Origin of the sequence: Pseudomonas sp. (genome assembly GCF_030150285.1) — a bacterium.
Classification (GTDB): domain Bacteria; phylum Pseudomonadota; class Gammaproteobacteria; order Pseudomonadales; family Pseudomonadaceae; genus Aquipseudomonas.
Genome location: NZ_JASLGE010000079.1, coordinates 1 through 114826, shown reverse-complemented (window position 1 = coordinate 114826; position 114826 = coordinate 1). Strand labels below are relative to the sequence as shown.

Annotated in this window: 101 protein-coding genes, 1 tRNA gene, 1 other RNA gene and 2 pseudogenes (1 of these 105 cut by a window edge); 47 read left to right on the top strand and 58 right to left on the bottom strand. The window is 58.8% G+C overall.

Features of this window, described 5'->3' with window-relative positions; all coding sequences use genetic code 11:
* The 4 genes from Q1W15_RS18845 to Q1W15_RS18830 form a co-directional block, all read left to right on the top strand.
* A protein-coding gene (locus tag Q1W15_RS18845) for an RNA-directed DNA polymerase (RefSeq protein WP_300730903.1) crosses the window boundary here: on the top strand, positions 1–377 show its end. Its footprint begins 1465 nt before the window's first position; only the last 377 of its 1842 coding nucleotides appear in the window; its start codon lies off the left edge, out of view; it ends in the stop codon at positions 375–377.
* Positions 370–1917: a DNA polymerase gene (locus tag Q1W15_RS18840; RefSeq protein ID WP_300730902.1), complete on the top strand. Its 1548-nt coding sequence runs from the start codon at positions 370–372 to the stop codon at positions 1915–1917. The genes Q1W15_RS18845 and Q1W15_RS18840 overlap by 8 nt, the downstream gene beginning before the upstream one ends.
* Positions 1918–2564: 647 nt before the next feature.
* Positions 2565–3560, top strand: coding sequence for an AraC family transcriptional regulator (locus Q1W15_RS18835; RefSeq protein WP_300730901.1), 996 nt, complete (start codon positions 2565–2567; stop codon positions 3558–3560).
* A 112-nt stretch (positions 3561–3672) separates the two neighbouring features.
* Entirely contained in the window at positions 3673–4707 is a 1035-nt protein-coding gene (locus Q1W15_RS18830; RefSeq protein WP_300730900.1) for a DUF1254 domain-containing protein, read from the top strand.
* Positions 4708–4792: 85 nt separating this feature from the next.
* On the opposite strand, the gene Q1W15_RS18825 is transcribed toward Q1W15_RS18830, so the two are convergent.
* Positions 4793–5194: a type II toxin-antitoxin system HicB family antitoxin gene (locus Q1W15_RS18825; protein ID WP_300730899.1), complete on the bottom strand. Its 402-nt coding sequence runs from the start codon at positions 5192–5194 to the stop codon at positions 4793–4795.
* Positions 5191–5388 (bottom strand): annotated as a pseudogene (locus Q1W15_RS18820) (type II toxin-antitoxin system HicA family toxin). Before Q1W15_RS18820 ends, Q1W15_RS18825 begins: the two are co-directional and overlap by 4 nt.
* Before the next feature lie 216 nt (positions 5389–5604).
* Between Q1W15_RS18820 and Q1W15_RS18815 the strand changes: the two are divergent.
* From Q1W15_RS18815 to Q1W15_RS18805, 3 genes are all read left to right on the top strand, one after another.
* Positions 5605–6108, top strand: a complete 504-nt coding sequence (locus Q1W15_RS18815) for a sigma-70 family RNA polymerase sigma factor (protein ID WP_300730898.1) — start codon at positions 5605–5607, stop codon at positions 6106–6108.
* Positions 6105–7052 (top strand): FecR domain-containing protein, encoded by a 948-nt coding sequence (locus Q1W15_RS18810; protein WP_300730897.1) that lies wholly within the window; start codon positions 6105–6107, stop codon positions 7050–7052. Before Q1W15_RS18815 ends, Q1W15_RS18810 begins: the two co-directional genes overlap by 4 nt.
* 112 nt (positions 7053–7164) lie before the next feature.
* Entirely contained in the window at positions 7165–9588 is a 2424-nt protein-coding gene (locus Q1W15_RS18805) for a TonB-dependent siderophore receptor (RefSeq protein WP_300730896.1), read from the top strand.
* 105 nt (positions 9589–9693) lie between these two features.
* On the opposite strand, the gene Q1W15_RS18800 is transcribed toward Q1W15_RS18805, so the two are convergent.
* Positions 9694–10977: an OprD family porin gene (locus tag Q1W15_RS18800; RefSeq protein ID WP_300730895.1), complete on the bottom strand. Its 1284-nt coding sequence runs from the start codon at positions 10975–10977 to the stop codon at positions 9694–9696.
* 407 nt (positions 10978–11384) lie between these two features.
* Here Q1W15_RS18800 and Q1W15_RS18795 point away from each other — a divergent pair, with 407 nt between their 5' ends.
* Complete coding sequence (locus Q1W15_RS18795; protein ID WP_300730894.1) at positions 11385–13451, top strand: TonB-dependent siderophore receptor; 2067 nt, start codon at positions 11385–11387, stop codon at positions 13449–13451.
* A gap of 146 nt (positions 13452–13597) precedes the next feature.
* On the opposite strand, the gene aguA is transcribed toward Q1W15_RS18795, so the two are convergent.
* Positions 13598–14698 (bottom strand): agmatine deiminase, encoded by a 1101-nt coding sequence (gene aguA / locus Q1W15_RS18790; protein WP_300730893.1) that lies wholly within the window; start codon positions 14696–14698, stop codon positions 13598–13600.
* Positions 14699–15032: 334 nt separating this feature from the next.
* Here aguA and rfbB point away from each other — a divergent pair, with 334 nt between their 5' ends.
* From rfbB to Q1W15_RS18765, 5 genes are all read left to right on the top strand, one after another.
* Positions 15033–16115, top strand: a complete 1083-nt coding sequence (rfbB, locus tag Q1W15_RS18785) for a dTDP-glucose 4,6-dehydratase (RefSeq protein ID WP_300730892.1) — start codon at positions 15033–15035, stop codon at positions 16113–16115.
* Positions 16112–17005, top strand: a complete 894-nt coding sequence (gene rfbD, locus Q1W15_RS18780) for a dTDP-4-dehydrorhamnose reductase (protein WP_300730891.1) — start codon at positions 16112–16114, stop codon at positions 17003–17005. Before rfbB ends, rfbD begins: the two co-directional genes overlap by 4 nt.
* Before the next feature lie 102 nt (positions 17006–17107).
* The gene (locus Q1W15_RS18775) at positions 17108–18922 is read left to right on the top strand and encodes an ATP-binding protein (RefSeq protein ID WP_300730890.1); all 1815 of its coding nucleotides are present in this window, start codon (positions 17108–17110) and stop codon (positions 18920–18922) included.
* The gene (locus tag Q1W15_RS18770; RefSeq protein WP_300730889.1) at positions 18919–20313 is read left to right on the top strand and encodes a sigma-54 dependent transcriptional regulator; all 1395 of its coding nucleotides are present in this window, start codon (positions 18919–18921) and stop codon (positions 20311–20313) included. Before Q1W15_RS18775 ends, Q1W15_RS18770 begins: the two co-directional genes overlap by 4 nt.
* Positions 20314–20325: 12 nt before the next feature.
* Positions 20326–20781, top strand: a complete 456-nt coding sequence (locus tag Q1W15_RS18765; RefSeq protein WP_300730888.1) for a YiiD C-terminal domain-containing protein — start codon at positions 20326–20328, stop codon at positions 20779–20781.
* A 61-nt stretch (positions 20782–20842) separates the two neighbouring features.
* On the opposite strand, the gene cysQ is transcribed toward Q1W15_RS18765, so the two are convergent.
* Together cysQ and nudE are read right to left on the bottom strand one after the other, a co-directional pair.
* A complete protein-coding gene (gene cysQ / locus Q1W15_RS18760; RefSeq protein ID WP_300730887.1) occupies positions 20843–21670 on the bottom strand; it encodes a 3'(2'),5'-bisphosphate nucleotidase CysQ in 828 nt (275 codons plus the stop codon).
* On the bottom strand, positions 21667–22233 hold the full coding sequence (gene nudE, locus Q1W15_RS18755) for an ADP compounds hydrolase NudE (RefSeq protein ID WP_300730886.1): 567 nt from the start codon (positions 22231–22233) through the stop codon (positions 21667–21669). The genes cysQ and nudE overlap by 4 nt, the downstream gene beginning before the upstream one ends.
* 88 nt (positions 22234–22321) lie before the next feature.
* Here nudE and yrfG point away from each other — a divergent pair, with 88 nt between their 5' ends.
* Positions 22322–22984 (top strand): GMP/IMP nucleotidase, encoded by a 663-nt coding sequence (gene yrfG, locus Q1W15_RS18750; protein WP_300730885.1) that lies wholly within the window; start codon positions 22322–22324, stop codon positions 22982–22984.
* Positions 22985–23383: 399 nt separating this feature from the next.
* On the top strand, positions 23384–23653 hold the full coding sequence (locus Q1W15_RS18745; RefSeq protein WP_300730884.1) for a short-chain dehydrogenase: 270 nt from the start codon (positions 23384–23386) through the stop codon (positions 23651–23653).
* 599 nt (positions 23654–24252) lie between these two features.
* On the opposite strand, the gene lysM is transcribed toward Q1W15_RS18745, so the two are convergent.
* On the bottom strand, positions 24253–24693 hold the full coding sequence (lysM, locus tag Q1W15_RS18740; protein WP_300730883.1) for a peptidoglycan-binding protein LysM: 441 nt from the start codon (positions 24691–24693) through the stop codon (positions 24253–24255).
* A gap of 65 nt (positions 24694–24758) precedes the next feature.
* Between lysM and Q1W15_RS18735 the strand changes: the two genes are divergently transcribed.
* From Q1W15_RS18735 to Q1W15_RS18715, 5 genes are all read left to right on the top strand, one after another.
* On the top strand, positions 24759–25646 hold the full coding sequence (locus tag Q1W15_RS18735) for a LysR family transcriptional regulator (RefSeq protein WP_300730882.1): 888 nt from the start codon (positions 24759–24761) through the stop codon (positions 25644–25646).
* A gap of 93 nt (positions 25647–25739) precedes the next feature.
* Entirely contained in the window at positions 25740–26579 is an 840-nt protein-coding gene (fdhD, locus tag Q1W15_RS18730) for a formate dehydrogenase accessory sulfurtransferase FdhD (RefSeq protein WP_300730881.1), read from the top strand.
* Complete coding sequence (locus Q1W15_RS18725) at positions 26576–28924, top strand: FdhF/YdeP family oxidoreductase (protein ID WP_300730880.1); 2349 nt, start codon at positions 26576–26578, stop codon at positions 28922–28924. Before fdhD ends, Q1W15_RS18725 begins: the two co-directional genes overlap by 4 nt.
* A 216-nt stretch (positions 28925–29140) precedes the next feature.
* Positions 29141–29617 carry a hypothetical protein gene (locus Q1W15_RS18720; protein ID WP_300730879.1) on the top strand — a complete coding sequence of 159 codons (477 nt, stop codon included), beginning with the start codon at positions 29141–29143 and terminating at the stop codon, positions 29615–29617.
* 247 nt (positions 29618–29864) lie between these two features.
* Entirely contained in the window at positions 29865–30782 is a 918-nt protein-coding gene (locus tag Q1W15_RS18715; protein ID WP_300730878.1) for a hypothetical protein, read from the top strand.
* A 144-nt stretch (positions 30783–30926) separates the two neighbouring features.
* Here the strand turns inward: Q1W15_RS18715 and Q1W15_RS18710 are convergent, their stop codons facing one another.
* Positions 30927–31391 (bottom strand): Lrp/AsnC family transcriptional regulator, encoded by a 465-nt coding sequence (locus tag Q1W15_RS18710; protein ID WP_153434863.1) that lies wholly within the window; start codon positions 31389–31391, stop codon positions 30927–30929.
* Between the two features lie 126 nt (positions 31392–31517).
* On the opposite strand from Q1W15_RS18710, the gene Q1W15_RS18705 reads away from it, so the two are divergent.
* The 4 genes from Q1W15_RS18705 (at position 31518) to Q1W15_RS18690 (ending at position 35448) form a co-directional block, all read left to right on the top strand.
* Positions 31518–31850 (top strand): hypothetical protein, encoded by a 333-nt coding sequence (locus Q1W15_RS18705; protein WP_300730877.1) that lies wholly within the window; start codon positions 31518–31520, stop codon positions 31848–31850.
* Between the two features lie 102 nt (positions 31851–31952).
* Positions 31953–33743, top strand: coding sequence for a GspE/PulE family protein (locus tag Q1W15_RS18700; protein WP_300730876.1), 1791 nt, complete (start codon positions 31953–31955; stop codon positions 33741–33743).
* Positions 33744–33832: 89 nt separating this feature from the next.
* Entirely contained in the window at positions 33833–34147 is a 315-nt protein-coding gene (locus tag Q1W15_RS18695) for a DUF2388 domain-containing protein (protein WP_300730875.1), read from the top strand.
* Between the two features lie 158 nt (positions 34148–34305).
* Positions 34306–35448: a DegT/DnrJ/EryC1/StrS aminotransferase family protein gene (locus tag Q1W15_RS18690; protein WP_300730874.1), complete on the top strand. Its 1143-nt coding sequence runs from the start codon at positions 34306–34308 to the stop codon at positions 35446–35448.
* Between the two features lie 112 nt (positions 35449–35560).
* On the opposite strand, the gene gcvH is transcribed toward Q1W15_RS18690, so the two are convergent.
* From gcvH to Q1W15_RS18650, 8 genes are all read right to left on the bottom strand, one after another.
* Positions 35561–35944: a glycine cleavage system protein GcvH gene (gene gcvH, locus Q1W15_RS18685; protein ID WP_300730873.1), complete on the bottom strand. Its 384-nt coding sequence runs from the start codon at positions 35942–35944 to the stop codon at positions 35561–35563.
* A 62-nt stretch (positions 35945–36006) separates the two neighbouring features.
* Positions 36007–37089, bottom strand: a complete 1083-nt coding sequence (gene gcvT / locus Q1W15_RS18680) for a glycine cleavage system aminomethyltransferase GcvT (RefSeq protein ID WP_300730872.1) — start codon at positions 37087–37089, stop codon at positions 36007–36009.
* 156 nt (positions 37090–37245) lie between these two features.
* Positions 37246–38862, bottom strand: coding sequence for an iron ABC transporter permease (locus Q1W15_RS18675; protein WP_300730996.1), 1617 nt, complete (start codon positions 38860–38862; stop codon positions 37246–37248).
* A gap of 164 nt (positions 38863–39026) precedes the next feature.
* A complete protein-coding gene (locus Q1W15_RS18670) occupies positions 39027–40028 on the bottom strand; it encodes an extracellular solute-binding protein (RefSeq protein ID WP_300730871.1) in 1002 nt (333 codons plus the stop codon).
* A 165-nt stretch (positions 40029–40193) separates the two neighbouring features.
* The gene (locus tag Q1W15_RS18665) at positions 40194–41411 is read right to left on the bottom strand and encodes a 2-octaprenyl-3-methyl-6-methoxy-1,4-benzoquinol hydroxylase (protein ID WP_300730994.1); all 1218 of its coding nucleotides are present in this window, start codon (positions 41409–41411) and stop codon (positions 40194–40196) included.
* 83 nt (positions 41412–41494) lie between these two features.
* Complete coding sequence (ubiH, locus tag Q1W15_RS18660) at positions 41495–42682, bottom strand: 2-octaprenyl-6-methoxyphenyl hydroxylase (RefSeq protein WP_300730870.1); 1188 nt, start codon at positions 42680–42682, stop codon at positions 41495–41497.
* Positions 42679–44013 carry a Xaa-Pro aminopeptidase gene (pepP, locus tag Q1W15_RS18655; RefSeq protein ID WP_300730869.1) on the bottom strand — a complete coding sequence of 445 codons (1335 nt, stop codon included), beginning with the start codon at positions 44011–44013 and terminating at the stop codon, positions 42679–42681. Before pepP ends, ubiH begins: the two co-directional genes overlap by 4 nt.
* Positions 44014–44042: 29 nt before the next feature.
* A complete protein-coding gene (locus Q1W15_RS18650) occupies positions 44043–44597 on the bottom strand; it encodes a YecA family protein (protein WP_300730868.1) in 555 nt (184 codons plus the stop codon).
* Positions 44598–44730: 133 nt separating this feature from the next.
* On the opposite strand from Q1W15_RS18650, the gene Q1W15_RS18645 reads away from it, so the two are divergent.
* The 4 genes from Q1W15_RS18645 to Q1W15_RS18630 all read left to right on the top strand — a co-directional run bounded on the left by Q1W15_RS18645 (position 44731) and on the right by Q1W15_RS18630 (position 46169).
* Entirely contained in the window at positions 44731–44940 is a 210-nt protein-coding gene (locus tag Q1W15_RS18645; RefSeq protein WP_300730867.1) for a TIGR02449 family protein, read from the top strand.
* Positions 44937–45266, top strand: a complete 330-nt coding sequence (locus tag Q1W15_RS18640; protein ID WP_300730866.1) for a cell division protein ZapA — start codon at positions 44937–44939, stop codon at positions 45264–45266. Before Q1W15_RS18645 ends, Q1W15_RS18640 begins: the two co-directional genes overlap by 4 nt.
* Positions 45267–45297: 31 nt before the next feature.
* Positions 45298–45475, top strand: a non-coding RNA gene (gene ssrS / locus Q1W15_RS18635) — 6S RNA.
* Between the two features lie 88 nt (positions 45476–45563).
* Positions 45564–46169, top strand: coding sequence for a 5-formyltetrahydrofolate cyclo-ligase (locus tag Q1W15_RS18630; RefSeq protein ID WP_300730865.1), 606 nt, complete (start codon positions 45564–45566; stop codon positions 46167–46169).
* A 43-nt stretch (positions 46170–46212) separates the two neighbouring features.
* On the opposite strand, the gene Q1W15_RS18625 is transcribed toward Q1W15_RS18630, so the two are convergent.
* Positions 46213–46362, bottom strand: a complete 150-nt coding sequence (locus Q1W15_RS18625; RefSeq protein ID WP_300730864.1) for a hypothetical protein — start codon at positions 46360–46362, stop codon at positions 46213–46215.
* Between the two features lie 195 nt (positions 46363–46557).
* Here Q1W15_RS18625 and Q1W15_RS18620 point away from each other — a divergent pair, with 195 nt between their 5' ends.
* From Q1W15_RS18620 to Q1W15_RS18605, 4 genes are all read left to right on the top strand, one after another.
* Positions 46558–47031, top strand: a complete 474-nt coding sequence (locus Q1W15_RS18620) for an EVE domain-containing protein (protein ID WP_300730863.1) — start codon at positions 46558–46560, stop codon at positions 47029–47031.
* A 136-nt stretch (positions 47032–47167) separates the two neighbouring features.
* Positions 47168–48133 (top strand): HlyD family efflux transporter periplasmic adaptor subunit, encoded by a 966-nt coding sequence (locus Q1W15_RS18615; RefSeq protein ID WP_300730862.1) that lies wholly within the window; start codon positions 47168–47170, stop codon positions 48131–48133.
* Positions 48130–50862: a ribosome-associated ATPase/putative transporter RbbA gene (rbbA, locus tag Q1W15_RS18610; RefSeq protein WP_300730861.1), complete on the top strand. Its 2733-nt coding sequence runs from the start codon at positions 48130–48132 to the stop codon at positions 50860–50862. Before Q1W15_RS18615 ends, rbbA begins: the two co-directional genes overlap by 4 nt.
* Positions 50862–51980, top strand: coding sequence for an ABC transporter permease (locus Q1W15_RS18605; RefSeq protein WP_300730860.1), 1119 nt, complete (start codon positions 50862–50864; stop codon positions 51978–51980). The genes rbbA and Q1W15_RS18605 overlap by 1 nt, the downstream gene beginning before the upstream one ends.
* A gap of 59 nt (positions 51981–52039) precedes the next feature.
* On the opposite strand, the gene Q1W15_RS18600 is transcribed toward Q1W15_RS18605, so the two are convergent.
* The 3 genes from Q1W15_RS18600 to Q1W15_RS18590 all read right to left on the bottom strand — a co-directional run bounded on the left by Q1W15_RS18600 (position 52040) and on the right by Q1W15_RS18590 (position 54066).
* Positions 52040–52444 carry a flagellar basal body-associated protein FliL gene (locus Q1W15_RS18600; RefSeq protein WP_300730859.1) on the bottom strand — a complete coding sequence of 135 codons (405 nt, stop codon included), beginning with the start codon at positions 52442–52444 and terminating at the stop codon, positions 52040–52042.
* Positions 52445–52592: 148 nt separating this feature from the next.
* On the bottom strand, positions 52593–53279 hold the full coding sequence (locus tag Q1W15_RS18595; protein ID WP_300730858.1) for an energy transducer TonB: 687 nt from the start codon (positions 53277–53279) through the stop codon (positions 52593–52595).
* A gap of 139 nt (positions 53280–53418) precedes the next feature.
* A complete protein-coding gene (locus tag Q1W15_RS18590) occupies positions 53419–54066 on the bottom strand; it encodes a gamma-glutamylcyclotransferase (RefSeq protein ID WP_300730857.1) in 648 nt (215 codons plus the stop codon).
* 230 nt (positions 54067–54296) lie between these two features.
* Here Q1W15_RS18590 and Q1W15_RS18585 point away from each other — a divergent pair, with 230 nt between their 5' ends.
* Positions 54297–54776, top strand: coding sequence for a sn-glycerol-3-phosphate transporter (locus Q1W15_RS18585; protein WP_300730856.1), 480 nt, complete (start codon positions 54297–54299; stop codon positions 54774–54776).
* Between the two features lie 6 nt (positions 54777–54782).
* Here the strand turns inward: Q1W15_RS18585 and Q1W15_RS18580 are convergent, their stop codons facing one another.
* The 4 genes from Q1W15_RS18580 to trxA form a co-directional block, all read right to left on the bottom strand.
* Positions 54783–55751 carry a CDP-6-deoxy-delta-3,4-glucoseen reductase gene (locus tag Q1W15_RS18580; protein ID WP_300730855.1) on the bottom strand — a complete coding sequence of 323 codons (969 nt, stop codon included), beginning with the start codon at positions 55749–55751 and terminating at the stop codon, positions 54783–54785.
* Positions 55751–57217: a 4-hydroxy-3-polyprenylbenzoate decarboxylase gene (gene ubiD, locus Q1W15_RS18575; RefSeq protein WP_300730854.1), complete on the bottom strand. Its 1467-nt coding sequence runs from the start codon at positions 57215–57217 to the stop codon at positions 55751–55753. Before ubiD ends, Q1W15_RS18580 begins: the two co-directional genes overlap by 1 nt.
* A 142-nt stretch (positions 57218–57359) precedes the next feature.
* On the bottom strand, positions 57360–58619 hold the full coding sequence (gene rho, locus Q1W15_RS18570) for a transcription termination factor Rho (protein WP_003438291.1): 1260 nt from the start codon (positions 58617–58619) through the stop codon (positions 57360–57362).
* Positions 58620–58852: 233 nt separating this feature from the next.
* Positions 58853–59182: a thioredoxin TrxA gene (gene trxA / locus Q1W15_RS18565; RefSeq protein WP_300730853.1), complete on the bottom strand. Its 330-nt coding sequence runs from the start codon at positions 59180–59182 to the stop codon at positions 58853–58855.
* A 291-nt stretch (positions 59183–59473) separates the two neighbouring features.
* On the opposite strand from trxA, the gene ppx reads away from it, so the two are divergent.
* Entirely contained in the window at positions 59474–60976 is a 1503-nt protein-coding gene (gene ppx, locus Q1W15_RS18560; RefSeq protein WP_300730852.1) for an exopolyphosphatase, read from the top strand.
* 93 nt (positions 60977–61069) lie between these two features.
* On the opposite strand, the gene ppk1 is transcribed toward ppx, so the two are convergent.
* Positions 61070–63307 carry a polyphosphate kinase 1 gene (gene ppk1, locus Q1W15_RS18555; protein WP_300730851.1) on the bottom strand — a complete coding sequence of 746 codons (2238 nt, stop codon included), beginning with the start codon at positions 63305–63307 and terminating at the stop codon, positions 61070–61072.
* Positions 63308–63666: 359 nt separating this feature from the next.
* Between ppk1 and Q1W15_RS18550 the strand changes: the two genes are divergently transcribed.
* Together Q1W15_RS18550 and elbB are read left to right on the top strand one after the other, a co-directional pair.
* Positions 63667–64284, top strand: coding sequence for a DedA family protein (locus Q1W15_RS18550; protein ID WP_300730850.1), 618 nt, complete (start codon positions 63667–63669; stop codon positions 64282–64284).
* Positions 64285–64469: 185 nt separating this feature from the next.
* The gene (gene elbB / locus Q1W15_RS18545) at positions 64470–65138 is read left to right on the top strand and encodes an isoprenoid biosynthesis glyoxalase ElbB (protein WP_300730849.1); all 669 of its coding nucleotides are present in this window, start codon (positions 64470–64472) and stop codon (positions 65136–65138) included.
* Here elbB and Q1W15_RS18540 read toward each other — a convergent pair whose 3' ends face one another.
* The 5 genes from Q1W15_RS18540 to Q1W15_RS18520 form a co-directional block, all read right to left on the bottom strand.
* Positions 65139–65591 (bottom strand): YaiI/YqxD family protein, encoded by a 453-nt coding sequence (locus Q1W15_RS18540; protein WP_300730848.1) that lies wholly within the window; start codon positions 65589–65591, stop codon positions 65139–65141. It abuts the gene before it with no gap.
* Between the two features lie 245 nt (positions 65592–65836).
* Complete coding sequence (locus Q1W15_RS18535) at positions 65837–67735, bottom strand: cytochrome c/FTR1 family iron permease (RefSeq protein ID WP_300730847.1); 1899 nt, start codon at positions 67733–67735, stop codon at positions 65837–65839.
* A 66-nt stretch (positions 67736–67801) separates the two neighbouring features.
* Complete coding sequence (locus tag Q1W15_RS18530; RefSeq protein ID WP_300730846.1) at positions 67802–68434, bottom strand: LysE family transporter; 633 nt, start codon at positions 68432–68434, stop codon at positions 67802–67804.
* Positions 68435–68959: 525 nt separating this feature from the next.
* On the bottom strand, positions 68960–69517 hold the full coding sequence (locus Q1W15_RS18525; protein ID WP_300730845.1) for a mechanosensitive ion channel family protein: 558 nt from the start codon (positions 69515–69517) through the stop codon (positions 68960–68962).
* Positions 69517–71427 carry an ATP-binding cassette domain-containing protein gene (locus Q1W15_RS18520; protein WP_300730844.1) on the bottom strand — a complete coding sequence of 637 codons (1911 nt, stop codon included), beginning with the start codon at positions 71425–71427 and terminating at the stop codon, positions 69517–69519. Before Q1W15_RS18520 ends, Q1W15_RS18525 begins: the two co-directional genes overlap by 1 nt.
* A gap of 50 nt (positions 71428–71477) precedes the next feature.
* Between Q1W15_RS18520 and Q1W15_RS18515 the strand changes: the two genes are divergently transcribed.
* Positions 71478–71942: a TIGR02444 family protein gene (locus Q1W15_RS18515; RefSeq protein WP_300730843.1), complete on the top strand. Its 465-nt coding sequence runs from the start codon at positions 71478–71480 to the stop codon at positions 71940–71942.
* Here Q1W15_RS18515 and Q1W15_RS18510 read toward each other — a convergent pair.
* Complete coding sequence (locus tag Q1W15_RS18510) at positions 71939–72820, bottom strand: AlgP family protein (protein WP_300730842.1); 882 nt, start codon at positions 72818–72820, stop codon at positions 71939–71941. The two genes, Q1W15_RS18515 and Q1W15_RS18510, sit on opposite strands and share 4 nt — an antisense overlap.
* Positions 72821–73079: 259 nt before the next feature.
* On the opposite strand from Q1W15_RS18510, the gene Q1W15_RS18505 reads away from it, so the two are divergent.
* Complete coding sequence (locus tag Q1W15_RS18505; protein WP_300730841.1) at positions 73080–73745, top strand: FKBP-type peptidyl-prolyl cis-trans isomerase; 666 nt, start codon at positions 73080–73082, stop codon at positions 73743–73745.
* A 58-nt stretch (positions 73746–73803) separates the two neighbouring features.
* Here Q1W15_RS18505 and rsd read toward each other — a convergent pair whose 3' ends face one another.
* The 8 genes and pseudogenes from rsd to Q1W15_RS18465 all read right to left on the bottom strand — a co-directional run.
* Complete coding sequence (gene rsd / locus Q1W15_RS18500) at positions 73804–74289, bottom strand: sigma D regulator (RefSeq protein WP_300730840.1); 486 nt, start codon at positions 74287–74289, stop codon at positions 73804–73806.
* Positions 74290–74480: 191 nt separating this feature from the next.
* Positions 74481–75008 carry a disulfide bond formation protein B gene (locus Q1W15_RS18495; protein ID WP_300730839.1) on the bottom strand — a complete coding sequence of 176 codons (528 nt, stop codon included), beginning with the start codon at positions 75006–75008 and terminating at the stop codon, positions 74481–74483.
* A gap of 222 nt (positions 75009–75230) precedes the next feature.
* A complete protein-coding gene (locus Q1W15_RS18490) occupies positions 75231–76472 on the bottom strand; it encodes a heme biosynthesis protein HemY (RefSeq protein WP_300730838.1) in 1242 nt (413 codons plus the stop codon).
* Positions 76469–77599 (bottom strand): uroporphyrinogen-III C-methyltransferase, encoded by a 1131-nt coding sequence (locus tag Q1W15_RS18485; protein ID WP_300730837.1) that lies wholly within the window; start codon positions 77597–77599, stop codon positions 76469–76471. Before Q1W15_RS18485 ends, Q1W15_RS18490 begins: the two co-directional genes overlap by 4 nt.
* 16 nt (positions 77600–77615) lie before the next feature.
* Positions 77616–78383, bottom strand: a complete 768-nt coding sequence (locus tag Q1W15_RS18480; RefSeq protein WP_300730836.1) for a uroporphyrinogen-III synthase — start codon at positions 78381–78383, stop codon at positions 77616–77618.
* Entirely contained in the window at positions 78380–79321 is a 942-nt protein-coding gene (gene hemC / locus Q1W15_RS18475) for a hydroxymethylbilane synthase (RefSeq protein ID WP_300730835.1), read from the bottom strand. The genes Q1W15_RS18480 and hemC overlap by 4 nt, the downstream gene beginning before the upstream one ends.
* A gap of 128 nt (positions 79322–79449) precedes the next feature.
* On the bottom strand, positions 79450–80196 hold the full coding sequence (locus Q1W15_RS18470) for a LytTR family DNA-binding domain-containing protein (RefSeq protein ID WP_300730834.1): 747 nt from the start codon (positions 80194–80196) through the stop codon (positions 79450–79452).
* Positions 80193–80339: pseudogene (locus Q1W15_RS18465) on the bottom strand (sensor histidine kinase); the annotation flags it as partial. The pseudogene Q1W15_RS18465 and the gene Q1W15_RS18470, both read right to left, overlap by 4 nt.
* Before the next feature lie 242 nt (positions 80340–80581).
* On the opposite strand from Q1W15_RS18465, the gene argH reads away from it, so the two are divergent.
* The gene (gene argH, locus Q1W15_RS18460) at positions 80582–81976 is read left to right on the top strand and encodes an argininosuccinate lyase (RefSeq protein WP_300730833.1); all 1395 of its coding nucleotides are present in this window, start codon (positions 80582–80584) and stop codon (positions 81974–81976) included.
* 87 nt (positions 81977–82063) lie between these two features.
* On the opposite strand, the gene Q1W15_RS18455 is transcribed toward argH, so the two are convergent.
* A complete protein-coding gene (locus Q1W15_RS18455) occupies positions 82064–82729 on the bottom strand; it encodes a glutathione S-transferase (protein ID WP_300730832.1) in 666 nt (221 codons plus the stop codon).
* Entirely contained in the window at positions 82729–82854 is a 126-nt protein-coding gene (locus Q1W15_RS18450) for a hypothetical protein (RefSeq protein ID WP_300730831.1), read from the bottom strand. Before Q1W15_RS18450 ends, Q1W15_RS18455 begins: the two co-directional genes overlap by 1 nt.
* Here Q1W15_RS18450 and Q1W15_RS18445 point away from each other — a divergent pair.
* Complete coding sequence (locus Q1W15_RS18445) at positions 82853–83137, top strand: hypothetical protein (protein WP_300730830.1); 285 nt, start codon at positions 82853–82855, stop codon at positions 83135–83137. The two genes, Q1W15_RS18450 and Q1W15_RS18445, sit on opposite strands and share 2 nt — an antisense overlap.
* 13 nt (positions 83138–83150) lie before the next feature.
* Here Q1W15_RS18445 and dibA read toward each other — a convergent pair whose 3' ends face one another.
* Positions 83151–85073 (bottom strand): phosphodiesterase DibA, encoded by a 1923-nt coding sequence (dibA, locus tag Q1W15_RS18440; RefSeq protein WP_300730829.1) that lies wholly within the window; start codon positions 85071–85073, stop codon positions 83151–83153.
* Between the two features lie 149 nt (positions 85074–85222).
* Here dibA and desA point away from each other — a divergent pair, with 149 nt between their 5' ends.
* The gene (desA, locus tag Q1W15_RS18435) at positions 85223–86407 is read left to right on the top strand and encodes a delta-9 fatty acid desaturase DesA (protein ID WP_300730828.1); all 1185 of its coding nucleotides are present in this window, start codon (positions 85223–85225) and stop codon (positions 86405–86407) included.
* 85 nt (positions 86408–86492) lie between these two features.
* Here desA and Q1W15_RS18430 read toward each other — a convergent pair whose 3' ends face one another.
* The 3 genes from Q1W15_RS18430 to gabD form a co-directional block, all read right to left on the bottom strand.
* Complete coding sequence (locus tag Q1W15_RS18430) at positions 86493–87725, bottom strand: HDOD domain-containing protein (protein WP_300730827.1); 1233 nt, start codon at positions 87723–87725, stop codon at positions 86493–86495.
* Between the two features lie 145 nt (positions 87726–87870).
* Positions 87871–89154 carry a 4-aminobutyrate--2-oxoglutarate transaminase gene (gene gabT, locus Q1W15_RS18425; RefSeq protein WP_300730826.1) on the bottom strand — a complete coding sequence of 428 codons (1284 nt, stop codon included), beginning with the start codon at positions 89152–89154 and terminating at the stop codon, positions 87871–87873.
* Positions 89155–89328: 174 nt separating this feature from the next.
* Entirely contained in the window at positions 89329–90771 is a 1443-nt protein-coding gene (gene gabD, locus Q1W15_RS18420) for an NADP-dependent succinate-semialdehyde dehydrogenase (RefSeq protein WP_300730825.1), read from the bottom strand.
* Positions 90772–91118: 347 nt separating this feature from the next.
* On the opposite strand from gabD, the gene Q1W15_RS18415 reads away from it, so the two are divergent.
* A tRNA-Arg gene (locus Q1W15_RS18415) sits at positions 91119–91195 on the top strand.
* A 219-nt stretch (positions 91196–91414) separates the two neighbouring features.
* Here the strand turns inward: Q1W15_RS18415 and Q1W15_RS18410 are convergent.
* Positions 91415–91678 carry a SemiSWEET family transporter gene (locus Q1W15_RS18410; RefSeq protein ID WP_300730824.1) on the bottom strand — a complete coding sequence of 88 codons (264 nt, stop codon included), beginning with the start codon at positions 91676–91678 and terminating at the stop codon, positions 91415–91417.
* Positions 91679–91822: 144 nt separating this feature from the next.
* Here Q1W15_RS18410 and Q1W15_RS18405 point away from each other — a divergent pair, with 144 nt between their 5' ends.
* The gene (locus Q1W15_RS18405; RefSeq protein ID WP_300730823.1) at positions 91823–92545 is read left to right on the top strand and encodes a DUF421 domain-containing protein; all 723 of its coding nucleotides are present in this window, start codon (positions 91823–91825) and stop codon (positions 92543–92545) included.
* On the opposite strand, the gene Q1W15_RS18400 is transcribed toward Q1W15_RS18405, so the two are convergent.
* From Q1W15_RS18400 to Q1W15_RS18380, 5 genes are all read right to left on the bottom strand, one after another.
* Positions 92536–95235, bottom strand: a complete 2700-nt coding sequence (locus Q1W15_RS18400; protein WP_300730822.1) for a TonB-dependent receptor — start codon at positions 95233–95235, stop codon at positions 92536–92538. The genes Q1W15_RS18405 and Q1W15_RS18400 overlap by 10 nt on opposite strands.
* Before the next feature lie 120 nt (positions 95236–95355).
* Positions 95356–96351, bottom strand: a complete 996-nt coding sequence (locus Q1W15_RS18395) for a FecR family protein (protein WP_300730992.1) — start codon at positions 96349–96351, stop codon at positions 95356–95358.
* 90 nt (positions 96352–96441) lie between these two features.
* Positions 96442–96948 (bottom strand): RNA polymerase sigma factor, encoded by a 507-nt coding sequence (locus Q1W15_RS18390; protein ID WP_300730821.1) that lies wholly within the window; start codon positions 96946–96948, stop codon positions 96442–96444.
* A gap of 105 nt (positions 96949–97053) precedes the next feature.
* On the bottom strand, positions 97054–98460 hold the full coding sequence (locus tag Q1W15_RS18385) for a hypothetical protein (RefSeq protein WP_300730820.1): 1407 nt from the start codon (positions 98458–98460) through the stop codon (positions 97054–97056).
* On the bottom strand, positions 98447–100546 hold the full coding sequence (locus Q1W15_RS18380) for an ATP-dependent RecD-like DNA helicase (RefSeq protein WP_300730819.1): 2100 nt from the start codon (positions 100544–100546) through the stop codon (positions 98447–98449). The genes Q1W15_RS18385 and Q1W15_RS18380 overlap by 14 nt, the downstream gene beginning before the upstream one ends.
* Before the next feature lie 214 nt (positions 100547–100760).
* Between Q1W15_RS18380 and Q1W15_RS18375 the strand changes: the two genes are divergently transcribed.
* The 3 genes from Q1W15_RS18375 to Q1W15_RS18365 all read left to right on the top strand — a co-directional run bounded on the left by Q1W15_RS18375 (position 100761) and on the right by Q1W15_RS18365 (position 104784).
* Positions 100761–101279, top strand: coding sequence for an RNA polymerase sigma factor (locus tag Q1W15_RS18375; protein ID WP_300730818.1), 519 nt, complete (start codon positions 100761–100763; stop codon positions 101277–101279).
* Positions 101272–102216, top strand: coding sequence for a FecR domain-containing protein (locus Q1W15_RS18370; protein WP_300730817.1), 945 nt, complete (start codon positions 101272–101274; stop codon positions 102214–102216). Before Q1W15_RS18375 ends, Q1W15_RS18370 begins: the two co-directional genes overlap by 8 nt.
* A gap of 114 nt (positions 102217–102330) precedes the next feature.
* The gene (locus Q1W15_RS18365; RefSeq protein WP_300730816.1) at positions 102331–104784 is read left to right on the top strand and encodes a TonB-dependent receptor; all 2454 of its coding nucleotides are present in this window, start codon (positions 102331–102333) and stop codon (positions 104782–104784) included.
* A 96-nt stretch (positions 104785–104880) separates the two neighbouring features.
* Here the strand turns inward: Q1W15_RS18365 and Q1W15_RS18360 are convergent, their stop codons facing one another.
* From Q1W15_RS18360 to Q1W15_RS18330, 7 genes are all read right to left on the bottom strand, one after another.
* Positions 104881–106356 (bottom strand): YdgA family protein, encoded by a 1476-nt coding sequence (locus Q1W15_RS18360; RefSeq protein WP_300730815.1) that lies wholly within the window; start codon positions 106354–106356, stop codon positions 104881–104883.
* Between the two features lie 318 nt (positions 106357–106674).
* The gene (locus Q1W15_RS18355) at positions 106675–108114 is read right to left on the bottom strand and encodes an efflux transporter outer membrane subunit (protein ID WP_300730814.1); all 1440 of its coding nucleotides are present in this window, start codon (positions 108112–108114) and stop codon (positions 106675–106677) included.
* Entirely contained in the window at positions 108111–109013 is a 903-nt protein-coding gene (locus Q1W15_RS18350; protein ID WP_300730813.1) for an efflux RND transporter periplasmic adaptor subunit, read from the bottom strand. Before Q1W15_RS18350 ends, Q1W15_RS18355 begins: the two co-directional genes overlap by 4 nt.
* Positions 109010–109219, bottom strand: a complete 210-nt coding sequence (locus Q1W15_RS18345) for a DUF1656 domain-containing protein (RefSeq protein ID WP_300730812.1) — start codon at positions 109217–109219, stop codon at positions 109010–109012. The genes Q1W15_RS18350 and Q1W15_RS18345 overlap by 4 nt, the downstream gene beginning before the upstream one ends.
* Positions 109216–111306 carry an FUSC family protein gene (locus Q1W15_RS18340; RefSeq protein WP_300730811.1) on the bottom strand — a complete coding sequence of 697 codons (2091 nt, stop codon included), beginning with the start codon at positions 111304–111306 and terminating at the stop codon, positions 109216–109218. The genes Q1W15_RS18345 and Q1W15_RS18340 overlap by 4 nt, the downstream gene beginning before the upstream one ends.
* A complete protein-coding gene (locus Q1W15_RS18335; RefSeq protein WP_300730810.1) occupies positions 111303–111734 on the bottom strand; it encodes a MarR family transcriptional regulator in 432 nt (143 codons plus the stop codon). Before Q1W15_RS18335 ends, Q1W15_RS18340 begins: the two co-directional genes overlap by 4 nt.
* 154 nt (positions 111735–111888) lie before the next feature.
* The gene (locus Q1W15_RS18330; RefSeq protein ID WP_300730809.1) at positions 111889–113388 is read right to left on the bottom strand and encodes a glycosyltransferase family 39 protein; all 1500 of its coding nucleotides are present in this window, start codon (positions 113386–113388) and stop codon (positions 111889–111891) included.
* A gap of 358 nt (positions 113389–113746) precedes the next feature.
* On the opposite strand from Q1W15_RS18330, the gene Q1W15_RS18325 reads away from it, so the two are divergent.
* Entirely contained in the window at positions 113747–114445 is a 699-nt protein-coding gene (locus Q1W15_RS18325; protein WP_300730808.1) for a GntR family transcriptional regulator, read from the top strand.
* Positions 114446–114826: the final 381 nt, after the last annotated feature.

The window sequence follows — 114826 nt, the reverse complement described above, 5'->3', positions numbered from 1 at the left end:
GGTTACTTCTAGCAAATCGCAAATATAAAAGCACTAATTTAATAACGCTAGCAACTGCAAGAATAGAGTCCGACATACTTCAACCAGAGATAGCGGCCATATTTATTTACCTAAAGTGTGTTGATGAAGCACAAATTTTAATTGATAACATTTCCAAATTTGAGTCTGCCTGGCCATATTACCATCAGCGAAATTTTCTATTAGCCTGTAGCGACTTTGATCAAAATCAATTGAAACCTTTAATTTCTAAGCTAGGCCCCAAACTTAAATGGACCGGTAGCAGAGCCAAACCTTATTTTACTAATGGTATGCCTTTGGTCGAACGAGACAAAATAGCCATGCTTGATCTTTATGATGAGATCACACCATATGACTGAATCAAAAAAAGCCTTACTTTTTATAGCTGACTATACAGACCAAGGGCAAGACAGAATCTTCTTATGGTCAGATGGCACTTTAGGTGAAGTCACAATATCTGATTTAGTAGATCAAAAGCATGAGCTTGTCTGCCATGACTTATGGTTAATTGCCCCATCTCTCTATCGGGCGACAAACAAACTACCATCCAACATCACAGACATTGAAGAACTTCGAATCCTCACTTCTGGAAAGAAAAAAGAAAGAGAATCAAGAGACAAGAAAGACATATCCCAACTCCTATCCTCATTTGTTTCCGAAGAAATTATTGCAAGATATAAAGAGATTTTTAACCGTAAGATACCTTTAGATGAAGCTATTCTGTCGTCAATTGGCGAAGCCCTATTAAAATGCTCAGAAGTTGTAAAAAGCGATGCAATTACTGCCGGTGAATGGGAGAGATTCATGGTAATCGAACGTCCCGTAAACGACTATCTAATAAGATCAACATCAGAAGGTATCTCTATTTCTGAAGAAAAACTTAGATATCATAAGAACAAAATAGAATTCGAATTCTATATGGCATTGAAGAGTTTTTCTTCCGACTACGATATGCCTCTAGAGGTTCCCTCCGACCAAGCCGTTATCGAATACCTAGAGCCCAAAGGCTTTGACTTTACCGGTATAGACGTGGATTACATTTTAAATTTTGTCCCTATGCAGTCAAATTTTGCAGAGGACTTAATTCGCTTAAGAAAGATTCAGAGTTCACGTAGAGTATTAGCAGCCATTCCCTTGAGCCAAAGCCGAATTTATCCGATAGTCGATAGCTTTGGTTCTATCACCTCAAGAATCTACTTCAAAGACCCGTCGTTACAAAATTTGGCAAAACACCATCGAGACATTTTAATTCCAGATACCAACAAGCGGTTGTCCTACATAGACTACGACCAATTTGAAGCAGGCGTAATGGCCGCGCTCTCCGGCGATGAAAAACTATTAGAGTTATATAACAGTAGCGATGTCTATGAAATTGCTGCAGAAGAAATATTTGACGACAAGAGCAAGAGAAAACAAGCCAAGAGGCTATTTCTTTCTTATGCCTATGGAATGAAGCGGCAACACATCCTTGCTGCAGCGCAGGGTTTTGGTGCAGATCGCCAAAACGCTAAAAAATTCTTTGAACAATTCAAAACATTCGAAGCTTGGAAAGTCTTAGTTCACGAAGAGTTTCAACGTACGGGAAGAATTGGCACTGCGCTTGGTAATTATATGCACCGTGATCGAAAAGGAGAACTAACAAGCAAGGAAAAAAGATCTGCTATCAGCCAAGTTGTGCAAGGGACTGCCTCGTTAATATTCAAGAAAGCATTACTATGCTTGAGTTCAATATCTGAAGTAAAACTAAAACTGCCAATGCACGACGCTGTTTTGCTGGAGCATTCCGCAGACTACGACATAGATCGGGTAATCAATATTTTTTCAGAAATAATGTCTGAACATTTTCAAAATAAGATTCAAGGCAAGGCGTCATTAAGCCAATTTCATGAAGATCGGTAGCTTGTAAAGCTGTGGACAGATACGAAATTGCTTGAGAGCTCCTTACGGATTGGTTAAAGGCTCCTAGTTTTTACTGGATTCACCTGGCACATCTTGGTGACTGCAATCACCTCCGACGCTCACTCGATCTGGAGATAGACGTACATATGTCTCGAGACTTTCTAACTAATCCTTTTCCAGATGATAAAGGTAGCTTTAGAGGTAGACTGCTTATTTAGCATAAATAAATCACATCATTATCAATAAGATAGCTGCATATTCGACTCCTGGTGCCGCCCCACACAAGGCCCCACAGCCAACTAATACAGCCTCTCTCCCTCTCCCCCGCCCCCGCCCCCGCCCCCCTTCTGACGGTTTTTATCGTTGTGGGAGTTCTGTCGAATACAACTCAAAACGGTCAGGAAACGTTACCCGCTGCAACTTCGTTGGTTGCCTGAAGACGGGATGCCCCCCTTTCCGGCAACATCCCCCGCTCAGGCGGGCCTAACCGTTGCGCTCTGGCGGCGAATTCCGGTCAACCGCGCTGTTGTCTGCGCCTTGAACATGCTGTTTACTTCGCCCTCATTCGCTAATGTCATTTTGCCCTTTTACATCGCTGTCGGGCTGAATGCCGGGCAGGGTGTTTTTAACAGCAGGTGCATGCGGTTATGACGATTGCTAGGCCATCCATCAAACTCAGCACGCTTCGGCAAGTGGCGCCTTATTTGAATATGCGCGGGGTGTCTGCGCTGGAGTTTTTCCGGCGTTTTGGCATTTCTCCGCAGGTGTTTCAAAACCCCGATATCTGGGTGCCGCGTGCGGCGTGTTTTCATATCGCGAATGAAATGGCCGCCGCCGCGCAGGATCCTTTCGGCGGGGCGGCGGTGGGCCATTTGACTGATGTGCGCGCGCTCGGGGCCTGGGGTGAGTTGATTTTGGGGTCCACCCATCTGGCTCAGGCTTGTGCCATGGCGGCGGTTCATACGAATTTGCTGCACCAGGGCGGTGAGGTGAAAATTATCACCGAGGGCCGCACGACGAAGCTCATTCACGCCTTTAACGGGCAGCACGGGGCCGACCCGTTACAGGTCACGACCGCCAGCCTGGTGGTGCTCAGGAAGGTGCCGCTGATGTCCGGGGCCGCCGGGGCCATTCGTGTACACCTTAAAAACCCGAGGGTACGGGGGGATGAAGCGCTGGAGGAATACCTGGGGCCGCATTTGAAGATGAACGCCGAGTACAACATGATCGAGTTCGATCGTGAGTTGCTCGAAATTCCTCTGCAACCGGTGCGGGATGGGGCATGGAAAACCACTCAGGCCTTGAAGTCGACCTCTGAAGTGGCTGACGTGCTGGTCCAGCAGATCGCGAATCAGGAACACTCCAGGCTGGCGGCCATTTCCAAAAAGGTTGGTTTGTCTGCTCGCACGTTGCAACGTCGCCTTGAACACTGCGGCATTGACTTTGATGCGTTGCGGGACGAGACCCGCCGCAGTGAGTCCTTTCAATTACTGGCCAGCGGTAAATATACCGCGACGGAAATTGCTTACATGGTCGGTTACAGCGACCCGGCGCACTTTACCCGGGCTTTCAAGCGCTGGACCGGCACCCCGCCGTCGCGCTACCTCTCAACCTTGTTGCAGGATGTAGAAACGCTCGCCTAAGCCTTTAAGCTCTGCATTCGCGGTGCGTTTGGCACTAAATGGCAAGTTTCCCTCGGGGGGTTCTTATACAGTTTTAAAAGGTGATACCCACTTTTAAGACCCCGAGGTTTGCATGTCGTATTCATCCGCAACCTGCATTATCGCCCTCACGCTGGCCGCCGTTGGCAGTGTGAGCGCGCAGTCATCCGCCGAGGCGACCCCACAGGTCGGGGTCGATAATTTTGCCCGGGCCGAGTCCGATCTTTATATGGGCAAGATGGTTGCAACGGGCAGTTTGGGTCGGTTTGTTCATAGCCGCGACCCCGTTCCCATCGATGCCCAGAATGTGGTGCGCATGAACCGCGACACGTTGTATTCATCTGCCGTGTTCGACCTGGACGCCGGCCCTGTGACGATCACCTTGCCTGAGGCCGGCAAGCGGTTTATGTCGATGCAAGTGGTCAACGAGGACCATTACGTGCCCACGGTCGCTTACGGGGCCGGCCCACAGACGCTGACCAAAGACGCTATCGGTACCCGCTATGTGTTTGTCGCCGTGCGCCTGTTCTTCGACCCCGCCGATGACAACGACCTTAAACAGGTGCATGCGCTGCAAGACGCAATCAAGGTCAGCCAGGCCGGAACCGGGGTGTTCGTCACACCGAAGTGGGACCCGGCCAGTCAAAAAAAGGTGCGCGATGCCCTGGCAGTGCTGGGCTCGACGATTCCCGACTACAACCAGTCCTTTGGCCCCAAGGGCGCGGTCAATCCGGTGCATCACCTGATTGGCACGGCAACGGGATGGGGCGGAAACCCGGCCAAAGACGCCATCTACCTCGGCGGCGTGATGCCACAGAACGATGGGAAAACCGTTTATCGGTTAAAAGTGGGGCAAGTGCCGGTGAATGGTTTCTGGTCGGTGAGCGTTTATAACGCCGACGGTTACTTCGAAAAAAACCCGTACGACGCCTATTCGTTAAACAACCTCACGGCCCAAAAAAAGGCTGATGGCTCGATTGATATCCAGTTCGGCGGGTGCGACGGCAAAATCGCCAATTGCCTGCCGACACCGCCCGGCTGGAACTACACCGTCAGGCTTTATGAGCCGAGCGAAGAATTACTGAATGGCCAATGGGATTTCCCACAGCCGCAACCCGTCGCACTGTAGGTTCAAATGACTGAACGGTTTGCTTAATCAACTCCCGACCTCAGAAGAAGTGTGCCCCACAACTGCACACTTCGACTGAGGTTCCCTAAACACTCAACTCGCGCAATGCGGCGGTCGCCAGAAACCCTGAGCGCGAGGCGTAGCGGTGGTCCTTGCTGACCCGCTCGTCGATGCGCTGCAACAGATTTTCAGGCAAAGACGCATTGAATCGAACGGACTTGCCCAAATAGGGCGTCAAGTCGAAGTCGATGACGGCCCAGATCCCACCGGCATAATCCGGATGGTCCAGGTGTGCATCAATATCCTTGGCCTGTGGCAACTCGCCGCCATCCGCAACGGTGCCCTCCAGGTGCAGAGCCAGTGCTTCTTGCACGTTTTGCAGCGCTTCAGAAAACGTAGCGCCCGCTGAGAAGCAACCGGGCACATCAGGGACCGTCACGCTGAATTCAGAATCAGCATCTTTGTGTATTACGACCGGGAATTTCATGACAGTAATTCTCCCTTGAGACCTGCGGATTTAAGGATGCTGGGCAGCGTTCCCTTTGCAATTTCGGCCTTGGGGTGCGGCACCGTGACCCTGCCAGCCTTGTTCGGGTGTTTGAATTGATGGTGACTGCCCTTAACCGCAACCTCAAACTAACCATCGCTCTCCAGCAGCTCAATAAGCTCACGACTTCGCACTCCGATACCCTTCTATGTTGTGCACGGCACACACCATCGAGCGATGGTGCAAATTATAGCTACACACAATACACACCAAAATAGGTGGGCCGTTTCACAAGGGTGTTACGTACTATGAGTACACCGACCATCCCCTCCCTCAAAAACGGCCTTGCATAAACAACTGGCCATCATGACAATGCGAGCGATTACCATTTACGCATTGGTGGCTTACTCATGTCGGCGCTTGATCATTCGGTTCTTCATCAGATGTACAGCGAGCACAACAGCTGGCTGAAGGGCTGGTTGCGGGTTCGGCTGGGCAATACGGCCGATGCGGCTGATCTGGCGCAGGACACGTTCTTGCGGGTGATGACGGCACGCCCGGTTGCGCCGATTCGTGAGCCGCGCGGCTATTTGAGTGCGATTGCGCGCTCGCTGTTGATCGATAAATCCCGCCGCCGCACCATCGAGCACGCCTATCTGCAGGCGTTGGCCCTCAGGCCGGAGCCGGTGGATGTCTCGCCGGAGGTGCGGTTGTCGATCATCGAGATGCTGGTCTCAATCGACACGTTGCTGGATGAGTTGGGCACGCGGACTCGGGATATTTTCCTCGCGGTGCAACTGGAAGGGCTGACGTATGTCGCGGCCGCTGAACGTTTTAATGTATCGGTGACCACGGTGAAGAATCATTTGATCCGCGCCATGACGCGGTGTTTGTTGCTGGTCGACACCGAATGAGTACGACGCTGGATATCAAAACGCTAGAGGCGGCCGCTACGTGGTACGTGCAACTCAATGACGGGGCGGTCAGTGAGGCCAAAACCAGAGCCTGGCAGGCCTGGATGCAATCAAGCCCACAGCACGCGGCGGCATGGACGCGGGTCGAGAGGCTTCAACAGCAGTGGGCGCAAATGCCTCGGCAAGCGGCCTTGTCCAGCCTCGGTGCCGCCAAGGCGCAACGGCGTGAGGTGCTGAAAATACTGGGCATGCTGATGGCCGTGGGCGGCTGTTCCTGGCTGACCGTTGAGGCGGTGCCGTATCGCTCGATGCTGGCTCAACACCGCACCGGCGTCGGCGAACGGCGCTCGCTTGAGCTGGAGGATGGCTCGCAACTGGCGTTGAACGCGGACACGGCGCTGGATATTCGCTTCGATGCTCACCAGCGGCTCATTCAGTTATACGGCGGCGAAATACTCGTGCAAACCGCCAAAGACCCCGCCCAACGGCCCTTTATCGTCAGCACCGCACAGGGCCGCATACGCGCGCTCGGTACGCAGTTCAGCGTGCGCCTATGGCCTGAACACGCCCGCGTCGGGGTGCTGCAAGCGGCCGTTGAAGTGTCGGCGGCGGAACGTGCCGATCACCCCCTTCGCCTGGACGCCGGCCAGCAAGTCTTGTTTGACCGCAATCACATCGATGCCGCTGAGCCTCTTGCGGCCAGTTCGGCCGCGTGGGTGCACGGCATGTTGAGCGTGGAGGACTGGCGGCTGGGGGACTTTATCGAGGAACTGAGCCGCTACCGCCCAGGCGTTCTGCGCTGCGCCGCTGCGGTTCAACACTTGAGCATTTCCGGGGCCTTTCGCATTGATGACACCGAGACGGTGCTGGAAAACCTGAGCAAGACCCTGCCCGTCAGAGTGCGTTACATGACCCGCTACTGGGCCAGCGTGGAACCGGCGTAATCCGGCGCTGAAAATACTTTCACCGTAACCTTGCTGATTTCGATTCTCATCCGTCAAGGACATAAGCCGCGACAACAGTGGCTGTCTGCCAGACTAACGGAAGGATCACCGAATGCCCCTGCTTCCCCTCTCCCCCAGGACCTCCATGGCGCGTGCGGTACGCTTGGCCCTGTTTGGCTTGACCCTGGCCAGTGTGCCGGGGCTGGCATTAATGCCCACTCCGGTTCTGGCGCAAAACCTGGTGTCTTATCAGATCGCCGCCGGCCCACTGACCAGTGCATTGACTCGGTTTGGGGTACAAGCGGGTGTGACCCTGTCGTTTGACACTGAACAGACCCGTGACCTGACGACCGCAGGCCTGGATGGTACTTACAGCGTCGAAGAAGGCCTTGCCCGCCTGCTGGCCAACAGCGGGTTGCAAGCCAGGCGTCAAAGCAACGGCGGCTATGTACTGGAGCCGAAAACATCTGATGGCGCACTGGAGTTGGGGGCCACGGAAGTCACCACGAACCAGTTGGGGACGGTGACCGAGGGCTCCGGCTCCTACACGCCAGGCACTATCGCTACCGCCACGCGTTTGGTGCTGACGCCCCGGGAAACGCCGCAGTCAATCTCAGTGGTCACCCGCCAGATGATGAATGACTTTGATCTCACTTCCATTGACGATGTGATGCGCCACACCCCCGGTATCACGGTCTCGACTTACGACTCCGAGCGCACCAACTACTATTCACGCGGCTTTTCCATTGTGAACTTCCAATACGATGGCATCCCGACGCTACGCGATACCCAGTATTCGGCGGGCCAAACGCTCACGGATATGGCCATTTATGATCGCGTCGAAGTACTCAAGGGTGCCACGGGCCTGCTGACCGGCGCGGGGGGCCCTGGCGGCACCATCAACCTTATTCGCAAAAAACCTACCGCCGACTTTCAGGGTAACGTCGAACTCGGCGCAGGCACCTGGGACAATTACCGCTCGGGGATTGACCTGAGCGGCCCCTTGACCGAGTCCGGTAATGTTCGCGGCCGCGCAGTGGCGACCTATCAGGACAAACACACGTTCCTGGACCATTACTCACGCACCACCAGCGTGTATTACGGCATTCTGGAAGTGGACCTGGACGAAGACACGCTGCTGACACTAGGCGCGGATTATCAGGACAGCGACCCGAAAGGCTCCAGTTGGACGGGCTCCCACACCGTGTTCGATGCCGTCGGCAACCGCCTGGATGTACCGCGTTCTTTCAACAACGGCCCCAACTGGAGTGGCTGGGCGCAATACAGCCGAACCGCTTTCGCAACCCTGGAGCATGCCTTCGACAATGGCTGGGTAGCCAAAGGCCAATTCAACCATCAAATCAACGGCTATAACGCACCGTTGGCCTATATCTCCCAGGATTCGGCCACTGAGAGTTCTATTTGGGCTCAGAAGTACACGGGTAAAACCACCAGTGATAGCCTGGATGTATACGTTTCCGGCCCCTTCGAGTTATTCGGCCGCGAACATCAGATGGTGGTTGGGCAGTCCATGTCCATTGCCAAGTGGAAAGGCAAGGACTACGGCAGAGCCACCTACTTTGACAACTCGTATGATTTCTACGAATGGGACGGTGATGCCATCGAGCCCCTGTGGAACCAACCCACCAAAATCAATGACCTGACTACCCGCCAGACCGGCACCTATACAACCGGGCGCTTCAGCCTGATGGATGAGCTGCACCTGTTACTCGGTGCCCGCGTTGCCAGCTACAAAGTTACGGGCACCCGTAAGAGCCAGGAAAACGGCAAGGTTGTGCCTTATGCAGGCCTGGTCTACGACTTTAGCGACAACTTCTCGGCCTACGCCAGCTACACCGAGATCTTCCAGCCACACACCGAATACCTCGACCGTACAGGCAAAATGCTCGACCCCAATGAAGGTCATAATTACGAGCTGGGCATCAAGGGAGAGTTCTACGGGGGGCGTTTGAACACTAGCCTCGCCTATTTCGAAGTGCATGAAAAAAATCGCCCGCTGCAAGACGTCCTGTTCAACTCCATCCCGGGCAACGACCGCTCCTATCTGGGCATCAAGACCAAAACCAAAGGGTATGAAGCCGAGATATCGGGTGAACTCAGCCCTGGCTGGCAACTGCAAGCGGGCTACACCCACAAAATCAGTCGCGATGAGGAAAATGAGAAAGTCGCCACCTGGGAGCCTCAAGACCAGGTCAGCTTTTATACAACCTATAAGTTCAAGGGAGACCTGGACAAGCTCACCGTCGGCGGCGGTGCACGCTGGCAAAGCGCTGGCTGGCAGACGCTCTATAACTGGGGCTACAACGGTGGCGAGGGCCGCTCCGAAAAATTCACTCAAGACCCGTTTTGGCTGGTGGACTTGATGACGCGCTACCAGTTCACCGAAAACCTGTCGGCAACCGTCAACCTTAATAACCTGTTCGACAAGGTGTACTACACCAATATCGGCTTTTACACCTCGGCCTATTATGGCGACCCGCGCAATGTGATGGTCACGACCCGCTGGGATTTTTGAGCCGCCGCAGGGTTTAACAACCCCACACAAAAACGCCCCGACCGCATCATGCCGGTCAGGGCGTTTTGTCTTCAAATGTCCGGCCTGTGTGTCAGGCCAGTGGCATTAGAAAATGCTGATCGGGTAATCAACAAACACGCGCACTTCGTTGCCGCCATCGTTGTATTTGCTGGCGTTGTTGGACACGCGCAACCACGAACCACGCAGGCGCACGCTCAAGTCTTTGGCCGGGCCGCTTTGTACAACGTACTTGGCCTGGTTGAAGATTTCGCGCTCGGTACCACGGCCACGGCCAGAACCGTCGTCGATGTTGGTGCCGCGCACGTAGGCGATGTTGTAGGTCAGGCCCGGAATGCCAACGGCACCGAAGTCGAAACCATAACCCAACTGCCACGAACGTTCGTCTTTAGCGTTGAAGTCGGACCAGAAGGAGTTGGCCAGCAGGATGGTGTTGCCGCCATCACCCACGCCGCCTGCACTGCGGTAGAAACCATACGGGTAGCCGATTTCGCCGGTGCTGCTCTGGTAAGCCAGGGTCAAGCTGTGGGCGTCAAAGGCGTAGGTGGCTGCCAGGCTCCAGATCTTGTTGTCCTGGCCATCAAGTTTCAACACGTCACGTGCGAACTCTTTGTTCACATGCGTGCGATAGCCGTTGAAGTCAAACGTCAGCGAGTGCTTGTCTTGCAGCGGGATGGCATAGGTCAGGCCTGCGTATTGCTTGCGCAGTACGTCGTCCATTTCGGAAGCGTACAAGGAAGCCGACAGGTTTTCGTTGAATTTGTAGCTACCGCCAAACACGTTGATGCTTTTCAGGTCGCCGCTGTCACGGGCTTCGGCGCTTTTACGCGACTGTGCGGTGAAACGACCGATGTTCACTTCCAGGCCGTCGATCTCTTTGGAGGTCAACAGGGTGCCGGTGTAGGTTTCAGGTGCCAGACGCGAAGTGTCGGACATCAGGACCGGCAACTGCGGAACTTGATCGCCATACTTGAGCACGGTGTTGGACACGCGCGCTTTTACAGCGGCGCCACCCTTGGCCAGGTCCCGTGCCGCCTTGCCGCTATCGCCCTGTTTGAAGAAGTCGATACCGCCCGCGCCGCTGTTACCACGGCCGCCATCCAGGCGCAGTGCGTAAATGCCGAAAGCATCCACACCCACACCCACGGTGCCTTGGGTAAAGCCAGAGCTGAAGGTGCCCCAAAAGCTTTGGCCCCATTCGGCTTTATCTTGTTTGTGGTGTTTGTAGTCACGGCTGATGTAGGCGTTGCGGGCCAATACGCTCAGGTGGCTATCTTCTACAAAACCCTTCGAATCAGCTTGATCGTTAGCCATGGCCTGGGTGGCAGTGAGTACGCCCAGCGCGAGAAGGCTTATGCGTTTGTTCAACATATTATTTTCCTTATTTCTGAATAAAAGCGCGCTGTGGGTTTCAAGCTGAAACATTGAGTGGTGGTTGCTTCACATAAACAAAAAAAGACCGGCCCGAAGACGCAGGCAAGTCTTTCGAAAAGTTGGTGTATGGCTCAACGCCACAGGCGTGGGCAGGAATCCTATCTGCCGTTAAGGCAGCGTGTCAATTTCGTGAAATTTTTGTGAGTTGTTCGCTATTTTTGGAATAACTCAACAACTTTTGGTTATTTACGCTGGCGGCATACACGGCACGAACAAAGAAACAATTAGATACATATTGGCAAGGCAAGCTAAAAACAACAATTAACAACAGCTAACAATAACCATTACCATTCGCACCATCAAAACTATAACGTACTCTCCACCCTGCCGGACATTTCTCAACCATGCGCTCTCCATGCCGTTTCACACCCTTGAATGTGGGGCTGTGCGCCTTGCTATACGCCGGATTTGGCACCGCTGCCACCGTGCTTCCCGAGTTGTCGATCAGCGCCAGCGAAGCCGACGCCGATGACCCGCGGGTCAAAGATCCGACCACTGCCACCCGCACCTCGACACCTGCACGGTATGTGCCGCAGGCCATTGACTCGGTCAAAACCGGCAACGTGCTCGACTACGGCATCAACCGCTTGGGCGACGCCTTGAGCGGCATTCCCAACGTCAGCAGCACGGGCGATACGCGCTTCGACAGCCTGCGCATTCGGGGTTTCGACGCCAGCAACGACTTCTACCTGGACGGCATTCGCGACGACAGCCAATACGTGCGCGACTTGCACAACATCGAACGTATTGAAGTGCTCAAAGGCCCCGCAGCCGTGCTGTACGGTCGTGGCAGCCAGGGCGGGATCGTCAACCGCGTGAGCAAGGCCCCCCAATTCGGGCGTGCGTCCCGCGTTGAAGTACAGGGCGGCAGCGAAGATTTACGCAGCCTGTACGCCGACCTCAGTACAGACCCCAGCGAAAACCTCAGCCTGCGCCTGAACATGGGCAACGAAGACAAAAACAGCTTTCGCGACCACGTCAGTGGCAACCGCCAGTTGTTCGCACCGTCGATGAACTGGCAAATCACCCCGGACCTGAACTGGCTGGTGCAGTACGAATACGGCCGTTACAACCGCACCCCCGACCGTGGCATCCCGAGCATCAACGGCCGCCCGGCCGATGTCAGCCACAGCACGACCTACGGTGCCAGAAACGACTTTATCGACGATAAAACCCAGAACCTGCGCTCACGCCTGAGCTACGCGTTAAACGATAACTGGCAGCTGCGTCACACCTTGGGCGTCTTCAAACTCGACAGTGATTTCGAAAACACCTACCTGGTGGGCTACGACCCCAAAACCCAACAGGTCAACCGCCAGAGCTGGCACCAAGACCTGAAGACCCGCAATATTTTCAACAATGTCGAAATCGAAGGCGGCTTTGACACCTTCGGCCTGGAGCATCGCCTGCTGACCGGCCTGGAAATCGGCAACCAGCGACGCGACCCCAAGCTCTACCGTGCCACAGGGGTTCCGGCAGTCGACGTGTATCACCCGGACCGCAACCTGCGCCCCACCGGTGCCCTGCAAATCAGCAGCAACAGCCGCAACGAAGTGAACAGCCAAGGCCTGTACGTGCAGGACCAGATTCGCCTCAACGAACACTGGCAAATACTGGCGGGGCTGCGTCATGACCGCTTCGAGATCAAGTCCGAAAACCAAATCACCGGCAAACCTGAAAGCCAAACAAGCAACAGCAACAGCCCACGGGTGGGCGTGGTGTGGACACCGCTTGAACACCACTCGTTTTACGCCTCGTGGACCAAGACCTTCTCGCCCGTGGGCGGCGGGTTGATCGCCATTACCCCCGGTGCCGCCGGCAACGACCTGAGCCCTGAGTTGACGCGCCAGAAAGAGATCGGCGTCAAAAGCGACTGGCTGGACGAACGCCTGAGCACCACGTTGGCGGTGTACGAGCTGGAGCTTTACAACCGGCGCACCAAAGGCCTGATCGACCCCACCATCACGCTGCTTTCCGGCCTGCAGCGTTCACGCGGAGTGGAGTTGACGGCCAGCGGCAAGCTCGGCGGCAATTGGTACATGCGCGGCGGCGTTGGCCTGCAAGACGCCACCGTGGTCAAAGACAACAACGGGTTTGAAGGCAAACGAATCAACGGCGTGGCCAAGCACAATGGCAGCCTGTTCATTACCTGGAAACCGGAAATGGGCTGGTACGCTGAAACGGGCCTGACCCTGGTGGGCCAGCGGTATGCCGACAACCTGAACACCGCCGTGTTACCGGGTTACGGCCGTTGGGACGCGCTGCTGGGCTACCGCGAAACGGACTGGGATGTGCGCGGCGCGCTCACCAACCTCACCGACCGCGCGTATTACGAGTCAGCCACCAGCGCCGCGCAGATCATGCCGGGCGAACCGCGCAGCCTGGTCATGACCGGGACGTACAAGTTCTAAACGCCACCAACCGCTTCGTAGCCTCGCAAAGCTCGTCAACGACTACAGGTAGTCGCTGCCGAAGGCTGCGATCGATTGCGCAGCGGTCGTCAAACCAGAAGCCCGACCTGAAGGGGTGGGCAACGCCTTCGGCAACGGTTTCAGGTTTAGCGCGGGGCCGGTTGTTGCTGGGTCAGGCAGTGAATATTGCCGCCACCCAGCAATAATTCACGGCCCGGCACCATCACCACTTCGTGCTGCGGGAAGAGGTTCTGCAGGATGGCTTTGGCAGGCGCGTCCATCGGGTCATCAAAGCTGGGGGCGATAATGCCGCCGTTGACGATCAGGAAGTTCACGTAAGAACCGGCCAGGCGCTCCGACGGATGACGGTCCTGACTACCCGCCACTTTATCCACACCGTCACACTCTTCTTGCGTGGCGTACATCGGCCCCGGAATCGGCATTTTGTGCACCACAAACGAACGCCCCTTGGCGTCAGTGCTGCTGGCCAATACGGACATTGCCGCGTGGCAACGCACATAGTTAGGGTCGCGCTCGTCGTCGGTCCAGGCCAGCAGCACTTCGCCCGGAGCCACATAACAGCAGAAGTTATCCACATGGCCGTCGGTTTCGTCGTTGAACAGGCCATCCGGCAACCAGATGATCTTATCCACAGCCAATTGCGTGCGCAGCACGTCTTCGATTTCTTCGCGGGACAGGTGCGGGTTGCGGTTACGGTTCATCAGGCATTCAGCCGTGGTGATCAACGTGCCTTCACCGTCGACGTGAATCGAGCCCCCTTCCAACACAAAGCCTTCGGTGTAGTAGCGCGGGCTGCGTTCGATTTCCAGAATTTTGCTGGCCACTTGCTGGTCACGGTTCCACGGGAAGTACAAGCCCCCGTCAAACCCGCCCCACGCGTTGAAGTCCCAGTTCACGCCGCGCACTTCGCCGCTGTGGTTAATGACGAACGTCGGCCCGCTGTCACGCACCCACGCGTCATCGCTGGAGAGTTCGACCACACGAATATTCGGCACATCCAGTTGCGCCCGGGCATTTTCGTACTGCGCCGCCGACACACCCACCGTCACCGGTTCAAAACGCGCAATGGCCTTGGCCACCGCAACATGCGCCGCCTGGGCAGGTTTGCCGCCCAGGCGCCAGTTATCCGGACGCTCAGGCCAGATCATCCAGGTTTGGGTCTGGGGTGCCCATTCAGCCGGCATGTAGAAACCGTCAGCGCGGGGTGAACTGTGCAAAGTGGTCATCAGGATCAAGGCTCCAGGAAACCGTCGAGGAAAAGTAAGGGGCCGTTGGCCAAGGCGCAAACAGCCATCGCCGAAACAGTGGCCGCCCAGCGGTAAGGCGTCAATAGCAGCCCTTTATAACCGATAAATATCTAGAATTAAATTCGCATTCTGGCGTTAACAGCGTTAATAACCGAATTTATACAGATATAAATCGGCATAAATGGCTCATTACACAACGCGGCCTGATCCGTGTGAACGCCGTGCACAGTGCTGCTACTTGCACCACCCCGCACATCCCCACAAGCTATGCGCCATTCGATTAAAGACTGTCAGGGCATCAAGGATTTTCCACATGCGTATTTTAGTGACCGGCGGTGCCGGGTTTATTGGTTCAGCGTTGATCCGTCACCTGATCAACAACACCGCGCACGAAGTGCTCAACCTCGATAAATTGACCTACGCAGGCAACCTCGAATCACTGCAGAGCATTGCCACTGACACTCGTTATGAGTTCGTGCAGGCCGATATCGTTGACCAGGCGGCCGTCAGCGCGGTGATCAACCGTTTCCAGCCCCAAGCCATCATGCACCTGGCGGCCGAGTCCCACGTTGACCGTTCCATCGACGGCCCCTCGGACTTTATCCAGACCAACATTGTCGGCACCTACAGCCTGCTGGAAGCCACCCGCGCGTACTGGTCGACACTCACGGAGCCGGCCAAAAGCGCCTTTCGCTTCCACCATATTTCCACCGACGAAGTGTATGGCGACCTGCACGGGGTTGATGACTTGTTCACCGAAACCACGCCCTACGCGCCCAGCTCGCCGTACTCGGCCAGCAAGGCTGCGTCCGACCACCTGGTGCGCGCCTGGAACCGCACCTACGGCTTGCCGGTGCTGTTGACCAATTGCTCGAACAACTACGGCCCGTTCCACTTCCCGGAAAAACTGATCCCGCTGGTGATCCTCAACGCCTTGGCCGGTAAACCGCTGCCGGTGTATGGCAACGGCCTGCAGGTGCGAGACTGGTTGTTTGTGGAAGACCACGCCCGCGCTTTGCTCAAGGTGGCGACTGAAGGCGTCGTCGGCGAAACCTACAACATTGGCGGTCACAACGAGCAGACCAACATCGACGTGGTGCGCAGCATTTGCGCCCTGCTCGAAGAGCTTGCGCCACAGCGCCCGGCCGGTGTTGCACTGTTCGCGGACCTGATCACTTTCGTGCAGGACCGCCCGGGCCACGACCAGCGCTACGCCATTGACGCCAGCAAGATCGAACGCGAACTGGGCTGGGTGCCTGAAGAAACCTTCAACACCGGCCTGCGCAAAACCGTGCAGTGGTACCTGGACAACCTGGAGTGGTGCAAACGCGTTCAGGACGGCAGCTATCAGGGCCAACGCCTGGGCTTCACCGAAACACGGGATCTGCTGGCATGAGTGGCCGCGCTGCGCCGTTGAAAATCCTTATTACCGGCAAAACCGGCCAGCTCGCCCTTGAGCTGCAAAAACACCTGGCCGACCTGGGCGAACTGGTGGTGCTGGGCCGTGATGAGCTTGACCTGAGCCAACCCGCGCAAATCCGGGCCCAAGTCCGCGCCCACTCGCCCGACTTGATCATTAACGCCGCCGCCCACACCGCAGTTGATCAAGCTGAAAGTGAGCCCGAGCTGGCCTTCGCCATCAATGCCACGGCACCCGGAATCCTGGCTGAAGAAGCCAAAGCCCTGGGCATCCCGCTGATTCACTTCTCTACCGATTACGTGTTCGACGGCCGCAAGCCTGCGCCCTACACCGAAGAGGATCCCCCCCACCCGCTGGGCGTCTACGGCCAAAGCAAACTCGCGGGCGAGCAGGCCATCGCGGCCACCGGCGCGCAACATCTGACGCTGCGCACCAGCTGGGTGTATTCGTGCCACGGCAAGAACTTTCTGCTAACCATGCAACGCTTGCTGCAAGAGCGGCCGGAGTTGCGTGTGGTGGCCGACCAGGTGGGTGCACCGACCTGGGCCGGCACCCTGGCCCAGAGCACACGCACGTTGATCCAGCGCTGGCAGGCCGGTGAAGCCGGCGCGTGGGGCACCTATCACCTGACGGCACGGGGCGAGACATCCTGGTTCGGCTTTACTCAGGCCATTGCTCAAACGTTGACCGCCCAAGGCAAGGTCTGCGCCACCCTGCACCCGATTCCGGCGAGCGACTACCCCACCCCCGCCGCACGCCCGCAAAACTCGCGTCTGGATTGCAGCCGGTTAGCGCGTGAATGGCGCGTCACCCCGCCGGACTGGCTGAGCGCCCTGCATGAGTGCCTGGCCGAGCAGCCACACTGATGCCCGATTGTTCGCGATCTTTGAAAGATCAAAAGATCGCGAGCACGCTCGCGCCTACCGGGCTGGGTATACTGCGGCGTACTCTTGCAGCGCAGCGTCCCGATGATAACCACCGCCTCAGCCCCTCGCAGACCCCGCTGGCGTAGCCTGGCCTTTCTGGCCTTGTGCCTCGCCCCTTTGCTGTGGCCGCTGCAACACTTGGCCGAGCGTTATTACCGCAGCGAATTGGTCGGGCAAAACCGTCAGACCCTGGACCTGTACGTCGCCAACCTGCTAGGCACCCTGCACCGCTATGAAGTGCTGCCGCAAATCCTGGGTGAACTGCCCGTGTTGCGCACCTTGATCGACAACCCGGATGACCCGCAAACCCTGGCCACCGCCAACCAGCTACTGAGTGAAATCAGCACCCAGACCGGGGCCGAGGTCATGTACCTGGTAGACGCCGACGGCAACACCATCGCCACGTCGAACTGGGACAAAAAAGACAGCTTTATTGGCCGCAACTTCGCGTTTCGCCCCTACTTCAGCGAAGCCATGCAAGGCCATCTGGGCCGTTTCTTCGGCCTGGGGACCACGTCCGGCAAGCGCGGTTATTACTTTGCCGCCCCCGTGGTCGAAGGCGATAAAAAGCTCGGGGTGCTGGTGGTCAAGGTCGACCTCGACCACACCGAACAACTGTGGGGCCATACGCCTGAACAACTGCTGGTGACCGACCATAACGGCGTCGTCATCCTCACCTCTCGCCCTGGCTGGCGCTTTAGAGCCACCCGCGCGCTCTCACAAGAGGAACGCCAGGCCATTTTCGCCATCCTGCCGTACCCGACCCGCGACCCCAAGCCGCTGAACCTCGACCTGGACGCCTGGCTGGTGCAAACGCAAAAAATCAGCGAGACCGGCTGGAGCGTCAACATTCTGGCCCCGCGCACCTTGATCGACCGCCCGGTACGCACCGTGCTGGCCATTGGCGGCGCGACCTTATTGGTGATCATGCTACTGATCGGTTTGATGATGCAGCGCCGCCGCCATTACCTGGACCGTATCGCCTTTGAAGGCAAGGCCCGGCGCGAGTTGGAAACCCGTGTGGCCGAACGTACCAGCGAGCTGGAAGGCCTCAACCGCCGCCTGCGCGAGGAAGTGCTGGAACGTGAACACGCGCAGCAGGAACTGGTGCGCGCCCAGGATGACCTGGTGCAGGCGGGTAAATTGTCCGCGCTGGGCACCATGTCGGCCAGCATCAGCCACGAACTGAACCAGCCGCTGGCGGCCATTCGCAGTTATGCCGAAAATGCCGAAAAACTGCTCGACCATGAGCGCACCGACGACGCCCGCGGCAACCTTAAGCTGATCAACGAACTGACCGGGCGCATGGCCTCGATCATTGCCCATCTGCGCGCCTTTGCCCGCCGTGATCGCCATGCGCCGGAGAGCGTTGCCCTGCAACCGGCCCTGGATGATGCGTTGGCCTTGCTGGCCAAGCGACGACGCAGCATGGAAGTCGAGCTGATGCGCGACTTGCCCGCCGCCACGTTGTGGGTCGAAGCCGGAGAAACCCGCCTGCGCCAGGTGCTGGGCAACTTGCTGGCCAACGCACTCGACGCCCTCACGGAAAAAGGCCCGCCCCGGCGACTGTGGATCAGTGCCCAAGCCACGGCTGACGGCGTCACACTGTACATTCGCGATAACGGCCCGGGGTTTTGCCTGGAAGCACTGGGCCGCGCGGGCGAGCCGTTCTACACCACCAAGACCCGCACCCAGGGCCTGGGCTTGGGCCTGGCCATTTGCGACACGCTGACCCGTGCCTTTGGCGGTGAATTACTGTTTGCCAACCACAAGGAGGGCGGTGCCCTGATTACCCTGCGATTGCGCGCCGGTGCACCCGGCGTGAGCCTGCAAGCTTCCGAGGACTCACGATCATGAGCCAACCCATTGACCCGCGTGTGCAGGTCATCCTGATCGATGACGATCCCCATCTGCGCCAAGCGCTGTATCAAACCCTGGACCTGGCCGGCCTCAACGTGTTGCCGCTGCCTGAAGCCACCGGGCTGGCCGAACGCATTGCCAAGGACTGGCCGGGCGTGGTGGTCAGTGACATTCGCATGCCGGGCATGGACGGTCTGGAACTGCTGGCCCAACTCCACGGCCAAGACCCGGATTTGCCGGTGCTGTTGATCACCGGCCATGGCGACGTCCCGCTCGCGGTGCAAGCCATGCGCGCCGGCGCGTACGACTTTCTGGAAAAGCCCTTTGCCACCGATGCCCTGCTCGACAGCGTGCGCCGGGCGCTGGCCTTGCGGGCGCTGGTGCTGGACAACCGTAGCCTGCGGCTGGCCTTGAGCGACCGTCAGCAACTGAGCACGCGGCTGGTGGGGTTGTCCGCCCCCATGCTGCGGTTGCGCGAGCAAATCGGGGCACTGGCGGCCACCAAAGCCGACGTGTTGATCCTGGGTGAGACCGGTTCCGGCAAGGAAGTGGTGGCCCGGGCGCTGCATGACCTGTCGAGCCGCCGCAACGGCCCGTTTGTGGCGATCAACGCCGGCGCGCTGGCCGAATCGGTGGTCGAAAGCGAGCTGTTCGGCCATGAACCCGGTGCCTTTACCGGCGCGCAAAAACGCCGCATCGGCAAATTCGAATTTGCCAATGGCGGCACGCTGTTTCTCGATGAAATCGAAAGCATGAGCCTGGATGTGCAAGTCAAATTGCTGCGCATGCTGCAAGAGCGCGTGGTTGAGCGGCTGGGCGGTAACCAGTTGATCCCGCTGGATATCCGGGTGATCGCCGCCACCAAGGAAGACTTGCGTCAGGCGGCCGACCAAGGCCGGTTCCGCGCTGACTTGTACTACCGGCTAAACGTCGCCCCGCTGCGCATCGCCCCGTTGCGCGAGCGCGGTGACGACGTACTGATGCTGTTCAAATACTTTGCCGACGAAGCCAGCGCCCGTCATGGCGTCACCCATAACGTGCTGCAACCAGCGCAACGCGGGCTGTTGCTGCGCCACACCTGGCCCGGCAACGTGCGCGAGTTGCAAAACGTCGCGGAACGCTTTGCTCTGGGCCTTGAACTGGCGCTGGACGACAACGCGACCGAAGCCGATCACCCCACCAGCCTGGAGACCTCAGGCAAATTGAGTGAGCAAGTCGAACAGTTTGAGAAAGGCCTGATCGCCGCCGAACTCGCCCGCACCCACAGCTCAATGCGCACGCTGGCCGAAGCCTTGGGCGTGCCGCGCAAAACCTTGCATGACAAACTGCGCAAATATGGGTTGAGCTTCGAGAGTGGCAGCCACGCCCACACTGACGAATCTGATTAAAGAGCGCCCTGCATGAACCGCGACAGTTGCTACCTGGAGTCCGTCCTTCATCACGATATCCCGCTCACCCGCGAGATGGGCCTCACCGTGCTCGACTGGCAGGCCGGGCAGTTGCGCCTGCGCCTGCCGCTGGCGGCCAATATCAACCACAAGAGCACCATGTTCGGCGGCAGCCTGTACTGCGGCGCGGTACTGGCGGGTTGGGGCTGGCTGCACTTGAGCCTGCGCGAGGCAGGCATTGATGAGGGGCATATCGTGATTCAGGAAGGCCACATCAGCTACCCGCTGCCTGTGACCCAAGACGCCATTGTGCTGTGTGATGCGCCGGATGAAGCGGCCTGGAAAAAATTTCTGGCCATGTACACCCGCCATGGCCGCGCCCGGCTGACGCTCGCTACACGGGTTATCAATGCTGAAGGCGAAGCGGATGCGGTACGGTTTAGCGGCCAGTACGTGTTGCACCGCTAACCCGTGCCCATGAAAAAGCGCCCCACACAGACTGAAGGAGCGAGCTTGCTCGCACCTTCAGTTAGCGGCGCGCTAATGCCAGCAATGGGGCACGCCATGGCGCTTTGGCGGGTAACGCCAGGAAAAAATCATTGAGCAGCGATTCCCGCGGCGGGTAGCTGAAGGGCTGGCCATCCAGCTGCAACACCACACCGCCCGCACCTTCCAGCACACCTTGCGCCGCCGCCGTGTCCCACTGCGATGTCGGGGCCAAACGGGGGTAACAATCCGCTGCCCCTTCCGCCAGCAGGCAAAACTTCAACGAGCTACCGATCGTGGCCAGCTTCAACGGGCCTACACACGCCTCCAACCCCGCCAGCAGACGCTCTTGCTCAGGGCTGGAATGCCGACGACTGGCCACCACGGTCAGCGCCTCACCCTCAGGTGGCGTATGACGCACGCTGATGGGTACCACGCCATCGGCATCCTCGCGCCAGGCACCCAAGCCCTCACCGCCGTAGTAACACCGTCGGCTGGTGGGCATCGAGACCACGCCAAACACCACGCGCCCGTGTTCGATCAACGCCACGTTGACAGTGAACTCTTCACTGCCCGAAATAAACTCTTTGGTGCCATCCAGCGGGTCTACCAACCACCAGCGCGTCCAGCCAGCACGCACGCTTTGCGGGATGTTGGCGTCTTCTTCGGACAGCACCGGAATGTCCGGTGCCAGCGCTGTCAGGCCATCCAGCAAAATATGGTGCGCGGCCAGGTCGGCGGCCGTCACGGGGGAATCGTCGGCCTTGGCGGTCACGGCCACATCGGCGCGCCAGAACGGCAGAATCGCGTCCCCCGCTTTATGGGCCAGTGTGATCACGCCTTTGAGCAGGGTGTCGATAGAAACACTCATGGCTGAAACAAACCGCGTTGGGTCAGCAGATCACGCGTCAAATACAACGCCGCCAATGCACGGCCTTCGCTGAATTGCGGGTTTTGAACCAGTGTCGACAAATCGCGCAAACTAATCTTTTCGACCCGCATCGGCTCCGGCTCGTCGCCTTCCAACCGTTCTTCATACAGATCGGTGGCCAGCACCACCTGGATTTTCTGGCTCATGTAACCCGGCGACAACGACAGCTCGGTCAGGTGTTCCAACTGGCGGGCACCATAGCCGGCCTCTTCTTTCAACTCACGCTCGGCCGCCGCCAGAATGTCTTCGCCCGGCTCAATCAAGCCTTTGGGCAGCGACACTTCATACTCGTCGGTTCCGCCGCAGTACTCTTCGACCAAAATGACGTGCTCTTCGTCGAGCATCGCCACAATCATGACTGCGCCATAACCGTTGCCGCGCCCCACCAGCCGTTCGTAAGTGCGTTCAACGCCATTGGAGAAACGCAACTGGACAGCCTCGACCCGAAACAATCGGCTACTGGCAACAATTTCACGGGCAAGTACGGTGGGTTTTTGGCGCATAGCGGGTCCTCAATATGAACGGGTTACTATACCCCGGCTTTTCCGATTGTCTGTGTCGGAAATTTTTCTACTGCGGGAGAAGTTTTGCATGACAGCGTTACCTTGGCGCGACATTGATACCGTTCTGCTGGACATGGACGGCACGCTGCTCGACCTGCACTACGACAACCACTTTTGGCTCGAACACCTGCCGCAGCGCTATGCCGACCTGCATGGCATCAGCCGCGCCCTGGCCGACCTGGAACTGACGCCCCTGTTTGAAAACAACGCAGGGCAATTGAAGTGGTACTGCCTGGATTTCTGGAGCAGCGAGTTGAAAATCCCGGTGCGTGAACTCAAGCTTGAAACGGCGCACCTGATTGCTCTGCGCCCGGATGCAGACACTTTTTTAGCGGCGATCAAACAAGCAGGCAAGCGGGTAATTTTGATCACCAACGCGCACCGTGATTCGTTGTCATTGAAGCTGGAGCGCATCGAACTGGCACCGTATTTCGAGCGCCTGATCAGCTCCCACGATTACGGTTTCCCCAAAGAAAGCCCGGCGTTTTGGGATGCCCTGCAAGCCGACATTGGCTTTGACCCGAGCCGCAGCCTGTTTATCGATGACACCTTGCCGATTCTGCGCAGCGCCCGTGCATTTGGCATCGGCCACTTGCTGGCGGTTAAACAGCCGGACAGCAAAAAAGGCCCGAAGGACACCGAAGAGTTCGCCGCGCTGGGGGATTATCGCGAGTTGCTGGAAGGGCTCTAAATCACGGGCCTGTAGGAGCGAGCTTGCTCGCGATCGTTTGAAAAGATCGCGAGCAATCGAGCGTCAACCGGCTGCTCCTACCCTGGATAGGGTGCCCACAAAATTGCGGGATCCTTCACACAGTTTTGCCAATTGCTGCGGTTGCAATACGCCCCCTATAGTCAGCGCTCGCCCAAATGGGCGACCGGGTTTGGCGACTTGGAAGGTGCTAAGAATTGCTATATGAGGCGGAGCGTGTATTTTGCTCGCTGTGCTTTATGGCTGCTGTGCGCGGGAGATCTTCGGATCTGCCGGGTTTTTCTTAGCTTTGACCGGTTCGCCAACCCGCGTACAGTGGCCACCTGTTTTCGTTTGGCGACGAAAACAAATGGCTCAACGCCAAAGCAAAGAGATATTCCTATGACTAATTGCGCCCATATCCCGCTCACCGCCATCGACTGCCTCAGCCCCGCCTTACTCATCGACCGCAACGCCCCACTCGACGTCTTGCACGCCAATGCCATCGCTCGCGTACTGGCGGTGACTCAATTGATGGAAACCTTCTCCAGCCGCGACGTCCAGAGCGCTGACGGTGTCGACCTCAAACACCTCGCCACCACCGCCACGATCTTGCTGCGCGACGGCTGCGACCTGCTCAATGTTTTAGGCTGGCGCTTACAGCCAACCTAACCCAGCCATTGTAGGAGCGAGCTTGCTCGCGATCGTTTGATCTGGCTTTTGATCTATGGGCCCCCTTAAACCACGCTGGCCGAACGCAGGTTTTGCGCAGTGGGTAACCCGGCAGGACGCCGGGTTAGCTGCGACACGGCCAAGGATGGCCGATCGCGGCGGCCCACGGAGCAAAGCCTGTGTGAGGGTATGCCGAGCCACTGCGAGGCACCGAGTGGTAGGGGGCATAAGCGTTTGGCCACTTTGCGCTTTACGCCGTGCCACTTTGCGCTTTTCAAAGTGGCACGGCGTAAAGCCGGAACCTTAGGTGGCCGTGACCACAGCAATGGATAGGCCGAAGACAGGGCGGCACCGCTTTTAAAGATCAACAGATCGCGAGCAAGCTCGCTCCTACGCGCGTGAACGCCGACGTGCTTTTGATCTATGGGCCCCCTTAAACCACGCTGGCCGAACGCAGGTTTTGCGCAGTGGGTAACCCGGCAGGACGCCGGATTAGCCGCGACACGGCCAGGGATGGCCGATCGCGGCGTGCCCACGGAGCAAAGCCTGTGGTGAGGGCATGCCGAGCCACAATACGGCTCGCTCCTACCGCGTTCAGGTTACTCAGGAATACGCAGCGTCTGCCCTGGGTAAATTTTGTTCACGTCTTTGAGCAGCGGTTTGTTGGCTTCAAAGATTTTGTTGTACTGGTTGGCATCGCCATACACCTGCAGCGAAATCGCGCTCAGGGTGTCACCTTTTTTCACCACGACAAAACGCGAAGCCACAACGGTCGGCCCGGTCACGGTGATCTGGTCGTCAACACTGGCCACGCCCTCAATGTTGCCGGCCGCCAGAATGATTTTTTCTTTCTCTTCCTGGGTAGCCACCTCGCCGCTGAGGGTAATTTTGTCGCCCTCCACCTCGGCTTTGATATTAGGATTGCCCAACCCCACCTCCGCTACGTGCTTTTTGAGTTCGTCCGAGGCATTGGCATTACCCGGTGTAAACAGGTGGGCTAGTTTTTCACCTGCTTCTTTCACAAAGCTTAATAGGCTCATCGGTCACGCTCCAAGGTTGAAAATATCCTGAGACCTGAGCGTAGACCATCATTGCTGGAGCAACGATGGACATCAAACAGCTGAAATTCCTCATTGCCCTGGATGAAACCCGGCATTTCGGCCAGGCCGCTGCCCGTTGCCATATCACCCAACCCACGCTATCGATGCGCCTGCGCAGCCTTGAGCAAGAACTCGACCTGCAACTGGTCAATCGCGGCCAACGCTTCGAAAGCTTTACCGCCCCCGGCGAGCGGGTGCTGGCCTGGGCCAAAACCGTGTTGGCCGCCTACGATGGCCTGCTGGCCGAGGCAGCCGCCTGTCGGGGTAATCTGGTCGGTACGCTACGGTTGGGCGTGGTACCGCTGTCGAGTTTTGATCCGCTGCTTTTAATGCAGCGTCTGCACCTCGACCACCCTGAACTGCGCTTCGAACTGTCAGCCCTCAGCTCCGAGCAGATGATTGAACAACTGGCCAGCAACCGGCTGGACGTGGGCGTGTCCTATCTGGACCATCTCGACCACGAGCGTTTTGACTCTCTGCCCCTCGGTGATACCCGCATGGGGTTACTTTACGACCAGCGGTATTTCAGCTTTGGCGAGCAGCCCTTGAGCTGGCAAGCCCTGATTGAGTTACCCCTGGCCTTGCTCAGTGGCGGTATGCACTTTCGCCAATCCATTGACCACAATTTCCATAGCCGGGGCCTCACGCCGCAACCACTGCTGCAAACCGATGCGGTCCATCAACTGCTGCAAGCGGTTCACGGGGGGCTCTGCTGTGCGGTGATGCCGCTTGAAGGCGGGCTTGAAGCGCTCACAGACAACTTGCGCCTGCACCCTATCGAAGACGCGAAAACCCTGTCGCCACTGGGCTTGATCATGCGGCGCGAGGCCCCGCGATCGGCACTCGCTGAAGCCTGTTTTGCCCTGTATAAAAAATCACTCGCCCTCGACTGATCAGCGCGGTCTATCAATGGATCAACGCTAGCGATTAGACGCGACGCAGTGTCGCGCCTACGCTAACGGTTGGATTGATCATCGGTACAGCTTATGAACGCCAAGCGCCCACAGTGCGCGGCGCCTGTCTCTGATTCGCCCGCGCCCGCTGCCAGTCAGCATTATCACTACGTCACGCTGGACCACAGCAGCGGTGCCGAAACCGCCTTGGCCGAAGAAGTGGCGCTGGCCATTGCCTACAACGGCATCAGCCAGGCCGTGATGCTCGTCACCCCCACTGACCTTGAAGACTTTATTGTCGGCTTCAGCCTGGGCAGCGGCATTATCGAAGACCCTGCCGACATCTATGACCTTACGCTCACGGGTGCCGGTTCGGCCCATTACGCGCAGGTCGAAATCGCCAGCCGCGCCTTCTGGAACCTCAAGCAGCAACGCCGCCAACTGGCCGGCACCAGCGGCTGCGGCTTGTGCGGTGTCGAAGCCGTTGAACAGGCGCTGCCGGACCTCAGCGTATTGCCCGGCGCGCCGTTGCCGCCGGCGCAATGGCTCGACGGTTTGCGCCAGCGCATTAGCGAATTCCAACCATTGGGCATGCACTGCGGTGCCGTGCACGCTGCGGTGTACATGGACGGCCATGGCCGGCTGCTGATGGGCCGCGAAGACATTGGCCGCCATAACGCTCTCGACAAATTGATCGGTGCGCTGGTTCGCCAACAGATCGACCTGGCCGGTGGCACCGCCATCGTCACCAGCCGTTGCAGCCTTGAACTGATTCAAAAAGTGTTGCGCGCCGGAATCCAGACCCTCATCAGCCTGTCCTCGCCCACCGGCCTGGCCGTGCAATGGGCTCGGCGTCACAACCTCAACCTTATTCATCTGCCGCAAAAAAGCGCGCCGCGTGTGTACAGCCCGGTGCAGGAGAACCCCTCGTGAGCACTCACCATCAAGCCGATAAAACCCCGACGCCACGCTACAAGCCCTACAAAGGCCCAGCCGGCGGCTGGGGAGCGCTGATCAGTGTGGCGCAAGCCTGGTTGACCAGCGACAACGCCCTGAAAAACCTGCGCATGATGCTCAAGACCAACCAGAACGGCGGCTTTGACTGCCCCGGTTGTGCTTGGGGTGATTCGCCGGAAAGCGGCCTGATCAAGTTTTGCGAAAACGGTGCCAAAGCCGTGAACTGGGAAGCGACCAAACGCCGGGTAGACCCCGCGTTCTTCGCCAAGCACAGCGTCAGCGCCTTGCTGGAGCAAAGCGACTACTGGCTGGAGTATCAAGGCCGCCTGACCGAGCCCATGCGCTACAACGCCGAAACAGACCGCTACGAACCCATCAGTTGGGACGCCGCTTTCGCGTTGATTGCCAAGCATCTGCACAGTCTGTCCAGCCCCAATGAAGCCGAGTTCTACACCTCGGGCCGGGCGAGCAACGAAGCCGCTTATCTGTATCAATTGTTTGTGCGTTCGCTGGGCAGCAACAACTTCCCGGACTGTTCAAACATGTGCCACGAGGCCAGCGGCGTAGCCCTGGCGCAAAGTATCGGGGTGGGCAAAGGCACCGTGACCTTTGATGACTTCGAACATGCTGACACCATTTTTGTACTCGGGCAGAACCCCGGCACCAACCACCCGCGCATGCTTGAACCGTTGCGTGAAGCAGTCAACCGCGGTGCCCAGGTGATCTGCGTCAACCCGCTCAAAGAGCGTGGGCTGGAGCGCTTCCAACACCCGCAGCACCCGCTGGAAATGCTCACCAACGGCGACCGCCCAACCAATACCGCCTACCTGCGCCCCGCACTGGGCGGCGACATGGCGTTGCTGCGCGGCATGGCCAAGTTTCTGTTGCAGTGGGAGCGCGACGCCCAAGCGGCGGGCGAGCCTGCCGTGTTTGACCACGCCTTTTTGAATGAGCACACCGCAGGCCTTCTCGATTACCTTTCGACCGTGGATGACACCTCGTGGGAACACATCGTCGAGCAGTCCGGGCTGCCCCTCGTCGAGGTCGAACGGGCCGCGCGCATGTACCTCAAGGGCAAGAGCGTGATCATGTGCTGGGCGATGGGCATCACCCAACACCGGCACTCGGTGCAAACCATTCAGGAAATCGCCAGCCTGATGCTGTTGCGCGGCAACATCGGCCGACCTGGCGCGGGCCTGTGCCCGGTACGGGGCCACAGTAACGTGCAAGGCGACCGCACGATGGGCATTAACGAACGCCCACCGGTGGCCTTTCTCGATGCCCTGGAGCGCCGGTTCGACTTCAAGGTGCCGCGTGAAAACGGCCACAACGTGGTTGAAGCCATCCACGCGATGCTGGAAGGCCGCGCCAAGGTCTTTATCGCCCTGGGCGGCAACTTTGCCCAGGCCACGCCCGACAGCCCGCGCACCGCACAAGCCCTGCGCAACTGCGACCTGACCGTGCAGATCAGCACCAAGCTCAACCGCAGCCACCTCATGCATGGCAAAGAAGCGCTGATTTTGCCGTGCCTGGGCCGTACCGACATCGATATCCAGGCCGAAGGCCCGCAAGCCGTCACCGTTGAAGACTCATTCAGCATGGTGCACGCCTCCAACGGGCAGTTGCAGCCACTGTCCAGTCATATGCGCTCCGAGCCTGCGATCATTGCCGGCATCGCCGCCGCAACCCTGGGCACCCAACCGATTGACTGGAATTGGGCGGTCGCCGATTACAGCCGTATCCGCGACCTGATCGCAGACACCATTCCAGGCTTCAAAGACTTCAACACACGCCTCAAAAACCCGGGTGGGTTCTACCTCGGCAACTCGGCCGGCGCGCGCCAGTGGAACACCCCGACCCAACGCGCCAACTTCCGGGTCAACGCCTTGCCACAGGACTTGGTCGACGCCCGCACCCGCGCCACCGGTCGGCTGCCAGACCTGATCCTGCAATCGATGCGCTCACACGACCAGTACAACACCACCATTTATGGCCTTGATGACCGCTATCGCGGGGTCAAAGGGCAACGTGACGTGCTGTTTGCGAACGAAGCCGACATCATCCGTCTGGGCTTCAAGCCGGGGCAGAAAGTTGACATCGTTTCAATCTGGAATGACACCGTCGAGCGCCGAGTCAAGAACTTCACCTTGCTGGCGTTTGATATTCCGGCCGGCCAAGCGGCGGCGTACTACCCCGAAGTGAACCCGCTGGTGCCGCTGGAAAGCACCGGCGACGGCAGCCATACGCCCACCTCCAAGTTCGTGGCCATTTACCTTGAAGCGGCGAGCCCATCGGCGCTGATCATGGCCAAAGCGAGCTGACCCGCGCCTAGAGAAAATCAAGATACAAAAAAGGCCGTTTTCGCAAGAAAACGGCCTTTTCGTATCCAGTAAAAGACCACCGGAAATTCATTAAGTTCCCTATAAAAAACAATAACTTATACAACTGTGTACACGTCGTGTTACTGGTCGGATTTCGATTGTAACCAATCGCGAGTGGCCTCAGGATCGCGCCGTCATCCTTTTGTAGGCTCACCTATGAAGCTCACCTCGATTCTCTTGTTATCCCTTGGTCTGGCCAGTGGCATGGCCTCGGCGGGCGGCACCACTGAAGCCGGTGTAGGCGGCGCATTAGGCGGGGTGCTCGGCGCGGTGGTCGGCCAACAACTCGGCGGTACCACGGGTTCGGCCATCGGTGCCGGTGTTGGCGGTGCGGCGGGCAGTGCCGTCGGTGCCGACAAGCGCAGCCGGGGCGAAGCCGCCATTGGCGGTGCGCTGGGTGCAGCAGGCGGCAATGTTCTGGGCCACAGCATGGGCGGCACCACAGGCGGATTGGTCGGCGCAGCCGCCGGCGGTGGCGCAGGCGGTGCTCTGGGCAACTACATGGGCAATAAAAGCGACGCCGATGATCGCCGCTACCGCGACCGCGATAACCGCCGCTATTACCGAGACGACCACCGCGGTCGAGGCCATGCCTACGGCCATCGCAAGAAAAATAAACACCGTCACGACTGAGTCATCAAAAACGGGAGCCCAAGGGCTCCCTTTTTTTGGATCGCCACACGGCTGCCGCGCCATTTTGTTTCAATGCATTACGCCCGTCCTCTCTGGGGTCATCATGCAGGCTGCATGGTTGCACGCAACCCGTAAAAATATAACCAACTGATATCTATAGACTTTTAATCAGATCATTGATTGGCACAGCCCCTGCAATGCCTTAAGTGAAGACTGCATTCCTCATCACTTCAGGAGTACAACAACAATGATCGGGACGACCGAGCACTATCCTGGTAACCAGCCAGACACCCGCGGACAATCCGGTGTTTCCTGGGCTGCCATTTTTGCAGGCGCGGCGGCCGCCGCTGCACTTTCTCTCCTGTTGATCATGCTGGGTGCCGGGTTGGGCTTCTCGGCCGTTTCACCGTGGGCGGGGGAAGGTATCGGTGCCAAAGGGCTGGGCATCACGGCCATCGTGTGGCTCGCAGTGACCCAAATCATTGCCTCGGGCATGGGCGGTTACCTGGCCGGTCGCCTGCGAGTCAAATGGGCCGATATGCACGGCGATGAAGTGTACTTTCGCGACACCGCGCACGGCTTTTTGTCATGGGCTGTGGCCATGTTGGTCACGGCGACCCTGATCGCAGGTTCGGCCAGCAGCATCATCGGCAGCGGCGTTCAAGCCACCGCCAGAGTGGCCTCAGGTGCGGTGACCGCCGCAGCCAGTGCCGCTGGCAGCAAAGCCCATGACGGTAGCGACCCCACCTCCGACTACTTCATTGACTCGCTGTTTCGCGATGACCGTGGCACCGCCGTCAGCGAAGACGCTGCTCACGGCGTTGTCAGCCGCATCTTCTTACGCAGCCTGAGCAATGAAGGACAAATGGCCGCCGAAGACCGCTCCTACCTCGCTCAGATTGTGGCGCAACGAACCAACCTGACGCAGCCAGAAGCCGAGCAGCGGGTCAATGAGGTGTATGCCAAAGCCCATCAAGCCATTGCCGATGCCAAGGTCAAAGCCAAGGAAACTGCAGATGCAGCCGCTAAAGCCGCCGCCTGGACCACCCTGTGGATGTTCCTGTCGCTGTTGATCGGCGCATTCTTTGCCAGCCTGTGCGCCACCTTTGGCGGTCGTCGCCGTGACGCCGTGACCTACCTCAATAACCCGACAGTCACCCGTTAATACTGGAGAATAAAAATGCGCTCACTCCTGTTGTTTTTCCTCGGCATTCCTATCCCGATCATCATTCTGATTGCGCTGTTTGTTCACTGACAGCCGCGTAACCTGAAAACGGCCTTCATTGCGAAGGCCGTTTTTTATCGCCGCTCAAACCGGCAGGCAGGTCGTGGACTTGATCTCGGACAGCGCCACGATGGAGTTCACCTCCTGAATACCCGGCACCATCGACAGTTTTTCAAAGAAGAATCGCTCATAGGCTTCGATGTCTGCTGTCACGATACGCAACAGAAAATCCACCGCCCCCATCAGCACATAACACTCCAGTACTTCGGGAAAACCACGTATTGCTTCGGTGAACTCCGTGAAATTGGAACGGCCGTGGGCGTTGAGTTTGATCTCGGCAAAAATCTGCGTGTTGAGGCCAATTTTTTTGCGATCCAGCAATGTCACTTGCCCGCGAATAATGCCCTCGTCTTTCATTCGCTGAATGCGCCGCCAGCACGGGGATTGTGACAACCCCACCTGTTCAGCGATCTGCGCGCTGGATAACGAAGCATCTTCTTGTAACAGCGCCAGAATGCGGCGGTCATAAGCGTCCAGCTCGCCTTGCATAAAAATACCTTCAAGCAAATTAATGACGAATTATCCAAGTCTACATTTCGAATAAACACTGCATTTTAGATAAAAAAACCCCTGGCAACGTGTAAATATTTCTCCTGCCCAATCAGGAGTTATTTCATGTCGCCTCTGGAAGCCAACCCTTCGCCCCGCCCCGACGTATGGGCCAGCAATACGGCCCCTTGCCCGGTGCTCTTTCAGATCCAGGCCGAGGCCGAGCCCGACGTACTGTGCCGCGTCCTTAACCTGTTCGCCTTGCAGCAACTGCTACCCCAACACGTCGAACTGATTCGCGACGGCGACACGCTGAGTATTGAAATCCTGAGCGACGAACAAAGCTGGCACCGTGCCTTGGTGATCGGTGAAAAACTGCGCAACTTGGTCAGTGTCTTCGACACGCAACTGCGACCCGCCCAGTTGGCCAGGACCTCGGCCATTCACCTGTCGAGGTAACAGCTCGCAACCATTGAAAACACGGTGCTGAACGCGCACGACTAGGCTTTGACACTTACGGCCAGACAAGGACTGTTTGAGCCGATGCCTAAAGGAGCTTTCATGTACCGCGCGTGCCCCCCTGACCGCTGGCTGGACCTCAACGACCTGCTCAGCGAACTGCTTGCTCAAGGCCGTCTTCAGCAAAGCTGCGCCGAACAGGCGTTGATCAATGGCCGAACAACACCCGATAGCACCGTTCACCCCCTGGTTTTTTTGTCTGGGCAACAGCTCAAGGACATCAGCCGCCCCGGCAAAACACTCGATCTGGAAACCTTGACCTGTTGGCTGGCGCAACACTGCAAACAGCCTTACTTGCGCATTGACCCGCTGAAGATTGAGGTCGCCACAGTGACCGGGCTCATGTCATTTGCTTTTGCTCAGCGCCACAAAATCCTTGCCGTTGCGGCCGATGAACACTCGATCACCATCGCCAGTGCGCAGCCTTGGGTCAGTGGTTGGGAGGCCGATTTGAAACAGGTACTCAAGCGCCCCATCCACCGAGTGGTTGCCAACCCCCTGGAGATTCAGCGCCTGAGCGTGGAGTTTTATCAACTGGCCAGGTCTGTCACCGGTGCCACGCTTAACGATCAAAGCGGTCGCGCTTGCAGCCCGCCCGAACAGGCGCTCAATGTGGGGGGCGACGAAGAGCCGGACAGCGACGATGCACCCATCGTCAAAATCGTCGACTGGTTGTTTCACTACGCGTTCGAGCAACGGGCCAGCGACATCCACATTGAGCCACGTCGTGAGCACGGCTGTGTGCGCTTTCGTATCGACGGAGTGCTGCATAACGTCTATCAGCTCCCGCCACAGGTCACTGTGGCGGTCGTGAGCCGCCTTAAAAGCCTGGGCCGGATGAATGTCGCGGAAAAGCGCAAACCTCAGGATGGTCGCGTTAACACCCAGTCACCTGCCGGGGCAGAGGTCGAATTACGGCTCGCGACGCTGCCGACGGCCTTCGGCGAAAAAATGGTAATGCGTCTCTTCGACCCGCAAGTGCTGCTTAAAACATTCGACCAATTGGGCTTTACCGCTGAAGACTTGCAGCGCTGGCAACACATCACCGCCCAACCCAACGGCATCATCTTGATTACCGGCCCCACCGGCTCCGGTAAAACCAGCACGCTGTATGCCACGCTAAAGCAACTGGCAACCCCGCAGATCAACCTCTGTACCCTTGAAGACCCCATCGAGATGATTGAACCCGCGTTTAATCAGATGCAGGTACAGCCCTCTATTGACCTGACGTTTGCCAGTGGCGTTCGGGCTCTGATGCGTCAGGACCCGGACATCATCATGCTGGGCGAAATACGCGACCTTGAGACCGCCGAAATGGCCATTCAGGCCGCATTGACCGGGCACCTGGTACTGTCGACGCTGCACACCAATGATGCCCCCAGCGCCATCAGTCGCCTGCAAGAACTCGGCGTGGCGACATATTTAATCAAGGCCACCCTGCTGGGCGTCATGGCGCAAAGGCTGGTCAGAACTCTGTGCCCTGACTGCAAAACCGCATGCCCGGTAACCCCGGCTGACTGGCATGCGTTCGCGCCGACCTGGGCGCGCCCGGTGCCTGCAAACACTTGCCGGGCGATCGGGTGCGCGGAATGTCGCGGTACCGGTTACCGCGGCCGCGCTGGCGTGTACGAAATCATGACCATGAACCCGCAGCTCAGTGCCTCGATTGGCCCACACACCGACGTTAAAGCACTGCATGCCCAGGCCTGTGCCGAGGGCATGCAGTCGCTAAGGCTGGCGGCCGCTCAACGTGTGGCCGCTGGCACAACAACACTGGAGGAAGCCTTAAGGGTGACACCCCACACTTCGTCGGGAAACCCGCAAAGAATATGAGCAATAGCTGCTTCAATGCGATGGGGCGCGGAACTTGACTGACGCCGACGCGATCAAACCTGTCAGTTAACCTATTTGGAGTCACCGCCATGCGTCTCAAATATGCTGTCGCTGCTGTTGCGTTGCTGTCACTGCCCGTTGGTTCTGTAATGGCTGACGGTTTTTGGCGCGATGTTCTGTCGTCGGGTGCAACCACAGGGTCTACCTACCTGACGTTCAAGAAGGACCGCAAAGTGATCGCGGCCCAGGATGATGCAGGCAGCTTCGTAGCCAGCAACGGCTCGATCCGTGGCCCGTACCTTGAATCGGCCATGCAGCAAGTGCGCGCTGACAACCCGAACCTGAAAGTCAGTGACATGGATTTGGCCAATGCCATTCTGGCTAAAAACGCTTCAGCGGAATAAATCCTGCCTCTGAGTCGCTGCCCGCCGAGGCTTGAACGGCGGCAGCGGCTACGCAATGCGCTCACCTCATTCAGCCTAAATACAGAATTTTCATACGATTTGAGCCATGCTCTGGGTATGCTGCGCCCACTCATTTTCACATCGGATGTCTTGCCTCTATGAGCTCACTGCCTTTCTTGCCGTTTTCCAAACCCACTATTGATGAAGCCACCATTGCCGCCGTGGGCGACGTGCTGCGTTCGGGCTGGATCACCAGCGGGCCCAAGGTTCAAGCGTTCGAGGCCCAACTGAGCGAATACTTTGGTGGGCGCCCGGTGCGCACCTTCAACTCCGGCACCTGCACAATGGAAATCGCTCTGCGCATTGCCGGTATTGGCGCGGGTGATGAAGTCATCACCACGTCCATCTCTTGGGTCGCTACCGCCAACGTCATTATTGAAGTTGGTGCCACGCCAGTGTTTGCGGATATCGACCCGGTGACCCGCAACATCGATCTGGCGCAGGTCGAAGCGGCCATCACTGCGCGCACCAAGGCGATTATTCCGGTGTACCTGTCGGGCTTGCCGGTGGACATGGAAGCACTCTACGCACTGGCCAAAAAGCACAACCTGCGCGTCATCGAAGACGCGGCCCAGGCCTTGGGCTCAAGCTGGAACGGCCAGCGCATTGGCGCGCAGGGCGACTTTGTATCGTTCAGTTTTCAGGCCAACAAAAACATCACCTCTTCGGAGGGCGGCTGTTTGGTGCTGAACAACGAAGACGAAGCACGCCTGGCTGAAAAATATCGCCTGCAAGGCGTGACCCGTACCGGTTTTGACGGGCTGGATGTCGACGTACTGGGCGGCAAATTCAACATGACCGACATTGCTGCCGCCATTGGCTTGGGCCAGTTCGCCCATATCGAGAGCATCACCGCCCACCGTCGCGCATTGGCCAAGCACTATTTTGAATGCTTTGGCCCGGACTTCGAGGCCGAGTACGGCGCACAACTGCCGGTGGCTGATTTCAACAACACCAACTGGCACCTGTTTCAATTGGTATTGCCCGAGCGTAAAGACGGCGAACCTGCGCGTGCGACCTTTATGAAAGACATGCAGGCATTGGGCGTGGGCGTGGGTTATCACTACCCGCCGATTCACCTGCTGAGCTTGTACCGTGCGCGGGGCTTCAAGGAAGGGATGTTGCCGGTGGCGGAGCGTGTGGGCCGGCTGATCGTGTCGCTGCCCATGTTCACGGCCATGACCAAGGCGGATGTAGAGCGCTCGGTGGCGGCGGTTAAAGCCGTACTGAAACCCGAATAAACGGTAGGCGTTTGCTCGCGATCTTTTGATCTTTAAAAACAAAGATCGCGAGCAAGCCCGCTCCTGCAGGGTGGTGAAGTGCGAGCCCACCACCCCATTTCGACAGGGCGGTTTATTCGCCGATGGCGGCTTTGTAGCCTGCAGCGTCCAGCAGTTTTTCCAGCTCAGCCGTGTTGGCGGGCTTGAGCTTGAAGATCCAGTTGTCATACGGCGCTTCGTTCAGGCCTTCCGGGCTGTCTGCCAATGCTTCGTTAACCGCGATCACCTCACCTGATACCGGCGCGTAGATGTCCGAAGCGGCTTTTACCGACTCCACAACCCCCGCTACATCGCCTGCGGCAAATACTTTGCCCACTTCAGCCAGTTCAACAAACACCACGTCTCCCAAAGCTTCCTGGGCATGGTCGCTGATACCGACAGTAATCGTGCCATCCGTTTCCAGGCGGGACCATTCGTGACTTTCAGCAAAGCGCAACTCGGCAGGGATCAGGCTCATATTGGGTGTCCTCAAGAAGAAATGTCAGCGGCCCGCACCCTGTGCAAACTCGCCCGTAAACGTTAGATCAAAGCTTTACCAAGACGAACAAAAGTCGGTTTAACCACGCGAACCGGGTACCACTTGCCCCGAATTTCTACCTCGGCACGGTCAGCGGTTGCAATCGGCACTCGTGCCAGGGCAATGGATTTGCTCAACGTAGGAGAGAAGCTACCACTGGTGATCTCCCCTTCGCCAACATCCGCGATACGAACCACCTGATGAGCACGCAGCACTCCGCGCTCTTCCAGCACCAAACCCACGAGTTTGAACTGCACACCCTTGGCTTTTTCAGCTTCCAGGGCGTGGCGGCCAATGAACTGTCGCGACTCAGGTTGCCAGGCAATCGTCCAGGCCATGTTGGCACACAGCGGTGAAACCCCCAGGTGGATGTCTTGCCCGTAAAGGTTCATGCCGGCTTCAAGGCGCAAGGTGTCGCGCGCCCCCAGGCCAATGGGGGAAATACCCGCACCGACCAGTTCGTTGAAAAAGGCGGGCGCTTGATCGGCCGGGAGCAGGATTTCCAGGCCATCCTCGCCCGTATACCCCGTGCGCGCGATAAACCAGTCGCCGTTACTCTGCGCCTCAAAAGGCTTGAGCTGGTGGATGAGCTGGCTGCGAGCCTGCGTCACCAGCTCGGCCACCTTATGGCGCGCCTGAGGGCCTTGAACCGCCAACAGGGCCAACTCAGGGCGTTCAATCAGTATCACGTCGTAGCCCTGACGCTGGGCGTTCATCCAGGCCAGGTCTTGGTCGCGGGTGGCGGCGTTAACGATCAAACGATACCCCTCGGGCATCAGGTACACGATCATATCGTCCACCACACCGCCCTGCTCATTGAGCATGGCGCTGTAAAGCGCTCGGCCGGGGGTGTTCAGGCGATCAACATCATTGGCCAGCAACTGCTGCAACCACTCCTTGGCCTGGTGCCCCTCAATGTCGATCACAGTCATGTGCGAGACATCAAATACCCCGCAATCGCGACGCACCTCGTGGTGCTCTTCGACTTGCGAGCCGTAATGCAAGGGCATATCCCAACCGCCAAAATCGACCATCTTCGCGCCGAGGGCGAGATGCAGGTCATACAAAGGCGTGCGCTGTCCCATGGGTTTCTCCTTCCGGGCTTGGCGAAGGTGCGGACAGGCTTGTTGTGCACACACGGTCTGTTAAAAAGACCGCGCCGTGTTTAACAGAGAACCTGGCCTGACAGACAGACCGCACCGAATGCCGCGCATTGTAGCCGTATGACGGAAGGCTGGCACCTAACCGTTGCGATGGGCCGAGCGACGAATCAGCCCGATCACTGGCAACAGGCCTACCAGCACGAGCGTCAAGGCTGGCAGCGAGGCACGGGCCCATTCGCCTTCGCTGGTCATTTCAAAGATACGCACCGCCAGTGTGTCCCACCCGAACGGACGCATCAGCAAGGTGGCCGGCATTTCCTTGAGCACGTCCACAAACACCAACAAGGCCGCGCTCAACGTGCCTGGCAGTAATAACGGCAGATACACTTTGAAAAACAGTCGTGGCCCACTCACGCCCAAACTGCGCGCGGCCTCGGGCAAGGAAGGACGAATACGCGCCAAGCTGTTTTCCAGCGGCCCATAGGCCACCGCGATAAAGCGCACCAGATACGCCAGCAACAGCGCCGACAAGCTGCCCAGCAACAGCGGTTTGCCCGCCCCGCCCAGCCAACCGGAAACGGGAATCACCAGCTCACGATCCAGGTAGCTGAACGCCAGCATGATGGACACGGCCAGCACCGAACCCGGCAAGGCATACCCCAGGTTCGCCAGGCTGACCCCCGCACGAATGGCCCGGGTGGGTGCCTGACGCCGTGCAAACGCCAGCACCAGCGCCACGCAGACGGTAATCAGCGCCGCCATGCCCCCCAGGTACAACGTGTGCACGATCAGGCCGGTGTAACGCTCATCCAGATCGAAACGCCCGCGCTGCCAAAACCACACCACCAATTGCAGCATCGGGATGACAAACGCACAGGCGAACACCAATAAACACCAGCCACTGGCCAGCCAGGCTTTGGGGCCGCTCAAGGTATACAACGCCTTGACCCGGGGGCGTTCGTTACTGGCGCGACTGGCACCGCGCGCGCGGCGTTCGCCGTAGAGCACCACCATCACCACCAGCAACAGCAAGCTGGCCAGTTGCGCAGCCGTTGAGAGGCTGAAGAAGCCATACCAGGTTTTGTAAATGGCGGTGGTGAAGGTGTCGAAGTTGAACACCGACACCGCACCGAAGTCGGCCAGGGTCTCCATCAACGCCAAGGCGACCCCGGCACCAATGGCCGGGCGGGCCATCGGCAAGGCCACGCGCCAGAATGCCTGCCACGGGCTTTGCCCCAGCACGCGTGCCGCCTCCATCAGCCCCTTGCCCTGGGCCAGAAACGCGGTACGTGCCAGCAGGTAAACATAGGGGTAGAACACCAGGATCAACACGATGATCACGCCCCCCGTGGAGCGCACCCGTGGCAATCGCAAGCCCATGCCAAACCACTCGCGCAGCAGGGTTTGCACAGGCCCGGCAAAATCCAGCAGGCCGACAAAGACAAACGCCAGCACGTAAGCAGGAATCGCAAACGGCAACATCAACGCCCAATCGAGCCAACGCCTGCCGGGAAATTCACACAGGCTGGTCAGCCACGCCAGGCTCACGCCGAGCAGCGTCACGCCAATCCCTACGCCAACAATCAACGTCAGGGTGTTGCCCAACAGACGCGGCATTTGTGTGTCCCACAGATGGCTCCAGATCTGGACATCCAGGGTTTGCCAGGACAACAACAAAACACTCAGCGGCAGTAGCACCAAAGCAGCAATGCCAAAAACCAGCGGGTACCAACGACGTTGGGCGGGATGGGCCACGAAGAACTCTCGGAAAGCGGTTGCAGTGATACTCAAACCCAGTAGCCGCTGGCGCAAACTGCGATGGGCCGCATAGCGGCCCCACTCGTTCAAGAGCGAAGGCCTGGCGGGCCTTATCGCAGCCTGCGACAGCGGCTACAAAATCTATGCGTCGTATTGCTTAATCAATTCCAGCCTGCGCGGTCCATCATGCGGATCGCTTCAGCCTGGCGCTTGCCTGCCACTTCAACCGGCAACGCATCGGCTTTGAAGCTGCCCCAGCTGGCGACTTCAGCGGACGGCGCAACGCTTGGGTTGGCCGGGAACTCCTGGTTAGTGCCCGCAAAAATCGCCTGCGCTTCAGGGGTGGTCATCCACTCTACCAGCGCCTTGGCGGCTTCAGGGTGCGGCGCATATTTGGTCAGGCCGATGCCCGACAAGTTAACGTGCACGCCACGGTCCGCCTGATTGGGCCAGAACAGTTTTACCGCCAGCTTCGGGTTCTGCTTGTGCAGACGGCCGTAGTAGTAGGTGTTGACGATGCCGACGTCGCACTGCCCGGCGTTGATCGCTTCAAGCACCGCAATGTCATCGGAGAATACGTCGGTGGACAGGTTGTTCACCCAGCCCTTGAGCACTTTCTCGGTGTTCTCGGGGCCATTGACTTCAATCATGGTGGCGGTCAGCGACTGGTTGTAGACCTTTTTCGCCGTGCGCAGGCACAGCCGGCCTTCCCAGTTTTTGTCTGCCAGGGCTTCGTAGGTGGACAGTTCTTCAGGTTTTACCCGATCGGTGGAGTACGCGATGGTACGGGCGCGCAGGCTCAAGCCTGTCCACTCGTGGGACGAAGAGCGATATTGCGGCGGGATATTTTTGTCGATCACATCGGACTTGAGCGGCTGCAGAATGCCCATTTGCTCGGCCTGCCACAGGTTGCCTGCATCAACGGTCAGCAGCAGGTCAGCCGTGGCATTTTGCCCTTCGGCCTTGATGCGCTGCATGAGCGGTGCTTCTTTGTCTGTGATGAACTTGACCTTGACGCCGGTCTTGGCGGTGTAGGCATCAAAGACCGGCTTTATCAGCTCGTCGATACGCGAGGAGTAAACCACCACCTCATCGGCGGCAGACACACTGCTCGCGAACACGGTAAGGGCCAGGGCAGTCAGTAGACGCTTGGGTGCCAACATGGGAGCGGTCTCTCTCAATGCGAAACGGGTGTAAATGGTAGTGAATCACATTTGCCAGCTCAACCTAACTCGCCCCCGAGGCGTAACCAGATGTTGCAAAGCAACCGTAGAAGCGAGCTTGCTCGCGATCTTTTGATCTTAAAAACAAGCTCGCTCCTGCCGCCGTCAGGGTCTGGCCAAGGGTGGCAGGTCGCCGCTCAAGCCCAGCGCCTGGCGCACAAACAGGGCTTTGGCTTCAGGCATTTGATTGACCCATTTCAGCCCGGTATTACGCACCAGGCGCGCCGTCAGTGAGTTGGCCTGAAACAGGCGCTCGAAACCTTCCATCGCGGCCATGAGTGCCAGGTTATGCGGCATGCGCCGCCGTTCGAAGCGGCTCAATACGCGCACATCCGCCAGCGCCTCACCCCGGTCAAGCGCGTGCATCAGCACATCCGCCAGCACCGCGGCATCCAGAAAGCCCAGGTTTACGCCTTGCCCGGCCAGCGGGTGAATGGTGTGCGCCGCATCACCAATCAGCGCCAGCCCTTGCGCCACATAACGCTTGGCATGACGTTGGCGCAGTGGCACGCAAACGCGCGGGTCAACGCTCACCACATCGCCCAGTCGCCCTTCAAAGGCAAACGTCAGCTCACGGCAAAACCCTGCGTCGTCCAACGCCATCAGGTGCTCAGCCTGCTCCGGTGTGGTCGACCACACGATCGAGCACCAGTCCTGTTGGCCGTCACGCGCCAGCGGCAGGAAAGCCAGCGGGCCGTCATCGGTAAAGCGCTGCCAGGCGGTGTGCTGGTGGGGTTCGGCGCAGCGCACACTGGTGACAATGGCATGGTGCAAATAGTCCCACTCGCGGGTTTCGGTACCGGTGAGCCGGCGCACAGCGGAGTTTGCCCCATCGGCGGCAATTACCAGCGGAGCCCGCAGGGTGCGGCCGTCGGCCAATGTGAGTAGCCAGTCGTCGCCCGAACGGCGCATCTGTTCCATTCGGGCATTGGCCAGCATTTCAATACCTGTGCCCTGTAAACGCTCAATCAAGGCATCCTGCACCACACGGTTTTCGACAATGTGGCCCAGAACGTCGGCATGCACGCTGGCCGCAGAAAAGTGGATGTGCCCCGTGCCGCTCCCCTCCCATACCTGCATGTGCGAGTACGGGCCAAGACGACGGGCAACGATGCCGTCCCAAGCACCGAGGCGGCCGAGGATACGCTGGCTGGCCGCCGACAAGGCACTGACACGGGGTTCAAACGGTGCTTGCGGGTCGAACGCTTTCACGCTCAACGAACCGCCGTCGAGCAGCAAGATCTTTAGCCCGCTGTCCTTGAGCGCCAGCGCCAAGGCGCTTCCGACCATTCCGGCCCCAACAATCAGCAGATCTGCGCGCATTTCCATGCTTTAAGCCTGTCTCGTGAGCGGCGTACGCCGCATCTGAAAAAAAGGATCGACATAGGGCGCTCGCGCCCCGGTCATCAAGGGTCAGCGCGCGTTCCCAGGCCCATCGCCTGGCGGGCAAACCAGCGTTTGGCCGGGGGCAGTAAATCGAGGCCCAGCAAACCGAGGTTGCGACCGAATGAAATCAGCGTCTGGTCACTGCCAAACAAGCGCGTGACTTGATCCGAGAAACCGATGGTTAGCGTCTGATCAAGCGCCTGACGGTGTTGATAACTCAACAGCGTGGCCAGGTCACCGGGCGTTTTATCACTCGCCAGCAGTGTCTCGGCCAGGGCTTGAGCATCGCGCAACGACAGGTTAAAACCTTGGCCGGCAATCGGGTGCAAGCTGTGGGCCGCGTTGCCCAGCACCACCAAATGCGGGCGTACCTGCTCCTGCGCTTCAATCAGCGTGAGGGGGTACAAATGCCGCGCCCCGACATGTTTAAGCGTACCCAGGCGGTAGCCGAACACGCCCTGCAACTCACTGAGAAAAAGGCGCTCATCCAACTCGGCCAAGCGCTGTGCATCCATCCCCAACCGCGTCCACACCAAGGCACAACGGTTGTCGGGCAACGGCAGCAAGGCCATCGGGCCTTCCTCGGTAAAGCGCTCGAATGCCCTGCCTTCATGGGGCTGGCTGGGTGTGATATTGGCGATCAACGCGCTTTGGTCATAAGGCCGCTTGCTTACGTGAATACCCAACTGCTCGCGCAGCCCGGAACGGCCGCCATCCGCCAGCACGGCCAGATCACAATCGAGCGTGGTGTCATCATTGAGGCTCAGGCGGTAGCCATTTTCCAGCGGCTGCAGTTGAGTGACCTCCACCGGGCAACGCCACTGGATGACGTCCGGGTCGAGCCCTTTCCACAGGCAATGCCCCAGCCAGGCGTTTTCGACCACATAGCCCAGTGCCGGAACGCCTTCGTCACGGGCAGACAAGCGCGCCGTCGAGAAGCGCCCGCGGTCGGACACGTGAATGTCCTTGATGGGCTCGGCCCGTTCGCTGAGGCTCGCCCACACGCCCAGGCGCTCATAGATAAGCCGCGCACCGTAGCTCAGCGCTGAAGAGCGGGCGTCATAACTCGGCTGAAAACTGTTCCCGGGGGCGAACGGCTCGATCAGTACGATCTTCCAGCCACGCGCCTTGGCCCCGGCCTGCAATGCCAGCGCCAGGCTTGCACCCACCAGGCCGCCACCGATAATCGCCAGGTTGACTCGGCTCATGCCGCACTCACTGTGGCCGCCGCCATCAAGGCTTCGATCTCAGCGACCGTTTTGGGCACGTCGCTGGTCAGAATGTCACAACCCTGTTTAGTGACCACCACGTCGTCCTCAATCCGTACGCCAATGCCTCGCCATTTTTTCGCGACATCCAGATTCGTCGGGCTGATGTAGATACCGGGCTCCACGGTCAGGGTCATCCCGACTTCCAGCACCCGCCATTCTCCGCCGACCTTGTATTCGCCCACATCATGCACATCGAGCCCCAGCCAGTGGCCGGCGCGGTGCATGTAAAAGGCCTTGTAGGCTTCGCTGGCAATCAACGCATCGACATCGCCCTGCAGCAGCCCCAGGTCCACCAGCCCCGCCGTGATGACACGAACCGTTGCTTCGTGCGCCTGGTTCCAGTGTTTATTGGGCGCAATTTCGGCGAAAGCCGCGTGTTGCGCGGCCAGCACCAGTTCGTAGATGGCTTTTTGCTCGGTAGAAAACCGACCGTTCACCGGAAACGTGCGGCTGATGTCGCTGGCGTAGCAATCGATCTCACAGCCAGCATCAATCAGCACCAGATCACCCGCTTTGAGCAGGGCGTCGTTCTCCTGATAGTGAAGGATGCAACTGTTGTCGCCAGAGGCAACGATTGAGCCATACGCCGGCATTTTTGCCCCGCTCTTGCGAAACTCGTAATCCAGTTCGGCCTCAAGGCTGTATTCATGCAAACCGGCGCGGCTGGCTTGCATCGCCCGCACATGCGCACGCGCAGAAATATGCGCCGCATGGCGCATGACCTTGATCTCTGCCGCTGATTTATACAGGCGCATGTCATGCAGCAGATGATCCAGCGCAACAAACTCGTTAGGCGGCTGGGCCCCGAGGCTGGCCTTGGCGCGAATGCTGTTGATCCACTCCATCAAGTGGCGATCGAATTCGGGGTTGCTGCCCATCGCCGAATACACCCGGCTACGGCCTTCAATCAACCCAGGCAGAATGTCGTCAATATCGGTGATCGGAAAGGCATCGTCAGCGTTGTAGTCACGAATGGCACCTTCCTGGCCGGCGCGCAAACCGTCCCACAACTCTCGCTCGGCATTGCGCTCACGGCAAAACAGCACGTATTCGCCGTGAACACGGCCTGGGATCAGTACGATCACGGCCTGCGGTTCGGGAAAGCCGCTCAGGTACTGAAAGTTACTGTCCTGGCGGTACACATGTTCCACATCACGATTACGAATGGCCACGGCCGCAGCGGGCAGAATCGCAATGCTGTTGGGCTCCATCTGCGCCATGAGCGCCTTGCGGCGACGGGTGTATTCCGACTTCGGGATATGGATCATGGGCAGACAGGTTCCCTCTTGACGATCAATCAGTGCAGCGAAGGCTTGGCGGCCGACTCATCGGTTTTTTTGGTTTCGGTGAACAGCAACAGCGGCGCAACGCGCAGGTATTCCATCACTTCCATATAGTCGTTTTCGCCGTCATCGGACTCTTCCAGCGCATCCTGCACCTGAGCAATGGCAGCCAGGTCCTGCAGCACTTCGGAGGCCTCGGTGCTCAGGGCGTATTCACGGCGGGTCAGCCCGAAGCCGGTCAAAAACCCTTGGCACCATTCGCCCAAGGCAGCGGCGCGCTCGGTCAGCGGCGCGTCGTCCGTCGGCAACAGCAGCACGACCGTCATGTCGTCACTGGTCAGCTCGCCTTTGACCATTTCTTGCAAACCGATCAGGGCATTGCGGACGTTGTCCTGGATCTCGCCTTCGAGCAGTTCGGCGGCGGCTTCCAGCCAACTGGCGTGGTCAAAGCCAGCGCCGGCGCAACTGCGGCCCAGCAACAGGCCATGCAGTTCGGCAGGCGACACGTTATACCCGCTGTTGGTCAGCAGGGTGGCAAAGGCTTGGTACGGAGAGTTCTGGATAGGCATGGTCAGCTATGCGCCAAGCGGCGCTATGTCTAGAATGAAGGCCTTGTATCCTAGCATCGGCAGACGAGCCAGACCATCAAGGCGTCAATGCCTGGCAGTCACTCTCCATCAGAAAAGACACAGTAGGACACATATGGAAGACACCGACCTGCATGCACTGATGGCTAGACTTGAACTGTTGATTAGCCGAGTCGAGCAACTTAAGCGTCAAAACGGACTCTTACTTGCTCAGGAAAAGACTTGGCGCGAGGAACGCGCGCACCTCATTGAAAAAAACGAAATCGCCCGACACAAGGTGGAATCGATGATTTCGCGCCTCAAAGCCCTGGAGCAAGACTCATGAGTTCAAGCAATAGCGTCACCGTCCACATCCTCGATAAAGAATACTCGATCATGTGTCCCCAGGAAGAGCGCAGCAACCTGGTGAATGCCGCCCGTTATCTGGATGGCAAGATGCGTGAGATCCGCAGCAGCGGAAAAGTCATTGGTGCTGACCGTATCGCCGTGATGGCCGCACTCAACATCACCCACGACCTGCTGCACAAACAGAACGACCCGCAGAAAACTGTCGATGTTCAGCCCAGCACCGCCACCCGTGAACAGGTGCGCGACCTGCTCGATCGCGTCGACCTGGTACTGGCCACTGATCCGAACGAACGCCAAAGCTGATTCAAAACGTTTCTTTGGGGTATACTCGCGTCACTCCCTGGAGTATTCGCCAGTTAGCGATGTCCCTGAGCCGATTCGCACTACCCTGGAGCTTGCACGTTGGACCGGTGTGCATGTCCGCTCGACGGAAAGCCTTAAGGTCTACTGCAACTTCCACCTTGAACTTTCGGGTTCAAGGGCCAAGCCGACAGCGGTACGTCGGGGAGCCTGATTTCTTGGTCAATGCCAGCCACTGGCTGGCATTGATTTTCTGCGAGACCGCGTTGCGGCGCACTCGAGCCTGAACAGCACGCCATCATGACCGAACCTGCGACGCCCACACGCCCGCAACTTCGCCGACTGCTGCGCAAGGCTCGCCGCGAGCTGACGCCCTGTCAGCAACGCCAGGCCGCCCGTGGCCTTTACCGGCAACTGGCGCAACACCCGCTGTTCCGCCGCGCCAAACACATCTCGCTGTACCTGCCCACTGACGGTGAAATAGACCCTCGCCTGCTGCTGCGCGAAGCCCAGCGGCGCGGCAAAATCACGTACTTGCCCGTACTCAATGCCTGGCCAAGAACCAAAATGGTCTTTCAGCGCATCAGCCCCGGCGAGCAATTAATCCCCAATCGCTTCCGAATTCTCGAACCACGCATCAACCCCGCACGCCAACGCAAAGTCTGGGCACTGGACCTGGTGCTGTTGCCGCTGGTGGGGTTTGATGACACGGGTGGGCGCTTGGGCATGGGCGGCGGTTTTTATGACCGCAGCCTGGCGTACCAAGCGCGTCGCCAAAGCTGGCGCAAGCCGACGCTGCTGGGGCTGGCCCACGAGTGTCAAAAAGTCGGAAGTCTGGCTCAGGCCAGTTGGGATGTGCCGTTACAGGGCACGGTCTCGGACAAACAATGGTATGTCGCCCAATGACCTTGGCGGCATCACGGTAAACGCGATGCCGATGGCGTAACACTCAACGTTTGAAAGGTTGTACTTGCTGTTGCGCCAATTCAATCGGCGCATCGGTCGAATGAGACCAGAGGCTTTGCGCATAACCGGTTGTCACCACGCCTAAACCGAACAAAATAACCAGCACCCACAGTAAATCCGGTTTGCGTTTCATCGATTGCCCCCCTTCAGGCAAACCAACGCGATGACAGCAACGGTTTTTGGTATAGGCCGTGCAGCAGCGTCAAGCTTAAAATCCCGGCATTCTGAGGCAACACGAACAGACACGCAAACGCCGTCTTCAACCGACTGTCGGTTTACCAGCGGTTGCCCGGCAAAATAATCTGACCGCACCACAGGAGCCGTAAAAATGGCCTATTGGCTGATGAAATCCGAGCCTGACGAATTCTCCATCAAAGACCTGCAAACCCTCGGAGAAGCCCGTTGGGACGGCGTTCGCAACTATCAGGCGCGTAATTTCATACGGGCGATGGCCGAGGGCGATACGTTTTTCTTTTACCACTCCAGCTGCCCCGAGCCGGGCATTGCCGGCGTTGGTCGCATTGTTCGGGCTGCGTACCCGGACCCAACCGCCCTCGACCCTGAAAGCCCTTATTTCGACCCCAAGGCCAGCCCCGAAAAAAACCCGTGGAGCGCACTGCATGTCGCCCACGTGCAAACCTTCCCCAACGTCATCAAGCTCGACTACCTGAAACAGCAAAGTGCACTGGCGCAAATGCCACTGGTGCAAAAAGGCAGTCGCTTATCGGTGATGCCTGTAACAGCCGAAGAGTGGGCTGCTATCGCAGAGCTTCAAGCTACACGGGGTGAGCGGTCAGCTTAAACTTGCCGCTTGACGCTGAAATCTTGCAGCTTGAATCTGTATTAGCGGCTACGCTCTGATCTTCCTTTGATTGGCATCAAGTGCCTCGCGCCTTGAAACCATCAAACTAGAGCGCTCTGTGACATAGGATGTCGGCATGTCTTCGAATCACCGCATTTCCCATTATTTCGTTATTCCTTTGGTCATTTTGTTAGTGGCGGCCGGCGGCTTTGGTTACTGGAAATCCCAGCACGACCGCCTCCCCGAAGGCATCAGCATGGGTAACGGTCGTCTCGAATCCACCGAAGTCCAGATCGCCGCCAAAATTCCGGGCCGCCTGGCCGAAGTGCTGGTCGACGAAGGTGACCGCGTGACCAAGGGCCAGTTGCTGGCCCGCATGGACACCCGCACTCTGGAAGCCACCCGCGCCCAGGCTGAAGCCGAAGTGCAAAGAGCCCGCGAAGCGCTGGCGGCCAATGAAGCCAACGTGCAGTTGCGCCAAAGCGAAAAGTTGCTGGCCAGCCAGGAACTCAAGCGGTTTAGCCAATTGGCCCAGCGCGGCTTCGCCAGCGGCCAGCAACTCGACCAACAACAAGCGCGGTTCAATACCAGCAGCGCCGCCGTGACCGCGGCACAGGCGCAAGTCGCCGCGTCCAGAGCGGCCATTGTGTCGAGCCAGGCGCAGGTGGCGCAGCTCACCAGCGAGATCGAGGACAGCAGCCTGCGTGCGCCCATCAACGGCATTATTCAATTACGCCTGGCCGAACCCGGCGAGGTCCTGGGCGCGGGTGGCCGCGTGTTTATGATGATCGACCCCAGCGATCAGTACATGAACCTCTACTTGCCCGCCTCGGTGGTCGGCAAACTCACCGTGGGTGCAGACGCCCGTATCGTGCTCGATGCCCTGCCCGACCAAGCACTGCCCGCCAAAATCGCCTTCGTGGCGGCCAAGTCGCAGTTCACGCCCAAAGAAGTTGAAACCCGTGACGAGCGGCAAAAACTGGTGTTCCGCATCAAACTGCGCCTGACAGACCCCGCCGCTGTGCCGCAGGCCAAGCCGGGGATGCCTGGCGCAGGCTATGTGCGAACCGCTGACGTGGACTGGCCGGCGAACCTGCAATGACTGACCTGGCGCTCGACGCCCGTGGCATCAGTCACAGGTACGGCAAACAACAAGCGCTTCTCGACATCACCTTCAGCCTGCCCAAAGGCACGCGATGTGGGTTGATCGGGCCGGACGGCGCAGGCAAATCGAGCCTGCTCGGGTTGATCGCCGGGGTCAAAAAACTCCAGCAGGGCACCCTTGAGGTGCTCGGCGGCCCGATTGATAACCGCCGCCACCGCAACACCCTGTACCCGCTGATCGCCTTTATGCCGCAAGGCCTGGGCGGCAACCTGTACCCGGAGTTGTCGATCACCGAGAACATTCGCTTTTTCGGCACGCTGTTTGGTCTGTCGAAGGACGACTGCGAACAGCGCATGGCCGAACTGCTCAAAGCCACCGACCTGGAGCGCTTTGCCGAACGCCCGGCGGGCAAACTGTCGGGCGGCATGAAGCAAAAACTCGGGCTGTGCTGTGCGCTGATTCACGAACCCGACTTGCTGATTCTCGACGAGCCCACCACCGGTGTTGACCCACTGTCCCGACGCCGCTTCTGGGAGCTGGTGGAAGACGTGCGCAGTCAACGTCCCCAACTGACGCTGCTGGTGGCCACCGCCTACATGGAAGAGGCCGAGCAGTTCGAGCATTGCCTGATGCTGGACCGTGGCACCCTGATTGCTGCGGGCTTGAGCCAGGCGCTGGCGGCCGTTACACCCAGCGGCAAACTGGACGAAGCCTTCACTCACCATCAAGGGGACAGCGGCCACAGCAATGAACCCCTGGTGATCCCGCCGCGCACCCACGACAACAGCGACATCGCCATCGAAGCCCACGACTTGACGCTCAAGTTCGGCGACTTTACAGCCGTCAACAAGGTGAGTTTCGCCATTGGCCGAGGCGAAATCTTCGGCTTTTTGGGTTCCAACGGCTGCGGCAAAACCACCACCATGAAAGTGCTGACCGGGCTGATGCCAGCCACGGAAGGCAGCGCCAAGCTGCTGGGCAACCCGGTTAACGCCAAGGACCTGGCCACCCGCAAGCGCGTGGGCTTTATGTCGCAGAGCTTCTCGCTGTATGGCGAGTTGAGCGTGCGGCAAAACCTGGTGCTGCATGCCCAGCTGTTCGATTTGCCCAAGGCAGATAGCCAAGTGCGCATTGAAGAGCTGATTGAGCGCTTTGACCTGGGCGACATTGCCGATCAACAGTCCGGTGAATTACCGCTGGGCCTGCGCCAACGATTGTCACTGGCCGTCGCGGTACTCCATCGCCCCGAAGTGCTGATCCTGGATGAGCCCACATCGGGCGTTGACCCGGCGGCACGGGATGACTTTTGGCGTTTGCTGATCGAGCTGTCGCGTGAGCAAGGGGTGACGATCTTTTTGTCCACCCACTTTATGAACGAAGCCCAGCGCTGCGACCGCATTTCGTTGATGCACGCGGGCAAGGTGCTGGCATGCGATACGCCGGATGCGCTGCAACAGCAGTTCCACGGCGAAACCCTGGAGGCCGCCTTTGTGACCTGCCTTGAGCAGGCACAAGGCGATCAGGGTTCCACCCCGGACGCGCCGGTAGACCCCCCCGTCAGCCCACCCGTCAACACGCCACCGCCTGTGAGCAAAAGCGGCTTCAGCCTGTTGCGCCTGCTGGCAGTGGCCAGCCGCGAATCCAAGGAACTGCTGCGCGACAAAGTGCGTATGGCCTTCGCCCTGCTGGGGGCGGTGTTCATGATGGTGATTTTCGGCTACGGCATTTCATTGGACGTCGAGAACCTCGCCTTTGCCGTATACGACCAGGATCAAAGCCCCCAGAGCCGCGCTTACCTTGAGGCGTTTCGCAGTTCACGGTATTTCGACGAGCACGCGCCCATCCAGAGCGCCGACGAATTGCACAAGCGCTTACAACGTTCCGAAATCAAAATTGCCCTGCAAATCCCGCCGGGGTTCGGCCGTGACCTGTACGCCGGCCGCCAGCCCACGGTGGCGGCGTGGCTGGATGGCGGCATGCCCTTTCGCGCCGAGACCAGCCGCAGCTATGTCGAAGCAGTGCATCAGGCCAACCTTGAGCAACTGGCCGCCCAAAGCAGCCAGGCGCAAAACCGGCTGGCAGCGGCCAAGCTCGAAACCCGTTTCCGCTACAACCAGGACGTGATCAGTGTGAACGCCATCGGCCCCGGCGTGATGGCGCTGATTCTGGCGTTCATTCCGGCAATGCTCACGGCGCTGGGCATCGTGCGCGAAAAAGAGCTGGGCTCGATCACCAACTTCTACGCCACCCCGCTTACCCGACTGGAGTTTCTGCTGGGCAAGCAGGCCCCGTATCTGGCCGTGAGCCTGATCAACCTGGCGCTGCTGGTCGCGATGAACCGCTGGCTGTTTGGCGTACCGTTCAAGGGCAGCGGCCTGACACTGGCGCTGGGCGGGCTGCTGTACGTGCTGGCGACCACCAGCATGGGCCTGCTGATTTCAGCGTTCACCCGCACCCAGATCGCAGCCATTCTGGGCACGATGATCATCACAAGCCTGCCGACCATCCAGTTCTCCGGCCTGATCGTACCGCGCTCGTCGCTGGACGGCTCGGCGGCGCTGATGGGCATGCTGTTTCCGGCCGGGTACTTCCTCGACATTGCCGTCGGCACTTTCACTAAAGCGCTGGACTTGCGCCAGTTGTGGCCGCAATGCCTGGCGCTGCTGGGGTTCTTTGTCGCGTTTACCGGGCTCAGCTTGGTCATGCTCAAGAAGCAGGAGGTTTGATGCATACGTTCTCGCACATCCTGCGCCTTGGCCTGAAAGAACTGACCAGCCTGCGTCACGACAGCGTACTGCTGCTGTTCTTGCTGTACGCCTTTACCGTGGCGATTTACATGCCCGCCGCCGGTTCGATCATCGGCGTGCACAACGCCAGCGTCGCCATTGTCGATGAAGACCACAGCCCGCTTTCACGCAAGCTGACTGAGTCGCTGCTACCGCCCGAGTTCAAAGCCCCGCAGGCCTTGGCGTATGACCAACTGGACCAGTCGATGGACGGTGGTCAGTACACGTTCGTGATTAACGTACCGGCCAATTTCCAGGCCGACTTGCTGGCCGGACGCAGCCCCAGCGTACAAGTCAACGTCGATGCCACCGCCATGAGCCAGGCCTTTATGGGCGCGGGCTATATCGGCCGGATCTTCCAACGCGAACTGCTTAACTACAGCGGCCAAGGCAGTGCAGCCGCCGCAACACCCGCCTTGATCAGCAGCCGCGCACTGTTCAATGCCAACCTGGAAGGTGGCTGGTTTTTGGCGGTGATTCAGATCGTCAACAACATCACCATTCTGGCCATCGTACTCACCGGCACCGCGTTGCTGCGCGAACGCGAGCACGGCACCCTTGACCACTTGCTGGTGCTGCCGCTGACGGCGCTGGAAATCATGCTGGCAAAAATCTGGAGCAACATGCTGGTGGTGGTGCTGTGCACCTGGGTGTCGCTGGAGGTCGTGGTCAAATGGGCGCTGGGCGTGCCGTTGGCCGGGTCGCTGACACTGTTTTTGATGGTCACCGCGCTGTACCTGTTTGCCAGTACCGCACTGGGTATCTTTTTGGCGACCCTCGCCCGTTCAACACCGCAGTTTGGCTTGCTGGCCATACCGGTGATCATCCCCATGCTGTTGCTGTCGGGCGGCAGCACGCCGCTGGACAGCATGCCGGTGTGGTTGCAATGGGTGATGCAGTGTTCGCCGTCGACACACTTTGTGAGCCTGAGCGCGGCGATCCTGTTTCGCGATGCCGGGGTTGATGTGGTGTGGCCAGACTTGCTGGCATTGGCCGGGATCGGGCTGGTGTTCTTTGCGATTGCGCTGGCGAGGTTCCGCAAAAGCCTGGCGTCTTAGCTCAGCCTGTACAAACCCGGCAGGCGTCGAGCAACGCTCGTGCCTGCAGGGTGGCGGGCTTACTGAACGATCAGGTTATTGAACAGCAGGTCCTCAACCACCGGCTTGCCCGTCTCGTCAGTCATGACTTGCTGGACCTGCTTCAACGCTTCCTGGCGCAGCTTCTCTTTCGCCTCGACGCTGCTCATGCCGTCGCTGGGCTGCTGGGCAAACAACATGACCAACTGATTGCGAATCAACGGCTCATTGTCCTTGAGTGCCTTGGCCGCTTCCGGCCCTGTCACACGCAACGAAATATCCGCTTTATACACCTTGAGCTTCTGGCTGCCGTCCAGGCCGTAGTTGCCGACAAATGGCGGGCTTAGGGTGAGGTAGGCGACCTTGGCCGCGCCGTCAGCCGACTCCTCGGCAACCGCTGCCATGGGCAAGCACGCAGCCAACATCCACACGATCCACGCTTTCACAATTCGCTCCTTTGTCCGGGGTGAGGCCAAGCATACAGGGCGTCCGACAACGGCCCAAGGGCAACGGTGGTTGCGCGCAGGTTCTTGCGCCCGGCACAACAGGCACTGCTGACGTTATCGGCCGGGCACAAAGGCCCGCAGATTCTCGTCAGTTGCCCGTGCCGGGCTTCGCTTCCATGACGCCCACCTTCACATTCCCGGCCTTCAGCAATCCCTGAACATTGCCCGGCAACATGTGCACAAACGAATGGCTGGCCTTACCCAGGCATTGCTTGGTGACGCTCTTGCTCACCAGCGAAAGCGCGTACAAGCCGCTGGAAAGCTGATCGCTGGAGTATTTGCCTTGCACATAACCGTCAATCAGACGGCTGCGCGTGGCGCGAAACAGCTTGAGTTCAGCCAGCGGCATATTGATGTTGCGCCGCACATAGCTTTCGATTTCGCGGTTCAGGTGCAGGCATTTGGCAATGCTCAGTTCTGGCGGCGTATGCCCCCGCCCCGGCACATGCGAGGTGGCATTAAACACCAGCGCCGTCGTGACTTCGGTGTCTACCGGGGGGTTCTGGCTCAACGTCCGGGGGACAAACCGCCACAGCGGGATAACCTTGAGCACCGCCCCGGCAAAGTCAGGATGAGTGCTGTAGAGGATGTGCGGCGAAAGCACTTCACCCGCCGCATTGACCATGAACCGCACCCGCACCTCCCCACTTAACCCGGCCCGCAGCAGCTCTGCCGGGTATTGCGGGTCAAGCTGGTATTCAATCACGGGGGCAGGAGGGTGCGCCCACACACTCAACGCCACAAATAGCAAAACGACCACAATCGCATACTTCATCACCACCCCCCGGGGTTGCACCAAGCTGCGTCCAGGTGGGCGCAGAGGGGATGAATGGTATTAATGTGTCACAAGGTTTATCAGTTCACGACCTCCGAGACGGTCGTGAGAGAGCTCCGATCAGATCGACAGCCATGGCCTAAGGCGCGTCTGGCACGCAACGCCTGAGCCGCTCTTCCAGGTTGCGATCGGGCATGGCATGGCTGCGCAGGGCGCTGACCGTCTGCTCTACGTAATCGCGCGTTGTGCCGTAACGCCCGCAGGCATTGGCCAGCACCTGACTGAGTACGCCGTCTGGCAAATTGCCCGCATAGCTGGGCAAATGCCGCTCCAGCACAAAGCCCAAGGCCTGTACCTGGCTGCCATCTTCGAGGCGACAACTGAGCCAGTGCGGCCGATAAGAGGGCACTGGCATTTCGCGCAGCCATAAGGCATGGAGCGCAGCGTCCAGGTTTTCTTCTGGCAAGCGATAGGCAAACCCGCTGCAGGAACCGCCCCGGTCCAGGCCGAACACCAGCCCCGGAAACTGCGGGGTACCGCGATGTTCGTGCGACCACAAGTACAACCCGCGATGGTAGCCATGTACCCGACCCCGCACGCGTTCGACCGCCGAGCACTCCGGTCGCCAGATCAACGAGCCATAGGCAAACAACCAGATCGGTCCCCCTTGGTGGCGAGCCATGGTGGCATGCAACGATTGCTGGAGTTGTTCAGGGGTCAGAGGTGCCCCAAGATCAAGTTGCGGGGGGTACGTCGAGCTAAGGCAGGCCGATTCAATAACAGTCATGACGGAAGGTAGAAGTCCTACAAGCATTACATGATGTACACACAGTAGCCTTTAAAGCTTATAGCACTCAAACACAAATCGCCCGCGTGGCTCGACGTATGGCCAAGCCTCGCCATAACCCGACCTAGAGCCATCGGTCATCAGAGAGCCGGTTCAGACTACTTTCAGGCAAACCTCTGTACACTGCCGCCCCTCAGGCGTATGCCCAAACAGCCAAGAGGGGCACCCCCATGAGAAAAATCGGACGCTATTGTCTGGGAATATTGGCGGTTACCGGCACCGTAATGGCCCAAGAAGTCACGCCCTCGTCAGAAAAAAGCTTCTGGTTTGTGCAAACCAGTGTGTACACCCGGCATTTTTCGCCCGACCCGGAACACAACAATCATCAGGACTTGATCGGCCTTGAATACAACGATGCCTCAAAATGGCTCGTCGGCGGGGCGACGTTCAGAAACTCTTTCCGTCAGCGTTCGTATTACGCCTACGCCGGCAAACGCTTTGACAGCGACACGTACCCGGTTTATCTGAAGTTGACCGGCGGTTTGATTGAGGGCTATCACGGCAAGTATCAGGACAAGATCCCGCTCAACCGTTTCGGCGTTGCGCCGGTGATTATCCCCTCCGTGGGCGTGCATTACGGGCCGGTAGCCGCCGAGCTGGTGTTGCTCGGCTTCAATGCCGCCATGGTTAACGCCGGCGTGCGCTTTTAAGACACCTCAGGCACGCGGCGCGTAGGCAAATACGTCAGCACGCATTTGATGCGCGTCCATGCCCGCGCTGACCAACGCATCCAGCGTTCCGTAGATCATGGCCGGAGAACCGCTGGCGTACACATGCACCGCGCTCAAGTCGCTAATGTCTTCGCACACCGCTTCGTGCAGCAACCCGCAGCGGCCTTCCCAGCCACACAGATCACTCACGACCTTGTGCAGGAACAGGTTGGGAACCTGTTGCCAGGCCTCCCATTCGTCCAGGGTGTAGAAGTCTTCAGGGCGACGTACTCCCCAATACAAGTGCACGGGGTGCTTGAACCCTTGCGCGCGGCAATGTTCGATCAAGCTGTGCATCTGTGCCATACCGGTACCTGCGGCGATCAGCACCAGCGGGCCATCCGGCAATTCGGACAAGTGTGTGTCACCGAACGGCAGTTCAAGGCGAACCATTTGATCGCGCTGCAGTTGCGCGATCAGGTGCCGGGCACTGTCTTCGCGCACCAGCACATGCAGTTCAAGATCACGGCCGGCGTGCGGTGCGCTGGCCAGCGAAAAAGCCGATTTCTCGCCATTCTCACGCTCCAGCATCACGTATTGCCCGGCGTGGTAACGCGGCGGCTTGCCCGCCGGTGCACGCAAGCGCACACGCCAGACATCACCGCCGACCTCCACGCATTCGATCAACTGGCACGCCAGTTTTCGCACCGGCAACTCTCCCAAGGCAAGCACCCCGTCCCACAGCACCACGCAGTCTTCGAGTGGCGCAGCCAGGCAGGTGTAGACCTCGCCCTTGTCGCGTATCTCATCGGCCTGTTGCACCCGGCCTTCCACCAGCAACGCCGCGCACACATGGCAATTGCCATTGCGGCAGCTTTGCGGGCATTCATAACCCAGACGCTGCGCCGCATCCAGAATTCGCTCGCCAGGCAAGGTGTTCAGCACGGCACCTGAAGGCTGCAAGGTTACACGCATCAATCTATTCCTAATTGATTCCAGATCTCATCGATCCGGCGGGTAACGGCCTCGTCCTTGACGATAACCCGGCCCCATTCACGGGTGGTTTCACCCGGCCATTTGTTGGTCGCATCCAGCCCCATCTTCGACCCCAAGCCTGAGACCGGCGAAGCAAAATCAAGGTAGTCGATCGGCGTGTTATCAATCATCACCGTGTCGCGCTTGGGGTCCATGCGTGTGGTGATGGCCCAGATCACATCGTTCCAGTCGCGCGCATTGATGTCGTCGTCGGTCACGATAACGAATTTGGTGTACATAAACTGGCGCAAAAACGACCACACACCCAGCATTACGCGCTTGGCGTGGCCCGGGTACTGCTTCTTCATGGTCACAATGGCCATGCGGTACGAGCAACCTTCGGGCGGCAGGTAGAAGTCGGTGATTTCCGGGAACTGCTTTTGCAGAATCGGCACGAACACTTCGTTCAGCGCCACGCCCAAAATCGCCGGCTCATCCGGTGGACGGCCCGTGTAGGTGCTGTGGTAGATCGGTTTAACCCGATGGGTGATGCGCTCAACGGTGAACACCGGGAAGCTGTCGACTTCGTTGTAGTAACCGGTGTGATCGCCATAAGGGCCTTCAGGGGCCATCTCGCCAGGGTGAATGACACCTTCGAGGATGATTTCGGCAGTGGCCGGTACTTGCAGGTCATTGCCTCGGCACTTCACCAGCTCGGTACGGTTGCCGCGCAACAAGCCGGCGAACGCATATTCGGACAAGCTGTCGGGCACCGGGGTCACGGCACCGAGAATGGTTGCCGGGTCGGCACCCAGCGCTACCGACACCGGGAACGGCTGGCCGGGGTGTTTTTCGCACCATTCACGGTAATCCAGCGCGCCGCCACGGTGGCTCAGCCAACGCATGATGACCTTGTTGCGACCTATCACTTGCTGACGATAAATACCCAGGTTCTGCCGGTCCTTGTTCGGCCCTTTGGTCACAGTCAAGCCCCAGGTAATCAGCGGGGCCACGTCACCCGGCCAGCAATGCTGAACCGGCAACAAGCCCAGGTCGACATCGTCGCCCTCAATCACCACTTCCTGGCACGCCGCGTCTTTGACGACTTTCGGGGCCATGGAAATGATCTTGCGGAAGATCGGCAGTTTCGACCACGCGTCTTTCAGGCCTTTGGGCGGCTCGGGCTCTTTGAGAAACGCCAGCAACTTGCCAATTTCACGCAGCTCGCTGACCGCTTCGGCCCCCATGCCCAGCGCCACGCGCTCGGGCGTACCAAACAGGTTGCCAAGCACAGGAATGTCGTAACCCACCGGGTTTTCGAACACCAACGCCGGGCCTTTCGCGCGCAGAGTGCGGTCGCAGATCTCGGTCATTTCCAGCTTGGGGGACACCGGAACCTGGATGCGCTTGAGTTCACCGCGCTGTTCCAGGCCGCTGATAAAGTCGCGTAAGTCGCGATATTGCATGCTTAAGCCTCATGTTGGCCGTGGCGTCGGGAGCCAGAGTTTAGCGCCCAAGCGGCCTGTTCAGAAGAGAGCGCTGCGCGCATCAAAAAAGGTCAGACAGCAAAAAGCCGGGTTTCCCCGGCTCTTGCTGGCTTGCGGCGTATTACTTGCGCTTCATCGACAAGAAGAACTCGTCGTTGGTCTTGGTCTGTTTCAGCTTGTCGATCAAAAACTCGATAGCCGCGACTTCGTCCATCGGGTGCAGCAGCTTGCGCAGGATCCACATACGCTGCAACTCGTCGTCAGCCGTCAGCAACTCTTCACGGCGCGTGCCGGAACGGTTGATGTTGATGGCCGGGAAGACGCGTTTTTCAGCGATTTTGCGGTCCAGAGGCAGTTCCATGTTACCGGTGCCCTTGAACTCTTCGTAGATCACTTCATCCATCTTCGAGCCGGTTTCAACCAGCGCGGTGGCGATGATGGTCAGCGAGCCGCCTTCTTCGATGTTTCGTGCCGCACCGAAGAAACGCTTGGGCTTCTCAAGGGCGTGCGCATCGACACCACCGGTCAGTACCTTGCCGGAGCTAGGGATGACGGTGTTGTAGGCACGGGCCAGACGGGTGATAGAGTCGAGCAGGATCACCACGTCCTTTTTGTGTTCGACCAGGCGCTTGGCCTTCTCGATCACCATTTCGGCAACCTGCACGTGGCGGGTTGGCGGCTCGTCGAAGGTGGAAGCAACCACTTCGCCGCGAACGGTACGCTGCATTTCGGTCACTTCTTCCGGGCGCTCGTCGATCAACAGAACGATCAAGTGCACTTCCGGGTTGTTGCGCGAAATGTTCGACGCGATGTTCTGCAGCATGATGGTCTTGCCCGCTTTTGGCGGAGCAACGATCAGGCCACGCTGACCTTTACCAATCGGGGCACAGAGGTCGATCACACGGCCGGTCAAGTCTTCGGTGGAACCGTTACCGATTTCCATCTTCATGCGTACGGTCGGGAACAGCGGCGTCAGGTTCTCGAAGAGAATCTTGTTTTTCGCGTTCTCTGGACGATCGTAGTTGATCGTGTCGACTTTCAGCAGTGCGAAGTACCGCTCGCCTTCTTTTGGCGGACGGATTTTGCCGACGATGGTGTCGCCAGTGCGCAAGTTGAAGCGACGAATCTGGCTAGGCGAGACGTAAATATCGTCCGGGCCGGCCAGGTACGAAGCGTCAGCGGAACGGAGGAAGCCGAAGCCGTCCTGGAGAATCTCCAGCACGCCATCACCGGAGATTTCCTCGCCGCTTTTCGCGTGCTTTTTGAGCAGGGAGAAAATCACGTCCTGCTTGCGCGAACGGGCCATATTTTCTATGCCCATCTGTTCGGCCAATTCGAGCAGTTCGGTAATCGGCTTTTGCTTGAGTTCAGTCAGGTTCATATAGGAATGACGTAATCATTTATGGAGGGGGAAATTAAGCTTTGGGCTTAATGAGGCCGCGCCGCAGAGAAGGCGACAGGATCGCGTACTAATTCGATAAGGAGTGCGTCGGCGACGGCTTGCAGGGGGCAATGGAGAAACCAGTGCGGGGCCGAATGTAACACTTGAGTTTCTTAGCGTCTAGTCCCTGAGCCCGGAAAAAACCCCGCATTTAGCGGGGTTTTGGACGACGCTTAAATGTTGGCGTCGAGGAATGCAGCCAACTGCGACTTCGACAGCGCACCGACCTTGGTCGCTTCGACGTTGCCGTTCTTGAACAGCATCAACGTTGGAATGCCACGCACGCCGTGTTTGGCGGGTGTTTCCTGGTTGTCATCGATGTTCAGCTTGGCAACGGTCAGCTTGCCTTTGTAAGTTTCGGCGATCTCGTCCAGAACAGGCGCGATCATTTTGCATGGGCCACACCATTCAGCCCAGTAATCAACCAATACAGCGCCTTCAGCCTTGAGAACTTCGGCCTCAAAGGTAGCGTCAGTGACGTGTTTAATAAGATCGCTGCTCATGGAAGTCTCCGTGGTTGTAAGCAAAAACGTATCACATCATAGACGGCATCATCGCGTTCAGGAAGTCAGCGGTTGATTGACTGTCACTATAAAGAAGCATGAGTGAGCGTATCGTTGATGGTTTTAAACAGGCCTTCTGCTTAACTCCCGGCATCGGGTGCAAGGCATTTGTATCAACGCGCGGCAGCCCCGAAAATTGTTTGAGCCACATCAAGCCATCTGACATCACGCGTTGGCGCGAGCGTTTGATCATGGCACGATGGCGGCGTTATTGACCGAGATCCCTCAACCATGCCCCAATCCCAAAGCAAGAATCCATCCCTGATCGCCGCTATTGATCTGGGTTCTAACAGCTTTCATATGGTGGTGGCCAAGGCCCAGAACGGTGAAATCCGTATTCTTGAACGCCTTGGCGAGAAAGTGCAGCTCGCTGCCGGCATCGACGAAGATCGCCAACTTAACGAAGAATCCATGCAGCGCGGGCTCGACTGCCTGAAGCGGTTTGCACAACTGATCAACGGCATGCCGCTGGGTGCCGTGCGTATTGTGGGCACCAACGCTTTGCGTGAAGCACGCAACCGCAACGAATTTATCGTGCGGGCTGAAGCGATTCTGGGCCACACCGTTGAAGTGATTTCCGGGCGCGAAGAAGCGCGCCTCATCTACCTGGGTGTGTCACACACCCTCGCGGACACGCCGGGCAAACGCCTGGTGGCCGACATTGGCGGCGGCAGCACCGAATTCATCATCGGCCAGCGCTTTGAGCCGCTATTGCGCGAAAGCCTGCAGATGGGCTGCGTCAGCTTTACCCAGCGTTATTTCCGGGACGGCAAGATCACCCCGGCGCGCTATGCCCAGGCCTACACCGCCGCACGCCTGGAAATCATGAGCATTGAGCACGCCCTGCACCGCCTGACCTGGGATGAAGCCATTGGCTCCTCAGGCACCATTCGGGCCATTGGCGTGGCGCTTAAAGCGGGTGGCCATGGCAACGGCGAAGTCAACGCCGAGGGCTTGGCCTGGCTCAAGCGCAAGCTGTTCAAGCTGGGCGAAGCCGACAAAATCGACTTTGAAGGCATCAAGCCAGATCGGCGCACGATTTTTCCGGCAGGCCTCGCGATTCTGGAAGCCATCTTTGACGCTTTAGAACTGCAACGCATGGACCACTGTGACGGAGCCCTGCGTGAAGGCGTGCTGTATGACCTGCTGGGGCGCCATCATCATGAGGACGTGCGAGAGCGCACACTCGGCTCGTTGATGGACCGTTACCACGTTGATCGCGAACAGGCGGCACGGGTTGAGCGCAAGGCCTTGCGGGCCTTCGATCAAGTGGCCAAGTCGTGGGAACTCAAGGATGGCGTATGGCGTGAGCTGCTGAGCTGGGCGGCCAAGGTGCATGAAGTGGGGCTGGACATCGCCCACTACCACTACCACAAGCACGGCGCTTATTTGATAGAACACTCCGACCTTGCCGGCTTCTCGCGCGAAGACCAGCAAATGCTTGCCCTGCTGGTGCGCGGCCATCGCCGCAACATTCCCAAGGACAAGTTCGCCGAGATCGGTGATGAAGGCATCAAGCTGATTCGTCTGTGCGTGCTGCTGCGCTTTTCCATCCTGTTCTACCACATCCGTGGCAACCAGGAAGCGTCACAGGTGAAGCTGCGTGCCGAAGGCGACCACCTTGAGGTGATCTTTCCCCAAGGCTGGCTGGAGAAAAACCCGCTGACCCAGGCCGACTTTGAGCAAGAAGCTCAATGGCTGGCTCGGGTCGGGACTGTGTTGACCGTGTCTTAACCGACTTTGCACAGTGTGTCGGCGCGAGATGGCTCGCGGTCTTATAAAAGATCGCGAGCCACCGGGCAGCCACTGGCTACGCCGACACGGGGCTTACACCGAAGGGCCGGTGCTGACAGTCAACACCGGCAGGCTCAGGCGCTCAAGCAAGGTCGCTTGAGCGCTGCGCGGGTTCTGGTTACCCGTCGGGGTATTACGAATGTAACGACCGTCTGACTGCAGGCTCCAGCTGTGCGTGTTGTCGGTCAGGTAGCATTCCAGCTCCTTCTTGACCCGCAAAATCAGCTTTTTGCCTTCAACCGGGAAACAGGTCTCGACGCGCTTGTCGAGGTTGCGCTCCATCCAGTCCGCACTCGACAGAAACATCTGCTCTTCCCCGCCATTGAGGAAGTAGAACACCCGCGTGTGTTCCAGGAAGCGGCCGATGATCGAACGCACATGGATGTTGTGCGAAACCCCCGGAATACCCGGGCGCAAGCAACACATCCCACGCACAACCAGATCGATGCGCACACCCGACTGACTGGCCTTGTACAGCGCCCGAATGATTTTCGGGTCCGTCAGCGAGTTGAACTTGGCAATGATATGCGCCGGTTTGCCCTCGACAGCGAACTGGGTTTCGCGGGCAATCATGTCGAGCATGCCTTTCTTCAGGGTGAACGGCGCATGCAGCAGCTTTTTCATGCGCAGCGTTTTACCCATGCCGATCAACTGGCTGAACAACTTGCCTACGTCTTCGCACAGTGCATCATCAGAGGTGAGCAAGCTGTAGTCGGTGTACAGGCGTGCGTTGCCCGCGTGGTAGTTACCGGTACCCAAGTGCGCATAACGCACAATCTCGCCCGCCTCGCGGCGCAGAATCAGCATCATCTTGGCGTGAGTCTTGAAGCCCACCACACCGTAAATCACTACCGCACCGGCGGCTTGCAAACGGCTGGCCAGTTGCAGGTTCGACTCTTCGTCAAAACGCGCCCGCAATTCGATCACTGCGGTCACTTCTTTACCGTTACGCGCGGCGTCCACCAGCGCATCAACGATTTCAGAGTTGGCACCGCTGCGGTACAGGGTCTGGCGTACGGCAAGGACATGTGGATCTTTCGCCGCCTGACGCAGCATGTCGACGACAGGCGTAAACGACTCAAACGGGTGCAGCAGCAAAATGTCCTGCTTGCTGACAACGCTAAAGATGTTTTCGCTGTTCTGCAGCAGCTTGGGGATGGCCGGGGTGAACGGCGTGTACTGCAGCTCAGGATGGCTGTCCAGACCCGTGATGCTGAACAGCCGCGTGAGGTTCACCGGGCCGTTCACCTGATACAACTCGGTCTCGTTCAGGCTGAATTGCTTGAGCAGGTAGTCGGACAAATGTTTCGGGCAGGTGTCCGCCACTTCCAGGCGCACGGCATCACCATAACGGCGCGAGAACAACTCACCACGCAGCGCGCGGGCCAAGTCTTCGACATCTTCGGTGTCGACCGCCAAGTCGGCATTTCGCGTCAGCCGGAACTGATAGCAACCCTTAACCTTCATGCCCTGGAACAAGTCATCGGCGTGGGCATGGATCATGGACGACAAGAACACATAGTTGTCGCCGGTACCGCCCACTTCTTCGGGCACCTTGATCACACGCGGCAGCAATCGCGGTGCCGGAATAATCGCCAGGCCGGAATCACGACCAAAGGCGTCAATGCCTTCAAGCTCAACGATAAAGTTCAGGCTCTTGTTGACCAGCAACGGAAACGGGTGCGTCGGATCAAGGCCGATTGGCGTGATGATCGGGGCGATTTCGTCGCGGAAGAACTTGCGAACCCACGCCTTGATCTTGGTGTTCCAGTGACGGCGGCGAATGAAGCGCACCTGATGCTTTTCAAGCTCAGGCAGCAAAATATCGTTGAGGATCGCGTACTGGCGGTCTACATGGCCGTGCACCAGCTCACTGATCCGGGCCAGCGCTTGATGTGGCTGCAAGCCATCGGCCCCGGCTTGTTCACGGGCAAAGGTGATTTGTTTCTTCAGGCCTGCGACACGAATCTCAAAAAATTCGTCCAGGTTACTGGAGAAAATCAGCAAAAACTTCAACCGCTCCAACAGCGGGTAGGACTCATCCAGCGCCTGTTCCAGCACGCGAATATTGAACTGCAACTGCGACAGCTCGCGGTGGATGTACAGGCTGCTGTCATCCAGGCCTGGAATGGCGATGGCCGGGGCCGCAACCGCAGGGGCCTCAGGTGCAGCAGGCGCGTGGGCTTGTGGCAGCGGCTCGGTTTCAGTGACTGGCTCAACAATCAGCTCGGCTTCGGTTGCCACGACTTCTGTCTGTCCTTCGGTATTCATTGAATGTTCCTGTAAGAGCGTGTCGCGCTCGTAACCGTTAAGCGGCGCGTGCAATCGAATTGCCAGAATGCCATCAACGCCTGTGTGTTTAAACCGCTCGAAGACGCTAAATACGGGCTGAAACCTGTTAGAGGACGATTCGTCGCAATTGTTCGCTGGGCTCTAAAACCCGCAGCCAATGCCGCAGGCGCGCGCGCGATCTTTATAGCGGGCCAAGATGAACACTAGATGACAAGGCCCATGACGTAAGTCAAATGCACATGTTTTGTAGGAATTGTTCACGATAAGACACAGTTCGATACTTTCCTGAATGTCCCTTAAGGCGTAGGCTGCGCGTTCATTTCGCCAGCATCCAGACAATGCTCCAACAATTTCTTCAAGAATTCGGCTACTTCGCCCTGTTTCTAGGGACGTTCTTTGAAGGTGAGACCATCTTGGTTCTCGCAGGCTTCTTGGCGTTCCGCGGATACATGGACCTCAAACTGGTCATGATCGTGGCGTTCCTCGGCAGTTATGCCGGCGACCAGCTGTGGTACTTCCTGGGGCGTAAACACGGCCGCAAATTGCTGGCGCGCAAACCGCGCTGGCAGCTCATGGGCGATAAAGCACTGGAGCACATCCGCAAGCACCCAGACATTTGGGTCTTGAGCTTTCGCTTTGTCTACGGCTTGCGCACGGTCATGCCCGTGGCCATTGGCCTGTCCGGCTACCCGCCGGGACGCTATTTGCTGCTCAACGGCATCGGCGCTGCCATTTGGGCCGTCGCCCTGGCTACCGCGGCGTACCACTTTGGTGCCGTGCTGGAAGGCCTGCTGGGCAGCGTCAAGAAATATGAGCTCTGGGTGCTGGGTGCCCTGCTCTTTCTCGGCGGTTGCCTGTGGCTGCGCCGGCGCATCAAAAATGCACGCCTGGCCAAACAGACCGCGCTTGAAGAGCAAAATAAAGCCACTCAGGTCAACACACCGCCCGCCGAGTGATCAGGTGCACCCGCACCGACCTGTCTTCTCCTGGCGCTGAAATCTCAGCGCCGCACTAAACTGAACACTCAGCCCGCCTGATGCTCTTAATAAATAAGTGCGTCAGGCGCGGTGCGTTGCTGGCCCCCTTTATGGCAACCGCCAGCCGCGCGACGACATGCATGCCACTACCCAGGAGACCCACCATGCCTCATAAAAAAATTGCCGTGATTCTTTCTGGCTGCGGTGTCTATGACGGCACCGAGATCCACGAAAGCGTCATCACCCTGCTGCGACTCGATCAACGCGGTGCCCATGTGCAGTGTTTTGCGCCCGACATCCCGCAGTTGCACGTCATCAACCACCTGACCGGCGAAGAAATGCCGGAGGTACGCAACGTGCTGGTCGAATCGGCGCGTATCGCCCGCGGTCAAGTCAAGGATGTACGTGAGGCGAAAGTCGATGATTTTGACGCTCTGATCATTCCGGGCGGCTTTGGCGCGGCGAAAAACCTGTCCGATTTTGCCACCCAGGGCACCGGCTGTAGCGTGCAGCCTGATGTACTGGCCCTGGCCGAAGCCTTTGCCGAAGCGGGCAAGCCGATTGGCCTGATGTGTATCTCACCGGCACTGGCCGCCAAGATCTACGGCCCGGGCGTAACCTGCACCATTGGCAAAGATGCCGATACGGCTGAAGCGGTGCACAAAATGGGGGCTCACCACCAGGAATGCGAGGTCACTGAAATTGTCGAAGACACCGCCCGCAAACTGGTCAGCACGCCGGCCTACATGCTGGCGACGTCCATCAGCGAAGCCGCTTCAGGCATCAACAAAATGGTCGACCGCGTACTGGAATTGACTCACAAGAAAGACTGATCAGGCACGCACCAGGCGCGTCAAGATCCGATCCAGGGCATTGGCGAACGCCTGTTTTTCGCGTTCGCCATACGCGCCCTGCCCGCCGCCCATCTGGCCCTGTTCACGCAAGTCCGTGAACAAATTGCGCACCGCCAGCCGCTCGCCCATGTTCTGCGCGTCAAACTCCTTGCCTCGCGGGTCCAGCACCGCCACACCGTTCTTCACCAACCGGTCGGCCAGTGGCACATCGCTGCAAATCACCAGCTCGCCGGGAGTTGCGTGCTCCACCAGATAATCGTCGGCCGCGTCCGGGCCACTGGGCACCACGATCAGCTTGACCCGCGCATAAGTTGGCTTGATCTGACTTTGCCCGGCCACCAATACCACCTCAAATTGGCGCTTGAGCGCGAACTTGATGACCTGATCTTTTGCCGCCTTGGGGCAAGCGTCTGCGTCAATCCAGACACGCATAGTCGTAACTCCTGAAAATAGCGATTCATCAGCAGTAGATACACCAAAAACCGTAGCGGTTGACGTGTTTTACGAGGCTACGTCCCATTCAGGCGTCGTAAAGTCAGGTCGCTCGGTATCCCTGTCTGATCCGGGATTGAGGTTTGACGATCACTGCGCACTCGATCGCGCCTTCGGCAGCGACTACAAAACTGTCGTCGTTGCCGAATAATGAGGCTGCGCCAGCGGCTACTGACGCAACGGTGTTAAGAAGCTTGGTCCCGGCGTTTTTCGGCCAGCCGGCTGCGGCTATAAAGCACCACTATGGCCAAAATGGCCACCGCCTGCGCGCTCAGTGAATAGGCGTCGGCGTGAATGCCTAACCAGTCGAACTCGAAGAACGGCACTGGGCGTGTGCCGAACACTCCGGCCTCTTGCAGCGCTTTTACACCATGCCCGGCGAAGACCACTGACAAAGCGCACAGCAACGCGGCGTTGATGCCAAAGAAGACGCCCAGCGGCAATTTGGCTGAGCCGCGCAGGATGACCCACGCCAGGCCGATCAACACCACCAGCGCCGTGGCACCGCCTGCCAGCACGGCGTTGTGCCCGGCCGGGCCGGCTTGCAACCATAAGGTTTCGTAAAACAGGATCACTTCGAACAGTTCGCGGTACACCGAGAAAAACGCCAGCACCGCGAAGCCAAAACGCCCGCCGCCGCTGACCAGGCTGCTTTTGATGTAATCCTGCCAGGCATCGGCGTGGCGGCGGTCGTGCATCCACACACCCAGCCACAGCACCATGACGCTGGCAAACAGCGCGGTGCAGCCTTCGAGCAGTTCGCGCTGAGCACCGCTGACATCAATCACATAGGCAGCCAGCGCCCATGTGGCCAGCCCCGCAAGCAACGCCAGGCCCCAGCCAATATTGACACTGCGCACCGCGGATTGCTGGCCGGTGTTGCGCAAGAAGGCGAGGATCGCCGCCAGCACCAGAATCGCTTCCAGGCCTTCACGCAGCAGAATCAACAACCCCGAAATGTAGCTCAGCGACCAACTCAATCCATCACTGCCCAGCAACCCGGCAGACTCCTTGAGCAAGGTGTTGGCGGCGTCCAGACGCTGCTCGACCTGTTCGATGGGCAAGCCATCCTGCAACGATTGCCGATAGGCCATCAGCGCTTTTTCAGTGGTTTTACGCACGTTGCTGTCGACGTTGTCCAGCGAGCTCTCAACCAGCTCAAAGCCTTCCAGATAGGCCGCTACAGACAGGTCATAGGCTTGCTCACGGTCACCTTCGCGATAGGCCGCAAGGCTTTTGTCCAGGGTTTGGCGGGTGTAATCGAGCAACTGCGCCGGGCCACGCTTAACCTGCGGTGGCTGAGCCCGCTGCGCGCGGAACGTCGCCGCCGCTTGTGGCCCTTCAGCGGCCAGCACTTCGCCCGGTGTCTGTCGGGCCAATTCAGCGAGGTCGTAAGTTTTGTCCGTTTTGGCGGCCGCGGGATCGGCACTCAAGCCCGCCACATACGTGGCCAGGTCCCAACGCTGACGGTCATCCAGTTGATCGGCAAAAGCGGGCATGTCAGTGCCTTCAACCCCGAGCCCCAAGGTATTGAAAATGGCGTAGAGGCTCAGGCGGTCCAAGCGCTCGGCATCCCGCAAGTTGGCGGGTGGCGGGGTCATGCCCAGGCTGGCCGGGCCATCGCCGGCACCGGTTGCGCCGTGGCACACCGAGCAATGCAGGGCGTACAGCGGCTCACCGCGAGTGGGGTCTGGGGTAATGACCGGGGCCTGGCTGACTTCGTAGGCGGCGGCTAGCCTGGCACCCAACTGACGCGCGTCACGGGCGACGCTGGCACCGTCTTCGCGCTGCTCAATGGCTGACTGAAGGGCTTTGACACCGTGGGCCAACGCTGCACGCTCAGGATGCTCCGGCAGGCTCGCGACCAAGCCATCCAGCACCGCCAGGAACTCCAGTTGCTCGCGGTACTCGGTTTCATCGATGACCTTGCCACCTTCAACCGTAGGCGGGTAATCGGCACCAATATAGTCAATCAGGTGAAGGGCTTGGGAGGCACCTTCAGGGGCATTGGCAGACACAGCAAGGCTGCACAACGCGAACACAGGCACGATCAGCCATGCCAAAAAACGCGAGCGGGCGGTCATTAATACATCCGGATGGAAATAAGAAGTAACACATTGTTCACTTCCCTTCCGGATCACTCAAGGGCTTTAAGTGGTGGCACGGTGCAACGTTGCCAGAAAACCCGCCGCGCCTACGAACAGGCCCGCGAAGGTACGGTTCATCCGGCGCTGCTGTTTAGGCGTACGCAACAGGCGCAACACTTTGGAAGCCAGGCCCGTGTAGCCCGCCATGACGATCAGGTCAACACAAATCATGGTCACGCCCAGCACCAGGTATTGGCTCACCAGTGGTGCATTGGGGTCTACGAACTGCGGCAGCACCGCGAGCATAAACACCAGCGCCTTGGGGTTGCTGACATTCACCAGAAAACCACGGAACACCAGTGCCAGCGGTTTGCCGATGGGGCGAATGGCAGAGTCTTCACTGAGGTCGGCCGGCAACGCCCGCCATTGTTTAACGGCGAGATAGACCAAATAGGCCACGCCGAACCATTTGATCGCGTAGAAGGCTGTGGACGAAGCGGCCAGGACGGCCCCTACACCGGCGGCGACAATCGCAATTTGCAACGCCAGGCCCAGTTGCAGACCCAATGCGTTCCAATAGCCGCGCCAGAAGCCGTATTGCAGGCCGCACGACATCGAAGCAATGGCACCCGCGCCAGGGGACAGGCTAATCACCCAGCAGGCAGCAAAAAAGGCCAACCACGTTTCCAACGACATCGCGCACCTCAGACAAAATCAGTAACAAGTCTTAAAGCTAATGCGCGGGCCGACATTTCACCAGATCTTTTTGCGGGCACGCGTGCAGGAGCAGCGTTTGTGGGAACGAGCTTGCTCGTGATCTTTTGATCTGGCTTTTGACCTAAGGCCCCCCCCTTAAACCACGCTGGCCGAACGCAGGTTTTGCGCAGTGGGTAACCCGGCAGGACGCCGGGTTAGCCGCGACACGGCCAAGGAGGGCCGATCGCGGCGGCCCACGGAGCAAAGCCGGAACCTTAAGTGGCCGTGACCGCAGCAATGGATCGGGTTGCTGAACGACAGCGCGGCGTCATTGAGCTTTTAAACATCAAAAGATCGCGAGCAATCGAGCGTCGACCGGCTGCTCCTACGGATCACGGATGGCAGCGTTTGTAGGAACGAGCTTGCTCGTGATCTGTTGATCTGACTTTTGATCCAAGGGCCCCCTTAAACCACGCTGGCCGAACGCCGAAGACGGGCCGGCCTCTCCTTCAGAGGGTGGGCTACTTACAGATCGCCTTCGCGCCAGCGACGAACCGAGCGCTGGAAAAACAGGCTGTTGGGCACTTGCACCATGCTACTGCCGGAGCCGGCTTCCGCAGGTTCGATCAGGGTGGTGTACAGCAGGTTGATGGCCACGACACGGCCTTTGACTCCAGGCTTGTCGAGCGTGTCGAGCAGTTCCACGATGTCGCCAATACGAAACGGCCCGACGGTGAAGATCAACACCGCACACAGCAGGTTGGAGAGCACGCTCCACATCGCGAAGAACGCAATGGCCGCAACCGCGGCAAACCCTGAGAGCGCCGTCCACAGTACCGTTGCCGAAACGCCGAGGCGCTCCAGCACGATAATGACGGCACTGCCCATGATGAACCAGCGCAACACACCGCGCAGTGGCATCAACAACTGCGGCGGCAGCGGGTAGCGCTGACCCAGCCCCGTCAAAAATCGTGCAATGCCGCGTTGCAGAAAGTACCCGGCCAACAGGATCAGCAAAATCTGCACGCCAATCCACAGCGGCGCGATCAGTTCGGCAGGTAAAGGCAGGCCCAGCGACTCCATCAGGACAATGCCTCCAGCTCGGCCTGCAGCGTTTCAAGCTGTTCAAGGGCTTCCATCCAGCGCTCTTCAAGCTGACCTTCAAGGGCTTTGAGTTTGGCTTGATCGGCCAGCAGCTCGCGCAGTTCGTCTTTGCGGGTCGCTTCATACACCGCGCTGTCACCCAGGCTGGCTTCGATCTGCGTCAGTCTCTCGTTGACCTTACCCAGCTCGCTTTCCAGCTTATCGGCCTCACGCTTGTGCGGAGCCAATTGCTGGCGCAGCGCGGCAGCGGCCTGACGCTGCGCCTTTTTATCGGTTTTGTCCGGGTTGACCGGTGTGTTGCTGACCGGCGCGTTGCGCAGGCGGTAATCGGCCAACCAGCGTGCGTAGTCGTCGAGGTCGCCGTCGAACTCCTGCACCTTGCCATCGGCCACCAACAGAAACTCGTCGGTCGTACTTTTGAGCAAATGCCGATCGTGAGACACCACCAAAACCGCACCGCTGAACTCTTGCAGGGCCATCGTCAGCGCCAGCCGCATTTCGAGATCAAGGTGGTTGGTCGGTTCGTCGAGCAGCAACAAGTTAGGCCGGCCCCATGCAATCAGCGCCAGCGCAAGGCGCGCTTTTTCACCGCCCGAAAAATTCAGCACGGGTTCATCAATCCGAGCACCGCGGAAGTCAAAACCACCGAGAAAATCGCGCAGGGTTTGCTCACGCTCGGTCGGTGCCAAGCGCTGCAAATGCAGCAACGGGCTGGCTTTGGCGTCCAACGAATCCAGCTGATGCTGGGCAAAGTAGCCCACGACCAGGTTCTCACCACGGGCCAGACGGCCGGACAACGGCTCAAGCTCACCCGCAAGGTTTTTGATCAGCGTCGACTTGCCTGCACCGTTCGGGCCGAGCAAACCGATTCGCGCACCCGGTACCAGTTGCAGCTTGACCTTCTCAAGGATGGTTTTATCGCCATAGCCCAAACGGGCGTCGGACAAATCCAGCAACGGGCTGGAGAGTTTGACTGCTTCGCGGAACACGAAGTCGAACGGTGAGTCGACATGGGCCGCGCTCAGTTCCTCCATGCGTTCAAGGGCCTTGATCCGGCTTTGGGCCTGACGAGCCTTGGTGGCCTGGGCCTTGAAGCGGGCAATGTAGCTTTCCATGTGCGCACGCTGCGCCTGTTGCTTTTCGTAGGCCTGTTGTTGCTGGGCCAGACGTTCGGCACGCGCACGCTCAAAGGCGCTGTAACCACCGCGATAGAGCGTGATTTTACGCTGGTCAACGTGGGCAATATTGTCGACCACGGCATCGAGGAAATCCCGGTCATGGGAAATCAGCAACAAGGTGCCCGGGTAGCCTTTGAGAAAGTCTTCAAGCCACAGGATGGCATCTAGGTCCAAGTGGTTGGTCGGTTCATCGAGCAACAACAGGTCGGAGGGGCACATCAAGGCTTGGGCCAGGTTCAGGCGCATCCGCCAGCCACCCGAGAAATCTGCGACCGGGCGGTCCATCTGTTCGTTGGTGAACCCCAGCCCAGCCAGCATTTTGCGGGCGCGAGCATCGGCGGTGTAGCCGTCGGCGCTGTCCAGCTCGGCGTGCAGGCGAGCCTGCGCCGGGCCATCTTCGTTGGCTTCGGCCTTGGCCAGATCGGCCTGGACTTGGCGCAAGCGCTGGTCGCCATCGAGCACGTAGTCAATCGCGATACGATCGAGGGTGTCGATTTCTTGCCGCATATGGGCAATCCGCCAGTCGGCTGGCAGCAGACAATCCCCGGAATCAGGCGTCAACTCACCCAGCAACAAGGCGAACAAAGTGGATTTACCGGCGCCATTGGCACCGACCAGACCGGCTTTGTGGCCGGCGTGCAGGGTCAGCTCGGCGTCTTCTAGCAGACGTTGCGGGCCACGCTGTAAAGTCAGGTTCTGAAGTCGGATCATAATGGCGGCGGAGTCTACCAGCTTCCCTCTCAACTGGCGCGAATTGCACTATGCAGACTGACCTGTGGAATTACTGTTTGAACCTGTATGCGCAGCCCGGCGTGGAGCCGGCGTGCTTGAAGCTGCAAAGCCGGGGGCAGGACGTGTGCCTGTTGCTGTGCGCCGCGTGGCTGGAACACCGTGGCGTAGCTTGGGATGAGGCGCGACAGGCGCAACTGAGCGCCTGTGCCGAGCCGTGGCAGCGCGAAGTGATACAACCCTTGCGTCACCTGCGCACACAGTGGCGCGAAGCGGCCGCACAGGATGAAACGCTGGCAGGACTGCGGGGGCAGATCAAGTCACTGGAACTGGAAGCCGAACGCACACTGCTGTGGCGCTTGGCGTCACTGACACAAGAATGGCCTAGTGCTCAATCGCAACGACCGTGCAACTGGCTACAGAGGATGGCAAGCGAAGCCTGCCCCCCTGATTGCGACGCGCTGCAGACGCTGCGCGCCGTGGTCAATCGCCCTTAGGACGCGCTGGTTGGCGCTTCTGGAGCCGCAGCAGGGGCCGCTGCTGGCGCAGCAGGGGCAGTGGCCGGCTTGGCAGATGCCGTCGCAGGCTTGCTGGCCACCGGCTTTTTCACAGCAGGTTTGGCTGCCGCTCGTACTGCAGGTTTTGCAGCAGGCTTGGCAACCGGTTTGGTAGCCGTGGCAGGCTTGGCAGCTGCGGGTTTAGCTGTTGCAGGTTTGGCCGCAGCAGGCTTGGCGGCGGCAGTTTTAACGGCCGGTTTGGCAGCGGCTTTCACCGGTGCCTTAACAGGCGCTTTGGCCGCTGCAGGTTTTACGGGGGCTGCCTTGGCAGCAGGGGCTTTGGCAGCAACCGGTTTAGCGGTGCGGGCCGCGGGTTTTTGCGCGGGGGCTTTGGCGGGAGCTTTGGCAGCAGGCTTGGCCGCCGCTTTGACCGGTGCCTTGGCGGCTACCTTTTTAGCCGCTGGCGCTGCTTTCGCTTCACGAGCCGTCAAAGCCTTGGCAACCGCTTCTTTGACACGACCCACGCCTTGGGCCAGCTTCAGGCTTTCCTGGGCATCTCGCTTGAGTTGCAGAATGTAGTCCCGGGTTTCAGTTTGACGCTCTTTGAGCGATTCGAGCAGTTGCTCCAGCTCTTTAACGCCCGACTTGGCCTTGGACTGAGCCTTGGATTTACCTGCATTGGCCGCGTCCTGCAACTTGGCACGGGCGTTGTGCAGTTTCTCCTGGGCTTTGCCACGTTGTTTCTCTAGCTTGGCGAGCAGTTTCTCAGCATCAGCCAACGCTTGGGAGCAAGCGTTTTCCAAATGCTCAAGCAAGCTGCCTGAGAGCTGTTGGAGCAGGTGCAACGGGGTATTAACGGGCTTCTTTTTGGCCGACATGGTTTACCTCCTGGCTGAAGTGAGTGCGACTCATACTAGACCTCTGTAGGAACCGCCGCTAGAGCATGTTGACACTAACCCTGGGTACGGGTTGCATGGCGTCGCGAAAGTTGTGCTGGATCAATCTTTCGTCTGTGACTGAACCCAATGCTGCCACCCTGTTAACGTCTGCTTTCCCCGCGCACCTAGCCATGATTAAAACGGCGATAGCCGATAGGTGCGCAGGCCTAATTCCTGTACTTCAGGCCGGAGCGTGCTCATGCCGCGATACTGTTTTTTGACGTTGTTATGCCTTGTCACCCCAGCCCATGCAGCCCCGGCAACACCCCCTGATGCGGCTCACGACCTCGCTTACAGCCTGGGTGCCAGCCTGGGTGAACGCTTGCGCGACGAGGTGCCGGACCTTGAGCTCAAAGCCCTGATTGAAGGTTTGCAGGCGGCCTACCAAGGGCAGCCGCTGGCGCTGACCGACGTACGGATTGCGCAGGTATTGACGGAGCATCAGGCACACATCGACAACGCCGCCCTGCAACCGGACACCGAAAAGGCTCTGGTCGCGGAGCGTGCGTTTTTGCGCGAAGAAAAACACAAACCTCAGGTGAGGGAACTCGCCCCTGGCATTCTTTTGACCGAGCTCAAGCCGGGTACCGGAGCAACACCCATTGCACAGGGGTCCGCGTACGTGAACTATGTGGGCCGCCTGCCAGATGGCACCGTGTTCGACCACAGTGCTCAACCCCAGTGGTTTCGACTGGACAGCGTCATTGAAGGGTGGCGCAGCGCGTTGGTGCAGATGCCCGTCGGTGCGAAGTGGCACCTGGTGATTACTTCCTCATTGGCCTACGGCGCGCAGGGCGCAGGCAACTTGATTGCACCCTACACCCCTCTGGTATTTGACATCGAATTGCTCGCCGTCAAACCGTAAAAGCCTCACACAAAAACGGTGCGCACTGCGCACCGTTACCCGCCAATTGCATCCAGGCTCATGCGCGAACGGCTTGCACTTCCTTTTGCTCATTGTGTGCGTTGTGCAGCACTTCGATCAGGCAGTCTTCCAGCTCAAACCGCTCATTCAGCAAGTTGCCGAGGTCTTTGAATTTGGCAGCGAGGATCTCGCAGTTTGGGCGGTGCTTCTTGCCGACACATCGATCATTGAAGTCCAGGGAGTGCTGGGTGATCGCTTCGATTCTAGGGTAAATCGTCGCAGCCAACTTCAGCCCGCGCGCATCAGCAAATGCCAGGGCTTCTGAGTTCAGTTGCTCGTAAATCTCAAAATGCCCGGCAGACACGTAGTCCACCAACACCTCACAAAACGCACTCTGGGTTTTGCCATCAGGACGTGAGTCTGCGAGCTCTGCTTCCACAACCTGGTAGGCTTTCACAAGTTCACTGCGCTCATTCAGCCAGTTATCAATCAACTTGTGGACGCCATTGAAACGTTCCTGAGCATTCTGACATCTTTCAAGCATGATGTTCTCTCTTCCCTTTTGGGTCCCTGCCGCCTGGCCTGACCAAGCTTATCCGAACCCAAATGTGTACAACTGCTACAGCACTGGGGCGGCCTATTTCCAATAATGTATTCGACCCAGACTATGCCCGCATGACCATGGCATCAAGGCATGCCATAGAGAAAATTCATACAAGCGTTTAATACGCACGCCTACTTCACGTCGTCGGTGCGTGACCCTGCCTGATAGTAAATCACACGAACCACTTGAACGATGCTCAGCACACTCAAGCCGGTAAACGCCAGCAGGCTTAATTCAGGAATACTCAAGTTGAAAACGGACCACTGAATATGAGCGCACTCTTCACTTCCCCGGTAGATCATCGCCAGTATTTCGCGCGGGGATAAGTAGTGCCAGACACAAGCAAGCTCGGGCTGGCAAAACATTAATTGCTCGGGCGGTAGCGCTTGCACCAGCACTTGCCTGAACGCACTGGCTGCGCCTGCCAACGCCATTAAGAGAGACAGGACAGAAAAGCACCACATGCCCACAGGCCCGCGATCACGCAAACAGGCTGTCAATGTTGTCAGGCAGAAACCGAGCAAGAAAAAGCGCTGCACATAACATAAAAGACAAGGCGAAAGCCCAGACCCGTACTCGAGAAATAAAGAGGTGCCCAAGACCAGAGCACCACTTAGAAAGGACAAGAAGAAAATGAAACGTGAGCAGGCCAAAAACATGGCTTTTCCGTAACAAAAGAGACAGCTGATTACGGTAGATGAAAGCCATTAGCCCTTTCAAGGTGAGCCACAGAGGAAGCTTCCTGAAGGGTGTAGGGAATTACCAACAGCATCCGACAGTACTTTACATAAGCAACGTAGGAAATTACCGCCATCACCATTGTGTAAAGTTTCCACTCCTTGAAGTCCGGTTTATTCGGCCCTTAAACCGGCCTTTCAGGCCTAGAAATTCGTACCCGTCGAGGGCAAAGGCAAGGCCAGTAACCGCTCATCCAGCAAGTTCAACCCTTCCTGAAACAATTGATTACTGCGAGCCGTATCACCCAGTTGTGCGAGCAACCGCGCCAGTTCGGCACAGGTTTCAGGATTGCGCTCAACGGCCAGGCTACTTTCGAAGTAATCCCGTGCCTTGCCCCACAAGCTGTTCTGCAGGCTCAGACGCCCCAGGGTCAGCAGCAAGCTGGCATCACCGGGGTGAGCCTTTAACCAGCCTTCAGCCGTTTGCAATTGCTTTGCCGGGTCATTGCCGCGCAGCAAGCCATACAGCCGCACAAGGTGGCTGTCGTAGCTACGCTTCAAGGCCCCCCGCAAGACGTCTTCGGCCTCGGCCTGAGCCCCCAATTGGCGCAATTGCTCCGCATAGGCCAGCACCAGTGCCGGCTCTTGCCGTTGCGCCGCCGTCAGTTGTTGCCAGGCGCGTTGAAGCGATTGCAGTCCCGCCTCACCTTCTTTTTCACGCTGCGCCGCCAAACTCAAATTTTGCCCCCACGCACGGCGTTCCAGGTCAGCCAGCTCATTGGCGGGCAGCACCTTGTCTTTACGCAGCTCTGGCAGCAAACGAATTAACGCCGCCCAGTCACCCCGTTGCTGATGCAAGCGCTGCAATTGGCGCAACACTTGAACATTGTGCGGATGACGCTCATGCATGGCTTGCAAAGTGGCCAAGGCACCCTCGGTATCGGCGCGGTCCAGTTGCAGTTGGGCGTGGCTCAAGGCAATCGCCAGTTCGGCCTGTGGCTGACGCTCCAGCGCGCGCTCAAGCAAATTGTCACTTTCCTCGTAACGGCCTTGCTCGTTGGCCGCACGGGCCGCCCCCATATAAAACAGTAAAGGCTGGCGTTCAGCTTCTGCGGCGCGAGACAGGTGTTTTTGTGCGCTGGCCCAACGACCTTCAGCGAGGTCCATCTGGCCTTGCTCAATCGCGATTTGCACGCGACGACTGCGATTGCGCCGCGACCAGGGGTTAACCAGCCCGGTAGACGCCGTGACCAGTTCCACCAGCAGCTTGATACCCCAGACCAGCAACCCCAGCACCAGCAGCAACGCCAACGTGGCCCACACACTGGATTCGTAGCGGAAGTTTTTATAAGCGAGCAGCACATACCCCGCATCTTCGGCGATTGCCAGGCCGACGCATGCCGCTGCGGCGATCAGAAAAAATACAATCACGTAGAAGCGCTTCATGGGCGGGCCTCCTGCGCAGGCTGACCAGACGCACCAGGCCCTGGCTCGTCGGCGCTGACATGGCGGCGCTCAAGATAAGCCTGTACGGCACTCAAGGTGCCCGCCAGGTCCGGTGTTTTGACCGCGACCGGCTGTTTACTCAGCTCAATCACTTGCTCCAGCATTTTTTGGCTGTGCTGATTGTCGGGGTTGAAGTTGCCTTTAAGCACCTCTTGCGCCTGGGCCAAGGCCTGGGTGTAGATCGCCTCCTGACCATTGATCGCGGCCCACTGGGCCTGTTCCAACGCCAAGCTCAAAGCCAGACGCACCTGCGTCAGGCTTTGCCCTGCCAACAGCGGGCGAACGTTCTTGTCGGCATTGAAATCGATACGGATGTAGTGCGAAATTTCATCCCACCACTGCGACCAACGACTCGCGCCATCGCCGTCAGCCGTCAGCCCCAGCAACGAGTCACCGGAGTCTTTGTAAGCCGGTGCCAGGGCGTTGAGCTGTGCCACCTGGTCACGCAGAGCGGCCAACTGCAAAAACAACCCGGTGCGGTCTGGCTGCTCAACGCTGCGCAGCGCGGTCAAACTCTTGGCCAATTGCTCGCGGGCGGCAAAAGAGCCAGGGTCATTTTGCTCACGCAAAATATCGTCAGCCCCCTGCACCAAGGCTTGGGCACTGGCGACGTCTTGCAACGCCGACAACCTCAGGGTCGCCAACCGCAACAAGTGCTCAGCCTCAGCCAAGCGCCAGTCCTTGCGGCTAGCGCTCAAAACCGTTTCTAGGCGCTGGTTCAAGCGCTGCTGATCGCCTCGCAGTTGACCGACCAACTGGCGCTGGTCGTCCAAGTCACTGGCCGAAGGCAACTGATTGAGGCGCGTCAGTAGTTTCTGCTCGCCTTGTTTGATCGACAGTGTTTGCGCGCCCAAGGCCTGGACTTCGCTCAGTTGCTGGGCGGTGTCGACTTGCAAGTGACGCACCTGCCAGACCCCCCAACCCCCGACCGCCACACCCGCGGCCCCCAGTAGCAGGGCGACCACAGCCAAGCCATTGCCCCGACGTTCAGGCTTGCTGACAGGTTTTTCAACCGGCGCTTCTGACGCGGGCTGCACGTGCTCTTTGGACAAGTCTGTTTCGCTCACGTATCCATCCTTTGCATTAGAAAGCAGGTACGGGGTGCGCCCGTAACGCCGCCAGCAAAGCCGCGGCGCTCGCGCCACGACAATCCACAACATGTTGTGCCCCGGCGCTGCGCGCAATTGCAGCCACCCGAGGGCTTGGAACAAACAGGGTTAAAGCCGCCAACTGTGGCCAGGCATCTGCGGCCATGTGCCGTAAATGCTCAAACCCTTGTCCACTGCTGACCACCAGCGCATTCAGGCGTTCCCCTTTTACGCGCTGAGGCAGGGCCGCAGGCGGGTAAAACGGTAAATCACGGCGGTACAGTTCCAGGTAATCGACCTGCGCCCCCAGAACGCGAAGACGGTCCGCCAACATTTCTCGCCCGCCCTCCCCGCGCAGGATCAGCACCCGAGGTGCGTGGCATGCCAACGCTTGCTCAAAGGCCGGCAGCGCCAGCAAAGCCTCGCTGTCATCGCCACGTTCAGGGTAGCTAACATCCAGCCCGTAGTCGGCGAGAATCTGCCCCGTGGCGGCACCCACACAGAACCACTTCTGTGAGGGCGGCTGCGGCCAGTATTGATCAACCAGCGCCAGGCCCATACGGGCGGCGGGTTTACTCACCACAATCACCGCGCAATAACGATCAAGACCGGCCACGAGGGCACGATGCGCATCCGTCAGTACCAGAGGCTCAATCGCCAACAATGGCAAGCTGCTGCTAAACACGCCAGCCGCGCTCAACTCATTGGCGAGGGCCGCCGACTCTTCGGCGGGCCGGGTCAGCAGCAACCGCCAGCCTGTCACGCGTGACCTGCCTCGCCATACACGGCTTTCAGAATATCCCCGGCACCTTGCGCCAATAACGCTTCGGCCACTTGCACGCCCAACGCGGCGGCATGACTGCGCGGGGCACGGGCGTCAGCACTCAGCAGCACACCGCCGCCAGGCTCACCCACCAGGCCGCGCAGCCAGAGGTTCGGCCCTTCAAGCACGGCGTAACAGGCGATGGGCACCTGGCATCCGCCGTTCAAGTGTTTGTTCAGGGCGCGCTCAGCCGTCACCCGCACAGCGGTGTCATCGTGGTGTAACGGTGCCAGCAAGGCGTGAATTTCGCTGTCCGCGCTGCGGCACTCGATACCCACGGCCCCTTGGCCACCGGCCGGCAAGCTGTCTTCGATGCTGATGGCCGATGTGATGCGATCTTCAAATCCCAGGCGAATCAGGCCAGCCGCCGCAAGGATAATGGCGTCGTATTCCCCGGCGTCGAGCTTGGCCAGGCGGGTATTGACGTTGCCCCGCAAAAAGCGGATTTCCAGATCTGGACGACGCGCCAGCAATTGCGCCTGACGACGCAGGCTGGACGTGCCCACCACACTCGCGATGGGTAATTGGTCGAGGCTGGCGAAGGTGTTGGACACGAAGGCATCGCGCGGGTCTTCACGCTCGCAAATGCAAAACAGCCCCAGACCTTCAGGGAAGTCCATCGGCACATCTTTCATTGAGTGGACAGCGATGTCGGCTTCGTTTTCAAGCAGAGCCGTTTCCAGCTCTTTGACAAACAGGCCCTTGCCGCCGATTTTCGACAACGGCGAGTCGAGCAACTTGTCGCCACGGCTGACCATGGGCACCAGCGTCACCACAAGACCTGGGTGAGCCTGCTCCAAACGGGCTTTAACGTAGTCAGCCTGCCACAGAGCCAGGGCGCTTTTACGGGTAGCGATGCGGATTTCGCGAGAGGACATGGATCAATCCGTACTGAAAAGATACGGCTGATCATAACAGCTCAGCCAAAACAGCTTTGACTTGTATCAGAAAGTACGCGGCCTCCCTGGCCCAAAAACGACATCCCTGCGCATTTCAGTCGTGCGCACTACATCTGCTGCATCATCTTTCGCACACCGGCCACATGGCGACGGCTCACAATCAGCGCATCCCCGTTCAGGCCTCGCAAGAACAATTGAAAGTGGCCCAGCGGCGTGCGTTGCAGGCGTTCGATGCGGTTACGCGCCACCAATGCATTACGGTGAATACGCACGAAACGCTCGCCGAATTCGTCTTCCAGCGCCTTCAGCGGCTCATCGAGCAGGACTTCGCCACCCTCGTGACGCAAGGTCACGTATTTATGGTCGGCGATAAAGTAAATCACTTGGTCAATGGGAATCAGCTCAATCCCTTTTCGAGTGCGGGCACTGATATGGCTGCGCGGCCCGCTACCCGTTTGCGCAGCGGGCCGGGTTAAGGCCGCCAGTTGAGACCGAGTGGGCCGGTGCGCGTTTTTCAGCACGGTTTTCAAGGCTTCGGCGTTGACCGGTTTGAGCACATAACTCACCCCGCTCTCTTCCAGGGCCTGCTGTGAAAAATCGTCTGCGCCCACACAGAAGACCACAGAGGGTGCCTGGTCGCGCTCACAGAGTTTGGCCGCAACCTGTAACCCGTCGAGCCCCGGCATGCGGATGTCGAGTAACACCACATCCGGCTTCAGGGACTCGATCAAATTCAATGCCTCTTCGCCATGAGTGGCGCCAGGCTCCAGCAGCGTATAACCCCCAAGCGTACCGAGTACACGGCTCACATGCTCGCGGGGCAAAGTTTCGTCATCAACGATCAGGACATTCATAGAGCGCTGTATTCCTGCGTGAGTCTCGCACAAGGATAGCGTAGACAGGTGAAGTGACGGCTGTCACGGCGATCCACGCTAAGACTAGCGCGAAGGCCAAAAAGTGCCGCAAGCGGCGCAGCAAAATTCACCTGTGCCTGTTGTTCGATTTAATACCGGATACGCCTTGTAATCTACAAAGACTTGCAAAGACTGATCCATACGACCAACTGTAGACGGTTGCCAAGACGAATGGGCTTAATCGATGGATTTCGTTTAGGTATTTTTATAGCTCACTGGCATTAAAAGCTGTCGATGCGCGTCAACGCCACGATTGGCAACCCTGTTATGATCTGTAGTAACTATTTGTGTATTTACCCCACCTCAGCCGATTACGAGCGAATCCATGAGCACCGACAAGACCAACCAGTCCTGGGGCGGCCGCTTCAGTGAACCCGTCGACGCCTTCGTTGCGCGCTTCACCGCCTCCGTCACTTTCGATCAGCGCCTTTATCGGCACGACATCATGGGCTCTGTGGCCCACGCCACCATGCTGGCCAAGGTTGGCGTGCTGACCGACGCCGAGCGCGACAGCATCATTGACGGCCTGAAAACCATCCAGAGCGAAATCGAGGCCGGTACGTTTGACTGGCGCATCGACCTGGAAGACGTGCACATGAACATCGAGGCGCGCCTGACAGATCGCATCGGCGTTACCGGTAAGAAACTGCACACTGGCCGTAGCCGCAACGACCAGGTAGCCACCGACATTCGCCTATGGCTACGTGACGAGATCGACCTGATCCTGTCTGAAATCACCCGTTTGCAGAAAGGTCTGCTGGAGCAAGCCGAGCGCGAAGCCGAGACCATCATGCCCGGCTTTACCCACCTGCAAACCGCCCAGCCGGTGACCTTCGGGCACCACATGCTGGCCTGGTTCGAAATGCTCAGCCGCGACTACGAGCGCCTGGTTGACTGCCGCAAGCGCACTAACCGCATGCCGTTGGGCAGCGCTGCGCTGGCCGGCACCACCTACCCGATCGACCGCGAGCTGACGGCTCAGTTGCTGGGGTTTGATGCCGTGGGCGGCAACTCGCTGGACAACGTGTCGGACCGCGACTTCGCCATCGAATTCTGCGCCGCCGCGAGCATCGCGATGATGCACTTGTCGCGTTTCTCCGAAGAGTTGGTGCTGTGGACCAGCGCTCAATTCCAGTTTATCGACCTGCCAGACCGTTTCTGCACGGGCAGCTCGATCATGCCGCAAAAGAAAAACCCGGACGTGCCGGAACTGGTGCGGGGCAAAAGTGGCCGTGTATTCGGCGCGCTGATGGGCTTGCTGACCCTGATGAAGGGCCAGCCGCTGGCCTACAACAAAGATAACCAGGAAGACAAAGAGCCACTGTTTGACGCGGCCGACACGCTGCGTGATTCGCTGCGGGCCTTTGCCGATATGATCCCGGCGATCAAACCCAAGCACTCGATCATGCGTGAAGCCGCGCTGCGCGGGTTCTCGACAGCGACCGACCTGGCCGACTACCTGGTTCGCCGTGGCCTGCCGTTCCGTGATTGCCACGAAATTGTTGGCCACGCCGTGAAATACGGCGTTGAAACCGGCAAGGACCTGGCTGAAATGAGCCTGGAAGAATTGCGCCAGTTCAGCGACCAGATCGATGACGACGTGTTTGCCGTGTTGACGCTCGAAGGCTCGGTCAATGCACGCAACCACATCGGCGGTACCGCGCCGCAGCAGGTCAAAGCGGCCGTGGTTCGCGGCCAGGCGTTGTTGGCCAGCCGCTGAGCGTTGTCGCCCGGGTGAATACACCGCGGCGCACAACACCAAAGGGGTGCCTTGGGGCACCCCTTTTTTATTGCGTCGCGAACGGCCCTAACGGGGTTTCTGGCTGCTGATCCACGCCAGGAACTGCGGCATGGCCGCGTCCTTGTCGGCTGCAATTTTCTGCACATTGGGGTTTTGGCCCAGGCGCTCCAACAAGGCTTTGGCCGCCGGCAACTCTGCCAGCAGGTCCAAGCCAAACACCTTATGGCCCACCGCACTGGCAAGGCTCACGCTGTACAGGAAGTAAATATCCGCCACGCTCAGCGTCGCACCCGCCACATACGGTGCGAATGCTCCCTGACGGCCCAGCGAAGCAATCCCGCGCAGCAACTCTGCCTTGGCTTTGCCTTTGATCGCCTCGTGCACGGGCATGCCAAAGAACGCTTCAGCGTGCAAGGCACGGGCAGGCAATTCGATATACAGCTCAATCTCTTTGGCCAGCGCCATGACTCGGGCACGCTCAAACGGGTCGGCCGGTAACAGGGCCTGGCCAGGCTGAGTCTGTTCGATGTACTCAAGGATCACGCTGGTTTCGTTGATGATGCCCTGTTCAACGCCCAAGGCTGGCACTTTCCCGCAAGGGCTGATTGCCAGCGCTTCAGGGGTTTTCCCTGGGAAGAACAGCACCTCTTCAAAAGGCACACCCTTTTCCAAAAGCGCCAGTTTGACCATGTTGTAGTAGTTACTGACGGCAAATCCATAAAGCTTGAGCATTACAAAGCCTCCAGGCCGTGTTGGGGTTGGCGCAGGGTGTTATAGAGCGTAGGTGGCGGGTTGGCTAGCAGCATCACTGCCAGAATGCAGTTAAACTGCCAGCCTTTACTAAAGGAGCCTGCCATGAGCGAGCCAATCGATGTTGATAACGATGATGAAGCGTTCGCTGAAAATACGCTGACCCAAGCGATCGAAAACCAGATCGAAAGCGACAATCCTCCAGCCGCCAAAGCCACCTACAACAAGCTGACGCTGGTGGGCTACGAGCGCGACGATATCTTGAACATGATGGCCCACGTACTGGCGGTGGAGATCGACGCGATCCTGGAAGAGGACCGCGCCTTTAATACCGAGTGGTACGAAGCCGCGCTGCGTGCATTGCCCGAGTTACCGCCCGAGAAGAACTGAGGCCGCGCAGGGTTCAGGCGTAAATCTCAGGTGCTCGCTGCCAGTCCAGCTCATGGGCAGGCATCGGCCGGCCAAACCAATAACCCTGCCCCAGGTCACAGTTAAGGTCGAGCAGGAACTGCGCCTGCTCGACGTGTTCAATCCCCTCCGCATGCACCTGCAAGCCCATGCTTTGGGACAGCGCAATGACCGCGCGAACGATGGCCACATCGTCATTGTCCTCCGGCAATCCGGCAACAAAACCCTGATCGATCTTGAGCTTCTGAACCGGCAACCGCTTTAGCCGCAACAACGAAGAGAACCCGGTGCCAAAGTCATCAATCGCCAGGCGCAGCCCCAACTTGCGCAGACGGTGCATCTGCGCCAGTGCAGCGTTGGAGTCCTCCATCACCGCGCTTTCCGTGACTTCCAGCTCCAGCAAGGCCGGGTCGAGGCCTGTGTCTTTGAGTACGGTCGACACCAGCGTGTACAGCTCAGGCCGCGCAAACAGCCGGCTGGAGATGTTCACCGCCACGAACGATAACGACACCCCACGTGATTGCCATTGGCACATCTGCCAGCAGGCTTGTTCCAGCACCCACGCGTCGATTTCTGCGATCAACCCGGTGCGCTCGGCAATCGGAATAAACTCGCCCGGCGACACCAGCCCCCGCTGCGGGTGCTGCCAACGCACCAGCGCTTCAACACCGATCAAGCGGCTGGTTTTGAGGTCGTGCACTGGCTGGTAGTACACCCGTAACTCTTGCTGCTCCAAAGCCCGGCGCAAATCGCTGGCCACTTCAATGCGGTACTGCGCGTGAACGGTGAGTTCCTCGGTGTACAGGGCATAGTCTTCACGACCGGCGCTTTTAGCCTTGAACAGGGCAGAGTCAGCATTGTGCAACAACTGCTCGGCGCTCATCGCGTCATTGGGGTACACGCTGATACCGATACTGGCGCTGATAAACAACTGGTGCTTATCCACCTCAAACGCACCTTTCATCACCTCCAGCACCTGCTGCGCCTGAGCGGCGGCCCAGTTCACGTGCGGGCAATTTTCAACCAGCACGGCAAATTCATCCCCCCCCAGCCGAGCCACGGTAAACCCTTTGCCAAACAGGCCGCACAAGCGATCGGCGACCGCCTTGAGCAGCAAATCACCCACGTTATGGCCGAGGCTGTCGTTGATGATTTTGAAATGATCAAGGTCGATCATCAGCAGCGCGCAGCCGGTCTTGTGCAACTGCGCCGACACCAGCGCGTGCTCGGTACGGTCCGTGAACAGCAGACGATTGGGCAGGTCCGTGAGCGGGTCGTGGTGCACCAGCCGGGTCATTTCATGCTGGGATTTCTTGATGGCCGAAATATCAGAAAAAACCGCGACATAGTGCGTGACCTCATCTTTGCTGTTGGTCACGGCCCGCACGGTTTGCCATTGCGGGTAAATTTCACCGCTTTTACGGCGGTTCCAGATCTCGCCGTGCCATTCGCGCTGCTCTGCCAGCGACTTGAACACACCTTGGTAGAACTCAGGCCCATGCCGGCCCGACTTGAACATATTAGGGCGCTGCCCCAGGACTTCTTCAGGCGTGTAACCCGTGATTTCAATCAGGGCACGGTTCACATGCACAATAATTCCAGAGCGGTCACTGACCAATACCCCTTCGCGGGTGCAATCAAACACCACGGCCGCCTGGCGCAGGCGCTCCTGGTCCTTGCGCTGGCGCTGCAAACTGCCGCTCAGGCCCAAAGCTGTCAGCAGCCGGGCGCGCGCGGCAAAAATCAGGACGGCACTGATGAACACCCACAGGTAACCGTTTATCCGCTGCCAATGGACGATCTGCGCCGAATCATCGACAAGACTGGTCAATAAATGATCAGATAATTGGAACCAGGCAACCGATAGCAGCCCGTATAACAACGCCGCACGCAAGGCATCTCGATAATAAGCCGACATAAAAAAGTTAAAGTGCCCACATAAAAGAAGGAATTATAGTGTAAGAAGCTTCCAGGAACCCCTCCCCAAAAGGGCGACTGGCTTTATCTGCCTGCATGTTGATAATGCAGGTTGCAGTTTTTTTATCTTCCCCGAGGGCCAAACAGCCTATGTGGTACAACGGTTTTCTAGACTTGTCAGCCTGGCAACTGGTGGCAGTCACCCTGTTGATGACCCACGTGACCATTATCGGCGTCACGGTTTATCTACACCGCTACTCAGCCCACCGCTCGCTGGAGCTTAACAGTGGCCTGAAGCATTTCTTCCGCTTCTGGCTGTGGTTGACCACGGCACAGAATACACGTGAGTGGACGGCCATCCACCGCAAACACCACGCCAAATGCGAAACCGTCGACGACCCGCACAGCCCTGTCATTAAAGGGTTATCGACCGTTTTGCGCAAAGGTGCAGAGCTGTATCGCGAAGAAGCTCAGAATCCTGAGACGTTGCGTATTTACGGCAAGAACTGCCCCGAAGACTGGATCGAGCGCAATCTTTACTCCCGGCATAAAATGCTCGGCGTGGTACTGATGCTGGTGATTGACTTGCTGCTGTTCGGCGCAATCGGCTTGACCATTTGGGCCATCCAGATGATGTGGATCCCGGTTTGGGCTGCGGGCGTCGTAAATGGCCTGGGGCATGCGGTGGGCTATCGCAACTTTGAATGCCGCGACGCGGCGACCAACCTGGTGCCGTGGGGCATCATCATTGGCGGCGAAGAACTGCACAACAACCACCACACCTACCCCAACTCGGCCAAGCTTTCGGTCAAGAAATGGGAGTTCGACCTGGGGTGGGCGTGGATCAAAGTGTTCAGCTTTTTGCGCTTGGCCAAGGTTCAGCGTGTTGCACCCATTGCTCACCGCGTGGAAGGCAAAGGCCACCTGGACATGGACACCGCGATGGCGATCCTTAACAACCGTTTCCAGATCATGGCGCAGTATCGCAAGTTGGTGATCGCGCCACTGGTTCAGCAAGAACTGGCCAAGGTCGATCATTCGGTACGCCACCAGTTCCGTAAAGCCAAGCGGTTGTTATCGCGCGAAACCAGCCTGTTGGAAGAGCGCCATCACCAGCGTATCGAAACCCTGCTGGAGCACAGCCATTCGCTTAAAGTGATTTACGAAAAGCGCCTGGCGTTGCAACAGATCTGGGTCAAGACCAGTTCAAATGGTCACGACATGCTGGCCGCGATCAAGGAATGGATACACGAGGCAGAGGCCAGCGGGATTCATTCGCTGCACGAATTTGCCAAACAACTGAAAACCTATTCGCTGCGTCCTGCAGCGGTATAAGGCGACCACGGCTTTACGAGCGCTTGCTTCGCGATCTTCAAAAGATCGCGAGCAAGCTCGCTCCTGCAGGTCTTGCGAAGCGACCCTAAACGGCGCTTTGTTCCGTATTGATCAAACGCGACAACTCTGACGTGCCCACCTTCAACAGGCGCGCCGTTTTGCTGTTGGCCAACGCCATGATTGCGTCCCCGTCGTCCGGCTCCAGCAGGGCCGCTTGTGTCACCAGGTTCATCACCAACGCCTCGCGCGAATACACCCCGCCGCCCAAGTGATACGCCGCCGCAATCAGCTCACGCAGCTCCAGCGGCAAGCGCCAGCGGGTGCGTAGCGCGGAACCATACGCCGCACCGAACTCGGCCAGCGCCTCATCAATTTGCAGCGTCTGCAGTTCACCTCCCGCCAGTCGCCATTCCTGCAAACAGCGCAACACGGCCAAATCGCCCAAGCGGTGCAACAACCCGGCGCAGTAGCAACGCTCCTGATCCAGATGCAATTGGATCGCCAGCATGCGGCCATATTCCGCCGTGCGCCGGGACACGACCCATTGCCGTTCGGCATAGTCGGCCAAACACGGATCACTTAACTGCGCACTGGGCTTGAGGGCCAACCCGAGCACCAGGTTCATGCTTTGTGCCGCCCCCAAGCCTTGCAGCGCTTGCGCCAAGGTTTGGGCCGGGCTAGGTCGGTGTTGGGCCGCACTGTTGGCGGCAGCAATCAGCACCGCGGTGATTTGCGGGTCGCTGCGCACGGCTTGTTCAAGCAGCACAAGGTCCAGACCGACCGGGCTCAAGCTGGCCCTGATCGCCGCACGCGCCTCCACCCACAACGGTGCACCATCGGATGATGCACGCTGCTGGGTCAGAAAGCGTTTCAAGGTCATGCCCGGTGCCAGAACAGGCCCCTCACACGAAATCGTTTGCCCGGCACCCAACAACAGGCCTTCCAGGCGTTTCGTCAGGCCGCCGATGTCCAATGGCTTGGTCAAGTAAGCCGTCGGGGCCAGAGGCAAGGCTTCACGCACACTGGCGCTGTCACTGCGGTTGCTCAATAAGATGAACGGCAACAGCGGTATGCGACGGCGTTGGCGTACTACCCGTAACAGATCAAGGCCGCGTATTCCGGGCAAATCTCCGTCGGCAATGATCAAGTCGTAGTCTTTTTTTTTCAGCAAGACGACCGCCTGCTGACCTTCGGCGCACACATCCAGTTGAGCGTCACACCGCACGCTCAATACCACCTGTTTCAGCAGATCCCGTACCCACGGATCGCTCTCTGCAACCAATACGCTCGGTACTGCCAATGAATCTACAACTGTCATCCGATGTGCTCCCAGCGCAATGCCAGCACCTTAGTCAAAGGGCGCGCGTGGATACAGAAAAATCACTCAAATGATTCGTCCAAACCAAAAAAAACCGCCGAAGCGGTTTTTTTTGTCTATCGAGTCACATCTTCAGCATTGAGGCTTACGCCAGCTCTGCGAAGCACTCTTCGATAATGGCCAGACCTTTGTCCAGTTGCTCGTCAGGCGAGGTCAACGGTACCAGTACACGGAGCACGTTGCCGTAAGGGCCGCACGACAGCAGAATCAGGCCTTTCTCACGCGCCTTGGCAACCACTTGGGCGACGGCAGCCGCGTTGGGTTTGTGCGAATCGCCGTCTTCAAACAGCTCGACCGCGATCATTGCGCCCAACGCACGCACATCACCGATCACCGGGTGCTTGGCCTGGATGGCTTTAAGGCCGGAAACCAGACGCTCGCCCACCGCTTTACAGCGGTCCAGCAGGTGCTCTTCTTCAAACACGTCCAATACGGCCAGCGCCGCGGCACACGCAATCGGGCTACCGGCATAAGTGCCGCCCAGGCCACCCGGTGCGATAGCGTCCATCAGCTCAGCCTTGCCGCATACACCGGCCAGCGGGAAGCCGCCCGCGATGGACTTGGCGAAAGTGGTCAGGTCGGCCGTAACGCCCATTTGTTCCATCGCGAAGAAAGTACCCGTACGGCCAGCGCCGGTTTGTACTTCGTCAGCGATCAACAGGATGCCGTGCTTGTCGCACAACTCGCGCAGGCGAGCCATGAACGCTTTTGGAGCCACGTAGAAACCACCTTCGCCCTGCACAGGCTCGATGATGATGGCTGCGATGTCTTTAGGCTCGGCGTCGTTTTTGAAGATGCGCTCGATGCTGGCGATGGAGTCGTCAACGCTGATGCCATGCAGTTCGCACGGGTACAGAGCACGGAAGATACCGCCCGGCATCAGGCCCATGCCCGCGGAGTACGGTACGACTTTACCGGTCAGGCCCAGGGTCATCATGGTACGGCCGTGATAAGCGCCGGTGAAAGCAATCACACCCGCGCGGCCCGTGGCAGCACGGGCGATTTTCACGGCGTTTTCGACCGCTTCGGAACCGGTGGTCACCAGCAGGGTTTTCTTGTCGAAGTTGCCCGGCACCTTGGCGTTGATCTTTTCGCACAGCTCAACGTAGGGTTCGTAGGCCAGTACCTGGAAGCAGGTATGGGTCAGTTTGGTCAGTTGCTCTTGCACGGCGGCAACGATTTTCGGGTGCAGGTGGCCGGTGTTCAGTACGGCAATACCGCCAGCAAAGTCGATGAACTCGCGACCTTCAACGTCGGTAACGGTGGCGTTTTTAGCCGACTCGGCGAAGATCGGGTGAATCTGGCCAACACCGCGCGGAACAGCGGCTTCACGGCGTTTCATCAAGGATGCGTTGGTCTTGTTACTCATGGTGTCCTCATTCGCCGTTTATCTAACGGCGTGGTTCAAGGCTGACGCGCCAGGGAGACACAATGCCAGCATGCGATGATCGACTGGCATGGCGCTCCCGGCCACAAGAATTAACAGTTTGAAACACAGAAGAAGCATCGCTCTCGGGCCCCTTCTGCTGAACCACCTGCCGGGTTAGATGCCCAGGCAGAGATATTTGATTTCCAGGTAGTCTTCGATGCCGTACTTGGAGCCTTCACGGCCCAGGCCCGAGGCCTTGATGCCGCCAAACGGGGCCACTTCATTGGAGATCAGGCCGGTGTTAACGCCCACCATGCCGTATTCCAGGGCTTCCGCGACACGGAACACACGGCTCAGGTCACGGGCATAGAAGTACGATGCCAGACCGAACTCCGTGTCGTTGGCCATCTCGATCACTTCAGCTTCATCTTTGAAGCGGAAGAGAGGGGCCAATGGGCCGAAGGTTTCTTCCTTGGCCACCGCCGCATCCCGCGGCACGTTGGTCAGGATGGTGGGCTCAAAGAAGCTGCCTTCCAGGCTGTTACCACCGGCCAACAGGGTCGCGCCTTTGCTCAAGGCATCGGCAATGTGCTCTTTGACTTTGGCCACGGCCTTGTCATCGATCAGCGGGCCCGTGGTGGTGCCTTCGTCCAGGCCATTGCCGATTTTCAGTTTGGCGACGGCCGCTTTCAGTTTTTCGGCAAACGCGTCATACACCGAGTCCTGAATGTACAGGCGGTTGGCGCACACACAGGTCTGGCCGTTGTTGCGGTATTTGGAGACGATTGCGCCTTCGACGGCCTTATCCAGGTCTGCGTCGTCAAACACGATAAACGGCGCGTTACCACCCAGCTCCAGGGATACTTTTTTGATGTCCTTGGCGCATTCAGCCATCAGCTGACGACCGATTTCGGTCGAGCCCGTGAAGGACAATTTGCGCACGATCGGGTTGCTGGTCAGCTCACCGCCGATGTCGCCCGCGCTACCGGTTACCACGCTCAACACGCCTTTCGGGATGCCCGCGCGGTGCGCCAGCTCAACCAGCGCCAGCGCCGAGAAGGGGGTTTGCGAAGCCGGCTTGATCACCATCGTGCAGCCAGCGGCCAGTGCCGGGCCTGCTTTACGGGTGATCATGGCGGCCGGGAAGTTCCACGGCGTGATGGCCGCTGTTACACCAATCGGTTGTTTGATCACGATCAGACGCTTGTCCGGCTGATGGCCAGGAATCACATCGCCGTACACACGCTTGGCTTCTTCAGCGAACCACTCGATAAACGACGCCGCGTAAGCGATTTCGCCTTTGGCTTCGGCCAACGGCTTGCCTTGCTCCAGCGTCATCAAACGGCCCAGGTCGTCCTGGTTTTCAATCAACAGCTCAAACCAGCGGCGCAGCTTGTTAGCCCGCTCTTTGGCGGTCAAGGCACGCCAGGCAGGCAACGCATTGTCAGCAGCTTCAATCGCACGGCGGGTTTCGGCCGCACCCATTTTTGGCACGGTGCCGATGATTTCACCGGTTGCCGGGTTATTGACCTTGATCGTCTGACCACCGTCCGCATCAACCCAAGCCCCATCAATGTAGGCTTGTTGGCGGAACAACTGTGCGTCTTTGAGCTGCATGTGGGCATTCCTTAACAGCACCGCGCAGGCGCGGAGCGAATTATTAAAGTTGAAAGGCGCCATAGATGGCTGCCGTCAGGAAGTCACTCAGTGCCAAAGTATCTGCACAGCTCACAAGACATAAGCCGTGCAGCTCAGCACTCAGACAAGAGCGTTTGAAATCTCAAACGAATCCTAGGTTCAATAGGGAAAAAGGACAATAGCCTGTTCGAAAAAAAGAACAACCGCCCTGAAGCGCCCCTTACCTCACCCGGCCTTCATTAATAGCCCATATCAGGCCAGGAAACACCTGACGAATCAGCGGCATGGACGGACGACACACAGATGAGTATGATGGCGCCCGCGTCGCACCAGTAGCTCAGCTGGATAGAGTACTGCCCTCCGAAGGCAGGGGTCGTGGGTTCGAATCCCGCCTGGTGCACCATTTTTCAGTACAGACCTGTTCTGCACAGTCTGCGAAACACCCCAAAAAGCCCGCCTTGTGCGGGCTTTTTGTTGTGGGCTGGAAATGCCTAAGATGCCGCACCCGCACGCTTCAACGCTGTCGGGGAAACCGGGTGGGCGCTGAGTGTGCCTTCCAGCCATTCGCCTCCGTACAACCCGCCGAACACCGCCGTTACCCACCCCAAAAAGCGGCACCGGATCATAGGGCTGTGGCAAAAGTGGTAAAGCCGAAAACAATGCCCGGGGAGTTGGCAATGGTCAGCGGCCAATCCCGCTTGGGCTTTTTCAACAGGCCGTAGGCGCACCACAACGTGCAATTGATGCCGGCCACCAAAGGCTGCAACCCATTACCTTTGTCGCCATGCAAGTTGTTGTCGATCTGGGGTAAATAAGAAACATACATGGCCATCGCGGTCGCGGTGGCCACCCATCCCAGAATATGCAGTGCCTTGTTGTTATCCATTGCGGATCTCGGTTCGTCCATGGGCTGAAGTACCCCGAGGCACCCCGAAACGTTCACCGTTGCAATCCTAGTCTATGGTTTCAATCGGGCGCTCACGGGATGGGCAACAGGCTGTTGATCGGGCACGTTCTCAGGGATGACGGTATGGAGTATTACGCGTGGGTATTTTTGAAGTTCATTGTGGGCTTTGTGATTATTGCCACCCACATGAACCTGTCAGGCCGAACGCAGCTTTCACAAATGACGGCTATCGATCTGATCGGCAACTTCATTCTGGGGGGCATCATTGGCGGCGTGATTTATAGCGACGCCATTCCGTTCCGGCAGTACTTGATCGTACTGCTGCTGGGTGTCGCACTGATTTATGCCCTCAATACGGTCACCAAACACATTCAAGTGTTGCGCGGCTTTGCGATCGGTAGCCCGATTCCTATCATCAAGGACGGTAAGTTCCTGATGGAGAACTTGGAGAACCATCGACACAAAATCGATATTTTGCGCGTGGCGTCGCAGTTGCACGCCCAGGGCACGCGAGCCTTTCAGCAGATTTATTACGCCCAGATCGAGCCGGGCGGTGAGTTGACGGTGATCTGTGACGAACAGGATATGCCCTCGGTGATTGTCATGTGCGACGCCAGCCCGCGTGTCGCCCAACTGGAGTCCATCGGCCATGACGCCGAGTGGCTCATGGAACACATCAACGGCCTGGGCCTGGAGGCCGAGGATGTGTTTCTCGCCGAGTTCTGGCGGGGCAAACTGTGCATCACACGCAAAGATGGCACGGTGATTTGCCAGGCGTCCACGCAGGCCCCGGCCGGTGACACCAAGGCCGAGCGTGCGTCTGTTTGCCAACGTACTCAGAACTGATATTCGACGCTGCCTTGCCAGGTTCGGCCACGGCCCAGGGTGAAGGCCAGCACGTCGCCCAGCGGTACCAGGTAGGCACGGTCGGTGACGTTTTCCAGGGACATGCGCAGGTTTAACTGGTCGTTGACGCGGTAGCTGCCAAACAGGTCGTAGACGGTGTAGGGCTTCCAGTCCGCCGGGTAGATACCACTTTGCGAGACCGTCATGTTGGGGCCACCCGCAATCGAGTAGCCACCGCTGTGTCGGGCGCGCGCACCGATGTCGAGTGTGCGCTCGAAGAAACGAGCCCCCAGCGTCAGGGTGCCGCGGTCCATGGGCATGTGTTCGGCAGAACCCAGGATTGCGCCGCAGTGGGAAGCCCCGTTGGCAATATTATCCGGGACCATCGCGTCCACCGGCTGACGGCTGCCGGGTTTTTTGACTATTTGGGTAACACCGCCCAGCCAGGCCGTCTTGCTGCAGTAGTCGTTGGCACCGATCATGCGGGTGTAGTTGAACTGGCCATAGGCGCGGCCCATGTCGTAGTCCAGTTGGTACTCAATGCCTTTGAAGCGGGTTTCCTTGAGGTTGTTGACGTAGGCGCTGGTGCCCATGTTGGCGATGCCATAGCCCGGCTTTTGCAAGGCCATGTTCATAAAGATGAAGTCATCGACGCGGGTGTCAAAGTAAGACACTTTGGCCCCCACGCGGTCGCCCTCGACGAACAGGCTGTCTTTGAACACGTTGATACCCAGCTCCCAGGTCGTCGAGGTCTCAGGCTTCAGGAATGGGTTGGGGTAGGTGAATTCTGCACCGCCGCCGTGGGGGCGTCCGCTGATCAGGGTCTCGGTCACGGCCGGTGGGCGCCAGCCTTTCCCATAGGTGGCAAATACTTGCAGCCAGTCCAGGCCAGGCTTGACCGACACCCCGAAGGTCGGCGAGAAGCGGCCTTGCTCCTCGTCAACGTCGTAGTTCACCGGCACGCCGATCTGGCGGGTGGTGCCAATCACGAACGTGCGGGCTTCAAGGCCGGTCTTGCCGCGCAGCCGATAACGGTCGTAGCGCAGGCCCGCATTCACGTTGAACCAGTCGTCATAGTCGTAGTCCAGGCGCGTGAACAGGCTGGCCACGCCACGATCGCCCTTGGGCGTCATGTTTTCCGAGTCCGGGCTATCCAGTACGGCCCCTTCAGAGACGGCTTGGGTCGAGTCTGGGCGCACGTTGTCGTAGAAGAACTCAAGGCCGTAATTGGCTTTGATGACGGACAACTCTCCCGGCGTGAACAGCGAGGTGTTTTGCGCCTGCAAGCCGTAAGTATCGGTCTGGTAGGTGACCTTGTAACCCGCGCTGGAACGCCGGGCCAGTGTGGTCTGGTCGTTGCGGTTATCAACGTGATAGACCTTGGCCTTGAAGTCGATCAGCGGGTTGTCCGGTGTGTAGCGGTAGTCCAGCGCCAGGTTACGCGCCGTGACGCTGCTGCTGCCGAGCTTGTCCCAAAGCTGGGGCCCCTCGACGCTCATCATGTTGGCATCGGTGTAGTTGACGCCGGTCTCCAGGTAGCTGAGCTGTAGGCGCTGATCCTCTGGCAGGTTGAGGCCGAGTTTGATCAGGCGTGAGCGCATCACCGAACCCGAGTACTCCACCGGGGAGTTTTTCAGGCGGGTGGCATTTTCCGGGTGTGTGGCAGCGCCGGTGCGCAACTCGCCAATAGAACCTTGGGTGCCGGGATCATAATCGCCCAGATGGCGCTCGCTCGCGGCCACCAGCATGTCCCACACCGGCGTGCCGATGGCGAAAGCGGCGCTGCCGATAAAGTGAGTGCCATTGCCGATGCCGCCCAAGCCCGTGGTCGCGCGCAGGCGCCCGCCCATTTCCTTGCCATCGGTCAGCAGGTCGGCCGCGTCAAGGGTGCGGAAGTTGGCAATGCCGCCAATTACGCCCGCGCCCCCCATGGTGGACGTCGCGCCTTTTTCAATCACAACCTGGGAGAGCAGATCGGGGTCGACATACAACGTGCCGTTGCGCTGCTGGTGACCACTTTGCTGATAGTTCTGGCGCATGCCGTCAACCGACATGTTGACCCGGCCATAGTCCTGAAGACCACGAATGTTCACCGAAAGGCCGGGGTCTTGCTGGCTGACCGCCGAGTACACGCCGGACGCTTCTTCAAGCATGTCGGCAGCATGGCGCGGCGGGTTTCGATCCAGTTGCTCACGGGACACCAGGCTGACCGAACGCGGGGTCTGGTAGACCCAATCGCCAGGGTGCGTGGCGCTGACCTGTGTGGCTGACAAGCTCAGCACATTGCCCTCGCGCGCGGTCTGCTGAAACAGCTGCACGCTCGGGCGCTTGCTGCCGGGGGCCTGGTCATTATGGAAACCGACGCCCGTGCCTTCGAGCAGTTGCTGCAGGGCTGCACCAACGCGCAGGTTGCCCTGGACGGCGTGGCCTGTGCGACCTTGCAGTTGCGCATCACCCACCAACACGTCGATGCCGGCCTGGCTGGCCAGAATGTAGATGGCCGTGTCCAACGGCTGGGAGGCCACGTTGAAGTGGCGCACGCTGTCGAGTGTCGTTTGCGCGTTGCCCTCACTGGCCAGCAAACGAGTGTCCTGGGCAACCACCTGCCCTGCCGATACTGCGCCTGACAGCATGATTGCCAGGCCGATGGCCCGTCCCAGGCGATTGGGGATCGGTCGTTCTGCGTTCATCCTTAACCACTCCGTAAATGCTAATGAATTGCAACTGCATTAGCGTTGACGGATTGAATCGCGAGTCCGGTAAAAATAATTTCAATCACGAGGGGCCAGCGCCGCCAGCCCCTTCGCGGGTCAATACAGCAGCGTCACACCTGCCAATTGCGTGATGCGCAAGTGCCGTTCCGCGGCCAGGGCGCGAATGGCTTCATCGAGGTTATCCAGGTGGAACAGACCACTGACAGGCGTTCCACCGTGTTGGCCGTCCAGCAGCTTAAGCACGCCCGGGCGGAAGTCCGCAAAGCGTTCCAACACCTGCGCCAGCGGCACATTGCGGAAAATCAGCACGCCCTGCGCCCAGTCCGCGCGCTGCGTCGGGTCATCATCAAGTGCCACAATGCCCTGGCCGCGCTGATAGCGGGCGGCCTGGCCTTCATTCAGGTTCAGCGCGCTTGGCGGCTGTTGCAGGCTGACTTGCACACGGTGTTGAAGCACTCCAACCCAGGCACTGTCGCGGCTCTGTCGCTGCACCAAAAAACGCGTCCCCAGCGCCTGGGTTCGCCCGCCGGCGGCCTCGACAACAAAAGCCCGCTGCTCTTGGCCCAAACGCGGTGCCGGACTGAATAACGCCTCCCCTTTCACCAGGCGCACACGCCGCTCGCGCCCGTCGTAATCCACGCTTAACGCACTGCGCGAACCGAGCAGCACCTGGCTGCCATCTTCAAGGGTCAGTTGGCGTAACTCGCCAGCACCGGTGCGGTAATCCGCCCAATAAGGGGACAGGGTTTCACGGCTATTCACGCCCAGCAGCACAACCAGCAACAACCCGGCAACGCCTGCCCATCGCACCGGCATACGCGGTTCCCACACAAACAACCCGCGCAAGAAACGCCGCACACGGGTCGCACGTGCCACCGGCACCGGTGCCGCGAACAACGGCGCATCGCGCAGGGAGTCGCTGATGTCCCAGAGCATCAGCGCATCGGCCAGCGCATCCGCATGAGCCGGGTCGGCCTCCACCCAGCGGTCCAGGTCGTCCAGTTGTTGCGCATCCAGGTGCTCCAGGTGCTGGCGCACAGCCCAGTCGGCGGCCTGCTGACGGATTCGCTCAGCAGTGGCGTCAGACGTCATCACGGGATGTTCTCTTTTTCTGGCAGATAAGAGCTATGACGGGCGACGCCGCCATAGCCGGTAAATAAATACACAAACCGCACAAAGCCTTCATCCTTGGGGCCCCATCTTTTGCGCGATAAAGCTTATGGCCATCGCCAGATGCTTCTGCACGGAACTGGTGGAGATGGCCAAGTGATCGGCGGCCTGTTGATAACTCATGCCTTCGAAGCGGCATAACTGGAAGACTTGGCGCGTGCGCAGCGGCAGCGCTTCGAGCGCATGCAACACGCGCTGCAGGCTTTGCTGTGCCTCAGCTTGCAAGTCCGGGCCGGGCAGCGGGTCCACCACCTCATGCAGGGCTTCTACGGCGACGCTGTCGGTGCGCGCCTGTTGATGGCTGCGTCGATGGTCGATGACCAGCCGGTTGGCCATCGTAAACAGGTACGCCAAAGGCGCTTGCAAGTGTTCCTCGCTCTGGCGGGTGGCCAAGCGGGCAAAACACTCTTGAGTAAGGTCTTCAGCCAACTCGGGCTGGCGGGTTTTCAGCAACAGGTAACGCCGCAGACGCGGTGCAAACTCGGCATACCAGCGCTCCAGATCGGGTTCAGAGGCCATGATGCCTGCGCTACGTCGGTCAAATAAGGTTGATATTCTTTATCATTTACAGGCATAGAGGCAAGCTGCCATCGTTCGCGCCTTCACGGGATGAGGATCGCCACCTCACAAAAACCTCACGGCCCGCCAGCCGGTCTTGCCTTGCTTGTTGGTTCGTCGCACCGCGAGGCATTTCACCTCTTCGGGTTGCCCCACCACAAACCGTTGGGCCAGGGCGGGTGGCACGAACACATCGTCCTTGTCCCGACGAATAAACGCGAAGTCTTTGCCTTCCTGGCGCTGCACCGTGCCGTAAACGATTTCGCACAACCCTGGCAACGCACGCAGTTGCGCCGGCCGCCAAGCCAGTGGCGGGCCGCCTGCCTCAATGCGACCGACTTCAACGATGCTGCCCGGGGGCAACGGCGCGACGTCAGGGAACGTGTGATGCGAGAGGCCAACGCCGCTGTCGGCATCAATGGCCACATAGCTCAGCGCCCGGTCACTGTTGATATGGTCGATGACACCTGCCGAGTAAATCAGGCTTGTTCGACCCAAGTCTTGCAGCAAGGTCTGGATGGCGGCAGAGACGTCCGGCAAGGGCTGCTGGCGATGGCTGGCAATCGCTTGTTGATAACCGTCGCAGGCAATCAGTTGCTGGAGCGCCTGAGGCACTTTGGCACCTTGTTGTTCCCGGTAACGAACCGCCAGCTCCGTTTGCAAGGCCGCTTCGTTGATGCGCCCGGCCAGCACGAGGCGCTGCGCCAGGTGGATACGCACCTTGGCGACCTCTTGCTCATCCTTCGCTTGTCGAGCGGCATGGATGTAGCACGTGAGCGCATCGTCGGGCTGTGACTCCTCAAGAATGTCCCCCAACAAAGCCCAAGGCCAGACCGCACGGGACTGACGCCGTAGCACGGGGAGCAAGCGCCGCGTCGCGAGCTCGCGTTCACCGCGGGCCAGGTGCAGTTTGCTCTGGTAATAGTTCAGCCATTGGTCCTGAGGGTCATCTTTGAGCGCCTGCTCCAGCACGGTCTGCCCCCACTCGCTCAACGGCAGGGGTAATCGGTTGTTGATCACACCCACGGCCGTTTCCCGGCAGATGGCGCGTATAAAGCGCTTCTGAAGACTGTCCAGGGTCTTGCCTTGGTCGTTGATAAAGGCTTTTTTGTCCTCTTCGCTGAAGTCCTCGGTACCCGCCCAGCGGGCGAATTCCATGAACCCCGACCAGTCCTTGGAGACCTTCCCAGCCAAGCGCAGCAGCTGTGAAAAAGCACTGTCGGCGCGCAGCGCATCCGCCATCGAAGCAAACTCGCGCAGATAGGGCGTCAACTGATCCGAGAGCGCCAACCCCATCAATTGTTTGGCCTCAAAGCGCTCTACCAGCACTTTTACATGGTCGTAAAGCACCCAGGCGTACGCCCGCAGAAACCAGACGTCAGCCTTGTTTTGAGGGTAGCCTGCACGCGCCAGGGCCAACGCTTGCGCAAACTGTTGTTGCTTGCGCAGCGCAAAAATCTCACTCGAACTCACGTTCAACCCCTTGTGTGTTCATCTGCTGCTGCACCTCGTCGTAAAGCCCGAGGCTGCTGCCCGACCCGCCGACTTCCTGAGCCGCTGTCCAGCAAAAGGCGCCGTCGTAGGTAAAGTCGATAGCGCCTTGGCGCGCAGCATCGGCGAACGTCACGCGCAAGCGATAAGGCATGGCTTTGTGCCCCGTTCGCTGGATCAACGACCCTGTTAAAGCCGTGTCCAGCCGCGCCAAAAATTCATCGATAAAGGGCTCAGCCAGGTGGCTGCCCGACGCGGGTTTGAGCTGCGGTATGACAGCCAGCGCCGCCTCGCCCAACGCCGTATCCGACAGGCCGCCGGGGACCACCGTGGCGCGCCCCATGGTGTGTTTTTTGTCGTAGTAATACTGCACGGTGGCCCGTTTTCCTTCGCATACCAAGGTGTAGCGCTCGCAATATTGCAGGTGCTGCAAATGCTCGACGGTGATGCCCAGCACCTGCCACGCATCACGCAGTTGACGATGCGTGGTCAGCAGGGGCGCGGTGGCCGCCGAGAAGGCCAGGCGCTGCCAGTCCGGGTCCGCGCTTGGGTCTGGCGAGTCCGCCGGGCCGGTGGCCACGGGCAACGCTGCCCACGCCATGTCACTGACCTCGGTGAACGTGGGCGCATTGATGATCACCAGCGTGTGCATCGCTCGGGTGATCGCGGTATACGCCCAACGGAAAAACGACGCGTTGCGCGTGCCCGCACTGGAGGCAAAATCCACCATGACGGTGTCCCACTCACCGCCCTGCGCCTTGTGACACGTCAACGCATAACCATATTTGATATGAAGCGCATTGACGTAGGGGTCGTGACGGATAGCGTGACTAAAGTCTGCCGAGCGAGGCGTCAACGACGGGTGGCGCTTGAGAAAATCCACCAGCAGGCCACGTTGCTCCAGTGGCGTTAATTCGCGATGCGGCGAGTCGAGCAGGTTTTCCAGAACCCGGCAGTGCTTTTTAACAATGCCGCCACCGCCCTCGCGGTAAGCCACTTGAATAAGGCGAAAACTCAACTCAACGTAATGGCCTCCTTTGAGTGCCACGGCCACCCGCTCGGGCGCTGCAGCCACCTCGGAGACTTTAACCAGGTCGCCATTGGTCAGGCCATAAAGCACCGAATTGCGATTGATCAACAGCGTATCGCCCACCTGCAACGGCCGTTGCGGATCCCCCCACAGGCGCTCGCGAAGGCTGCGGTTGTAGTCCAGCGCCATCGCATTTGAGTGCACGACCGTGACCATGGATTCCTTACGGCGTAACCCGTCAACCATGAGGTCCAGCGCACGGGCCGTATCAACCTGACGAATCGATTGCTGATCGGGTTTCAGGGCAAACGTATTAAAGCCCTGTGTCTCAATGGCCATGCGAAGCTCGGTCGCACGCTCAAGAATGGCGCTGCCTTGCGCCTGGCGCATCACCGTGGTCAAGTCGTAAGCCCCCACGCGCAGCCCGAAGGTTTGGCGCAAGTAAAGCTCGGACAAGGCCGGCGAAATTTTTTCGCCCACAGGCGCAAGCTGGGCCGGGTCGCCCACAAACAGCAGTTTGGTGAGGCCAGCCCCCGTTCGGCCCGGGCGGGCAGCGCGGGCATAGGTCACGATATCGTGGAGCAGCCTGCCAGAGCCGAACTGTACAAAATCACCCCGGCTTTCGTTGTCACCCACCATGGATGATTCATCAATCACAAAAAGAGAAACCGACGCTTCACTCTCATTGAGCGGGAAAATCATTCGCACGCCAGGGTCATTGGCGGTCTCGGCCTGTTCGTTGACCTCCACATGGGCCAACGTATAAATCGCCGAATGAACCGTCGACCCGCGAAATCCTGTCAGGCCGGTGATATGGCCAATTTTGTTTCCCAGGATCCGGGCCGCGCGCCCGGTCGGGGCCAATAGCGCGCACGACAGGCTCATCTGCTCAAGCGCCTGAACCAATGCCGCGATAAGCGTGGTTTTGCCCGTGCCCGCATACCCGCGCAACACGAAGGCGTCCAGGGCGTCATTGCGCATAAACGCCGTGATGGCCGCGAGCGCACCGGCTTGTTCCGGGTTGAGTTGCAGTCCCATAGAACCTTGTCCCTTCCTTGGCACGCTCACGATGAGCCGAATCGCCACGCCTGATTGTCGTTAAAGTCTTTCCGGGCATATTGCCATTATTTGGCCACTTATCGCTCCCCTCCGCGACATAAACGGCGCAATCCTCGCTGGCACATTGCACCCACGCACGCAATCATGAATGATATGGCTTCTCATTCACATTGATATGCCCGCCGAGCCCTTCATGCCCTCGCCCTCTCCATCACGCCTGTTGGCCAGCTTTCAGGAGCATTACGACGATGTGTTGTCGTTCCTGACACGCCGCCTGCGCGATCGTCACCGGGCGGCAGATGTGGCGCAGGACACCTGGATCAAGCTGGCGAAGATCGACCAGAACGCCGTCACGGTGCTGAACGATCGGCACTTTATTTTCAAGGTGGCGGGCAATCTGGCCATTGATGCGCTGCGGGTCGATCAGCGCCAGACCCGCAACCTGAGCACCGAACCGCCCTCGCTGGAGCTTGCTGACCCCGGGCTGGCTCCTGAAGGGCTGTTGCTGGCCACAGAGCGGCTGGGCATTCTGGATGACGCGTTGCAACAGTTATCGCCCAATGCGCGCCAGGCCTTGTTGCTCAGCCGCATCGACGGCATGACGCAGGCCCAGATCGCGGCCGAACTGGGCGTGTCCCCCAGTATGGTGGCAAAATACATCGGCCAGGCGTTGCGCCACTGCCGTGACTGGCTCAAACACAACCATGCCTGAGCCTGCCGTGATACCGACGACCCCTTCCTGCGACACGCTCGACGACCAAGCCATTGATTGGCAGACGCTGCTGCACTCCGGTGAAGCCACTGCCCGCCAGCGCCTGGACTATGTGCGCTGGCAGCAATTGAGCCCGGCGCACAAAGCCGCCGCTCAAGAAGCGGAAGCGTTATGGGCTGATATAGGCCTGACCGCGAGCGCCAGCCAACACCGCGCGCGGCCCCGCCGTCGCCTCTACCGCTGGGCCAGCGGGTTGGCGGCGGGCCTGGTGCTGGCAGTGCTCGGCTACAGCAGCCCCGAGATCATTGCAGGCTGGTCGGACACCCACCACACCCATGTCGGTCAGCGCCAGCAATGGCTGTTGAGCGATGGCACGCGGGTCACGCTCAACAGTGCGACGGCGTTAACCGTGAATTTCACGGGCAATCAACGCCGCGTGTCGTTGCGCAAGGGTGAGGCGTTGTTTGAACTGGCCGAAGACCCGTCGCGGCCTTTTGTGGTTGAAGCCGGCCACGAGCACGTGCAGGCCCGCAACGGCACTTTCAGTGTGCGCCGCGAGGCCGACCAGACGCGCGTACTCGTCGCCGCCGGCACGGCACAGGTGCAGCACCAGACACACACCGTTGAACTTCAGCCCAATCAGTTGGCCGTGTACCGCCACGACCAGCCCGCCCCTGAGCGCCAGTACGTGGATGCCCATGCATACACGGCCTGGCAACGCGGCAAGCTGATTTTCAATCGCAAACCGCTACAAGACGTGCTGACCGAACTGGAACGCTACCAGTACGCCCGGATCGTGCTGCCGAACACCCAACTTGGGGCACTGCAGATCAGCGGCGTTTTTGATCTCAACGACCCGCAAAACGTGCTGCACACTTTGGAGCAGCGTTACGGCCTGAACATCACCTATTTGCCGTTTGTGGCGTGGGTGCGCTGAAAATAATTTCACCCGGGCACTGCAAGATCCTGTCGGGCATATCGTCGTAGTAAGACCAGGAACGTATCCGTTCCGATGAGCGATATAAAAAACCGAACAAGGATCAAAGACGCAATGGTCGAGCACGTCAAAAAGTCGCGCAGCGCACCCCTCAACGAGCAGCGAGTGCGCCAGGTTCTGGTGGCCACAACCTTGCTGGTCAGCCTGGGCGGCTCGCTGCACGCCGCCGCGCAAACCGCCGCCGCAGGCCCGGCGGCGGCCACGTTAAGCGCCCGCCAAGTCACGCTGAACGTCGCGCCCCAGGAACTCGATCAAGCCCTCACTCAATTTGCCGACCAAGCGGATGTGCGCTTGCTGTTCACCTCGGCCGAAGTGGCCGGGTTGCACAGTAAGGGGCTGCAAGGGCAGATGAGCATTGAGCAGGCACTGCACGCGCTGCTGGCCGGCAGTGAGTTGAGCTGGCACTTCAGTGATGCGCGCACGGTGATTGTGCGCAAGCCTGAAACCGCTGCGCAAAGCCTGCAGCTCAAGGCACTGCAAGTGAGCGTCGGTGCCCGTACCAGCACCGCCATCAGCGAGATTCCCGGCACCGTCTGGGTGGTTGACCAGGTGCAGTTGCAAGAGCAACTGGACACCGGCGTCACGCTCAAGGAAGCCATCGGCAAGCTGGTGCCGGGCCTGGATCTGGCCCCCGAGGGCCGCAGTAATTACGGCCAGAACATGCGCGGGCGCAATGTGCTGGTGATGATCGATGGCGTCAGCCAAAACAGTTCACGCGGCCTGTCGCGCCAGTTCGACAGCATCTCGCCGTTCAACGTGGAGCGCGTAGAAGTGCTCTCCGGTGCCAGCGCGCTGTATGGCGGCGGGGCCACGGGCGGCATCATCAATATCGTGACCAAAAAGGGCACGCCCGGCCCTGCACAATTTGAGACCGAGCTGTCGGCCACCAGCGGCTTCAATAACAGCGATGACCTGTCGAGCCGCCTTTCGCAATCGGTCAGCGGCGGCACCGAGCGCGTCTATGGGCGCCTGGGGATTTCCGGCGAGCAGAACGAAGCCTTCTACGACGGCAAAGGCGACCAGGTGTTTATCGATAACACCCAGACCGACTTGCAGTACAACCGCACGCTGGACCTGATGGGCAGCCTGGCGATCAAACTCGACGACGTTCAAGACCTTGACCTGCTGGCGCAGTATTACGACTCGGGCAACAACGGCAACGTCGGCCTTTACTTCCCTAACCTGCACGACAAAGCCCCCTCCAACCTGGAAGACGCCGAAATCCGCAGCGGCTATGACACCGACCTGGAGCCACGCTCCAAGCGTTTGCTGTTCAACGCTAACTATCACCACAGTGACCTGCTGGGCCAGGACTTCTATTTGCAGGGCTCATACCGTAAGGAAGACAACAACTTCTACCCGTTCCCGTACTACAACACCGGTAAGCCGCAAGGCTCAAAGGGCGTGTACTTCGCGGCCTCGCAGCAAAACTTTGAAGTCACCAGCCTCAAGGCGCTGTTTGCCAAACAGTGGGACAGCCTGAAGCTGACCTATGGCGTGGACCTTGACCGCGAGCGCTTCAACGCTGAACAGAGCGTGTTCAATTCGGCCATTTCCTCCGAAACCGGTGGCCTTGACCTGGTGACCCAAAGCAAAGCGCCGCGTTACCCCAGTTACCGCGTAGACGGGCGTTCGGTGTATGCGCAGGTCGACTGGAAGCTCACCGACGCATTGACCGTGTCGGGCGGTGCCCGGCGCCAGCAAATGGACGTGGATGTCGGCGTGTTCAAAGGCATTGCGGGCGGCAGCAACGATTACGCAGTCAACCTGTTCAACCTGGGCACTATCTACGACTTCAAGAACGGCCATCAAACCTGGATCAACTACAGCGAAGGTTTCGACCTGCCCGACCCGGCCAAGTATTACGGCAAAGCGGGTCTGAGCGTTAAAGACAACCCGCTGGCCGGTATCAAGAGCCGTCAGGTGGAAACAGGCTGGCGTTTTGCCGATGTGGATTGGGACGCGCAAGCGGCGATTTACTACATCTGGTCAGACAAGGTCATCACCACAGACGCCGCCACACTGACCATTGATGTCACCGACAAGAAGAGCCGCGACTTCGGTTTCGAGGGCGCATTGACCCGGCACTTCAACAACGGCTGGGAGGCGGGCGGCACGTTGCACCTGGTGCGCTCGGAAGAGGAAGACGCCAGCGGTGACTGGATGAAGCGCGACGCACGTTACGCATCGCTGTCCAAGTCCACGGCCTTTGTGGGCTGGCAGGGAGACGGCCGCAATGTGCGGCTGCAAGGCAACCACGCCTTTACGTTGAAGGACGACGCCGATCACGAGATCAGCGGTTACACCACGTTCGATATGATGGGCAGCCAGGAGACGGAATTTGGCACGTTCAGTGCCGGTATCCAGAACCTGCTGAACAAGGAATACAGCACGGTGTGGGGCCAGCGCGCCGCGTTGTTCTATTCGCCGACCTACGGCCCGCAATACTTGTATGACTACCAGGGCCGTGGCCGCACGTACACCCTGACCTGGTCGTTGGCCTACTGAGTGCCAGGTGCTCGCCCAGGCCCTCGTGAGGCAGGGTGCGGGGTGTTTCCACACCCCTCACCCGCGCACAAACGAGCGCTTTGGCGGCGGGCTGCCTTACTGACCGCCCAGCCCCAAGCGAAGCACCATCGCGTTAATGAACGCTTCCAAGGGCATGACCTGACCGTTCAGGTCTACTTTGCCAGCGGCGTAGTTCAACGACGCCACGATGTTATCGCCGTCCACTTTGGCCAGGCCGGTTTGCACCGCCATCATGCCCACCATTTCGCTATTCATGCTGGCCACTTGAGCAATGGCCTGCGGATCGGTCTCACCGTCCAACTGCGCTTGTACCGCCGTGAGGTCGGCAATCATCGGCTTGGACAGGGTGAGCTTGGCGTCCAGCGAGGTCACCAGTTGCTGCACCAGTTCAAGGGGCGGTTGCACAAACGAGGCGGGGTTGGCCAGGTTCGCGCTCAGGCTGAACTGACTTTCACCGTTCGCGGTTTTCAGGCTGAGCTTCTCGACCGCCAGTTGGGGTTTGGGAGCCAGCAGTTTTTCAACATCGGCCTGAATCAGGGCTTGCTCTGCCTCGGTGAACGGCGTTTGCGGCAGCGTGTCATCCACTTGTGACTGCAGTTTGGTCTGATACACCTGCATCAACGATTGCATGGCCGGGATGTCCAGATGGCTGGCGGTCATGACCAACTGCGCACTGCCTACAGGTTTGCCATCCAGCGCGATCTCACCGAGGGTGTAGGCCAGCCGGCCGGACAACAGGTTTTCTTTGGCCGACGCCGAGCCTGTGTACTCGAATTGCTTAACGTTGATGACCGACTGACGCGCGCCATAAGTCATTTGGCCGTCCGTCAGCGACATGACGTTCTGACCCAGGTAAAAACCATACGAGCTTTTGTTCAGGTCACTGGCCACCGTCAGGCCGTTCAGCTCGATCTGCACCGGCGGCTTGTCGAGGCTGGCCGCGTGAATCTTGAGGTGATCCATGTAGCCACGGCCCTTGAGGTGTTGCCCGTCGGCATCGCTCTGGCCTTCCATCGTCATGCCTGAAAAGCTAAGGGTGGAGTGTTCGTCCAGTTGCATATCCAGCGGTAGCAACTGCAGGTGGCCTTCAACCGCACGGTTGTAATCCACGGTCAGTTGACCTTGAAGCGGAGCCTGGTCTTTGGCCGCAGCAAACCATTTCTCAGTGAACGGGGTTTTCTCCAGCGCATAGTTGCTGGTCGCCATGACCGGCATCCATTTGAAGGTTTTGATACGCGACCACGGCAATGGCCCATGCTCGATGTTGTCGACGAACAACAACGTCAGCGGCTCGTCGCTCTCAGCGCTGTCATCCTGAATGTTCAGACGATACTGCGCGGTGCTGCTGTACAGGTGACGGTCAAAAGAAACCAGTTCAAGCGTGGCCTGGGTCGTGGAACCCTCCAGCTGAGACGCCAACTCCAGGTTGGCCTGCTCCAGCGAGGTTTTAATCACTCCTTCCAGCTTGGTGCCGGTGTACCAGGCACCTGCCGTGTTCAGAGCCCCTGCAAGTACAACTATCCCGACCAGCACACCTAATGGCTTATTCATCTATTAACCTGTTCAATGTCCGTTGTGTTGAAAGTAATAAAAGTCTTTGCCTGGCCCGTCTTGGGCCGAAAAGTGGCAGCAGCCTATCACTGGCGGCTGCATGGACGCTGTTTTTCAGTGGCACTGCGCAAAGCGGTGAAAGGGGATGAGTACTAGCCCCTGTCGTTGATCTGATGCTCAAAGTGCCTGCGGCCGGGGCTTTATCCGAACACCGGCACCGCAAAGCCCCCTTGACTATAGATTTACCCTACTGCAGTTAAAGAAAAAACTGCGCCATTACCTCGATGAAAAAGCCGAAAACGCCCGTGCTTTAAGGCGTCAGGGTGTTGCCGGGGCCGCTGCCCGCGCGCTTTCCCAACCGCCCCCGAGCGCCAGAAACAGGTCGATCTGACTCATGGCAACCTGAGTGTTAGCCGCGGACAATTGCGCGCGCATGTCCGTGTAGGTGCGGGTGGCTTGAAGGTCGGCCAGGAACGAGTCACGGCCTGCCATAAAGAACTGGTGCGTCTGTTCGGCGGCCGTTTTGGCCGATGCCTCGGCCTCGGCCAGCGCATCACGACGTTGCAGCAGCGCGGTGTATTGCACCAGGCTGGTCTGGGTTTCACGGATAGCGTTCAACACCACCCCGTCGAACGTGGCCAGCGCGCCTTGAGTGGCCGCTTCCGCTTCGCGAATGCGGGCTCGTGAGCCATTGGTAGGAATGGTCCAGCTCAGCAGTGGGCCAAAGCCCCAGCGATTCGCGGGTGCGGTGCCAAGGTTTTCCACCAGCCCGACGGTACCAATGCTCGCACCGATGCTGATGTCCGGGTACAGCGCACCGGTGGCGACGCCGATTTCTGCGGTCGCGGCGGCCAGATGACGCTCGGCCTGACGCACATCCGGGCGGCGCTTGAGCAGGGTGGCACCGTCCCCTACAGGCAGCAGTTGAGCGATATGCGGCAGTTCGGCACACGTCGCAACGCTGGCCGGCAGTTGATCCAGTGGCTTGGCCAGCAGCATCGATAACCGGAACATTCCGGCCTGGCGCAGCGCTTCGTAACGCGGCAGCTCGGCGCGCAACGACTTGAATTGGGTCTGAGAGCGCGTGACCTCCGTCTCATCGCCGCGCCCCGCGTCGCGCAGGCGTTGGGTCAGAGCGGTGCTTTGCCCCTGAAGTTGCAGGGACTCGTTGGCGATATGGTGCTCTTCGTTAGCCGCACACACTTGGGTATAGGCGCGTACAACATCGGCCACCAAGGTGATGCGCGCCGTGTCAGCGGCCGCCTGGGTGGCATCCGCGTTGGCCTGCGCCGCCTCGATGCCGCGCTGCAACGTGCCCCACAAATCAAATTGGTAAGAGGTGCTGATGCCCAAGTCGCCGACGTTGGCCACCGGCACCTTGTCGGCCAGCAGAAAGGCTTCGCCAGACTCTTGCAGGCGTTGGGCACCCGCCTTCACCGAACCACTCCAGCCACCCGCCGATTGAGCCTGATCAACCCGCGCGCGTGCCCGCGACAGGTTGGCTGCCGCTACTCGCAGGTCGGTGTTGGAGGCCAGGGCCTGCCGCACCAACGCGTCGAGGGTCGGGTCTTGATACAGCCGCCACCAATCGGCAGGCACGGGAGCCGACACTACATTGCTCCCCTCGCCCGCGAATGCGCCCTGCAAGTCAGGGCGTTGCAGGGCTGCGTCCTTGGGCACGTGATAATTGGGCCCGACCAGTTGGCAACCCGACAACAACAGGCCTAGCCCAACCGCCGCCAGGTGGAGCGCTTTCATCGTGCGTTCTCCTGGGCAGGCTTGGCCTTGGGCGCGTCCTCGATAATGGAAACGGTCGCGGTACGGCCCGCGATCATGCGGAAATCTTCGGGCACATCATCAAACACGATCCGCACCGGGATCCGCTGCGCCAGCCGTACCCAACTGAACGCCGGGTTGACGTTGGGCAACAGGTTCTGGCCGCTGGTACGGTCGCGGTCTTCGATACCCGCCACGATGCTTTGAACGTGGCCGCGCAACCGCGCGTTGTCGCCGACGACTCGAATATCGACGCGCTGGCCGACATGGATGCCGTCGAGCTTGGTTTCTTCGAAGTAGCCGTCGATATGGAAAGAGGTGCTGTCGACAATCGACAACACCGGTCGACCCGCCGTCACAAATTCATTGACCCGTGGCGCTCGGTCGTTGACATAGCCTTCGACGGGGCTGCGTACCACGGTGCGGTCCAGGTTGAGCTGGGCACTGTCCACCGCCACTTGCGCTTCGGTCAGTGCCGCCTGGGCTCGCATTTCGCGCGATTGGCTCTCTTCCAATTGCTCACGGGCCACAAGGTTGCCCAAACCACGGTTACGGCGGCTTTCACGCTGGGCCTGAGCCAAGGTTTCCTTACGGTCGGCAACCGTTGCCTGAGCTTGGCGCAGCGCCAGTTTGAAACGCTCCTGGTCGATGACAAACAACACCTGATCGCGCGCGACCTGCTGGTTGTCACGCACCTCTACTTGTTTGATCAGGCCCGACACATCGGGGGCAATTTGCACCACATCGGCACGAATGTGGCCGTCCCGCGTCCAGGGCGCAAACATGTAATACATGGTCATGCGCCACACCACGATGCAGGCAAACGTCACCACCAACAGGGTGAGTACGACACGGCCCAGAGTCACTAAAGGTTTTTTCATGTCATGAGGTATCGACTGAACGAATCCACAACGCCGAGTAGCAAAGCGTAGAGACCGACGTTGAACAAAGCCCGGTGCCAGACCAGACGGTAAAAGTGCACCCGCGTGAGGACCGCGTGAACCACCAAAAAAAGTAAGTACGTGATGCCCATCAATACCAGGAGCGTGGGCAGGAACACGCCGCTGATATCTACGTCACCGATCATAGCGGCGCTCCATCAATGCCTTGAGTACCGGGGTGCGGCAGATCGCTGGCGTCCACAATAAACTCAACCCCGGGCAACACGGCCAGCCGCAAACCGCTCAGGGCGTGCAGCAAGTGAACCCGCGCTTCGCTCTCATCCTGCAAGTCGCGGGCATTCAGCGCCCGACGGGTGCGCTCCATCGTCATCTGTAGACCGTTGGGCATGGGCAGCCGCTCACCCGCCATCAGGCACGCACGAAAGTAGTCCCCGACATCGCTTACGACCTGCCCCAGCAGCGCGTGAGCCTCACCCTTGACCCGAGGCGTGTAGGCCAGCAGGTCGAGCAGGTTGAGCGCCACACGCAAGTCGCGCAGGGCCACGCCCGTGTCTTGGCCGGTCTGAGCCAGACGCGGCAAATGCTGCATCAGGCGGTCCAGCATTTGCGCGCCCATGTGCCGGTGTTCGGCCAGGGTCGCGGGTTTGGTCAAGCTGACGATGTCGCGCCAACTGAAGCGCGTTAACCGTTTGGCTGCCAACTCGGCCCCGAACGGGCGGGCAATCAGGGTCCAGACGAAGGCAAACAGCAGCCCGACGGGGCCCGCGAGGTTAGCGTTCATAAACAACAGGAAGTCGGCGTCGTAGGCCCCCTGGATGCTGATAAACGACGCAGTGTTGACGATGGTCAGCAAGGTGCCCAAGTAAAAGCGCGGCTGCACGGTCAACGTACCCACACAGATGAACGGCACCGCAAACGCCAGCACCAGCATCGGAAAGTCATGCAGGTTGGGCAGGATCACAAACAGGTACACGCTGGCGAACACCACCGACAGCGAAGTCCAGAAAAAGAACCGGTAAATCTGCGGGGCTGGATCATCCATCGCCGCAAAGAAGCTGCAGGCCACGGCGGCCAGAATCACCGCGCTGGCTCCGTCGGTCCAGCCCAACAGGATCCACAATACCGACGCGACAATAATCGCGGTGACAGTGGAAAACGCCGAATACAGCATCAGGCCCCGGTCGAGAAAAGGGGTCAATCGGCCCAGACGCCAATGCCGGTAGACCGCTCGCCAAGGCTCTTCGCTGCCCGTGGCGATGGCGGTTTGCAGGCTGCGGCAGTCTTGCCACAAGTCAACCCACTCGCCCAAGCGATACAGAACGTTGGACAGCACCAGTTGGCGGCGGTCATCCAGTGCGGCGGGGGCGGGTTGCAAGGCTTCAAGTTCGCGGCGCAATGCTTGCCACTGCGGGACGGACGCACCGTCCTGGGTGTTTTCGAGCCAGGCACGTGCGTGGTCGAGCACCCCTGTCACACTGTCGAGCAATTCGGGGGCGCGGCGTTCAAGGGCGTAAAGGGCATCATCCAGCGCATCGACCACTGGCAACAAATGAATCATCCGCCCGCGCAGTTCTTTGGTATTACGCACCGTCTGCGGGTGTGCACCCTCGTGAGGTAACTGCCCGATCATCATTTCCAAGGTGTTGAACGTGGTCACCATCGAGGCGCGCAAACCGCTGGCCTTGCTTGGCTCTACATCGCGCGACAGGTAATGCTTGCTGTAGTTGGCCGCATCGGCAAACCATTTGGCGGCAGAATCGATGAACACCGGCGTCAAACGACGCGGCCAGAACATGCTGCCTACAACAGCGGCGCAGACGATGCCCAGCATGATTTCTTCGGTACGCGAGACCGCAATATCGAAGACGTTAAGCGGGTTATCCACAATCGGCAGGGCGATCATCGGCATCGTGTAACCGGCGAGCATAAACACGTAGCTATTGGCGGTGCGCAGGTGCAGCGACAGAAACAGCAAGATGCCAGTCCAGAGGGCAATGACCAACACCAGCAAGAACGGCGTTTGCACAAACATCGGCACAAAGAACACCGCTGCTGCGGCACCTATCAAGGTACCCAGCGCACGGTAGACGGCCTTGGAACTGGTCGGGCCAACGAACGGACTCGACACGATATACACCGTGGCCATGGCCCAATACGGGCGCGGCATTTCCATCAGCAAGGCAATGTACAACGCAATCATTGAGGCCGCGAAAGTTCGCACACCGTAGAACCAGTCGCGGGCCGGCGGCAGGCTGCTGAAAAAGCCGTTCAAGAGGCCGCCCCAACCGGTAATTGGCCGGCCGCTTCAAAAGCCTTGATGACGCGCAGCGCCGCCTCCTGGTCGGCCACTGACAGGTTGGCCAGCGCAGCACGACGCAGTTGCACCAGGTGCGCCTCAATCGACTGCACTAGCACGCGACCGGTATCGGTCAGGCTCAGGCTCTTGGCCCGGCGATCACTCGCGTCTTCACACCGGCGCACGTACCCCGCCTTGCACAGTTGATCGAGCAGGCGCACCAGTGACGGGCTTTCCATACCGGCAGCCTGGGCGACGGTGACTTGGCGCACGCCGTCGCCCAAGCGGCCGATAATCAGCAGAGGCATGGCGCACGCTTCGGAGATACCGTAGTTGACCAGCGTGGTTTGACAGACGCGACGCCAATGGCGAGTCGCAACCACCATGCCGGTGCTGATACTCATTTGAAGTGAATCCAGGGAGTCGGACAAAAGGCTTCACACAATGTTAGTTTGCTAACTATTTATTTTGCGTGGCGGCTTGAACGGAGTCAAGTGTCACAAATTAATTCTGCGCTTTCGCCCGCTTTTTAAACGCCGCATTCGAGAGGCTGAGTGCTCACTGCACACCCGCCAAGGGGCCGCGGTCACGGTCGCACTCGCCGGCAACACACGGCAAATATAGACGAGCCTGAGTGTCGTCAACGGTTAGATCCTGCGCTTTATGCCAACCGGTCGGAATCGGACTGAAATCGTCTGGCTGCACGCTGCTGCTGATTAGCCATATGCGTCCGGAGGTGGGTGGCAAATCGGCCAGATGGTCAACGTAGATCTTGGAACCTTGCTCGTTTACCAACGCACCGAAGCCATAATCACTCGGCCGCCCGGATGCGCCATCGGCCAGTGCGGGCGTGTAGAGCAGGGGCTGCACCCCTGTCTTGTTGTAATACACATAGCCGAAGTACCAGAACAGGTCACTGACGACGATACGATCGCCCGGCAAAAACTGTTGGTTCACATGCTCAACCAGGCGATCAAAATGATCGGCACCGTTAGCGGCATTACCGCGCAGACCCACCCACTCCGTGCCCACGAACAAGGCCAACAGGGCTATGGCGAAGGCTCGCCGATGTTCCAGCAATTGATCAACCGCCAATGCGGTAATCAATGCCAGCCCCAGGGCGGCAAACATGACATACCGCTCGATAAATAGCGGGGTCATAAATGACACGCCGTAGACCGCCAGAATCGGTAGCAAGGTATAGATCACCAGCAAGGTATGCGATTTATACGCGCAGGTATCCCGCAGCGCCATCCACCCTGCACCGGCAACCATGAACAGCGGTGCTAGCCAGAACAACGGCCGTGGCAGGTCATCACCTTCATCCTGAATGACGAACTGCCACATCATGGCGGGTAAGGAATGGGCATCTACGGGTGGCTCCCAATCAACATCCCCGCCAGCCTTGAGTTCAGTCATGTGGTGCAACAAGTCCACCAGCCCCGGGAGCCATGGCAAAAAGAGCAGCACAATGGCGACGTTGGCGATCCACCAGGCCGAGCGCTTAAGCGGCTTATCCGCACGGTTTGCACTGAGTACAAGCAGGTACAACCAATGGGCCAGCACGCAGAACGCAGTGAAATAGTGGGTATAGAACGCAGCACTCATGAGTAGCACATAGACCACCAGGTAACGATTTTTACCCGGCGACTGGACCCAATACAGCAGGGCAAGGGTAGCCGCGATCAGCCAGAACCCCAGCAGCGAGTACATCCGCACTTCCTGGCTGTAGCGTACGGCCGTCGGCAGCATGGCCAGCAGCAGCCCTGCCAGTAATGCGGCCCTGGGTGTCGCGACTAACCGCATAAGCCACATCCCCAGCCCCACGGTCGCAATACCGGGCAGCACACTCAGGGTGCGAATCGAGAATAGGCTGTCACCAAACACCGCGATCCAGCCATGCAACAGCATGAAATACAGCGGTGGGTGCACATCACGGGCCGCATGCTCCCAAATACCTGAGAGCGGGTAGCCGCTCAACACAAGACTTGAACCTTCATCGCACCAAATGGCTGAGGTGGTTGTCCCATAGAAACGCAACACCGTCGCCAGCAACATAATTGAAATTGCCCACAACACTGACGGGTGAGTGTGCCGTGACGTTGTATTGAAAGACGACTCAGGAAGGCGGAGTCCGTGTGCACTCACATCGTTACGGCTAAGTACGCCCATCCTGCACCTGTTGTTCATTAAAGCTGCGACCGGGCAACTTCGGATCCTACGATTGTGGACGTCTACGATGAAGGAAAACAGTGCATATCGCGTAGGGGCCGAAAAGATACCTGTTCACTACGATCACTTTGTACGCTGGCGCGGTAGACTATTAGTTACAAGGTTTGACAGGATTGAGGTCAATGCCTTGCGTAAATTGGATCCAAAACACCTTTAAACCTGCGCTGTAGGTGGTAGTACCAACGTGGCCGTCAAACATGATTTTTTAAACAGCATCAACGTCACCGGCCCCATACCGGCCCATTTGGCACGGGCCGTCATTGAGGAGACGCTACGCAACGCAATCCTTGATGGGCGCTTGCCTTCGGGTACAGCCATGCGTCAGCAAGCCTTGGCGATGTTGTTTGGCGTCAGCCGTATGCCCGTACGCGAAGCCCTGCGCCAACTTGAGGCTCAGGGCTTGCTGCATGTGGTGCAACACAAGGGTGCAGTGGTAGCGCCGTTGATAGAAGACGATGCACTGCAAACCTACGAGCTGCGTTTGCTGCTTGAAGCTCATGCCTTGCGCCTGTCTTTACCACTGCTAAGTGAAGACGATTATCAAGAGGCTGCAAACTGTATTGCGGCACTCGAATCCGAAACGGACTTGAGCAAGATCGGCGCATTGAATCGACAATTCCATCAGGCACTTTACGGCAAGGCACCCAACAAAAAGTTGTTGTCGATGATTGAGGCAGGGTTGGTTGAGGAAGAACGCTTTCTGCGCTTCAACGTTGACCAAATGGTCCTTGGGAAGCTGTGCCAGGATGATCACCGAGCGTTGCTGCGCCATGCCCGAGACCGGGACGTAGAAGCCTGTATCGCTGAGCTGACAGTCCATCTGCAACATGGCGCACAGGCCATTACCCAGTACCTGAAGAGCCAGAAGCCCAAACAGCCGTAAGGCTCACGCGTGCGGGCAAGCCCTGCAAGACGTAAATCTATCCCCCTCCAAAGATGCAGCTGCTCGCTCGAGCAGTTGCTGCCATCGCCTGGACGCTTGCCTGATCCACAGTGAGCGTTGTGTTCGTTGCACCGGCCTCAGGCAAACAGAAACCTTTATCCCTTCGAACTACCAACCCGCATTGTTGGCGACCGGCTTGGCTGCGCAAGACGGGATCTTCGGAAGTTTAACGAGCACTCAGTAAGGGCACGGTAAACCCATCTGTTCATCCCCGCTAAGCCCCGACATGGTGGACACCTTTTTAAGTGGACACCTTTTCTGGCCTTTTAAAGCGGATCCCCCATGCAGCCAAAACGACGCTCTTACACCAAGATTTTCAAA

What these genes read in the sequence shown, in the direction of transcription:
- Q1W15_RS18620 (WP_300730863.1), top strand. Translation starts at nt 46,558, where the DNA reads ATGGCCTATTGGCTGATGAAATCCGAGCCTGACGAATTCTCCATCAAA.
- rfbB (WP_300730892.1), top strand. Translation starts at nt 15,033, where the DNA reads ATGCGTATTTTAGTGACCGGCGGTGCCGGGTTTATTGGTTCAGCGTTG.
- Q1W15_RS18390 (WP_300730821.1), bottom strand. Translation starts at nt 96,948, where the DNA reads ATGGCCTCTGAACCCGATCTGGAGCGCTGGTATGCCGAGTTTGCACCG.
- elbB (WP_300730849.1), top strand. Translation starts at nt 64,470, where the DNA reads ATGCCTCATAAAAAAATTGCCGTGATTCTTTCTGGCTGCGGTGTCTAT.
- Q1W15_RS18705 (WP_300730877.1), top strand. Translation starts at nt 31,518, where the DNA reads ATGTCGCCTCTGGAAGCCAACCCTTCGCCCCGCCCCGACGTATGGGCC.
- Q1W15_RS18400 (WP_300730822.1), bottom strand. Translation starts at nt 95,235, where the DNA reads ATGAACGCAGAACGACCGATCCCCAATCGCCTGGGACGGGCCATCGGC.
- Q1W15_RS18700 (WP_300730876.1), top strand. Translation starts at nt 31,953, where the DNA reads ATGTACCGCGCGTGCCCCCCTGACCGCTGGCTGGACCTCAACGACCTG.
- fdhD (WP_300730881.1), top strand. Translation starts at nt 25,740, where the DNA reads ATGAACGCCAAGCGCCCACAGTGCGCGGCGCCTGTCTCTGATTCGCCC.
- pepP (WP_300730869.1), bottom strand. Translation starts at nt 44,013, where the DNA reads ATGATCCATATCCCGAAGTCGGAATACACCCGTCGCCGCAAGGCGCTC.
- Q1W15_RS18650 (WP_300730868.1), bottom strand. Translation starts at nt 44,597, where the DNA reads ATGCCTATCCAGAACTCTCCGTACCAAGCCTTTGCCACCCTGCTGACC.
- Q1W15_RS18590 (WP_300730857.1), bottom strand. Translation starts at nt 54,066, where the DNA reads ATGACTGTTATTGAATCGGCCTGCCTTAGCTCGACGTACCCCCCGCAA.
- Q1W15_RS18370 (WP_300730817.1), top strand. Translation starts at nt 101,272, where the DNA reads ATGCCTGAGCCTGCCGTGATACCGACGACCCCTTCCTGCGACACGCTC.
- gcvH (WP_300730873.1), bottom strand. Translation starts at nt 35,944, where the DNA reads ATGAGCCTGATCCCTGCCGAGTTGCGCTTTGCTGAAAGTCACGAATGG.
- Q1W15_RS18765 (WP_300730888.1), top strand. Translation starts at nt 20,326, where the DNA reads ATGAACCGCGACAGTTGCTACCTGGAGTCCGTCCTTCATCACGATATC.
- Q1W15_RS18330 (WP_300730809.1), bottom strand. Translation starts at nt 113,388, where the DNA reads ATGTTGCTGGCGACGGTGTTGCGTTTCTATGGGACAACCACCTCAGCC.
- Q1W15_RS18510 (WP_300730842.1), bottom strand. Translation starts at nt 72,820, where the DNA reads ATGTCGGCCAAAAAGAAGCCCGTTAATACCCCGTTGCACCTGCTCCAA.
- Q1W15_RS18450 (WP_300730831.1), bottom strand. Translation starts at nt 82,854, where the DNA reads ATGGCAGGCTCCTTTAGTAAAGGCTGGCAGTTTAACTGCATTCTGGCA.
- Q1W15_RS18445 (WP_300730830.1), top strand. Translation starts at nt 82,853, where the DNA reads ATGAGCGAGCCAATCGATGTTGATAACGATGATGAAGCGTTCGCTGAA.
- Q1W15_RS18515 (WP_300730843.1), top strand. Translation starts at nt 71,478, where the DNA reads ATGCAGACTGACCTGTGGAATTACTGTTTGAACCTGTATGCGCAGCCC.
- Q1W15_RS18715 (WP_300730878.1), top strand. Translation starts at nt 29,865, where the DNA reads ATGATCGGGACGACCGAGCACTATCCTGGTAACCAGCCAGACACCCGC.
- Q1W15_RS18690 (WP_300730874.1), top strand. Translation starts at nt 34,306, where the DNA reads ATGAGCTCACTGCCTTTCTTGCCGTTTTCCAAACCCACTATTGATGAA.
- rfbD (WP_300730891.1), top strand. Translation starts at nt 16,112, where the DNA reads ATGAGTGGCCGCGCTGCGCCGTTGAAAATCCTTATTACCGGCAAAACC.
- ppk1 (WP_300730851.1), bottom strand. Translation starts at nt 63,307, where the DNA reads ATGAATACCGAAGGACAGACAGAAGTCGTGGCAACCGAAGCCGAGCTG.
- Q1W15_RS18495 (WP_300730839.1), bottom strand. Translation starts at nt 75,008, where the DNA reads ATGTTTTTGGCCTGCTCACGTTTCATTTTCTTCTTGTCCTTTCTAAGT.
- Q1W15_RS18430 (WP_300730827.1), bottom strand. Translation starts at nt 87,725, where the DNA reads ATGACAGTTGTAGATTCATTGGCAGTACCGAGCGTATTGGTTGCAGAG.
- Q1W15_RS18525 (WP_300730845.1), bottom strand. Translation starts at nt 69,517, where the DNA reads ATGGAGTCGCTGGGCCTGCCTTTACCTGCCGAACTGATCGCGCCGCTG.
- Q1W15_RS18770 (WP_300730889.1), top strand. Translation starts at nt 18,919, where the DNA reads ATGAGCCAACCCATTGACCCGCGTGTGCAGGTCATCCTGATCGATGAC.
- Q1W15_RS18735 (WP_300730882.1), top strand. Translation starts at nt 24,759, where the DNA reads ATGGACATCAAACAGCTGAAATTCCTCATTGCCCTGGATGAAACCCGG.
- Q1W15_RS18630 (WP_300730865.1), top strand. Translation starts at nt 45,564, where the DNA reads ATGACCGAACCTGCGACGCCCACACGCCCGCAACTTCGCCGACTGCTG.
- Q1W15_RS18360 (WP_300730815.1), bottom strand. Translation starts at nt 106,356, where the DNA reads ATGAATAAGCCATTAGGTGTGCTGGTCGGGATAGTTGTACTTGCAGGG.
- Q1W15_RS18355 (WP_300730814.1), bottom strand. Translation starts at nt 108,114, where the DNA reads ATGAAAGCGCTCCACCTGGCGGCGGTTGGGCTAGGCCTGTTGTTGTCG.
- Q1W15_RS18345 (WP_300730812.1), bottom strand. Translation starts at nt 109,219, where the DNA reads ATGATCGGTGACGTAGATATCAGCGGCGTGTTCCTGCCCACGCTCCTG.
- Q1W15_RS18605 (WP_300730860.1), top strand. Translation starts at nt 50,862, where the DNA reads ATGCATACGTTCTCGCACATCCTGCGCCTTGGCCTGAAAGAACTGACC.
- Q1W15_RS18380 (WP_300730819.1), bottom strand. Translation starts at nt 100,546, where the DNA reads ATGGGACTGCAACTCAACCCGGAACAAGCCGGTGCGCTCGCGGCCATC.
- Q1W15_RS18775 (WP_300730890.1), top strand. Translation starts at nt 17,108, where the DNA reads ATGATAACCACCGCCTCAGCCCCTCGCAGACCCCGCTGGCGTAGCCTG.
- Q1W15_RS18535 (WP_300730847.1), bottom strand. Translation starts at nt 67,735, where the DNA reads ATGACCGCCCGCTCGCGTTTTTTGGCATGGCTGATCGTGCCTGTGTTC.
- Q1W15_RS18350 (WP_300730813.1), bottom strand. Translation starts at nt 109,013, where the DNA reads ATGAAAAAACCTTTAGTGACTCTGGGCCGTGTCGTACTCACCCTGTTG.
- yrfG (WP_300730885.1), top strand. Translation starts at nt 22,322, where the DNA reads ATGACAGCGTTACCTTGGCGCGACATTGATACCGTTCTGCTGGACATG.
- Q1W15_RS18490 (WP_300730838.1), bottom strand. Translation starts at nt 76,472, where the DNA reads ATGAAGCGCTTCTACGTGATTGTATTTTTTCTGATCGCCGCAGCGGCA.
- Q1W15_RS18645 (WP_300730867.1), top strand. Translation starts at nt 44,731, where the DNA reads ATGGAAGACACCGACCTGCATGCACTGATGGCTAGACTTGAACTGTTG.
- cysQ (WP_300730887.1), bottom strand. Translation starts at nt 21,670, where the DNA reads ATGAGTGTTTCTATCGACACCCTGCTCAAAGGCGTGATCACACTGGCC.
- Q1W15_RS18805 (WP_300730896.1), top strand. Translation starts at nt 7,165, where the DNA reads ATGCCCCTGCTTCCCCTCTCCCCCAGGACCTCCATGGCGCGTGCGGTA.
- gabD (WP_300730825.1), bottom strand. Translation starts at nt 90,771, where the DNA reads ATGCAGCTCAAAGACGCACAGTTGTTCCGCCAACAAGCCTACATTGAT.
- Q1W15_RS18835 (WP_300730901.1), top strand. Translation starts at nt 2,565, where the DNA reads ATGACGATTGCTAGGCCATCCATCAAACTCAGCACGCTTCGGCAAGTG.
- lysM (WP_300730883.1), bottom strand. Translation starts at nt 24,693, where the DNA reads ATGAGCCTATTAAGCTTTGTGAAAGAAGCAGGTGAAAAACTAGCCCAC.
- gabT (WP_300730826.1), bottom strand. Translation starts at nt 89,154, where the DNA reads ATGAGTAACAAGACCAACGCATCCTTGATGAAACGCCGTGAAGCCGCT.
- Q1W15_RS18550 (WP_300730850.1), top strand. Translation starts at nt 63,667, where the DNA reads ATGCTCCAACAATTTCTTCAAGAATTCGGCTACTTCGCCCTGTTTCTA.
- Q1W15_RS18335 (WP_300730810.1), bottom strand. Translation starts at nt 111,734, where the DNA reads ATGAGTATCAGCACCGGCATGGTGGTTGCGACTCGCCATTGGCGTCGC.
- Q1W15_RS18800 (WP_300730895.1), bottom strand. Translation starts at nt 10,977, where the DNA reads ATGTTGAACAAACGCATAAGCCTTCTCGCGCTGGGCGTACTCACTGCC.
- Q1W15_RS18375 (WP_300730818.1), top strand. Translation starts at nt 100,761, where the DNA reads ATGCCCTCGCCCTCTCCATCACGCCTGTTGGCCAGCTTTCAGGAGCAT.
- Q1W15_RS18665 (WP_300730994.1), bottom strand. Translation starts at nt 41,411, where the DNA reads ATGCGCGCAGATCTGCTGATTGTTGGGGCCGGAATGGTCGGAAGCGCC.
- Q1W15_RS18365 (WP_300730816.1), top strand. Translation starts at nt 102,331, where the DNA reads ATGGTCGAGCACGTCAAAAAGTCGCGCAGCGCACCCCTCAACGAGCAG.
- Q1W15_RS18585 (WP_300730856.1), top strand. Translation starts at nt 54,297, where the DNA reads ATGAGAAAAATCGGACGCTATTGTCTGGGAATATTGGCGGTTACCGGC.
- Q1W15_RS18540 (WP_300730848.1), bottom strand. Translation starts at nt 65,591, where the DNA reads ATGCGTGTCTGGATTGACGCAGACGCTTGCCCCAAGGCGGCAAAAGAT.
- ubiH (WP_300730870.1), bottom strand. Translation starts at nt 42,682, where the DNA reads ATGAGCCGAGTCAACCTGGCGATTATCGGTGGCGGCCTGGTGGGTGCA.
- hemC (WP_300730835.1), bottom strand. Translation starts at nt 79,321, where the DNA reads ATGTCCTCTCGCGAAATCCGCATCGCTACCCGTAAAAGCGCCCTGGCT.
- Q1W15_RS18825 (WP_300730899.1), bottom strand. Translation starts at nt 5,194, where the DNA reads ATGAAATTCCCGGTCGTAATACACAAAGATGCTGATTCTGAATTCAGC.
- Q1W15_RS18455 (WP_300730832.1), bottom strand. Translation starts at nt 82,729, where the DNA reads ATGCTCAAGCTTTATGGATTTGCCGTCAGTAACTACTACAACATGGTC.
- ubiD (WP_300730854.1), bottom strand. Translation starts at nt 57,217, where the DNA reads ATGCAATATCGCGACTTACGCGACTTTATCAGCGGCCTGGAACAGCGC.
- rho (WP_003438291.1), bottom strand. Translation starts at nt 58,619, where the DNA reads ATGAACCTGACTGAACTCAAGCAAAAGCCGATTACCGAACTGCTCGAA.
- Q1W15_RS18830 (WP_300730900.1), top strand. Translation starts at nt 3,673, where the DNA reads ATGTCGTATTCATCCGCAACCTGCATTATCGCCCTCACGCTGGCCGCC.
- desA (WP_300730828.1), top strand. Translation starts at nt 85,223, where the DNA reads ATGTGGTACAACGGTTTTCTAGACTTGTCAGCCTGGCAACTGGTGGCA.
- Q1W15_RS18840 (WP_300730902.1), top strand. Translation starts at nt 370, where the DNA reads ATGACTGAATCAAAAAAAGCCTTACTTTTTATAGCTGACTATACAGAC.
- Q1W15_RS18640 (WP_300730866.1), top strand. Translation starts at nt 44,937, where the DNA reads ATGAGTTCAAGCAATAGCGTCACCGTCCACATCCTCGATAAAGAATAC.
- Q1W15_RS18710 (WP_153434863.1), bottom strand. Translation starts at nt 31,391, where the DNA reads ATGCAAGGCGAGCTGGACGCTTATGACCGCCGCATTCTGGCGCTGTTA.
- gcvT (WP_300730872.1), bottom strand. Translation starts at nt 37,089, where the DNA reads ATGGGACAGCGCACGCCTTTGTATGACCTGCATCTCGCCCTCGGCGCG.
- Q1W15_RS18720 (WP_300730879.1), top strand. Translation starts at nt 29,141, where the DNA reads ATGAAGCTCACCTCGATTCTCTTGTTATCCCTTGGTCTGGCCAGTGGC.
- Q1W15_RS18815 (WP_300730898.1), top strand. Translation starts at nt 5,605, where the DNA reads ATGTCGGCGCTTGATCATTCGGTTCTTCATCAGATGTACAGCGAGCAC.
- aguA (WP_300730893.1), bottom strand. Translation starts at nt 14,698, where the DNA reads ATGACCACTTTGCACAGTTCACCCCGCGCTGACGGTTTCTACATGCCG.
- rsd (WP_300730840.1), bottom strand. Translation starts at nt 74,289, where the DNA reads ATGCTTGAAAGATGTCAGAATGCTCAGGAACGTTTCAATGGCGTCCAC.
- Q1W15_RS18520 (WP_300730844.1), bottom strand. Translation starts at nt 71,427, where the DNA reads ATGATCCGACTTCAGAACCTGACTTTACAGCGTGGCCCGCAACGTCTG.
- dibA (WP_300730829.1), bottom strand. Translation starts at nt 85,073, where the DNA reads ATGTCGGCTTATTATCGAGATGCCTTGCGTGCGGCGTTGTTATACGGG.
- Q1W15_RS18395 (WP_300730992.1), bottom strand. Translation starts at nt 96,351, where the DNA reads ATGACGTCTGACGCCACTGCTGAGCGAATCCGTCAGCAGGCCGCCGAC.
- Q1W15_RS18405 (WP_300730823.1), top strand. Translation starts at nt 91,823, where the DNA reads ATGGAGTATTACGCGTGGGTATTTTTGAAGTTCATTGTGGGCTTTGTG.
- Q1W15_RS18505 (WP_300730841.1), top strand. Translation starts at nt 73,080, where the DNA reads ATGCCGCGATACTGTTTTTTGACGTTGTTATGCCTTGTCACCCCAGCC.
- Q1W15_RS18745 (WP_300730884.1), top strand. Translation starts at nt 23,384, where the DNA reads ATGACTAATTGCGCCCATATCCCGCTCACCGCCATCGACTGCCTCAGC.
- rbbA (WP_300730861.1), top strand. Translation starts at nt 48,130, where the DNA reads ATGACTGACCTGGCGCTCGACGCCCGTGGCATCAGTCACAGGTACGGC.
- Q1W15_RS18410 (WP_300730824.1), bottom strand. Translation starts at nt 91,678, where the DNA reads ATGGATAACAACAAGGCACTGCATATTCTGGGATGGGTGGCCACCGCG.
- Q1W15_RS18695 (WP_300730875.1), top strand. Translation starts at nt 33,833, where the DNA reads ATGCGTCTCAAATATGCTGTCGCTGCTGTTGCGTTGCTGTCACTGCCC.
- Q1W15_RS18595 (WP_300730858.1), bottom strand. Translation starts at nt 53,279, where the DNA reads ATGAAGTATGCGATTGTGGTCGTTTTGCTATTTGTGGCGTTGAGTGTG.
- Q1W15_RS18795 (WP_300730894.1), top strand. Translation starts at nt 11,385, where the DNA reads ATGCGCTCTCCATGCCGTTTCACACCCTTGAATGTGGGGCTGTGCGCC.
- Q1W15_RS18530 (WP_300730846.1), bottom strand. Translation starts at nt 68,434, where the DNA reads ATGTCGTTGGAAACGTGGTTGGCCTTTTTTGCTGCCTGCTGGGTGATT.
- Q1W15_RS18670 (WP_300730871.1), bottom strand. Translation starts at nt 40,028, where the DNA reads ATGTTGGCACCCAAGCGTCTACTGACTGCCCTGGCCCTTACCGTGTTC.
- Q1W15_RS18580 (WP_300730855.1), bottom strand. Translation starts at nt 55,751, where the DNA reads ATGCGTGTAACCTTGCAGCCTTCAGGTGCCGTGCTGAACACCTTGCCT.
- Q1W15_RS18810 (WP_300730897.1), top strand. Translation starts at nt 6,105, where the DNA reads ATGAGTACGACGCTGGATATCAAAACGCTAGAGGCGGCCGCTACGTGG.
- argH (WP_300730833.1), top strand. Translation starts at nt 80,582, where the DNA reads ATGAGCACCGACAAGACCAACCAGTCCTGGGGCGGCCGCTTCAGTGAA.
- Q1W15_RS18470 (WP_300730834.1), bottom strand. Translation starts at nt 80,196, where the DNA reads ATGAATGTCCTGATCGTTGATGACGAAACTTTGCCCCGCGAGCATGTG.
- ppx (WP_300730852.1), top strand. Translation starts at nt 59,474, where the DNA reads ATGCCCCAATCCCAAAGCAAGAATCCATCCCTGATCGCCGCTATTGAT.
- Q1W15_RS18615 (WP_300730862.1), top strand. Translation starts at nt 47,168, where the DNA reads ATGTCTTCGAATCACCGCATTTCCCATTATTTCGTTATTCCTTTGGTC.
- trxA (WP_300730853.1), bottom strand. Translation starts at nt 59,182, where the DNA reads ATGAGCAGCGATCTTATTAAACACGTCACTGACGCTACCTTTGAGGCC.
- Q1W15_RS18625 (WP_300730864.1), bottom strand. Translation starts at nt 46,362, where the DNA reads ATGAAACGCAAACCGGATTTACTGTGGGTGCTGGTTATTTTGTTCGGT.
- nudE (WP_300730886.1), bottom strand. Translation starts at nt 22,233, where the DNA reads ATGCGCCAAAAACCCACCGTACTTGCCCGTGAAATTGTTGCCAGTAGC.